The organism is Cryobacterium frigoriphilum (assembly GCF_004403305.1).
Taxonomy (GTDB): domain Bacteria; phylum Actinomycetota; class Actinomycetes; order Actinomycetales; family Microbacteriaceae; genus Cryobacterium; species Cryobacterium frigoriphilum.
Map to the genome: position 1 here is coordinate 112,905 of NZ_SOHE01000053.1, position 115,343 is coordinate 228,247.

101 protein-coding genes, 1 tRNA gene and 1 pseudogene (1 of these 103 only partly in view) are annotated in these 115,343 nt (G+C 67.8%); 21 read left to right on the forward strand and 82 right to left on the reverse strand.

Annotation, left to right across the window (positions count from 1 at the left end):
• Positions 1 to 16: 16 nt before the first annotated feature.
• The 8 genes from E3T55_RS12345 to E3T55_RS12380 all read right to left on the reverse strand — a co-directional run bounded on the left by E3T55_RS12345 (position 17) and on the right by E3T55_RS12380 (position 9,104).
• Positions 17 to 358, reverse strand: a complete 342-nt coding sequence (locus E3T55_RS12345; protein ID WP_241993036.1) for a DUF6804 family protein — start codon at positions 356 to 358, stop codon at positions 17 to 19.
• Entirely contained in the window at positions 358 to 2,250 is a 1,893-nt protein-coding gene (locus tag E3T55_RS12350; protein ID WP_134519866.1) for a DUF2207 family protein, read from the reverse strand. Before E3T55_RS12350 ends, E3T55_RS12345 begins: the two co-directional genes overlap by 1 nt.
• A gap of 90 nt (positions 2,251 to 2,340) precedes the next feature.
• Positions 2,341 to 2,901: a GDSL-type esterase/lipase family protein gene (locus E3T55_RS12355; protein WP_241993037.1), complete on the reverse strand. Its 561-nt coding sequence runs from the start codon at positions 2,899 to 2,901 to the stop codon at positions 2,341 to 2,343.
• Positions 2,902 to 2,968: 67 nt separating this feature from the next.
• Positions 2,969 to 4,453: an SDR family oxidoreductase gene (locus E3T55_RS12360; RefSeq protein ID WP_134519867.1), complete on the reverse strand. Its 1,485-nt coding sequence runs from the start codon at positions 4,451 to 4,453 to the stop codon at positions 2,969 to 2,971.
• 143 nt (positions 4,454 to 4,596) lie between these two features.
• The gene (locus tag E3T55_RS12365) at positions 4,597 to 5,451 is read right to left on the reverse strand and encodes an aldehyde dehydrogenase family protein (protein ID WP_134519868.1); all 855 of its coding nucleotides are present in this window, start codon (positions 5,449 to 5,451) and stop codon (positions 4,597 to 4,599) included.
• Positions 5,448 to 7,019: an aldehyde dehydrogenase family protein gene (locus E3T55_RS12370; protein ID WP_134519869.1), complete on the reverse strand. Its 1,572-nt coding sequence runs from the start codon at positions 7,017 to 7,019 to the stop codon at positions 5,448 to 5,450. Before E3T55_RS12370 ends, E3T55_RS12365 begins: the two co-directional genes overlap by 4 nt.
• Before the next feature lie 10 nt (positions 7,020 to 7,029).
• Positions 7,030 to 8,055, reverse strand: coding sequence for a deoxyribose-phosphate aldolase (gene deoC, locus E3T55_RS12375; RefSeq protein ID WP_134519870.1), 1,026 nt, complete (start codon positions 8,053 to 8,055; stop codon positions 7,030 to 7,032).
• A 26-nt stretch (positions 8,056 to 8,081) separates the two neighbouring features.
• Positions 8,082 to 9,104: a sugar-binding transcriptional regulator gene (locus tag E3T55_RS12380; protein WP_134519871.1), complete on the reverse strand. Its 1,023-nt coding sequence runs from the start codon at positions 9,102 to 9,104 to the stop codon at positions 8,082 to 8,084.
• A 136-nt stretch (positions 9,105 to 9,240) separates the two neighbouring features.
• Here E3T55_RS12380 and E3T55_RS12385 point away from each other — a divergent pair, with 136 nt between their 5' ends.
• Positions 9,241 to 10,173, forward strand: coding sequence for an ROK family protein (locus E3T55_RS12385; protein ID WP_134519872.1), 933 nt, complete (start codon positions 9,241 to 9,243; stop codon positions 10,171 to 10,173).
• Here the strand turns inward: E3T55_RS12385 and E3T55_RS12390 are convergent, their stop codons facing one another.
• The 6 genes from E3T55_RS12390 to truB all read right to left on the reverse strand — a co-directional run bounded on the left by E3T55_RS12390 (position 10,174) and on the right by truB (position 15,147).
• The gene (locus E3T55_RS12390) at positions 10,174 to 11,397 is read right to left on the reverse strand and encodes an MFS transporter (protein WP_134519873.1); all 1,224 of its coding nucleotides are present in this window, start codon (positions 11,395 to 11,397) and stop codon (positions 10,174 to 10,176) included.
• A gap of 126 nt (positions 11,398 to 11,523) precedes the next feature.
• The gene (locus E3T55_RS12395) at positions 11,524 to 12,180 is read right to left on the reverse strand and encodes a ScbR family autoregulator-binding transcription factor (RefSeq protein WP_134519874.1); all 657 of its coding nucleotides are present in this window, start codon (positions 12,178 to 12,180) and stop codon (positions 11,524 to 11,526) included.
• A gap of 83 nt (positions 12,181 to 12,263) precedes the next feature.
• Entirely contained in the window at positions 12,264 to 13,208 is a 945-nt protein-coding gene (locus E3T55_RS12400; RefSeq protein WP_134519875.1) for a bifunctional riboflavin kinase/FAD synthetase, read from the reverse strand.
• The gene (locus tag E3T55_RS12405; protein WP_134519876.1) at positions 13,205 to 13,684 is read right to left on the reverse strand and encodes a hypothetical protein; all 480 of its coding nucleotides are present in this window, start codon (positions 13,682 to 13,684) and stop codon (positions 13,205 to 13,207) included. The genes E3T55_RS12400 and E3T55_RS12405 overlap by 4 nt, the downstream gene beginning before the upstream one ends.
• Before the next feature lie 57 nt (positions 13,685 to 13,741).
• Positions 13,742 to 14,110: a hypothetical protein gene (locus E3T55_RS12410; protein WP_134519877.1), complete on the reverse strand. Its 369-nt coding sequence runs from the start codon at positions 14,108 to 14,110 to the stop codon at positions 13,742 to 13,744.
• Positions 14,107 to 15,147 carry a tRNA pseudouridine(55) synthase TruB gene (gene truB, locus E3T55_RS12415; RefSeq protein ID WP_134520043.1) on the reverse strand — a complete coding sequence of 347 codons (1,041 nt, stop codon included), beginning with the start codon at positions 15,145 to 15,147 and terminating at the stop codon, positions 14,107 to 14,109. Before truB ends, E3T55_RS12410 begins: the two co-directional genes overlap by 4 nt.
• Positions 15,148 to 15,324: 177 nt before the next feature.
• On the opposite strand from truB, the gene E3T55_RS12420 reads away from it, so the two are divergent.
• A complete protein-coding gene (locus tag E3T55_RS12420) occupies positions 15,325 to 16,323 on the forward strand; it encodes a ketopantoate reductase family protein (RefSeq protein ID WP_134519878.1) in 999 nt (332 codons plus the stop codon).
• 136 nt (positions 16,324 to 16,459) lie between these two features.
• Here the strand turns inward: E3T55_RS12420 and E3T55_RS12425 are convergent, their stop codons facing one another.
• Positions 16,460 to 17,074, reverse strand: coding sequence for a nucleoside/nucleotide kinase family protein (locus E3T55_RS12425; RefSeq protein WP_134519879.1), 615 nt, complete (start codon positions 17,072 to 17,074; stop codon positions 16,460 to 16,462).
• 52 nt (positions 17,075 to 17,126) lie between these two features.
• Between E3T55_RS12425 and E3T55_RS12430 the strand changes: the two genes are divergently transcribed.
• Both E3T55_RS12430 and E3T55_RS12435 read left to right on the forward strand, forming a co-directional pair.
• Entirely contained in the window at positions 17,127 to 18,068 is a 942-nt protein-coding gene (locus tag E3T55_RS12430) for an HhH-GPD family protein (protein ID WP_134519880.1), read from the forward strand.
• A 24-nt stretch (positions 18,069 to 18,092) separates the two neighbouring features.
• Positions 18,093 to 19,388: a D-arabinono-1,4-lactone oxidase gene (locus E3T55_RS12435; protein WP_198418570.1), complete on the forward strand. Its 1,296-nt coding sequence runs from the start codon at positions 18,093 to 18,095 to the stop codon at positions 19,386 to 19,388.
• 62 nt (positions 19,389 to 19,450) lie between these two features.
• Here E3T55_RS12435 and rbfA read toward each other — a convergent pair whose 3' ends face one another.
• The 15 genes from rbfA to E3T55_RS12510 all read right to left on the reverse strand — a co-directional run bounded on the left by rbfA (position 19,451) and on the right by E3T55_RS12510 (position 36,942).
• Positions 19,451 to 19,954 carry a 30S ribosome-binding factor RbfA gene (gene rbfA, locus E3T55_RS12440; protein ID WP_134519881.1) on the reverse strand — a complete coding sequence of 168 codons (504 nt, stop codon included), beginning with the start codon at positions 19,952 to 19,954 and terminating at the stop codon, positions 19,451 to 19,453.
• 113 nt (positions 19,955 to 20,067) lie between these two features.
• Complete coding sequence (infB, locus tag E3T55_RS12445; RefSeq protein WP_134519882.1) at positions 20,068 to 22,953, reverse strand: translation initiation factor IF-2; 2,886 nt, start codon at positions 22,951 to 22,953, stop codon at positions 20,068 to 20,070.
• A gap of 87 nt (positions 22,954 to 23,040) precedes the next feature.
• Entirely contained in the window at positions 23,041 to 23,286 is a 246-nt protein-coding gene (locus E3T55_RS12450) for a YlxR family protein (protein ID WP_134519883.1), read from the reverse strand.
• Between the two features lie 8 nt (positions 23,287 to 23,294).
• Positions 23,295 to 24,320: a transcription termination factor NusA gene (gene nusA / locus E3T55_RS12455; RefSeq protein WP_134519884.1), complete on the reverse strand. Its 1,026-nt coding sequence runs from the start codon at positions 24,318 to 24,320 to the stop codon at positions 23,295 to 23,297.
• A gap of 179 nt (positions 24,321 to 24,499) precedes the next feature.
• Positions 24,500 to 26,263 (reverse strand): proline--tRNA ligase, encoded by a 1,764-nt coding sequence (locus tag E3T55_RS12460; protein WP_134519885.1) that lies wholly within the window; start codon positions 26,261 to 26,263, stop codon positions 24,500 to 24,502.
• 155 nt (positions 26,264 to 26,418) lie between these two features.
• On the reverse strand, positions 26,419 to 27,573 hold the full coding sequence (gene ispG / locus E3T55_RS12465) for a flavodoxin-dependent (E)-4-hydroxy-3-methylbut-2-enyl-diphosphate synthase (RefSeq protein WP_174775467.1): 1,155 nt from the start codon (positions 27,571 to 27,573) through the stop codon (positions 26,419 to 26,421).
• 9 nt (positions 27,574 to 27,582) lie between these two features.
• On the reverse strand, positions 27,583 to 28,656 hold the full coding sequence (locus E3T55_RS12470) for an alpha/beta fold hydrolase (protein WP_134519887.1): 1,074 nt from the start codon (positions 28,654 to 28,656) through the stop codon (positions 27,583 to 27,585).
• Positions 28,657 to 28,706: 50 nt separating this feature from the next.
• Positions 28,707 to 29,663 carry an alpha/beta fold hydrolase gene (locus tag E3T55_RS12475; protein WP_134519888.1) on the reverse strand — a complete coding sequence of 319 codons (957 nt, stop codon included), beginning with the start codon at positions 29,661 to 29,663 and terminating at the stop codon, positions 28,707 to 28,709.
• Positions 29,660 to 30,355 (reverse strand): TetR/AcrR family transcriptional regulator, encoded by a 696-nt coding sequence (locus tag E3T55_RS12480; protein ID WP_134519889.1) that lies wholly within the window; start codon positions 30,353 to 30,355, stop codon positions 29,660 to 29,662. The genes E3T55_RS12475 and E3T55_RS12480 overlap by 4 nt, the downstream gene beginning before the upstream one ends.
• Positions 30,352 to 32,001, reverse strand: a complete 1,650-nt coding sequence (locus E3T55_RS12485; protein ID WP_134519890.1) for a class I adenylate-forming enzyme family protein — start codon at positions 31,999 to 32,001, stop codon at positions 30,352 to 30,354. Before E3T55_RS12485 ends, E3T55_RS12480 begins: the two co-directional genes overlap by 4 nt.
• Positions 31,998 to 33,119, reverse strand: coding sequence for a branched-chain amino acid ABC transporter permease (locus tag E3T55_RS12490; RefSeq protein WP_134520045.1), 1,122 nt, complete (start codon positions 33,117 to 33,119; stop codon positions 31,998 to 32,000). Before E3T55_RS12490 ends, E3T55_RS12485 begins: the two co-directional genes overlap by 4 nt.
• Before the next feature lie 11 nt (positions 33,120 to 33,130).
• Entirely contained in the window at positions 33,131 to 34,015 is an 885-nt protein-coding gene (locus E3T55_RS12495) for a branched-chain amino acid ABC transporter permease (RefSeq protein WP_134519891.1), read from the reverse strand.
• Positions 34,012 to 34,815: an ABC transporter ATP-binding protein gene (locus tag E3T55_RS12500; protein WP_134519892.1), complete on the reverse strand. Its 804-nt coding sequence runs from the start codon at positions 34,813 to 34,815 to the stop codon at positions 34,012 to 34,014. The genes E3T55_RS12495 and E3T55_RS12500 overlap by 4 nt, the downstream gene beginning before the upstream one ends.
• Positions 34,812 to 35,678 carry an ATP-binding cassette domain-containing protein gene (locus E3T55_RS12505; RefSeq protein ID WP_134519893.1) on the reverse strand — a complete coding sequence of 289 codons (867 nt, stop codon included), beginning with the start codon at positions 35,676 to 35,678 and terminating at the stop codon, positions 34,812 to 34,814. The genes E3T55_RS12500 and E3T55_RS12505 overlap by 4 nt, the downstream gene beginning before the upstream one ends.
• Before the next feature lie 49 nt (positions 35,679 to 35,727).
• Positions 35,728 to 36,942, reverse strand: a complete 1,215-nt coding sequence (locus E3T55_RS12510) for a substrate-binding domain-containing protein (protein ID WP_134519894.1) — start codon at positions 36,940 to 36,942, stop codon at positions 35,728 to 35,730.
• A 163-nt stretch (positions 36,943 to 37,105) separates the two neighbouring features.
• On the opposite strand from E3T55_RS12510, the gene E3T55_RS12515 reads away from it, so the two are divergent.
• Positions 37,106 to 38,290 (forward strand): acetyl-CoA C-acetyltransferase, encoded by a 1,185-nt coding sequence (locus E3T55_RS12515; protein ID WP_134519895.1) that lies wholly within the window; start codon positions 37,106 to 37,108, stop codon positions 38,288 to 38,290.
• Positions 38,291 to 38,373: 83 nt separating this feature from the next.
• Here E3T55_RS12515 and E3T55_RS12520 read toward each other — a convergent pair whose 3' ends face one another.
• The 4 genes from E3T55_RS12520 to E3T55_RS12535 form a co-directional block, all read right to left on the reverse strand.
• Positions 38,374 to 38,739, reverse strand: coding sequence for an SHOCT domain-containing protein (locus E3T55_RS12520; protein WP_134519896.1), 366 nt, complete (start codon positions 38,737 to 38,739; stop codon positions 38,374 to 38,376).
• 138 nt (positions 38,740 to 38,877) lie between these two features.
• Positions 38,878 to 39,552: a response regulator transcription factor gene (locus E3T55_RS12525; protein WP_134520046.1), complete on the reverse strand. Its 675-nt coding sequence runs from the start codon at positions 39,550 to 39,552 to the stop codon at positions 38,878 to 38,880.
• Positions 39,553 to 39,617: 65 nt separating this feature from the next.
• Positions 39,618 to 40,937, reverse strand: coding sequence for a sensor histidine kinase (locus E3T55_RS12530; RefSeq protein ID WP_134519897.1), 1,320 nt, complete (start codon positions 40,935 to 40,937; stop codon positions 39,618 to 39,620).
• A 99-nt stretch (positions 40,938 to 41,036) separates the two neighbouring features.
• On the reverse strand, positions 41,037 to 42,425 hold the full coding sequence (locus E3T55_RS12535) for a M50 family metallopeptidase (protein ID WP_241993038.1): 1,389 nt from the start codon (positions 42,423 to 42,425) through the stop codon (positions 41,037 to 41,039).
• Positions 42,426 to 42,533: 108 nt separating this feature from the next.
• On the opposite strand from E3T55_RS12535, the gene E3T55_RS12540 reads away from it, so the two are divergent.
• Together E3T55_RS12540 and E3T55_RS12545 are read left to right on the forward strand one after the other, a co-directional pair.
• Positions 42,534 to 43,859, forward strand: a complete 1,326-nt coding sequence (locus tag E3T55_RS12540) for a serine/threonine-protein kinase (protein WP_134519898.1) — start codon at positions 42,534 to 42,536, stop codon at positions 43,857 to 43,859.
• On the forward strand, positions 43,856 to 44,389 hold the full coding sequence (locus E3T55_RS12545; protein WP_134519899.1) for a hypothetical protein: 534 nt from the start codon (positions 43,856 to 43,858) through the stop codon (positions 44,387 to 44,389). The genes E3T55_RS12540 and E3T55_RS12545 overlap by 4 nt, the downstream gene beginning before the upstream one ends.
• A gap of 452 nt (positions 44,390 to 44,841) precedes the next feature.
• Here E3T55_RS12545 and dxr read toward each other — a convergent pair whose 3' ends face one another.
• Complete coding sequence (gene dxr, locus E3T55_RS12550) at positions 44,842 to 45,921, reverse strand: 1-deoxy-D-xylulose-5-phosphate reductoisomerase (RefSeq protein WP_134519900.1); 1,080 nt, start codon at positions 45,919 to 45,921, stop codon at positions 44,842 to 44,844.
• Between the two features lie 104 nt (positions 45,922 to 46,025).
• Here dxr and E3T55_RS12555 point away from each other — a divergent pair, with 104 nt between their 5' ends.
• Positions 46,026 to 46,805, forward strand: a complete 780-nt coding sequence (locus E3T55_RS12555) for a lysophospholipid acyltransferase family protein (protein WP_420898002.1) — start codon at positions 46,026 to 46,028, stop codon at positions 46,803 to 46,805.
• A 113-nt stretch (positions 46,806 to 46,918) separates the two neighbouring features.
• Positions 46,919 to 48,253: an aminotransferase class III-fold pyridoxal phosphate-dependent enzyme gene (locus E3T55_RS12560; protein ID WP_134519901.1), complete on the forward strand. Its 1,335-nt coding sequence runs from the start codon at positions 46,919 to 46,921 to the stop codon at positions 48,251 to 48,253.
• A 186-nt stretch (positions 48,254 to 48,439) separates the two neighbouring features.
• Here E3T55_RS12560 and E3T55_RS12565 read toward each other — a convergent pair whose 3' ends face one another.
• The 3 genes from E3T55_RS12565 to E3T55_RS12575 all read right to left on the reverse strand — a co-directional run bounded on the left by E3T55_RS12565 (position 48,440) and on the right by E3T55_RS12575 (position 50,869).
• Positions 48,440 to 49,579: an HAAS signaling domain-containing protein gene (locus E3T55_RS12565; protein ID WP_134519902.1), complete on the reverse strand. Its 1,140-nt coding sequence runs from the start codon at positions 49,577 to 49,579 to the stop codon at positions 48,440 to 48,442.
• On the reverse strand, positions 49,576 to 49,947 hold the full coding sequence (locus E3T55_RS12570; RefSeq protein WP_134519903.1) for a PadR family transcriptional regulator: 372 nt from the start codon (positions 49,945 to 49,947) through the stop codon (positions 49,576 to 49,578). The genes E3T55_RS12565 and E3T55_RS12570 overlap by 4 nt, the downstream gene beginning before the upstream one ends.
• A 157-nt stretch (positions 49,948 to 50,104) precedes the next feature.
• Positions 50,105 to 50,869, reverse strand: a complete 765-nt coding sequence (locus E3T55_RS12575; protein WP_134519904.1) for a hypothetical protein — start codon at positions 50,867 to 50,869, stop codon at positions 50,105 to 50,107.
• Positions 50,870 to 51,069: 200 nt separating this feature from the next.
• Here E3T55_RS12575 and E3T55_RS12580 point away from each other — a divergent pair, with 200 nt between their 5' ends.
• Positions 51,070 to 51,801 carry a hypothetical protein gene (locus tag E3T55_RS12580; RefSeq protein WP_134519905.1) on the forward strand — a complete coding sequence of 244 codons (732 nt, stop codon included), beginning with the start codon at positions 51,070 to 51,072 and terminating at the stop codon, positions 51,799 to 51,801.
• A gap of 26 nt (positions 51,802 to 51,827) precedes the next feature.
• Here E3T55_RS12580 and E3T55_RS12585 read toward each other — a convergent pair whose 3' ends face one another.
• Complete coding sequence (locus tag E3T55_RS12585) at positions 51,828 to 52,313, reverse strand: OsmC family protein (protein WP_134519906.1); 486 nt, start codon at positions 52,311 to 52,313, stop codon at positions 51,828 to 51,830.
• A 104-nt stretch (positions 52,314 to 52,417) separates the two neighbouring features.
• On the opposite strand from E3T55_RS12585, the gene gabT reads away from it, so the two are divergent.
• The 3 genes from gabT (at position 52,418) to ald (ending at position 56,072) form a co-directional block, all read left to right on the forward strand.
• A complete protein-coding gene (gene gabT / locus E3T55_RS12590) occupies positions 52,418 to 53,797 on the forward strand; it encodes a 4-aminobutyrate--2-oxoglutarate transaminase (protein ID WP_134519907.1) in 1,380 nt (459 codons plus the stop codon).
• A 31-nt stretch (positions 53,798 to 53,828) separates the two neighbouring features.
• Complete coding sequence (locus E3T55_RS12595) at positions 53,829 to 54,821, forward strand: asparaginase (protein WP_134519908.1); 993 nt, start codon at positions 53,829 to 53,831, stop codon at positions 54,819 to 54,821.
• Between the two features lie 135 nt (positions 54,822 to 54,956).
• Positions 54,957 to 56,072 (forward strand): alanine dehydrogenase, encoded by a 1,116-nt coding sequence (ald, locus tag E3T55_RS12600; protein WP_134519909.1) that lies wholly within the window; start codon positions 54,957 to 54,959, stop codon positions 56,070 to 56,072.
• 29 nt (positions 56,073 to 56,101) lie between these two features.
• Here the strand turns inward: ald and E3T55_RS12605 are convergent, their stop codons facing one another.
• The 13 genes from E3T55_RS12605 to E3T55_RS12665 all read right to left on the reverse strand — a co-directional run bounded on the left by E3T55_RS12605 (position 56,102) and on the right by E3T55_RS12665 (position 80,384).
• Positions 56,102 to 59,356 (reverse strand): FtsK/SpoIIIE domain-containing protein, encoded by a 3,255-nt coding sequence (locus E3T55_RS12605; RefSeq protein WP_134519910.1) that lies wholly within the window; start codon positions 59,354 to 59,356, stop codon positions 56,102 to 56,104.
• 142 nt (positions 59,357 to 59,498) lie between these two features.
• Complete coding sequence (locus E3T55_RS12610; protein WP_241993039.1) at positions 59,499 to 59,996, reverse strand: hypothetical protein; 498 nt, start codon at positions 59,994 to 59,996, stop codon at positions 59,499 to 59,501.
• Positions 59,997 to 60,205: 209 nt separating this feature from the next.
• Entirely contained in the window at positions 60,206 to 62,542 is a 2,337-nt protein-coding gene (locus tag E3T55_RS12615) for a transglutaminase-like domain-containing protein (protein WP_166791779.1), read from the reverse strand.
• A 32-nt stretch (positions 62,543 to 62,574) separates the two neighbouring features.
• Entirely contained in the window at positions 62,575 to 63,900 is a 1,326-nt protein-coding gene (locus tag E3T55_RS12620) for a DUF58 domain-containing protein (protein WP_134519912.1), read from the reverse strand.
• A 7-nt stretch (positions 63,901 to 63,907) separates the two neighbouring features.
• Positions 63,908 to 64,879 carry an AAA family ATPase gene (locus tag E3T55_RS12625; protein WP_134520050.1) on the reverse strand — a complete coding sequence of 324 codons (972 nt, stop codon included), beginning with the start codon at positions 64,877 to 64,879 and terminating at the stop codon, positions 63,908 to 63,910.
• Between the two features lie 100 nt (positions 64,880 to 64,979).
• The gene (locus tag E3T55_RS12630) at positions 64,980 to 70,958 is read right to left on the reverse strand and encodes an Ig-like domain-containing protein (RefSeq protein ID WP_166791780.1); all 5,979 of its coding nucleotides are present in this window, start codon (positions 70,956 to 70,958) and stop codon (positions 64,980 to 64,982) included.
• Positions 70,955 to 72,481: a serine/threonine-protein kinase gene (locus tag E3T55_RS12635; protein WP_134519914.1), complete on the reverse strand. Its 1,527-nt coding sequence runs from the start codon at positions 72,479 to 72,481 to the stop codon at positions 70,955 to 70,957. The genes E3T55_RS12630 and E3T55_RS12635 overlap by 4 nt, the downstream gene beginning before the upstream one ends.
• Positions 72,482 to 72,609: 128 nt before the next feature.
• The gene (locus tag E3T55_RS12640) at positions 72,610 to 73,434 is read right to left on the reverse strand and encodes a PP2C family protein-serine/threonine phosphatase (RefSeq protein ID WP_134519915.1); all 825 of its coding nucleotides are present in this window, start codon (positions 73,432 to 73,434) and stop codon (positions 72,610 to 72,612) included.
• A gap of 56 nt (positions 73,435 to 73,490) precedes the next feature.
• The gene (locus E3T55_RS12645; protein ID WP_134519916.1) at positions 73,491 to 74,642 is read right to left on the reverse strand and encodes an FHA domain-containing protein; all 1,152 of its coding nucleotides are present in this window, start codon (positions 74,640 to 74,642) and stop codon (positions 73,491 to 73,493) included.
• An 86-nt stretch (positions 74,643 to 74,728) separates the two neighbouring features.
• Entirely contained in the window at positions 74,729 to 75,991 is a 1,263-nt protein-coding gene (locus tag E3T55_RS12650; protein WP_134519917.1) for a DUF4192 domain-containing protein, read from the reverse strand.
• A gap of 99 nt (positions 75,992 to 76,090) precedes the next feature.
• Positions 76,091 to 78,052 carry an ABC transporter ATP-binding protein gene (locus E3T55_RS12655; protein ID WP_134519918.1) on the reverse strand — a complete coding sequence of 654 codons (1,962 nt, stop codon included), beginning with the start codon at positions 78,050 to 78,052 and terminating at the stop codon, positions 76,091 to 76,093.
• Positions 78,049 to 79,782, reverse strand: coding sequence for an ABC transporter ATP-binding protein (locus tag E3T55_RS12660; protein WP_134519919.1), 1,734 nt, complete (start codon positions 79,780 to 79,782; stop codon positions 78,049 to 78,051). Before E3T55_RS12660 ends, E3T55_RS12655 begins: the two co-directional genes overlap by 4 nt.
• Positions 79,783 to 79,790: 8 nt before the next feature.
• Positions 79,791 to 80,384 (reverse strand): TetR/AcrR family transcriptional regulator, encoded by a 594-nt coding sequence (locus E3T55_RS12665; RefSeq protein WP_134519920.1) that lies wholly within the window; start codon positions 80,382 to 80,384, stop codon positions 79,791 to 79,793.
• A 141-nt stretch (positions 80,385 to 80,525) separates the two neighbouring features.
• Here E3T55_RS12665 and E3T55_RS12670 point away from each other — a divergent pair, with 141 nt between their 5' ends.
• Positions 80,526 to 81,023, forward strand: coding sequence for a methylated-DNA--[protein]-cysteine S-methyltransferase (locus E3T55_RS12670; protein ID WP_134519921.1), 498 nt, complete (start codon positions 80,526 to 80,528; stop codon positions 81,021 to 81,023).
• A 62-nt stretch (positions 81,024 to 81,085) separates the two neighbouring features.
• On the forward strand, positions 81,086 to 81,664 hold the full coding sequence (locus E3T55_RS12675) for a DNA-3-methyladenine glycosylase I (RefSeq protein WP_241993052.1): 579 nt from the start codon (positions 81,086 to 81,088) through the stop codon (positions 81,662 to 81,664).
• Between the two features lie 93 nt (positions 81,665 to 81,757).
• Here the strand turns inward: E3T55_RS12675 and E3T55_RS12680 are convergent, their stop codons facing one another.
• The 14 genes from E3T55_RS12680 to prmC all read right to left on the reverse strand — a co-directional run bounded on the left by E3T55_RS12680 (position 81,758) and on the right by prmC (position 94,213).
• Positions 81,758 to 82,759, reverse strand: a complete 1,002-nt coding sequence (locus tag E3T55_RS12680; RefSeq protein WP_134519922.1) for a malate dehydrogenase — start codon at positions 82,757 to 82,759, stop codon at positions 81,758 to 81,760.
• Between the two features lie 167 nt (positions 82,760 to 82,926).
• The gene (locus E3T55_RS12685) at positions 82,927 to 83,670 is read right to left on the reverse strand and encodes a YaaA family protein (RefSeq protein WP_134519923.1); all 744 of its coding nucleotides are present in this window, start codon (positions 83,668 to 83,670) and stop codon (positions 82,927 to 82,929) included.
• 19 nt (positions 83,671 to 83,689) lie between these two features.
• Positions 83,690 to 83,950, reverse strand: a complete 261-nt coding sequence (locus E3T55_RS12690) for a F0F1 ATP synthase subunit epsilon (protein ID WP_134519924.1) — start codon at positions 83,948 to 83,950, stop codon at positions 83,690 to 83,692.
• A gap of 2 nt (positions 83,951 to 83,952) precedes the next feature.
• A complete protein-coding gene (atpD, locus tag E3T55_RS12695; RefSeq protein ID WP_134519925.1) occupies positions 83,953 to 85,416 on the reverse strand; it encodes a F0F1 ATP synthase subunit beta in 1,464 nt (487 codons plus the stop codon).
• Between the two features lie 37 nt (positions 85,417 to 85,453).
• The gene (locus E3T55_RS12700) at positions 85,454 to 86,356 is read right to left on the reverse strand and encodes a F0F1 ATP synthase subunit gamma (protein ID WP_134519926.1); all 903 of its coding nucleotides are present in this window, start codon (positions 86,354 to 86,356) and stop codon (positions 85,454 to 85,456) included.
• Positions 86,357 to 86,410: 54 nt separating this feature from the next.
• Positions 86,411 to 88,048 (reverse strand): F0F1 ATP synthase subunit alpha, encoded by a 1,638-nt coding sequence (gene atpA / locus E3T55_RS12705; protein WP_134520052.1) that lies wholly within the window; start codon positions 88,046 to 88,048, stop codon positions 86,411 to 86,413.
• Positions 88,049 to 88,130: 82 nt separating this feature from the next.
• Entirely contained in the window at positions 88,131 to 88,928 is a 798-nt protein-coding gene (locus E3T55_RS12710; RefSeq protein ID WP_134519927.1) for a F0F1 ATP synthase subunit delta, read from the reverse strand.
• A 2-nt stretch (positions 88,929 to 88,930) separates the two neighbouring features.
• Entirely contained in the window at positions 88,931 to 89,518 is a 588-nt protein-coding gene (locus E3T55_RS12715; RefSeq protein ID WP_134520053.1) for a F0F1 ATP synthase subunit B, read from the reverse strand.
• Positions 89,519 to 89,548: 30 nt separating this feature from the next.
• Positions 89,549 to 89,785, reverse strand: coding sequence for an ATP synthase F0 subunit C (gene atpE, locus E3T55_RS12720; RefSeq protein ID WP_119975407.1), 237 nt, complete (start codon positions 89,783 to 89,785; stop codon positions 89,549 to 89,551).
• A gap of 53 nt (positions 89,786 to 89,838) precedes the next feature.
• Positions 89,839 to 90,729 carry a F0F1 ATP synthase subunit A gene (gene atpB / locus E3T55_RS12725; protein ID WP_134519928.1) on the reverse strand — a complete coding sequence of 297 codons (891 nt, stop codon included), beginning with the start codon at positions 90,727 to 90,729 and terminating at the stop codon, positions 89,839 to 89,841.
• 115 nt (positions 90,730 to 90,844) lie between these two features.
• Complete coding sequence (locus tag E3T55_RS12730; protein WP_134519929.1) at positions 90,845 to 91,336, reverse strand: Cg1360 family ATP-synthase-associated protein; 492 nt, start codon at positions 91,334 to 91,336, stop codon at positions 90,845 to 90,847.
• Positions 91,333 to 92,586 carry an MraY family glycosyltransferase gene (locus E3T55_RS12735; RefSeq protein WP_134519930.1) on the reverse strand — a complete coding sequence of 418 codons (1,254 nt, stop codon included), beginning with the start codon at positions 92,584 to 92,586 and terminating at the stop codon, positions 91,333 to 91,335. Before E3T55_RS12735 ends, E3T55_RS12730 begins: the two co-directional genes overlap by 4 nt.
• Positions 92,583 to 93,305 carry an L-threonylcarbamoyladenylate synthase gene (locus E3T55_RS12740; RefSeq protein ID WP_134519931.1) on the reverse strand — a complete coding sequence of 241 codons (723 nt, stop codon included), beginning with the start codon at positions 93,303 to 93,305 and terminating at the stop codon, positions 92,583 to 92,585. The genes E3T55_RS12735 and E3T55_RS12740 overlap by 4 nt, the downstream gene beginning before the upstream one ends.
• 65 nt (positions 93,306 to 93,370) lie before the next feature.
• Positions 93,371 to 94,213, reverse strand: coding sequence for a peptide chain release factor N(5)-glutamine methyltransferase (gene prmC, locus E3T55_RS12745; protein WP_134520054.1), 843 nt, complete (start codon positions 94,211 to 94,213; stop codon positions 93,371 to 93,373).
• Positions 94,214 to 94,411: 198 nt separating this feature from the next.
• Here prmC and cysK point away from each other — a divergent pair, with 198 nt between their 5' ends.
• Complete coding sequence (gene cysK, locus E3T55_RS12750) at positions 94,412 to 95,347, forward strand: cysteine synthase A (RefSeq protein ID WP_134519932.1); 936 nt, start codon at positions 94,412 to 94,414, stop codon at positions 95,345 to 95,347.
• 124 nt (positions 95,348 to 95,471) lie between these two features.
• Entirely contained in the window at positions 95,472 to 96,047 is a 576-nt protein-coding gene (epsC, locus tag E3T55_RS12755) for a serine O-acetyltransferase EpsC (RefSeq protein ID WP_134519933.1), read from the forward strand.
• A gap of 84 nt (positions 96,048 to 96,131) precedes the next feature.
• Here epsC and prfA read toward each other — a convergent pair whose 3' ends face one another.
• The 8 genes from prfA to argS all read right to left on the reverse strand — a co-directional run bounded on the left by prfA (position 96,132) and on the right by argS (position 107,655).
• Positions 96,132 to 97,211, reverse strand: coding sequence for a peptide chain release factor 1 (gene prfA / locus E3T55_RS12760; RefSeq protein WP_134519934.1), 1,080 nt, complete (start codon positions 97,209 to 97,211; stop codon positions 96,132 to 96,134).
• A 1-nt stretch (position 97,212) separates the two neighbouring features.
• Positions 97,213 to 99,636 (reverse strand): transcription termination factor Rho, encoded by a 2,424-nt coding sequence (gene rho / locus E3T55_RS12765; protein ID WP_134519935.1) that lies wholly within the window; start codon positions 99,634 to 99,636, stop codon positions 97,213 to 97,215.
• A 481-nt stretch (positions 99,637 to 100,117) separates the two neighbouring features.
• Positions 100,118 to 101,098: a homoserine kinase gene (gene thrB, locus E3T55_RS12770; protein ID WP_134519936.1), complete on the reverse strand. Its 981-nt coding sequence runs from the start codon at positions 101,096 to 101,098 to the stop codon at positions 100,118 to 100,120.
• Complete coding sequence (gene thrC / locus E3T55_RS12775; RefSeq protein WP_134519937.1) at positions 101,095 to 102,222, reverse strand: threonine synthase; 1,128 nt, start codon at positions 102,220 to 102,222, stop codon at positions 101,095 to 101,097. The genes thrB and thrC overlap by 4 nt, the downstream gene beginning before the upstream one ends.
• Positions 102,222 to 103,556, reverse strand: coding sequence for a homoserine dehydrogenase (locus tag E3T55_RS12780; protein WP_134519938.1), 1,335 nt, complete (start codon positions 103,554 to 103,556; stop codon positions 102,222 to 102,224). Before E3T55_RS12780 ends, thrC begins: the two co-directional genes overlap by 1 nt.
• Positions 103,553 to 105,010: a diaminopimelate decarboxylase gene (gene lysA, locus E3T55_RS12785; RefSeq protein WP_134519939.1), complete on the reverse strand. Its 1,458-nt coding sequence runs from the start codon at positions 105,008 to 105,010 to the stop codon at positions 103,553 to 103,555. The genes E3T55_RS12780 and lysA overlap by 4 nt, the downstream gene beginning before the upstream one ends.
• A gap of 147 nt (positions 105,011 to 105,157) precedes the next feature.
• A complete protein-coding gene (locus tag E3T55_RS12790; RefSeq protein WP_134519940.1) occupies positions 105,158 to 105,970 on the reverse strand; it encodes an LmeA family phospholipid-binding protein in 813 nt (270 codons plus the stop codon).
• 14 nt (positions 105,971 to 105,984) lie between these two features.
• Positions 105,985 to 107,655 carry an arginine--tRNA ligase gene (argS, locus tag E3T55_RS12795; RefSeq protein WP_134519941.1) on the reverse strand — a complete coding sequence of 557 codons (1,671 nt, stop codon included), beginning with the start codon at positions 107,653 to 107,655 and terminating at the stop codon, positions 105,985 to 105,987.
• Positions 107,656 to 107,699: 44 nt separating this feature from the next.
• On the opposite strand from argS, the gene E3T55_RS12800 reads away from it, so the two are divergent.
• Together E3T55_RS12800 and E3T55_RS12805 are read left to right on the forward strand one after the other, a co-directional pair.
• The gene (locus E3T55_RS12800; RefSeq protein WP_134519942.1) at positions 107,700 to 108,356 is read left to right on the forward strand and encodes a hypothetical protein; all 657 of its coding nucleotides are present in this window, start codon (positions 107,700 to 107,702) and stop codon (positions 108,354 to 108,356) included.
• Between the two features lie 24 nt (positions 108,357 to 108,380).
• Positions 108,381 to 108,452: transfer RNA gene (locus E3T55_RS12805), tRNA-Arg, on the forward strand.
• Positions 108,453 to 108,515: 63 nt separating this feature from the next.
• Here the strand turns inward: E3T55_RS12805 and E3T55_RS12810 are convergent.
• From E3T55_RS12810 to E3T55_RS12830, 5 genes and pseudogenes are all read right to left on the reverse strand, one after another.
• Positions 108,516 to 109,148 (reverse strand): alpha/beta hydrolase, encoded by a 633-nt coding sequence (locus tag E3T55_RS12810; protein ID WP_241993040.1) that lies wholly within the window; start codon positions 109,146 to 109,148, stop codon positions 108,516 to 108,518.
• 247 nt (positions 109,149 to 109,395) lie between these two features.
• On the reverse strand, positions 109,396 to 110,532 hold the full coding sequence (locus tag E3T55_RS12815) for a hypothetical protein (protein WP_134519944.1): 1,137 nt from the start codon (positions 110,530 to 110,532) through the stop codon (positions 109,396 to 109,398).
• Complete coding sequence (locus tag E3T55_RS12820; RefSeq protein ID WP_134519945.1) at positions 110,532 to 110,870, reverse strand: PadR family transcriptional regulator; 339 nt, start codon at positions 110,868 to 110,870, stop codon at positions 110,532 to 110,534. The genes E3T55_RS12815 and E3T55_RS12820 overlap by 1 nt, the downstream gene beginning before the upstream one ends.
• Before the next feature lie 101 nt (positions 110,871 to 110,971).
• Positions 110,972 to 111,424, reverse strand: a pseudogene (locus E3T55_RS12825) (prevent-host-death protein).
• A 300-nt stretch (positions 111,425 to 111,724) separates the two neighbouring features.
• Entirely contained in the window at positions 111,725 to 112,780 is a 1,056-nt protein-coding gene (locus E3T55_RS12830) for a DNA polymerase IV (protein WP_134519946.1), read from the reverse strand.
• Positions 112,781 to 112,888: 108 nt separating this feature from the next.
• Here E3T55_RS12830 and E3T55_RS12835 point away from each other — a divergent pair, with 108 nt between their 5' ends.
• The gene (locus tag E3T55_RS12835) at positions 112,889 to 113,092 is read left to right on the forward strand and encodes a hypothetical protein (protein WP_134519947.1); all 204 of its coding nucleotides are present in this window, start codon (positions 112,889 to 112,891) and stop codon (positions 113,090 to 113,092) included.
• A gap of 88 nt (positions 113,093 to 113,180) precedes the next feature.
• Here the strand turns inward: E3T55_RS12835 and E3T55_RS12840 are convergent, their stop codons facing one another.
• The 3 genes from E3T55_RS12840 to E3T55_RS12850 all read right to left on the reverse strand — a co-directional run bounded on the left by E3T55_RS12840 (position 113,181) and on the right by E3T55_RS12850 (position 115,060).
• Positions 113,181 to 113,858: a haloacid dehalogenase type II gene (locus tag E3T55_RS12840; protein WP_134519948.1), complete on the reverse strand. Its 678-nt coding sequence runs from the start codon at positions 113,856 to 113,858 to the stop codon at positions 113,181 to 113,183.
• Between the two features lie 81 nt (positions 113,859 to 113,939).
• Positions 113,940 to 114,761 (reverse strand): DUF1684 domain-containing protein, encoded by an 822-nt coding sequence (locus E3T55_RS12845; RefSeq protein ID WP_241993041.1) that lies wholly within the window; start codon positions 114,759 to 114,761, stop codon positions 113,940 to 113,942.
• The gene (locus E3T55_RS12850) at positions 114,758 to 115,060 is read right to left on the reverse strand and encodes a DUF427 domain-containing protein (RefSeq protein ID WP_134519949.1); all 303 of its coding nucleotides are present in this window, start codon (positions 115,058 to 115,060) and stop codon (positions 114,758 to 114,760) included. The genes E3T55_RS12845 and E3T55_RS12850 overlap by 4 nt, the downstream gene beginning before the upstream one ends.
• Positions 115,061 to 115,239: 179 nt before the next feature.
• Here E3T55_RS12850 and E3T55_RS12855 point away from each other — a divergent pair, with 179 nt between their 5' ends.
• Positions 115,240 to 115,343, forward strand: partial view of a putative quinol monooxygenase gene (locus E3T55_RS12855; RefSeq protein WP_134519950.1) — the start only. 190 nt of this gene lie beyond the right edge of the window; the window shows 104 of its 294 coding nt (coding positions 1-104); it begins with the start codon at positions 115,240 to 115,242; its stop codon lies beyond the right edge, outside the window.

A 115,343-nucleotide genomic window follows, 5' to 3' on the forward strand; every position in this document is an offset into this window, starting at 1 on the left:
CGAACTCAGCGGTCTTCTAGGTGTGCACCGGCACCTTGGTGCGCACACCGACGATGATGAACACGACCGCGCCAGCCATCTGCGTGAAGGCCCACCCGGTTCCCTCCAGCGGCAGAATCGCCACCGGGTTCCAGAGCACGGCGATCGGCACGAGACCGACAAGCCACCACCACGCCTTCGCCTGAATCACGAAGACACAGAGGATCAGCGCGAGGATGCTCGCGGCATAGCGGATAACGATGAAGCCCTCGCTTTCCAGCAGGGCGATACCGGCGAGCAGGGCGATCGCACCGAGCAGGCCGGGGGCCAGCGCGGCACGCGTGAACGTCGGTTCGAGCGGGGTTCCCATGTGTGCCATCAGTTACCGCCTCCCCCGCCGCCGCCACCGCCGCCACCGGCGGAGCCCCCGCTCATGCCCGAACTCGAGGAGCTGGCCGTGCTGCCCGACCACGCTGCCGTCGTCGAGGCCGAGAAAGCACTGATGCCGACGGCGAAGTAGGCGGCGTTGAAGCTGCCGCTGCCGACGTACCAGTCCGGCTGGGCATCCGCGCCCTGATAATACGTGCCGAGAACGCTCGACCACTCCTTTTCCTGGCCGAACAGTACCGCGTAGGGCAGCACGCGTTCGTACAGCTTCAGGACCCGGCTCGGATCGGAGCCGCCGTCGAAACCGGGTCGCGGCCGCCCCGGGGAGCGCAGCGCCCCCTCGGGGCTCTGCAGGACACGAAGCCGGTCGGCTTCGGCGAGGGCAATATACAACTTGAGGCCTTTCAGGTAGTCGCGCAGTTCGGCGCCGGTCGCGGTCAGCGGGCGTACGGAGCCCGCCACCACAACGGTGGCGATCGCGCTGAGAATTGCAAGGATGAGGGTGAGGATCGGCCAGCCGCCGCCGATTTCGGTGAGGCCGGCGATGGCACTGGCAACGACACCGACCGCGCCGACAGCGCAGGCACTGACAAGCAGCGCTGAGCGCAGCGCACCGCCGGGGTGGGTGCGGAATCCGGCCGGGATCATGCCGCGGCGCACAGCGGAGGTCACTTTCAGCAGGGCCGCGGTGAGTGTCGCGTCCTTGGCCGCGAGGTCACGGCGGGTGCCGGGTGCAAGGCCGGGAAACAGCACGGTGAGGATGCCGCGCTCGGTCTCGTCGACCCCCTCGCTGCCCCGTAGTTCCAGCTCGTAGTGCGGTGGCGCCGCGCCCTTCTTCGTGCCGGGCTTCCGGCCGGTCTTCGTGCCGGTCGCGTCGGTCTCGATCACCCGCAGGTTGCCGCGCACGGCGAGGCTCAGAAACAGCGCGGCCATGGCTTTCGCCGTTCCGCCGGCGATGTCGCTGGCCTGCAGCAGGTTGATGCCGCGCGGCGGCAGGTATTCGGCGATGATCGTGGGTCGCCCGGGAGCGTGCCGCCAGACCATGGCGCGCGCCGCGATGGCGCCGAGCAGTACGAGCAGCCCCAGCAGGGCCGCCCCCAGGCCGATGCCGGGAAACGGCGTGGCCGTGAAGGACCCGTCGCGAGGGGTGAAGGTACCTGCCTCGAACTCGGCGACGATCGTGAGGGTTTCGCGGGGTGCCAGATCGGTCGCGGCTGCCGTGAGGGTCGTGGCGGCGGCATCCGCTTCGGCGGCGCCCCCGTCAGCGGCACCCGGGCCGGATCGATCGAGCATTCCGCAGGCCTCGGTCGAGCCCTGCCCACCCCGGAAGCATTCGGTACCGCCGGTCAACGCGTCGACGATCGCGGCGTCGAAGGTCACGGTCGCCGAAATTTCAGCGACGGGCTGGTTCCACCCGGTGCCGTTGACATCCCAGTAAAATTCTTGCTGCTCGGAGTCGTCGGGGCTGAGCACCACGTGGGTCTGGCTGTAGGTGATGACATAGGTCTGGGCGCCGTGCACATAGTCATCGGCGCTGATGACGACGAGTTCGAGGTCTCCGTCACCCGACTCGATCTCGAAGTCGCGCGGCGTACCGTTTTCATCGGTGACGCTCTCGACGTCGAGACCGGTCGGGTCACCCTCGTAGTGGGTCGGAATGGCGCGGGTGAGGCCGTGATTCTGGTCGGCGGCCGGAAACCGGGCCACGATCGTCTCGACCGTGTTCAGGGTGGAATACCCCTCGGTGCTGATACCCAGCTCGTAGTCGGAGTGCCATGAGTCGAAGCTGAAGTCATCGACGTCGGCATACGCAGCGGTCGGCGCGGCAACCAGGGCGGCGCAGACGAGTGCGACCGCGATGACGAGGCGAAACGGTCGACGCATGCCTCCACTCTATCGAGCGGGTGGTGCGGCGGCCTCCCCCTGCACGCCGCCCTCGTCACGCCGAGCCGTCACGCCACGCCGTCACGCGACCTAGGCGTGCTGAATGGGAATGGAGGTCGTCGACGGCGGGAGTTCGAAGAGCGTCTCGAGGCCGGGGCGCAACTCGCCCACCCAGGCCTCGTACCCGGCATCGGTGAGGTGCAGCTGGTCCTGGGTAAAATCCGGTCCCAGCTCGCCTTCGGGTGTGGCGAGGGCGGGCCAGAGGTCGAGGTAACGCGCGTACTGCGTCGGCGCGTACTGCCAGATGTGTCGATTGATGGAACGGATGGTATCCGCGAAGTCCCTGCCGCGGGGCAGTAATGACTGCACCATGATGCGCGTCTCCGGCAGCCGTTTGCGCAGGGAGTGAATGATGGTTTCCAGGTTGCGTACGACGTACTCGTCGCTCTTGCGCCAGCCCAGGTCGTTGGTTCCGACCCCAATGACGATGGCGTCGGGACGAAGTTCAACCACGGCATCGAGGGCGCCGAGCACGTCATCGGTCGTATTGCCGGCGACCGCCAGATTGAGGATGTCGTACTCGGGAAACCAGTGTTCCCACTGTCCGCCCACGGTCAGCCCGTCGCCTAGAAAAGCAATTGAAACAGTCACAGTAGCCTCCCGATCGATTCCATCATGCCCCGGAAGGGTGCCCGGACGCCAGTCTTCGCAGCCGATCCTAGGCTGCCGGCACCGGCGTTTCGGCCGCAGCCGTTGCGGTGATGCGATTGGCCATTCCACTGAAGATCACGCCGTGGAAGGGCAGAATCGAGAACCAGTACAGTCGACCACCGAGGCCGCGGGGAAAGAACACGGCGCGCTGCCGGTACATCGAGCCGCCGTCATCCGCCGGCTTCACGGTCATTTCGAGCCAGGCGAGGCCGGGCACACGCATCTCGGCACGGAGCCGCAGAAAGCTGCCGTGGTCGATCTGCTCGACCCGCCAGAAGTCGAGCACCTCGCCCGTGTGCAGTTCTTCGGGGTGGCGTCGGCCGCGCCGCAGGCCCACCCCGCCGACGAGCTTGTCCATCCAGCCGCGCACGGCCCAGGCGAGCGGGAAGGAGTACCAGCCGTTATCGCCGCCGATTCCTTCGATGACCCGCCAGAGGTCCTCCGGCTTGGCCGGGGTGTGCATCTCGCGCAGGTCGGTGTACACGATATGACCGGCCCACTCGGGGTCGCTCGGCAGCGGATTGCTCGAGGCACCCTCGATCGAGGAGTTACGCCAGCTGGTCTCGACGTCGCCGACCTTCATGCGGCCGAGCGCGAGCCGCACCGCGGTGCGGTACGAGGTGAGGCCGCCGGGAGGCGGGGGAATGACGCCGTCGATATCGTGTTCATTCACGACGCAGTCGTACTGCAGCGACGCGATGATCGGGATCGCGAGGCTGCGCGGGATGGGAGTGACGAGGTTGACCCACTGGGAGGCGAGCCACGGCGTCAACACGGGAAGGGACGCGATCGCGCGCTGGCGGAGGCCGGCCTCGAGGGCGTAGCCGTTCATCATCTGCCCGTACCTCAGCACGTCGGGGCCGCCGATGTCGAAGGTGCGGTTCACGTCGGCCGGCAGATCGGCTGCACTGAGCAGGTAGTAGAGCACGTCGCGCACGGCGATGGGCTGGATCTTGTTGCGCACCCATTTCGGGGCGGGCATGTAGGGCAGAACGTCGGTGAGGTGGCGGATCATCTCGAACGAGGTCGAGCCGCTGCCGATGACGACACCGGCCTGGAATGCGACGGTCGGCACCCCTGATTCGAGCAGGATCCGGCCAACAGCGGTGCGCGAGCGCAGGTGCTCGGACAGCTCGGTCGTGTCGGGGTGCAGCCCGCCGAGGTAGACGATGCGTTTCAGGCCGGCCTGCTGAGCGGATGCGGCCACGTTCGTGGCCGACTGCAGCTCGATCTGTTCGAAGTCCCCGGTGGCACCCATGGAATGCACGAGGTAGTAGAAGACGTCGATGCCGACGACGGCTCGGTCGACGGAGGCCCGGTCGGTGAGGTCACCCTCGACGATTTCGACCTGATCGGCCCACGGAACATCGCGCAGCTTCTGCGGTGAGCGCACGAGAACACGCACGGTGTGCCCGGCTTCGAGCAATCGGGGCACGAGGCGCCCGCCGATGTATCCCGTCGCGCCCGTTACCAGTACCGTTTCAGCAGTCATTCGCCCACCCTAACCCGATCCCTAACCAAGTTACCTGTATGCCTCCCGAAACGTGCCGCGAGAGCGGGTGAATCGTCGGTCAGAACTGCTCTGACCGACGTTTCACCCGCTTTCGCGGGAAGGTGGGAAGGCGGGACGAGAGGCTAGAGCAGGGACTTGGTGTGCCAGACCGTCTTGGTCTCGGTGAAGGCGAGGATACGCGCGAGAGAGGGCGCGGCATCCGGTTCGGGAGGGAGCACCCGCTTGAGGGTGTCGGCGGCCGCGATCTGCAGGTTGACCCAGTCGAGGGCGCCGGCTCCGAGCAGGTCGAGGGCGTTGACGTCGGCGTGGCTCGCGAGCCACGGCGCGATCTCGGCGGGTGAGCCGGTGAGAATGTTCACCACTCCCCCCGGCACGTCACTCGTGGCGAGCACCTCGCCGAGACTGATCGCGGTGAGCGGCGCCGTTTCGTGCGCGATGACCACGACGGTGTTGCCTGCCACGAGCGCCGGGGCGACCGCGCTGACGAAGCCGAGCAGCGAGCCGCCGGCCTGCGGGGCGACGATGGCGACGACGCCGGTCGGTTCGGGCACCGAGAGGTTGAAGTACGGGCCGGAGACGGGGTTGGCGTTGCCGGCGACCTGCACGTACTTGTCGGCCCAGCCGGCGTACCAGACCCAGGCGTCGATCGCGTCGTCGACCTGGGCGGATGCCGCGGCCGCGCTGGCCCCCTCGGCCTGCATGATCTCGTCGATGAACTGCGCGCGGCGACCCTCGAGCAGTTCGGCGATGCGGTAGAGCACCTGACCGCGGTTGTACGCGGTGGCTCCCGACCAGCCCTTCAGTGCGGCGCGGGCCGCCACAACGGCGTCACGGGCGTCTTTGCGGGAGCCCTTAGCTGCGTTGGCCAGAAAATCGCCGCCGGCGCTCGACACGGCGTAGACGCGGCCCGATTCGCTGCGCGGAAATTTGCCGCCGATGTAGAGCTTGTAGGTCTTGGGAACGGTCAGGCGGGTCATTTGGTGGCCTTCTTTCGGGCGGCGGCGGCCTTCTCGGTGGAAACCTTCTCGGTGGAGGCCTTGGCGGAGCCTGCCTTGGCGCTGATGGCGGCCGTCCTGGCCCGGCTGCCGGGGCGTGCCGCCGGCGCGAGGTAGGCGGCGAGTCCGTGGCGGCCGCCCTCGCGGCCGTAGCCGGATTCCTTGTAGCCGCCGAAGGGGCTGGCCGGGTCGAACTTATTGAAGGTGTTCGCCCAGATCACCCCGGCGCGCAGCTTGTCGGCGACGGCGAGGATACGGCTTCCCTTGTCGCTCCAGATTCCGGCGGACAGCCCGTATGGAGTGTTGTTGGCCTTGGCGATGGCCTCGGCGGGGGTGCGGAAGGTCAGCACCGACAGCACCGGGCCGAAGACCTCGTCACGGGCGATGCGGTGGCTGGTCGACACGTTGGTGAAGATGGTGGGCGCGAACCAGAAACCGTTCTGCGGCAGCGCGCAGTCGGGGCTCCAGCGCTCGGCGCCCTCCTGCTCGCCGATGTCGGAGAGTTCCCGGATGCGCTGCAGCTGTTCGGCGCTGTTGATGGCACCGACGTCGGTGTTCTTGTCGAGCGGGTCACCGACGCGCAGCGTGCTCATGCGTGCCTTCAGCCGGTCGATGACCTCGTCGTGGATGCTCTCCTGCACGAGCAGGCGACTGCCCGCGCAGCAGACGTGACCCTGATTGAAGAACACACCGCTGATGATGCCCTCGATGGCCTGGTCGATCGGGGCGTCGTCGAAGACGATGTTGGCGCCCTTGCCGCCGAGTTCGAGGGTGAGCTTCTTGCCGGTTCCGGCAACGGAGCGGGCGATCATGCGGCCCACGGCGGTGGATCCGGTGAAGGCGACCTTGTTGACGTCGGGGTGGTTGACGAGCGCCTGGCCGGTGGAGCCGGCGCCGGTGATGATGTTGACGACACCGGCCGGCAGGTCGGCCTGCTGCAGAATCTCGGCGAAGAGCAGCGCGGTCAGCGGTGTGGTCTCGGCGGGCTTGAGCACGACGGTATTGCCGGCGGCGAGCGCCGGGGCGATCTTCCAAGCGAGCATCAGCAGCGGAAAGTTCCAGGGGATCACCTGGGCGGCGACTCCGAGGGCGGCCGGGTTCGGGCCGACCCCGGCGTAGTCGAGCTTGTCGGCCCAGCCGGCGTAGTAGAAGAACCAGGCGGCGGCGAGGGGAATGTCGACGTCGCGGCTCTCGGTGATCGGCTTGCCGTTGTCGAGGCTCTCGGCGACGGCGAGTTCGCGGGCGCGTTCCTGCATCAGGCGCGCGATGCGGAACAGGTACTTTCCGCGGTCACTGCCCGACATGCGGGACCAGGTGCGATCGTAGGCGCGACGGGCGGCGGCGACGGCCGTGTCGACATCCGCTTCGTTGGCTGAGGCGATCATCGCGATCTGTTTCTCGGTGGCGGGAGAGATGGTCTGGAACGGTGTTCCGTTGCCGGGCTGAAAATCACCGTTGATGAAGAGGCCATAGTCGGGCTTGAGATTCAGCAGGGCGGTGGACTCCGGTGCCGGAGCGTAGTTCAGAAAGCTCGTACTGGAAAAGCTCATGGTCGGTGTCCTAGTCAATCGTCACGTAGTCGGGTCCGGAGTAGTGTCCGGTGGTCATCTTCTGGCGCTGCAGCAGCACGTCGTTGAGCAGGCTCGAGGCGCCGAAGCGGAACAGCTGCGGGGTGAGCCACTCCTCCCCCACGGTCTCGGCCACGGTGACCAGGTATTTGATCGCGTCCTTCGAGGTGCGGATGCCGCCGGCCGGCTTGACGCCGATCTTCACGCCGGTGAGGCGGTGCCAGTCCCGCACGACCTCGAGCATCGAGAGCGTCACCGGCAGGGTCGCCGCGGGCGCGACCTTGCCGGTGGACGTCTTAATGAAGTCCCCGCCGGCGAGGATCGCGAGCCAGGAGGCCCGGCGCACATTGTCGTAGGTGTTGAGTTCGCCGGTCTCGAGGATCACCTTGAGGTGGGCGTCGGCGCCGTCTGCACGGGCGCAGGCCGCCTTCACGGCGACGATCTCGTCGTAGACCTGGCCGTAGCGGCCGGACAGGAACGCGCCGCGGTCGATGACCATGTCGATTTCATCGGCCCCGGCGCTGACCGCGTCGGCGACATCGGCGAGCTTCACGGCGAGGGAGGCCCGCCCGCTCGGGAACGCGGTGGCGACGGCGGCGACGCGGATGCCGGCATCCGGCGTCTCGGGGGTGCGCGCCGAGTGCGCTGCGCCGAGGGCTTCGACGGCCACGGAGACCATGTCGCCGTAGACGCAGACGGCCGCGACGCGCGGGCAGTCCGGGCTGCTCGGGTCGGGTGAGACGGCCTTGCTGACGAGGGAGCGCACCTTGCCGTGGGTGTCGGCGCCCTCGAGGGTCGTGAGGTCGATGAGACTGATGATCGTGTCGATCGCCCACCGCTTGGAGCTCGTCTTGATCGAGCGGGTACCGAGGCCGGCGGCGCGGGCTTCGAGGCCGACCGCGTCGATCCCGGGGATTCCGTGCAGGTAGCGGCGCAGGTTCGCGTCGGTCGCTTCGCCGCCGAGAAGCGTCGTCGTGCGCTCCCGGGTGGCCAGCTCGGCGGATGCCGGTGAAGTCATGGGGTGTCCTTTGGAGTCGGTGGCGGTCACGAAAAGTTGGGGTTGGCCTCGACGGCGGAGGCCGGTGCCGCTGCTGATGCCGGGTCGAGCAGGGCCAGGGCGGTGTCCTCGTCGGTCACGAGCACCGTGCAGAGCCCGCTGACAACGACGGCGCGGGCGATCTCATGCTTCGCCGCACCGGAAATGACGGCGATCGTCACGGCCGCGGCGCGCAGCTGCTGCAGACGGATGCCGAGGGTGCGGTCGTCGAGTTCGGCGTCGACAATATCGCCGCGCGCGTTGATGTAGCGGCCGACGACATCCCCGACGGCGCCGTGCGCGACGAGCGCCGCCATCTCGTCGACACTCAGATAGCCGCTGGCCACGTGCACCGAGTTCTCGTCGGCCTGCCCGGCGCTGAACAGGTAGGCGGACGCACCGGCCGCCTCGGCCAACACCGCGGCCACGGTACGGTCGGATTCGATCGCGAGGCGGGTCTCCCGACGTTCCAGAATGGCCGGGCTCGGCAGCAGGGTCGCCGTTCCGGCCCCCTTCTGGGCGATCGCGACGGCCGCCTGCGCCGCGACGCCGGCGCTGCGGGTGAGGCTGACGCTGCCGTTGATCTGCACGACCGCGACCCCGTGGGCCCAGCCCTGGCCGAGGTGATGGGCCACGGCGTGCAGGGTATGGCCCCAGCTGACGCCGAGGGTGCGGGGCGCGGGTCGCAGGGCGGTCAGGTACTCCGCCGCGGCATGGGCGGTGCGCGACTGCAGCTCCACGGCCGCCGCGGCCGCGTTGTCGAAGGCGTCGATGCCGGCCGTGGAGACGACGATCGCGTCGTGCAGGCCGATCTTTTCGCGCAGCCGACGCTCCAGGGCGGGGCGGCGGGCCCGCGGGTGCACGATTTCGATGCGGATGAAGCCGCTTGCCTTGGCCTGGGCGATCAGTCGGCCGACCTTCCACCGCGTGAGGCTGAGGATCAGACCGATCTCGTCCTGGGTCTTGTTCTCTTCGTAGTACAGCTCGGCGGCGCGAATCGAGAGCAGCTCGTCGGAGTCGACATCGATCATCCGTTTTCTCCCGTCAGGCCTGCGTGTGTCCCCAGCCTAGGTCGCCCCCACCACCTCAGCAACAGCTGTGGGGAATCTTGCTCAAATGAGCACGATTGATCGATCCGCGCGCGCAGGCACGAACTATGCTCGGAGCATGCAGCCCAGCTACGCTCTCGCAGTCGACTTCGGTGGCACCAAGGTCGAGGCCGCGCTCGTCGACGACAGCGGCCTCGTGCTCAACAACTCCCGGCACCGCGCACCGACCGGCCCGGCCGCCAGCAGCCACGAGCTCACGCTCAGCGTCGGCCAGGTCGTATCCCGGGCCCGCAGCGCGCTGCCCGCCGACTCGCTGCTGGCCGGCATCGGAATCGGCTGCGCGGGGCCGATCGTGGTATCCGATGGCACCATCTCACCGCTCAATCTTCCGGTCTGGCGCGGTTTTCCGCTGCTCGATCTGGTGCAGGGACTGGTACCGGATGCCCCAGCCCGCCTGCGCCTCGACGGCCTCTGCATCGCCCTCGCCGAACACTGGGTCGGAGCCGGACAGGGCATCGACAATCTCATGGGCATGATCGTCTCCACCGGCGTGGGCGGCGGCCTGATCGTGGGCGGCACGGCCGTCACCGGGCCGAGCGGCAATGCCGGTCACATCGGACACATCGAGGTCGGCGGCTTCGACGACCTCTGCGCCTGCGGCGGCACCGGCTGTCTCGAAGCCGTGGCCTCCGGTCCCAAAACGGTCGCCTGGGCCCGCGATCAGGGCTTCGCCGGCTTCACCGGGGAGGACCTCGCGGCCGCGTATGCGGCCGGCAATGACATCGCCCAGCGCGCGGTGCGCCGCAGCGGGCGCGCGCTCGGACAGGCCATCGCATCCGCCACCAACCTGCTCGACCTCGATCTCGTGGCCGTGGGCGGCGGATTCAGCCACGTCACGCCCGACCTGTTCCGGTTTGCCCGCGAGGCCATCGCCGAGCGCACCGCCTTCGCCTTCGCGACCCGGGTGCGGGTCGTGCCCTCAGCGCTCTCCGGCGAGGGGCCGCTGATCGGTGCCGCCGCCCTCGTGCACCGGGCCGCTCTGGTGGCCTGATCAGCCGCGGGCGAGGTCGTCTTCAAGCATGTGCGGGCGGTTGATCACGGCCCCGGCGATCGTCACGAGCAGCGCCGTGGCCAGCAGAAAGAGCAGCGGCCAGGTCCAGGCCCCGGTGAGCTCGTGCAGCAGTGCCATCGCCAGCGGACCGATGGCCCCGATGAGGTATCCGACGCTCTGCACGAATCCGCTCAGGGCAACCGCGCCCTCGTGGGTGCGGGTTCGCAGGTTGATGAGCACGAGCGCGAGCGGAAAGAACAGCGGTCCGAGCCCGGCCAAACTGACCCACAGCCAGGTCAGGGTGTCGGGAATGAGCAGCAGCCCGAGGTCACCGACGACGAAGAACACGACGCCGAGGTAGACCAGCAGCCCCACATTCTTCAGGCGCGCGGTGAGCGCGGGAATGATCACAGCGCACGGAAAACCCATCGCGGCATAGAGCGACAGCATGACGCCGGCCTCCGTGGGGCTGACGTCGGCCCGGTCGATGAGCAGTTGCGGCAGCCAGGCGAACATCGCGTAGGCGTTCAGGGAGCTCGCCGCAAAGACCACCGCGATCGCCCACGCGATCGAGGAGCCCCAGATGCGGCGCAGAATCGTGGCGTCGGCCTCCTCGACGCGCGGGTCGGCCGGCGCCCGCCGGTGCCGCACGATCATCGTCACCCAGGGCACGAGGGCGAAGAGCGTCAGCACGCCCCAGAGGCCGAGCGAGACCCGCCAGCCGGCGGCATCAGCTATCGGAACGGCCACGAGCGGCGGAATCAGGGCGCTGAGTGAGACGACGGTGACGTAGAGCGACGTCACGAGGCCGATGCGGTCGGGAAAGTACTTCTTGACCAGGGGCGGCAGTATCACGTTGGCCACCCCGAGCCCGGCAAAGGTTGCCACGCTCGCCGCAATGAACCAGCCGAACGACCCGGCGCCGCCGCGCCCGGCGTGACCGATCATGAGGGCGATCAGGGCGAGAACCAGCACCCGTTCGAGGCTGAGCCGTCGCGTGAGCATCGGGGTGACAATGCCGAAGAGCGCGAAACACAGCGGTGGCAGCATGCCGAGCAGCCCGAGGGCCACCGAGCCGAGCGGAATGTCGACCTCGACGAGCGAGACGATGGGTGACAGCGCCGCGACCGCGGTACGCAGGCTCGATGCCACGAGAAGAATGCCGAGCAGTGCGAGCACTCGCCCCGACCAGAGACGGCGGGTCGGAAAGGCGGCGTCGGTCACCGGGTAAGTCTATGGTTGGGCGACGGCCGGTCTCGCCACTCGGCACCGCTGCACGGCCGCTGGGCTCGCTTGCGGCACCCCTGGGACGCCGCACAGCCTCGCGCGGGCGCGGCGACCGGTTGAGCTCTACCCGCCGCTCGTACCGTGACGCGACGCGCGGATGCGCTCGGGCAGGGCGAGCAGATCGGCCAGACGATCGGCCGGCGCCAGCCCCGGCAGCAGCATGCCCCACATCTCCACCAGGCGCTGCTGGATGTCTTCCCGACGGGTGAGCACGTCGGACACGACCTGCACGCCGGTGAAGGCGGAAATGATGAAGTGAGCCGCCGTGCAGACCTCGACGGTGTCGGTAATGTCGCCCTCGGCCTGGCCCCGGCGCAGGAATTCCTCGGCGGCCTTCATCCAGTCCAGGTAGGGAGCGTCAACGGGTGAGTCGAAGTTGGCGGCCTCGATCGTGAGCCGTACCCCCGCGCTGACGACGGGATTGTTGTGAAGCTGATCGGCGATTTCGAGGGACATCACGATCATGGCGTCGATCCCGCGCATGTGGGCCTCGAGCAGGTCCCGCCCGATCGCGGAGGATGACTCGTGCTGGGCCTCGATGATGGCGCGGGCCAGCGCTTCTTTCGAGTCGAAGTGAAAGTAGAGCGCACCCTTGGTGACGCCCGCCTCGGCGCAGACGTCGGCCAGCGAGGTGCTCCCATAACCGTGCTGCTGAAATACGGCTGCCGCGCCGCGGATGATCGCCGCCCGGGTGACGACAGCTCGAGCCTGTTGTGCCACTGCTACTCCTCGTTCGAATTTACTCGACTTAGACTAGCGGGTCGCGACCCCACAAAATACAGGCTGATAGGTATGGTCGGGACCTACCGGCGCCGCTCTGGCGCCAGAATGTGCCGCACCCGGGCGACATCGTCCCGGATCTGGGCGATGAGCGGCTCGACACCCTCATAGGCGACCATGCCGCGGATGTGCTCCACGAAGCCCAGATCGATGCGGTGGCCGTAGAGGTCAATGTCCTCGTCGAGCACGAAGGCCTCAACCTGCGTCTGCAGGATTCCCTCGAAGGTGGGGTTCTTGCCGACGGAAATGGCCGCCGGGTAACGGATTCCGGCATCCGTCAGCCAGCCGGCGTAAACACCGTCGGCCGGCGTGAGGCCCTCCGCCTCCGGGGCGAGATTCGCGGTCGGAAAGCCGAGCTCGCGGCCGCGCGCGGCGCCGTGTACGACTACGCCGCGCATGGTCGGCAGGTGGCCGAGCAGCCGAGCGGCGGCCCGCACGTCGCCCTCGGCGAGCAGCTCCCGAATCCAGGTCGACGACACGCGCCGGGAGTCATCGGGCTTGACGTCCTCAATGAGGTCAACGGCAAACCCGAAACGGATGCCGAGCTCGCGCAGCAACGCCACGTCGCCCGCACCGCGGTGCCCGAACCGAAAGTCCAGGCCGACGAGCACATGCCTGGCGTGCAGGGCGTCTACGAGGATGTCCCGCACGAACGCTTCTGGTTCGAGGGCGGACAGCTCGCGGGTGAATTCAAGCACCAGGGTGGCCTCGACGCCGGTCTCGGCCAGCAGATCGAGTTTCTGCTCGGTGCTTACGAGGCTGGTCGGGCAGCGCTCGGGCGACAGCACGGAGAGCGGATGCCGATCGAAGGTCACGACGACCGTGCGCAGCCGGTCGCGGGCGGCGTGCCGTTCGAGTTCGGCGATCACGGCGCGGTGACCGGCGTGCACGCCGTCAAACTTGCCGATGGTGACGGCCGAGGCCGGCCAGTCCGAGGGCACGCTGGGGAGCCCGTTCAGAATCCTCACGAGGCCCTCCGCGCAGCGGGCCGGTGGGTAGCGGGACGGTGGGTATCGGGACGGTGCGTGTACAGCCACCACATGCCCAAGACCGGCAGCACCAGCGGAATGAAGAGGTAGCCGCTGCCGAACACCGACCAGACGGTTGCGTGCTGGAACAGGGCGGGATCGACGAGGCTCAGGGTGCCGACGACGAGCACTCCGAGCATTTCAAAGCCGATCGTGATCCAGGCGACCCGGTACCAGCGGGCGCTGGGGGCGGTGAGCGCGATGGTCGCGAGAACGTAGACGACCGCGGCGAGGGCGGACAGCGAGTAGGCCAGCGGGGCCTCATCGAACCGGGAGACGATCTGTACGAACGATCGACCGGTCGCGGCGAGGGCCAGCACGCCGTAGACGGCGATCAGGAGTCGACCGATTCCGATGGATCGGGAGGGAGATCGTGGCGGTTCCTGGGGATTAACGCCGGTTTGCTGTTCTGTCATCGCACGGTAATTATGCCAGTGTTCCCGCTGGTTTCCGCACCGGGCGCGCACCGGGCGTCACACGCCCTGCACGGTCCAGATCTGCACCATGCGATAAATCATGACCGCGACCGAGAGGCACGCGACACCGAGAATGACCGTGCTCCAGCGGCTGCGTTCGATGAGGGCCCAGAATCCGGCGGCGACCGGCAGCAGGATCGCGCTGATCAGGTACGTGTAGAACTCCAGCAGGCTGCCGGTCGCTTCGTTTCCGACCAGCGGAGCGACGAGCGCGACCACGAGCTGCGCGAGCAGCAGCAGCTCTACGAGCAGGGTCGCGCCCATGGTGAGGTCGGTCGGTTTGCGCCCGAGCAGGCCGAGCACGACACACAGCACTCCCGCCGGCACGGCGATGGCGAGCTGCAGCCAGCTGAACCACTCGATCATCGGGTCTCGTTCGGTTCGGCGACGGATGCTGCGGGTTCGTCGGGCGCAAAGTTCAGCACGGACTTGGCGTGGTGGCCGCGCAGCTCGACGAGCCCCACGAGTCGACCGTCCGGGGCCACCGCGGCGACCGGAACGACCGCGCCGGCCGCGCCGACGTCTCCGGCTTCGCCTGCAGTGCGGGGGCGTCGGCCGGGGCGGGCCTCGATGGCGGCCACGAGCGCCGGGTCCACGTCGATGCGTTTGCCATGACCCAGATCAATCGCCTGTTGCGGCGTGAGATCGAGGCGGGCGAGCAGGCGGGTGGCGGCATCCGTCGGCGCGATCAGATTCGCGGCCACGTCGAGCTCGTCGAGCAGCCGGGCGTCCTCGATGCGGAACGGGCCGATGCGGGTGCGCCGCAACGCCGTCAGGTGGCCACCGACACCGAGTGCGGCGCCGAGGTCGCGGGCGAGCGCCCGAATGTAGGTGCCTGAACCACAGTCCACCCGCACCCGGAGGTCGAGAAACCCGTCGATTTCAGTGCTGTCGAGCAGCTCGAAGGCGCTCACGGTCACGGGGCGGGACGGCAGCTGCACGTCTTCGCCGGCGCGCACGCGGGCGTAGGCACGCTGGCCGTCGATCTTGATCGCGCTCACCGCGCTCGGGCGCTGGCCGATTGCTCCGGTCAGGGCGGTCATGCCGCTGGCCACGGCCTCGGGGGTCAGCGCGGCGACGACGTCTGCGGGGGCGCGTTCGATCTCTTCGCCCTCCGCGTCGTCCGTCGTGGTGCAGGCACCGAGGCGAATCGTGGCGAAGTATTCCTTGTCGAGCCCGACGACATAGGTCAACAGCCGGGTGGAGTTGTTGATGCCGAGCACCAGCAGGCCGGTCGCCATCGGGTCGAGGGTGCCGGCGTGGCCGACCTTGCGGGTGCCGGCGAGGCGGCGGGTGCGGGCAACGGCGTCGTGGCTCGTCCAGCCCTGGATCTTGTCGACGAGCAGCAGGCCGCTCGCGGTGGTGCCCTGCGTGCGTGCAGGGCGAGTGGTGTCGGCGCTCATGCGCGGGCCTTCCGAAAAAGTTGAGACGCCGGGAACGGGATACAGTTTGGTGCCGAAGGCGCTGCGCACTCGCCGAGTTTACCAGCCGGCGCTGGTTCGCTCGCCGTTGTCGAGCGGCGCGGCCGGTCGAGCGCCCTAGGCTGAAGAAATGCCATCACCGCTGCACCCGAAACCGCTATGCGCCTAGCCGTCATCGGGGCCGGTGCGCTCGGCGGTACCTTCGCTACCCTGCTGGCGCGTGCCGGACACCACGTCACCGTGACCGCCCGCGGCCGGGCCCTCGACGTGATTCGTGAGGAGGGCATCCGTCTGTCCGGCGGATTCGGCGACACCCATGCTCGGCCCGCCGCGCTCGAACGGCTCGCGGAAACCCCTGACCTCACCCTGGTCTGCACGAAGGCGCACGATGCCGCGGCGGCCCTGAGCTTCAACGCGGCGGCTATCGCGGGCTCCCCGGTGATCGTCGTGCAGAACGGTCTCGACGGGGTCACGACCGCGGCCCGGCTGCTGCCCGGCTCCGATTGCTTCGGTGCCCTCACCCTCATCGCCGCCCACTACGAGGCCCCCGGGGTGGTGCGGGTGACCACCGCGGCGCCCACCTATCTGGGGCGCGGTTCCGGGGCAGCGGATGCCGCCACCCGGCGCTGGCAGGCCGTGCTCGACGCCGCCGTTCCCACCATCGCCCTCGACAATTTCGTGGGCGCCCAGTGGACCAAGCTCATCGTGAACATGCTCAACGCCTTGCCGGCGATCACGGGCCTGAGTGTGCAGGAGGTCATCGACCACCCCGGGCTGCGGCGACTGATGACGGCGAGCATGCGGGAGGCGGTGCGGGTGGCGCGCGCGCGCGGTGTGCGCTTCGGACAGCTGCAGGGCCTCGACGACCGCAGCCTGCGGCGCTTCGCGCGACTGCCGCTGTGGGCCGGACAGCGGCTGCCGCTGCAGCTGCGGGCCCGGATGGGATCGGTTCCGAACCAAGGGTCGACCTTGCAGAGCCTCAATCGCGGACAGGTGACCGAGATCGACTACCTCAACGGCGCCATCGTGCGTGAGGCCGCGGCGTCCGGCCTGGAGGCCCCGGTCAGCGCCCTGCTGACCACGCTCGTGCACGAGGTCGAGACGAGCGGGGTCTCGCTCACGCCCGACGCGGTGCTCGCGCGGCTGCCGAGGCACTGAGCTACCGTGGCGCTGAGGTACGGCGGCGCTGCGGTACGGCGGCGCTGAGGTACGGACTTCGCACCCTCGCCCGCGCCGGGAGGGTGCGATCTCCGCGACTCGCGGCCTGCGGCTCCCCCGAGACTGGTCGCGGCGCTCAGCAGCGGTCGAGGAAGCGTCGCAGCGGTGCGGCCGCATCGGTGGTGTCGACGACGGCGGTGACGGTATCGCGGGGCGCGACCTCGGCGAGGTAGGCCGCCTCGGCGAGGCTCTGCTGCGCGCGGGCGGTGTCGGTCTCGAGCAACACGCTGTACGACCAGAGATCGTGCACGTCGGGCCGGTTCAGATAATCGCCGTCGAGGATGAGCACCGCATCGTGCGGCGCCGTGCGCCAGGTCGGCTGGATCCACTCGCCGCTCTCAGGGTCGCGCTGCTCGAGCACGAAGCCCGCGCTGCCGCCCATGCGGAACGGTTCGACGAGCACCCGGCGCAGGGCCGAATCGTCGGATCCGGAGCGGTAGAGGCGCAGTTGCGGGTCGGGCTCTGAGGAATCCTGTTCGTTCCTGGCCCGCTGAAAAAAGCGCATCGACGCGCGAAAGACGTGGCGGTCGGTTTCCCGCAGCACCTCGGCCAGCTGGTCGGCGAATTCGACGCGACCGGAGGCATCCGTACCGTCAACCGCGATGATCGTGCGTCCGCGGCCGTAATTGTGCATGATCTCAGCGGCGAGGGTTCGCAGAAAATCGGTGCGTGGTGTGGAAACGAGCTTCATGCCAAAAGCCTAGGCCCGTTTGCCGCCTCGATTGGCGGTTAGATTGGAACGGATGACTGCTTTGGCCCCCACAGAGATTTCCAGCCCCGACCTGCACGTGGCTCTCAACGCCTGGTTTCGGCGCGAGGCCCGCGACCTGCCGTGGCGCCGCGCGGGTTTTGGTGCCTGGGGAATTCTGGTGAGCGAGTTCATGCTGCAGCAGACCCCGGTCGCTCGGGTGATACCGAGGCTCGAAGACTGGCTCGAACGGTGGCCGACCCCGGACGCGCTTGCCGCCGTGCCCGCGAGCGAGGCCGTGCGGGCCTGGGCCACCCTCGGCTACCCGCGCCGCGCTCTGTGGCTGCACGCCGCCGCGGTTCAGATCAGCGAGCGCCACGGCGGCGTGGTGCCGCACGATGTCGACGCACTCCTGGAACTGACCGGTATCGGTGACTACACGGCCAGGGCGGTGGCTGCCTTCGCCTACGGGCACCGGCATCCGGTGGTCGACACCAACACCCGGCGCGTCATCGCCCGCTCGGTGGCCGGCCAGGGTGAACCGCTGCCGCCGGCCCGAACCCGCGACCTCGAGGCGATGGAAGCGCTGCTCCCCCGTGCCGAAACGGAGGCTGCGGTGTTCAATGCGGCGACGATGGAACTCGGCGCCGTCGTCTGCACCGCCCGTAACCCGCACTGCGACGTATGCCCGATTCGGAATAGCTGTGCCTGGAGGGCCGCCGGCTACCCTGTCTATGACGGGCCGCGCAAGGCCGTGCAGAAAAAGTTCGAGGGCAGCGACCGTCAGGTGCGCGGGCTGATCATGGCCGAGCTGCGTTCCACACACCGTCCCGTGACGGATGCCGAGATCACGGGGCTCTGGGACGATGCGCCCCAGCGGGAGCGTGCCATTGCCGGGTTGCTCGCCGACGGCCTCGCCGTGGCGGTCGGCCAGCGCCGCACGAGTGAACCGGGCCGCACCGGTGAATCGGGCCGCGGCTACGTGCTGCCAGACTAGAAACAACGCTCAAGGGGGAGACACGTGGCCAACACGATCACAGCAGAACTGCACAACTGGGCCGGCAATCTGACCTACGCGACGACCGATCTGAGGCACCCCGCCACGGTCGAAGAACTCTGCGAGATCGTCGCGGGCAGCGTGCGGGTGAAGGCACTGGGGTCGCGGCACTCCTTCAACGATTCGGCCGACACCACCGGCACCCTCGTGGCTCTCGACCGCCTGCAGGGTGAGATCGAGCTCGACACCGACCCGGGCACCGGCGCCCGCATCGTGTCCGTGGGGGCCGGCGTGACCCACGCCCGACTGGGTGCCTACCTCGAAGCCCGCGGGCTGGCCCTGCACAATCTGGCCTCGCTGCCGCATATTTCGGTCGCCGGTGCGATCCAAACCGGCACGCACGGCTCCGGCGTGAACCTGGGATCCCTCGCCGCGAAGGTGACCGCCTTCGATATCGTGCGGGCGTCGGGCGTCGTCGAGACGCTGCGGCGCGGCGACGACAGATTCGAGGCATCCCTGGTCGGGATCGGAGCCCTCGGCATCGTCACCAACGTCACCCTCGAGACCGAGCCGAGCTTTCAGATCGTCCAGCACGTGCACGAGGACCTGCCGTGGGCGGCTGCGCTCCCCCACTGGGCCGACATCATGGCCGGCGGCTACAGCGTCAGTGTGTTCACGACCTTCGTGGGCGAGAACACCCAGCAGATCCTGACCAAGCGCCGCGTCGACGGCGGTCGCGGTGGCGGGGGTGGCGCCACGATCGACCTGGCGGCGCTCGGCGGCCGTGAAGCGGGTGTGGCCGTGCATCCGTTCAAGGGAGCCGCCGCCAGCAACGTCACCGAGCAGCTGCGCGTCGCCGGCCCGTGGAACGAACGACTGCCACACTTTCGCAGCGACTTTCAGCCGAGCCTCGGTACCGAGATCCAGTCGGAGTACCTGGTGCCGATCGACAACGCCGTGCCGGCCATTGAGGCGCTGCGCGCGATCGGGCACCTGATCCAACCGCTGCTGTACGTGGCCGAGCTGCGCACGGTCGCGGCGGATGCCGGGTGGCTGTCCCCAAGCTACGCTCGCGACAGCTTCGCGGTGCACTTCACCTGGCACCAAAGACATCCGGAGGTGCTGGCCGTGCTGCCGCACGTGGAGAGGGCGCTGGCCCCGTTCAACGCCCGCCCGCACTGGGGCAAGGTCGCCACGCTGACCGGCGTCGAGCTGCGCCGGGTGTACCCGCGCCTCGATGCCTTCGCGCTCGAGACCCTGCGCGTGGACCCGCAGCGCCGTTTCGCCAACGCCTTCCTGGAGCGCACGCTCTTCGCGTGACGCCACAAACGAGCGGATGCCGACCCCCGTGATCGGGTGTCGGCATCCGCTCGCGCGTTCAGCTACTTCTTGTCGTCGTCCGTGACGGTCTCGAAGACCACATCGTCGTCGGCGTCAGCGTCAGCGGCCAGCGCTTCGGCCTCGTAGTCGCGCGGCTTCTTGTAGGGGTCGGCGTCGCCGGCGTAGGTTGCGGTGCCCTTGCTGTCCTCGGTCGCGGTGTCGCGCTCGTGCGCCTCCCGCAGGAGGTCGTCGATGAGCGCCGCGTTCTCGGGGATCGCGTCGGCGATGAATTCGATTGACGGCGTGAGGCGAGCGGTGATGTTCTTGCCAACCTCGCTGCGCATCATTCCGGTAGCGGCCTTGAGCGCGGCGGCGCTGTCGGTGCGCTCCTCGATCGACCCGTAGACGGTGTAGAAGACCGAGGCGTGCTGCAGGTCGCCGGTCACCTTCACGTCGGTGATCGTCACGAACCCGAGCCGCGGGTCGCGGAGGCCACGTTCGATGCGCTTGGCGACGATGACCTTGATGCGGTCCGCCATCTTTCTCGCGCGTTCCGGATCTGCCATGACTTGCTCCTTCTGGGGTAAGAATTCTGTGGTTAAAAACCACGGGTCTCCGCCCGATGCCCGGGGGCGAATCGAGCGGAGACCCGTGATGGTGGTGCCGGTGAGGCCGAGGGTTAGACCCGCGGCTTCTCCTTCATTTCAATCGTTTCGATCTCGTCGCCGATCTGGATGTCGTTGAACTTGCCCAGACCGATACCGGCCTCGAAGTCCGTACGGACCTCGGTGACGTCGTCCTTGAAGCGACGCAGCGATTCGATGCCCAGGTTGTCTCCCACGACGACGCCCTCGCGGATGACCCGCGCCTTGGCGTTTCGCGTGATCGTACCGGAGCGCACGATGACACCGGCGATGTTGCCGAACTTGGAGGAACGGAACACCTCGCGGATCTCGGCGATGCCACTCTGCACTTCTTCGAACTCGGGCTTGAGCATTCCCTTGAGGGAGTTCTCAATGTCTTCGAGAGCGTTGTAGATGACGGAGTAGAAGCGCACGTCGACGCCTTCACGAGCCGCGCGTTCGCGCGCCTTCGTGTCGGGGCGCACGTTGAATCCGATGATGATGGCGTTGTCGACGGTGGCGAGGTTGACGTCGCTCTCCGTGACCGCACCGACACCACGGTGGATGATGCGCAGCTGCACGCTGTCGTCGACCTCGATCTTGAGCAGCGACTCTTCCAGTGCCTCAACGGCACCGGACACGTCGCCCTTGATGATGAGGTTGAGCGATTCGACCTTGCCCTCTTCGAGTGCACGGGTGAAGTCTTCGAGGCTGATGCGCTTGCGGGCCTTGGCCAGCAGGGCGTTGCGCTCGGCGGCTTCACGCTTCTCGGCGATCTGACGCGCGGTGCGGTCTTCCTCGATGACGAGGAAGGTGTCACCGGCGCGCGGAACGCTCGAGAGGCCCTGAACCTGTACGGCACGCGACGGCGTGGCAGCCTGAACGGCGACACCGTTCTCGTCGGCCATCGCACGAACCCGGCCGTAGGCCGTTCCCGCCACGATGGAGTCTCCGACGTGCAGCGTTCCCGACTGGATGAGCACGGTTGCAACCGCGCCGCGACCCTTGTCGAGACGAGCCTCGATGGCGACACCGCGAGCATCCTTGTTGGGGTTGGAGCGCATGTCGAGGCCGGCATCGGCGACCAGCAGCACGGCGTCAAGAATTTCCTTGATGCCGGTTTTCTGACGAGCCGAGACGTCGACGAACATGACGTCTCCACCGTATTCTTCGGCCACGAGGCCGAACTCGGTGAGCTGCTGGCGTACCTTCTGCGGGTTCGCTCCGGGCTTGTCCACCTTGTTGACGGCAACCACGATCGGCACGTTGGCGGCCTGTGCGTGGTTGAGTGCCTCAATGGTCTGGGGCATGATGCCGTCATCGGCGGCCACGACGAGGATCGCAATGTCAGTCACCTGAGCACCACGAGCACGCATGGCGGTGAACGCCTCGTGACCCGGTGTGTCAATGAAGGTGATGGCGCGGTCGATGCCCTCGTGCTCGGTGATGATCTGGTACGCACCGATGTGCTGGGTGATGCCGCCGGCTTCGCCTTCGGCCACCTTCGCGTTACGGATGGCGTCGAGCAGCGCAGTCTTACCGTGGTCGACGTGACCCATGACGGTGACCACGGGAGGACGGACCTCGAGGTCTTCGTCGGTTTCGTCTTCCAGTTCCTGGTCGATGTCGATATCGAACGCGAGCAGCAGCTCACGGTCTTCGTCATCGGGTGAAACCATCTGGATCTTGTAGCCGAGCTCGTCTCCGAGCACACCGAAGGTCGCCTCGTCGAGGGACTCCGTTGCCGTAGCCATTTCACCGAGGTGGAACAGCACGGTGACGAGGTTTCCGGGGCTCGCGTCAATCTTGTCGGCGAAGTCGGTGATCGACGCGCCGCGACGCAGGCGAACTACGGTTCCACCATCGCCGCGGGGTACGGATACGCCACCCAGCGACGGCGCTTCGCGCAGTTCGAATTCTGCTCTCTTCGTACGCTTCGACTTGCGCGCCTTGTTCTTGCCACCACCGCGACCGAAGGCACCAGCGGTGCCTCCACCGGGGCCGCGGCCGCGACCGGCGCCACCGCCCGCGGGACGGGGCGGACCGAAGCCGGGGGCTCCGGCCGGGGCGCCACCTGGGCGAGCGAAGCCGGGACGAGCGCCACCGGCGCCGCCCGGTGCGCCACCGGGACGCTGGAAGGCACCCGGACGCTGGCCGAAGCCGTTCGGGCGGGGAGCCTGACCGGGTCCACCGGGGCGCGGAGCGCCGGGGCGGGGAGCGGCCGGACGGGGAATGTTGCTGGGGGTCGGGGTCGCCGGACGCTGGCCCATGCCCTGAGCGCTCGCGAACGGGTTGTTACCCGGGCGCGGCGGCGCGGTGGGCGTCTTGCCCATGCCCTGATTGCTGGCGAAGGGGTTGTTGCCCGGACGGGCACCGGGCCGCGGGGCACCGGGCTTGACGCCCGTGCTCGGCTTGGCGCCGGGGGTCTTGGCTGCCGGGGTGGCAGCGTCGGCCGGAGCCTCGGTGGCGGTGGCGGCTTCGGCGGCCTTCGTCGCTTCTGCTGCCTTCTCGGCGGCGGCAGCACGCTCGGCTGCCTGAGCCTGACGCTCGGCCACCGTGAGGGGCGCGGCGGGCAGGGGCGGCGCATCCGTCACCGGGGCCGCTTCAACCGGCGCTGCGGGAGCGGGGGTCTGCACGGGCGGCTTCGGGCCGGGGCGGGCCGCGCTCGGACGAACGCCGGGCTTGACGCCGGTGCTCGGACGGGGCGCGGAGGTGGTGACGGTTGCGGCCGCGGCACCCGCGGTGGCGGGGGTCGCGGCGGTGGTGGTCGCACTGCCGGCCAGTTCCTGCAGCGCGGCGCGAAGGCGACGGGCTACGGGGGGCTCAACACTGCTGGACGGTCCTTTGACGAACTCGCCCATTTCTTTCAATTTGGCAAGGGCTACCTTGCTGTCGACTCCGAGCTCGCTGGCGATCTCGTGTACGCGTGGTTTTGCAGCCACAATTCTCCTGTTCCGGGTCTGCGCCCGGAAAGGGGCAGACCGTTAATAACGGACGGGTCTCATTTCGAGCCGCTCATTAGTTATCCATTAGCCATTCAGCCTGTTCTCTAGTTGTCTCGCGTCCAGCAAGCCGGTCACGCGAAGGGCACGCCCAAAAGCGCGGCGCTTCAGTGCCTCCTGGAAGCACGAAGCGGTCGGATGCAGCCACGCACCTCTACCGGGGAGTGTGGCGGTGTCATCCACCACGAGTTCCGATTTTCCGGCTACCACCCTGAGAAGGGAAGACCGTGCAGCGCGCGAACGGCACCCAATGCACGTTCTAACGGGATCCATCGTACCCCCTATTCGACATCCTCCAGAATGCTGTCCGGCTGAATGTCGATTTTCGCCCCCGTGAGCTTGGCGGCGAGGCGGGCGTTTTGGCCCTCCTTGCCGATCGCGAGGGACAGCTGATAGTCGGGCACGAGGGCCCGAACGGCCTTGATCGACTCGTCGATGATGTACGCACTGGTCACCTTGGCCGGCGACAGCGCACTCGCCACAAACGTGGCCAGGTCGGGCGAGAAGTCGACGATGTCGATCTTCTCGTTGTTCAGTTCGACGGTCACCGCGCGCACGCGCTGGCCGAGTTCACCGATGCAGGCACCCTTGGCGTTGACCCCGGGTTCGGTGGCGCGCACGGCGATCTTGGTGCGGTGGCCGGCCTCGCGGGCGAGCGACACGATCTCGACGACGCCACTGGCGATCTCGGGCACCTCGAGGGCGAAGAGCTTGCGCACGAGCGACGGGTGCGTGCGCGAGACCGTGATCTGCGGTCCCTTGAGCCCGCGGCCGACGGCCGTCACGAATACCCGGATGCGGGCGCCGTGCACGTACTTCTCGGTCGGTACCTGTTCCTCGGGCGGCATGATCGCCTCGATCGTGCCGAGGTCGACGTGGATCATGCGGGGGTTGGGCCCCTGCTGGATGATGCCGGCGACGATGTCGCCCTCACGGCCCTTGAACTCGCCGAGAACGGCGTCGTCGGCCAGGTCGCGCAGACGCTGGTTGATGACCTGCTTCGCCGCAAAGGCCGCGATGCGCCCGAAATCGGTGGGGTTGTCAACGGCTTCACCGATGACGTTGCCCTCATCGTCGTGTTCGGGGATGAAAATGTCCACGTGACCGGTCTTGCGGTCGAGTACGACTCGCGCGCCGGGTACGTCGTCGGTGGCCTGCGTGGGCGGTTCACCGTGCTTGGAGACTTCCTGGGTGCTGTGCTTGATGTAGGCGGTCAGAATCGCCTGTTCGATGATTTGCACGAGTTCCTCGAAGGGAATCTCTTTCTCGCGCTCCATAAGCCGCAAAACACTGAGGTCGATGTCCATGGCCGGCCTCCTCTATTCAGATCTTGCCGCCGCGAAACTGTGCAGCGGGCTTCCCACTACGCTACCCGAATCTGCGGGCCTGCGTCACCGCCCGGCACGCGCTGCGGCGCTGTTCGCGGGCACAGCGAAGCGACGGATGACCCCACTCGATCTGGGGGCATCCGTCGCATCCGTCGGCATCAGGAAAAGTGTGCGGCGACCTCTTCGATCGCTATCTGCTCGCGTTCGCCGCTGCGACGATCCCACAGCTCGACGATGCCGTCGGCCGCGCCGCGGCCGACGATCACGATCTTGGGCACACCGATAAGTTCGGCGTCACCGAACTTGATGCCGGGCGACACCTTGCGGCGGTCGTCGTAGAGCACCTCACGGCCGGTCGCCTCGAGGGCTGCGACAACGGTCTCCGAGGCTTCGAAGACGACCTCGTCACGGCCGGTGGCGATCACGTGCACATCGAACGGCGTCACGGATTCGGGCCAGATCAGGCCCTTCGCGTCGTTGTTCAGCTCGGCGATGACCGCGAGAATACGGGTGACGCCAATACCGTACGAGCCCATCGTGACGGTGACGAGCTTGCCGTTTTCGTCGAGCACCTTGAGGCCCAGCAGCTCGGCGTACTTGCGGCCCAGCTGGAAGACGTGGCCGATTTCCATGCCGCGGATCAGTTCGACCGGGCCGGAGCCGTCGGGCGCCGGGTCGCCGGCGCGCACGTCGGAGGCTTCGACGGTCTGATCGATCGCGAAGTCACGGCCGGCGATGAGGCCGAAGACGTGGCGGCCGTTCTCGTTGGCGCCGGTGATCCACTCGGTACCGGCGACGACGCGCGGGTCGACGAAGAAGCGGATGCCGGTGGTCCCCTTGTCGCCGAGCACCGCGCCCTCCGCCGTCCACGGACCGATGTAGCCCTTGACCAGTGCCGGATAGCGCAGAAAGTCGGTCTCGTTGGCCGCTTCGACCTCGGCCGGGCCAAACGCCACCTCGACGCGCTTGAGGTCGACGTCGCGGTCTCCCGGAACGGCGATCGCGATGATCTCGCGGGTACCGTCGGGGAACATCAGCGCGAGCACGACGTTCTTCAGGGTGTCGGCGGCGGTCCAGGCTACGCCGGAGGCGCGTGGGTGCGCCGCGTTGGCGGCGTCGACGAGGGTCTGGATGGTGGGAGTGTCGGGGGTGTCGTAGACCACGGGGGCCGCGGCAGCTGTGAAGTCGATCTCGGCGGGCACGAGAGTCGTGAACGCTTCGACGTTGGCCGCGTAGCCGCCGGCCGAACGCACGAAGGTGTCCTCACCGACCGCGGTCGGGTGCAGAAATTCCTCGCTCTTCGAGCCGCCCATGGCGCCGGCGTCCGCTTTCACGATCGCGTACTCGAGGCCGAAGCGGGTGAAGATGCGCTCGTAGGCGTCGCGCTGGTTCTGGTAGCTCGCGTCGAGGCCGGCGTCGGTGTGGTCGAAGGAGTAGGCATCCTTCATGGTGAATTCGCGGCCGCGCAGCAGGCCGCCGCGCGAGCGTGCCTCGTCGCGGTACTTGTCCTGGATCTGGTAGATCGCCAGCGGCAGATCTTTATAGCTGCTGTAGAGGTCTTTCACGAGCAGGGTGAAGACCTCCTCGTGCGTGGGCGCGAGCAGCATGTCGGAGCCTTTGCGGTCTTTCAGACGAAAAATACCATCGCCGTACTCGTCCCAGCGGCCGGTTGTCTCGTAGGGTTCGCGGGGCAGCAGCGCGGGAAAATGCACCTCGTGTGCGCCGGCGGCGGCCATCTCCTCGCGGATGATCTTCTCGACCTTGGCCTTGACCCGCAGGCCCAGCGGCAGCCACGCGAAGATGCCAGGGGCCTGACGCCGGATGTAGCCCGCACGCACGAGCAGGCGGTGGCTGGTCACCTCCGCGTCGGAAGGATCTTCACGAAGGGTACGGAGGAAGTAGTTAGAGAGACGTGTAGGCACTGACCTACCTTACGCGTGTCGCGCAGCCCGCGCGCGCGGAGCCCACTTCACCCGCAGTTTGCGCGTGACCGTGCCCGAAACGGGTGACCGCTACGGTAATTACGGTAGCGGCCACCCGTTTCGGGCGCGGCCATGGTCGACTAATGCGACCGGTGCTAGTTCGAGCCAACGGAGACGGTGGGGGCGCCCAGCTCGGCAGCGGGCATCTCGGCGGCGAGGCGGTTGGCCTCCTCGATCAGGGTCTTGACGATATCGGCCTCCGGCACGGTCTTGATGACCTCGCCGCGCACGAAGATCTGACCCTTGCCGTTACCGCTCGCGACGCCCAGGTCGGCCTCGCGGGCCTCGCCCGGTCCGTTGACGACGCAGCCCATGACGGCGACCCGCAGCGGCACGGTCATTCCCTCGAGCCCGTCGGTGACGTCGTTGGCGAGCTTGTAGACATCCACCTGGGCCCGGCCACAGCTCGGGCAGGAGACGATCTCGAGCTTGCGCTCGCGCAGGTTCAGCGACTGCAGGATCTGCAGGCCGACCTTGATCTCCTCGACCGGCGGTGCGCTCAGCGACACCCGGATGGTGTCGCCGATGCCCTCACCGAGCAGGATCCCGAACGCCGTGGCGCTCTTGATGGTGCCCTGGAAGCTCGGCCCGGCCTCGGTCACGCCGAGGTGCAGCGGCCAGTCGCCGCGTTCGGCCAGCAGCCGGTAGGCCTTGACCATCACGACCGGGTCGTTGTGCTTGACCGAGATCTTGAAGTCGTGAAAGTCGTGCTCTTCGAACAGGCTCGCCTCCCAGATGGCGCTCTCTACGAGCGCCTCCGGGGTGGCCTTGCCGTACTTCGCCATGATGCTCGGTTCGAGCGATCCGGCGTTGACGCCGATGCGCAGGCTCGTGCCCGCGGCCTTCGCCGCGGCCGCGATCTTGCCGATCTGGTCGTCGAACTTGCGGATGTTGCCGGGGTTGACGCGCACAGCGGCGCAACCGGCGTCGATGGCCGCGAAGACATAGTTGGGCTGAAAGTGAATGTCCGCGATGACCGGAATCTGGCTCTTCTTCGCGATGATCGAGAGCACTTCGGCGTCGTCACGGGTGGGCACGGCGACGCGCACGATGTCGCATCCGCTCGCCGTGAGCTCGGCGATCTGCTGGAGCGTCGCGTTGATGTTGGTGGTCGGGGTCGTGGTCATCGACTGCACGCTCACTTGCGCGCCGCCTCCGACCAGGACCTTGCCGACCTTGATCTGACGGGATTTACGTCTGGGAGCGAGTACCTCGGGTACTTTCGGCATCCCTATATTGATAGCAGCCACCCGTGTAGCTTACGCGCCGCCGATGGCTCGCAGCTGGGTGAGCAGCGCCGTGAGGAACACCGCCGGGTGTTCCAGGTGCGGGGAGTGCCCGCAGTCCGTCAGTTCGAGCTCGGTCACGGCGCCCCCGGCCGCCCGGTAGGCGGCGAGCACGGCGCGAATCTGGCGAATCATCGGCTGGGGCGGGGCAACGTCGATGCCGGGCCAGCCCGGAATCACGCCGAGCTGCCCGAGGTAGTTCAGGTCAAAGAGCGAGGAATCGGACACGATGACATCGTCGGTGCCGTGCAGCCACAGCACCGGCGGCTTCTGCGGCAGGTCGACGATCGCGCTGGTATTGAAATACTGCGGCGCCATCGTGTTCAGCACCCCCTGGGTGCCGGGCGCGAAACCGGGCCAGTTCGGCGAGGCCGTGGAGTCGCCGGGGTAATTGCCGACGCCGGTCGCGGTGGACAGCATCGACTGCACCCAGATCGGTTCCTGGTCGGAGGCAAACGGCGGTTTGACGTACGCCGTGCGGTACACGCTCAACGGTGACGCAGCCGCGTCGGCGCTCGTGTCGCGCGCGAGCAGCCGGGCGACGAAGTCCGGGTTCACTCCCCCGCCGCCGGTCCCCGCGTCGTCATCGGTGAGTCGCGTACCGTCGTCGCCACTCGTGCCGCCGAAGCCGAAGGGCGACACCGGAGCAACGAGCGTCGCGGATGCCACGAGACCCGGCCGGTCGAGCAGCAGGCGCATCAGCACGCCGCCGCCCATGCTCCAGCCGACGACGTGCGCGCTGGCGATGCCCAGGGCGTCGAGCACCGATGCGACGTCATCGGAGAAGTCGGCCAGCCCCCGCGTCGCGTCGACGGGCAGGATCTCGCTGGCCCCGAAGCCACGCAGGTCGATGGCGACGGCCCGCCATTCGGGCGGCAGCGCCAGCATGATCGGCTGCCAGAACAGCGACGAGGACACGTTGCCGTGGATGAACACGACGACCCCACCCGCGGCGCCGTCGGCGGCGGGGCGTTCCAGCACTCCGGCCTGCAGGCGGGGAGTGTGCACGCTGCTCTGGGTGATGCCCTGAAAGATGGTGTCGGTCATGATGGGGTCCTCTCTGACTCCGGGTACGAATGACGGGGCTGACGACGGGGCTAGTGGCTGGGTGCGGTGCCGACGGGTGCGGTTCGGGCTGGTTCGGTTCGGTCTGGTGCGGTGATGACGGATGCGACGCGTTCGGCTCCGTGGGCCGACATCACGATCGTGTAGTGGTTGACGTCGTCGATCTCGTGCACGCGCAGTGCGGGGAGCCGCTCGCGCACGGCGGCGACCACGCTTGGATCGTACAGCGCGGCGGGCTCGTTCAGCAGCCCCCGCGGTGCTCGCAGAAAGTCGATCGGAGCGGTGACCGAGGCCAGGGCCTCCGCGTACCCGTCGGCGCCGTCGAGCTGCAGCACGTTTTCCCCGACGGCCTCCAGGCGCGTCGAGGGACGCAGCGCGAACGGGGCGCCGTCAAGGTCGTAGCGGGCGAAGTCGGCGACCCCCGGCGACCAGTCATCGGCGAACGCCGGATGCCGCCGCCAGAATTCGGTGTAGTCCGCGCTGTTCGCGAAGGTTGTGGACAGGCGTGCCGCGGCCGGACCGAGCATGCTGATCGGTTCGACTCCGGGCTGGCGGGCAATCGGCAGACCGCCGTCGACGAGCACGAGCGAATCGACCCGGTCGGGAAAACGGTGTGCCAGCCAGACCGCGACGAAGGCCCCCATCGAGTGACCGACGACGATGACGCGTTCCACGCCGAGCCCGTCGAGCACGGCAACCATGTCGTCGGCCTGCGCGCGCAGCGCGTATGGGCCGGGCAGGCTGTTGCTGCGGGCCCGACCCCGCAGGTCGGGAGCGATCACCCGGTGGCCCGGCAACGCCGTGGCGAGCCAGGAAAAGCTTCGGTGCGAGGCGGTGATTCCGTGGATCGTGAGCACCGCAACCGGCCGGCCACTCTCAGCGGGCGGTCGGCTGACCGGCCGCCCCCGCCACTGCCCGCCGAAAAGCTGGCCGCCGCTGACCGCGACCTGAAAGGCCCGATAGTCGGCCGACTCCGCCGCGCCGCTCATTCGGAGCCCCGAGCGGTCAGCGGATGGGCCTGCAGCTCCGCGGTGGAGGGAACCCCGAGCGCACCCTCGATGAAGCGCATCATCTGCTCGAATACGTGCTCGGGAACCGCCCGGGTTCCGCTCGCAAATGGATCGGCAGAGGCGGCATCATCGGTGCCGGGGTCGGTCTCGTCCCCCCACAGCACCCAGCGCATGCCGATCATCTCGCCGACACCCATGAGCGCCCACGCGGCGACGGTGGGGTCGATGTCCCCGATCTCACCGGCCTCACCCGCGGCCCGGAGACCGGAGATGTACCCCTCGACGATTCGCGTGTAGTGCAGCCGCAGCGCCCCGGGGGACACGAACTCGGCCTCCCGCACGATTCGGTAGAGCGCCGGATGATCGGCCGTGAACTGGAAGAACGCCCGAAAGCCGGCCCGCTCGGAATCGATACGGTTTTCGGTCGCCGCCGACGCGGCGCTCATCGCCTGGCGAACGCGATGGTTGAGGTCTTCGACGAGTTCGTTGAAGATCTCCAGCTTCGAATCGAAATAGAGGTAGAAGGTGCCCTGACCCACCCCGGCCGACTCCGTGAGACGGGACACGGAGGCCTCGGCGTATCCGAGGCGGGAGAAGACGTCTTCCGCCGCCTCGAGCAGTCGACGCTTGGTCTCGGCCCCGCGCGCGGTGCGCGGCTGCCCGGCGCTCACGATGCGCTCCCGGTTCCGGTCGACACGGCACTGCCGGAAACCGGGCTGCCCGAAACGGATGCGCGCTGCCAGCGTGCCAGCAGCTCCCGCCGCTGGACCTTTCCGCTGTGGGACCGCGGCAATTCCGGCAGAAAGCGCACGAAGGCCGGAACCTTGAACCGCGCCAGTTCGGCGCGGGTGTGGGCCAGGATCTGCTGCTCGTCGATCGCCTGCTGCTCGGCCGGGTGGCCCGGCCGCAGCACGACGAAGGCGACCCCCACCTCGCCCCAGCGATCATCGGGGACGCCGATCACGGCCACGTCGGCCACAGCAGCATGTTCGAACACAACGTTCTCCACTTCAGCGGGCGCGATGCTTTCGCCACCCGAGGTATAGATTTCGGAAATACGATCCACGATCGCGTAGTACCCGCGGTCGTCGCGACGCACCAGATCACCGGTGTGCAGCCATCCGTCACGCAGCGCCGCCGCGGTCTCGGCCGGGGCCCGAAAGTATCCGGAGAACACATTCGGACCGCGCACCAGGAGTTCGCCGAAACCGGCCCCGGTGAGATGCTCACCGGTCAGGGGGTCGGCGACCGCGACCTGCACGTGCGGGTATGGTTTGCCAGCGTAGCCGACCATGCTGCGGGCGTCTTCGTCGGGCAGATAGAGCACGTTCGGCGAGGCCTCCGTCAGCCCGTAGCCCTGGGTCAGGGCCACACCGCGGGCATGCCAGGTGCGCAACAGCGGCGCCGGCATCGGAGCCCCGCCCACGAGGGCATGCTTCAGGCTCGAGAGGTCTGCCCCGGCAAACAGCGGATGCTGCGCCAGAAACAGGTAGTTCGCCGGAACGCCCATCATGGTGCTGATTCGTCGATCCTGAATGAGCTGCAGCACCCGACCGGGGTCGAAGGTGCGCTCGAGCACGACCGTCGCGCCGACGTTCCAGGCCAGCAGCGGCTGAATGTTCCAGCCGCCGACGTGGTACTGCGGCATGACCGACAGCACAACGTCGGCGCTCGTGAGTTCGACCATGGCAGCAAGGGAGAGGTTCGTCCAGAAGCAGTTCGCGTGCGTGAGCACGACTCCCTTGGGCTGCCCGAGGGTGCCGGAGGTGAAAACGAGCAGCAGGGCGTCGTCGTCCTGCACCGAGCGCGCCCGCCCGACGTGACCCGGTTCGTCGGTGGCGTCGGCACGCCGGGGTGCCGGTACGCGCGACTCGACGCCGCGGGCTCCGAGCATCGTACGCGGCAGCGTGCTCGGCAGCGCAGTCGGCAGCGCAGCCGCCGCGAGGCGTGCCGTCGCGTCGCCGGCGAGGGTCTCACACTCGTCCTCGACCAGCAGCAGCGTCGGATCGGCGACGGCGAGCTGGGTCGCCAGTTCCCGTGGGGAGAGCCGCCAGGACAGCGGAACGAGCACCAGTCCGGCACGCGCGCAGGCGAAAAACACCACGACGTGGTCGGAGCTGTTGCCGGTGAGGGTTGCGACCCGGTCGCCCACCACGTAGCCGGCGGCCCGGAATGCGTCGGCGAGGGCGCTGCTGCGCTCATCGAGGTCACGGTAGCTCAGCACGACCCCGCGGTCGTCGACGGCGATTCGATCGGCACTGGCCCTGGCCCGGTCGCGCACCCAGCCGCCGATCGTGTGCAGCCCTGACTCGTTCACCGTGTCGTCCCCTCGGCCGCAATCGTGCGCGCCCGCCGCGGGCCGCGGGGGGTGCGGTGCTCGCCGAGCTTGGCCAGGCCGGCGAGTCCGCCCGGCAGAAACAGCACCACCAGAATGAACAGGGTGCCGAGCAGAAACAGGGGCTGCGACAGCGGGATGCGCAACACGTCCGGCAGTCCCGCGATCAAGTCCGACCCGGCCAGAGCCGTCAGACGCTGGTCGAGCAGCGTATAGACGACGGCGCCGAGCACGGCGCCCCAGCGCAGCCCGACCCCGCCGAGCACGACGATGACCAGCAGCGTCAGGGTGAAGTCGGGCGTCGCGACCCGCGGCGAGACGCCGCTCTGCAGCAGCAGAAACGCCGCCCCGGCGAGCGCCGCGAGCGCGCCGGCGATGCTGAAGACAAGCAGCCGCACCCCGTACGGGCGGATACCGATGACTCGCACCCGCAGGTCGTTTTCGCGGGTCGCGGCCACGACGTGACCGGCCCGGGAGCGTTCCACCCAGAGCACCACGAGGTAGACGACGACGAGCACCCCGAGCGCCAGCCAGTACAGGTTGCGGGTGTTCAACACGCCGACGAAGAAGCTCGGCACGTTGGTGACGTCGAGGGACAGGCCCTCCTCACCGCCGGTCAGGCCCTCGGGGTTGCGACGCACCACGACCGACCCGGCCTGCGCGAAGGCAAGCGTGACCATCGCGAACGAGATGCCGGTGACCCGCAGACTCAGCGACCCGACGACCGCGGCGAGCACGAAGCCGAGCACGACCGTGATGACCACCGCCACGAGGAACGTGGCTCCCGGCGACAACCAGTCGGGCGAAAAGCGACGCAGCACGATTCCGAGTCCGTAGGCTCCGGCCGCGAAGAACAGCGCGTGGCCGAAGGACAGCATGCCGGCCAGGCCGAACAACAGGTGATAGCTCAGCGCGAGCGCCGCGATCAGCATCGCGTAGGCCAGCAGCTGCAGCGTTCCCGGGGTGTAGGTCGGGCCGGGAAAAACGCCGGGGATCGAAATGTTCAGCAGCGGAAGCAGCGCCAGCAGGGCGACGAGCGCTCCCCCGGCGGCTATTTTGATGATGAGTCTGCGCTGCCCGCTCAGGCCCTGCCCTCTCATACCGTGCTCCGTCATGCCGTGCTCCCTTTCGCTCCGAGCAGTCCACGCGGCCGAACCAGCAGCACCGCGGCGAGGGCGAGCACGACGGCGAGGTCGCCGGTGCCGCCGAGGTAGAAGTTCGCGAACTGTTGCAGAACGGCCACGAGAACGGATGCGATGGCCGCGCCGCCGAGGGATCCCAGCCCGCCGATGACGGTCACGATGAACGCGAAGATCAGCAGCGAGCTGCCGATATGGGCCGAGACGTAGCCGTAGTAGATCGACGCGAGCACCCCGCCGAGTCCGGCCGCGGCACCGCCGATCGCGAAGACCACGGTGAAGGCCCGGCGCACGTCGATACCGAGCGCGGTGACCATGGTGCGGTTTTCGACTCCGGCCCGAATGATCAGACCGTAACGGGTGAAGCGCAGAAACCCGACGATCGTGACGAGTACGAGTACGGCGAGGGCGATGAGCAGAAACCTGTTATTAGGAATGCGCGCGCCGAGGATCTCGGTGGTCTGCGCCAGCCAGGCCGGGCTCGTGACGTAGGTCGGATCGGTGCCCCAGATGCCCTCGAACAGGGCCACGGTGGCCAGGGCGAGTCCCACGGTCACGAGCACCTGTTCGATGTGACGGTTGTAGAGGCGCCGAATCAGAAAGAATTCGGTCGCAGCCGCGGCGAGCGCCCCGACGAGGGCACCCACGAGCATCGCGGCGACGAGCGCCCACCAGGAGCCGTCGCTCAGCCTGCGTGACACCTCCCAGCCGATGAAAGCCCCGACGGTGAGAAAGGAGCCGTGGGCGAAGTTGAGCACGCCCATCAGCCCGTAGATGAGTGAGAGTCCCGATGCCACGAGAAAGTACAGGGCGCCGAGGCCCAGGCCAGTGACGAGCAAGAGTACGAGGGTGCTCATGCCGGCACCGCCGCATCCGTCGTCGTGTCGGCGGGGTCGGCCCCGCTGTGCACGCCGAGGTAGCGCTGGATCAGCTCCGGGTCGTCGAGCAGGTCGGCGGCGTCACCGGTGAAGACGACGCGCCCGCCGGAGAGCACGACGACCCGGTCGGCCAGGCGGCGGATCACCTGCAGGTTTTGTTCCACGAGCAGGATCGGCACCGTGGCCGCCGCGGCCAGCAGCGCCTCGGTGACCTCGCCGACGATCTTCGGCGACAGTCCCTTCGTCGGTTCGTCGACGAGCAGCAGCCGGTTGGTGTTCAGCAGGGCGCGTGCGAGGGACACCATCTGCTGCTGTCCGCCCGACAGGGTGCCGGCGAGCTGGGCCCGGCGCTGCACGAGGTCGGGAAAGAGCGCCTCGACGAGAGCTCGGTTGGGGTGCGCGTCGCGCTCGGCGAGCCGGAGGTTTTCCGTCACCGTGAGCTTCGCGAATACCTCCCGGTCTTCGGGCACGTACCCCACACCCCGCTGCACGATGCGGTGCGTCGGCAGGCGATCGACGCGGGAACCGGCAAAGGTCACCTCGCCGGTGCGCTCGATGAGGCCCAGAATCGATCTGATGGTGCTGGTCTTGCCGACGCCGTTGCGACCGAGCAGGGCGGTGACGCCGGTGCCCGGCACGTCAAAGGACACGTCTTCGACGACCTGCTGGCCGGCGATACGGCCGTACAGGTTCCGAACGCGCAGTATGGGTTCGGTGCGGGCGGGTTCGGTGCGTATCGATTCGGTGCGTGGCGATTCGGTGCGTATCGGGTCGGTCATGCCGCTCCTCCGAGGTAGGCGGACTGCACCGTGGGGTTACCCATCACGGCGTCGGGGGTGTCGCAGGCGAGCAGTTCGCCGTGGTGCATGACGGCGACGCGGTCGACCAGGCCGAGCACCACTTCCATGTGGTGCTCGACCATGAGCACGGTGCGGCCGCCGTGGTGCAGCTGACGGATCACCTCCATGAGGCCGGGCACATCGCCCGACCCGACCCCCGCCATGGGTTCGTCGAGCAGGATGACCTCAGGATCCATGGCCATCAGCATCGCGATCTCCAGTTTGCGTTTGTCGCCGTGCGAGAGACCGCCCGCGATGCTGCGGCGGTGGGCGCCGAGGCCCACCTCTGCCAGGCGTTGCTCGGCGAGTCGGGTGGCGGCATCCCGCGCTCGGGGAAACTTGCCCAGGGCGGTCGCTCCGCCCGCCTTGGTCTGGGCCGCGAGGCGCACGTTCTCGGTCGCGGTGAGGCCGGCGAACAGGCTCGAGGTTTGAAAGGTACGGCCGAGGCCGGCCCGCGCCCTGGCGTGAATGGGTTCCCGGGTGATGGTGCGGCCGTTCAGCCGCACCACCCCCGCGGTTGCGAACAGCACGCCGGAGATCACGTTGAACAGGGTCGTCTTGCCGGCCCCGTTCGGGCCGATCACCCCGAGCATCTCGCCCTTCGGAATCGCCAGCGACACATCGTTCAGGATGCGGGCACCGCCGATCTGCAGAGTGACGTGCTCGATGCTGAGCACCGGCTGGGCACCGGGCACCGGCTGGGCACTGAGCACCGGCTGGGCACTGAGCACCGGCTGGGCACTGGGTACCGGCTGGGCACTGAGCAGCTGCTGAACACTGTGCAGCGGCGGTTGGTCGCTCATCGGCGTCTCCTGATCGTCTCTTGTGGTCTCTGCGCGGACTGCCGGCCGGCTACTTGGCGGCGATCACGGGAGCGACGGTCTTCGCATCGACGGTTTCGACGAGGCTCGGCGTCCACGTTCCGTCGGCTCCCTGGCTCAGGGCCGCCTGGAACATCGGCTGCAGAACGGCGTGGTCTTCGGCCCGAATGGTGATCGATCCCTTGACCGAGTCGAAGGTGTAGCCCTCGAGGGACTCGATCATCGTGCCAACGTCGTCACCGCCGCCCTCGCGCACGGCCTGCACGATCATCTGGGCGGCCACGAAGCCGTCGGGCGAGAACAAGTCGGCCTCGGAGTCGTTGGCCTCGAGGTAGCTGATCATGGCCGCGCTCTCGTCGTTGTCGGTCGCCGCGGCGAAGTAGTGCGAGAGAAAGCTGATTTTGTCGCTCGCTTCGCCGTAAGCGCCGTAGGTCGACACGTCTCCGAGCCCGGTCACGACCGGAACGTCATCGAAGACCCCCTGCTGCTGAAGCGCAGTCCACATCGCGCCCGTGGAGGCACCGGCCCAGGCCACGAAGATCAGGTCGGGATCGGCGTCGAGCAGCTGCTGGGCGAAGGGGGTGAACTCGGTGGCGTCCTCGGCCACCAGCACGCCGTCGACCGTGGCGCCCTTGGCCCCGAGCACCGCCTGCACTCCGGCGAGGTTGCCCTGGCCGAAGGCGTTGTCCTGCGCGAAAACGACGATCTTCTTGCCGCTCGGGTCGCCGATGAAGGTTCCGGCGGTCGCGACGTCTTCGTAGGTCTGCCGCCCGGAGCGGAAGGTGTTCTGGTTGATGCCGGTGATGGCGTCGGCGGCGGCCGGGCCCGAGATGTAGAGGATGTCGTTTTGCGCGGCCTGCTCTGCCAGCGAGAGCGCTATGCCGGATGCGACGGTGCCGGCCAGGATCTTGTATCCCTGGCCGATGAGGTCCTTGGCCTGAGACACGGCCGTGTCGGGGTTGCCCTGGTCATCCTTCCAGGTGATCTCGAGTTCGCGGCCGTCGACGGCACCGGTGCCGTCGGTCGCGTAGTCGAGGCCGGCTTCGAATCCGGCCGTGTATGCGGCCCCATAGGCGGCAAGCGGTCCGGTCGCGGAGGTGATCATGCCTACCTGCACGGCGGGCTGTGCGGCCGCGTCGACGTCAGCGGCCGCGCCGGGGGCGGCGACGCTCGGTGCACAGCCGACGAGGGCGAGTGCGGTGATGGCGACGAGCGCCGGGGTCAGGAACAGCTTTGTTACCCTCATGAAGTTTGCCTTTCGGGGCAGGAGAAATGACGAGTGGTGACGAGTGGAGGTGGTGCGCTGTGGGACAGACACTGAACCAAACCTGACAGGTGGTTCATGTGTCATGAAGCTAGTGTGAGAGAGGCGCTATTGTCAAGAAGTAGCCCAGACAAAGGAGTCTCCATTGAGCGCCATTGAAGTTGTTATCCTCGCCGGATCCCGTACCCCGCAGGGCAAAGTGAACGGCCAGCTGTCGAGCCTGACCGCCGTTCAGCTCGGCGCCGCCGCAATATCCGGGGCCCTCGCCCGTGCCGGCGTCGCCCCAGACCAGGTCGATTTCGTGCTGATGGGCCAGGTGCTTCAGGCCGGCTGCGGGCAGAACCCGGCCCGCCAGAGCGCCATCGCCGCGGGCATCCCGTGGAATGTTCCGGCGATGACCGTCAACAAGGTCTGCCTCTCGGGGCTCGCCGCGATCATCGACGCCGCCCGGCTGGTGCGCCTCGGCGAGGCGACCGTTGTCGTCGCCGGCGGTCAGGAATCCATGTCCCGCGCGCCGCACCTGCTTCCCGGTTCCCGCCAGGGCTGGGCCTTCGGCAGCGTCACGATGCTCGACCACGCCGCGCATGACGGGCTGACGGATGCCTTCGACGGCCTCTCGATGGGCCTCTCGACCGAACGCACCAACGAAAAGCTGGATATTGACCGCCTCATGCAGGACGAGGTGTCGGCGGCATCCCACCAGCGCGCCGCCGCGGCAGCGGCCGCCGGACTGTTCGACAACGAGATCACACCGCTCAGCGTTCCGCAGCGCAAGGGCGAGCCGGTGCTGATCAGCGCCGACGAGGGCGTGCGGGCCGCGAGCACCACCGAGACGCTCGGCAAGCTGCGGCCGGCCTTCGCGGCCGAGGGCACCATCACCGCCGGCAACTCCTCGCCGCTGAGCGACGGTGCGAGCGCGGTCGTGGTGTGCAGCCGGGCCTATGCCGAGGCGAACGGGCTGGTCTGGCTCGCGGTGATCGAGGCATCCGGCCAGGTCGCCGGCCCCGACAACTCGCTGCACTCCCAGCCGGCCAACGCGATTCAGAGCGCGCTCGACAAGCAGGGCTGGAGCGCCGCCGACCTCGACGTGATCGAGATCAACGAGGCCTTCGCCGCGGTCACCGTGCAGTCCAGTAAGGATCTGGGAGTCTCGAGCGACGTCGTCAACATGCACGGCGGCGCGATCGCGATCGGCCACCCGGTCGGCTCGAGCGGCGGTCGGCTCGCGCTGCACGCCGCCCTCGAGCTGTCCCGGCGCGGCACCGGCAAGGCCGCCGTTGCCCTCTGCGGCGGCGGCGGCCAGGGCGAGGCGCTGTTGCTCTCCCGCTAACCCCGTTTGTGGGCTGAGTCGCGGACTTCGCACCGTCGTGTCGACGGGGAACGTGCGAAGTCCGCGACTCAGTCAGCGTCGGGCTACTCGGGGGTCGGCGGGGTCTCCCGGTTGGCACGCAGCACCTCAAGGCGGGCGCGGTATTCGACCTCGTCAATGTCGCCCTGTGCGAAACGTTCGGCGAGCGTTTTTTCGGCGCTGCGGGCATCCGTCGTCGCCTGCTGCCACCCCGGGTGCAGGCCGGGGCCACCGCGCATGCCGCCGCGCCAGCGGCGACCGAAGATCGCGAACAGAATACCCAGGACGATGAGCCAGAACAGCGGGATCAGCAGGAACAGCCAGCCCCACCCCCAGCCCATCGTCATTCCGTAGCCCATTCGGCCGTCCCAGTCGGGGCGCAGCGCCAGGGTAGAGGCCGTGGTCAGCGTCGTGAGTGCGGTACTCAGCATGAGGGGTCCAATCCGAGAGCGTCCGGCCCACGGTCGGGCCGGGACGGATGCGTCATCCGTCGCAATCAGAATCGTCCATAATCGCTCGAAGCGAAACTGCCCGCGGGAGGCACTTCGCCTACTCCCCCGGGCGCAGCGTCACCAGCTGGCCCGCACCAGACCGGCCTGATACGCCATGATCACGAGCTGAACCCGGTCGCGGGCGGCGAGCTTGCTCATGATGCGCGACACGTGCGTCTTCGCGGTGAGCGGGCTGAGAAACAGCCGGGCACCGATTTCGGTGTTGGTCAGGCCGAGCCCGACGAGGGCGAGCACCTCACGCTCGCGGTCGGTGAGCGCGGCGAGCGCGTGGAGTGCGGCGCTGTCCGCGGCATCCGTCGGGCCGCGCAGGCCCGACGCCATCCGTTCGAGCAGGCGCCGCGTGACCCCGGGCGAGAGCAGCCCGTCGCCGGCCGCGACCACGCGCACCGCACGAATCAGCTCGGTCGGCTCGGTGTCCTTGACGAGAAATCCGCTCGCACCGGCGTGAATGGCATGGGCGACGTACTCGTCGAGCTCGAAGGTCGTCACGATGACGATGTGCGTGGCCGCGAGCCGCGGGTCGGCCGTGATCTGCTCGGTCGCCCAGAGTCCGTCACCATCGGGCATGCGGATGTCCATGAGCACGACGTCAGGACGGTGCCGCGTCACCAGTTCGACGGCCTGTCGGCCGGTCGCGGCCTGCCCGACCACCTCGATGTCGGACTCGGACTCCAGCAGCGCCGCGAAGCCGGCGCGGATGAGCTGCTGGTCGTCGGCGATCACGACGCGAATCGCGCGAGGCGTGCTGGTGCTGGTACTGGTGCTGGTACTGGTGCTGTCCGGCCGGTCGGAGTCGGTCACGGCCTGACCTCCCGGCGCGGAATCATCGCCTCGACCCGCACGCCACCGCCCTGCTCGGCCGACACCCGCAGTACCTGCAGGCTGCCGCCGAGTAGTTCGGCGCGTTCGCGCATACCGAGCAGCCCGCCGCCGGGCAGCAGCGGGCCGGCGCCGGGCGCGAGGGAACCATCATCCGTCACGCTCAGCCGGTAGCCTCCGGAAACCGTGCCGGTAGTGGCATCGACGCTGAGCCGCACCCGCACCGACGCCGCCCTGGCATGACGCAGCACATTGGTGAGTGCCTCCTGCACGATTCGGTAGAGCGCGAGCTGGGTCGCAACCGGCGGTTTCTCCTCTGCGGCGTTCAGTTCACTCGTGAACTCGACCGCAAGTCCCTGCCGCCGGAACGACTCGATGAGCGCGGGCAGCCCGGCCAGATCGGGCTGCGGGGCGAGCGGGGCACCGACCTCGTCGGGCGTCGACCGCAGAATCCCGAGCACCGTGCGCACCTCCTCGAGGGCGTTCTTGCTCGTACTCTTGATGCTCGCGAGCGCCTCGGCGGCCCGCTCCGGCTGGCTCTCGATGAGGTGCAGCCCGACGCCCGCCTGCACGTTGATCTGCGAGAGGGAGTGCGCGAGCACGTCGTGCAGTTCCCGGGCGATGCGCACCCGCTCGCGCTGTTCCGCGGACAGCCGGCGGGCATCCGCGGTGCGCCGCAGGTCTCGAAAGCGGTCGCGGCGGTGACGGATGCCCTCCCCGGCCGCCATCACGAGCGCCAGCGCGAGAGTGGTCCCCGCGATCCGCAGGGGGTGCAGATCGCGCTCGAGCACCGCTGCGAGGGCAATCGTGGTGATCCAGGCGGTGCCGACGGAGGTATAGACCCAGACGCGGGCGCCACGCACGATGCCGAGAGCGATCGCGAACGCGAGGGCGACCGCGGGCACGCCGAGGTCGGGCCGCAGCAGGATCAGGGCGCCGGCCGCCGCCGCGGTGATGGCCGCGACCGGGCCGGCGAACCGTCTGGCGCCGATGAGCGCGAGTGGGCCGATGACCGCGAGCGTGACGGCGAGCAGCCAGCCGGCGAGCTGCAGGCCGGGGAGACCATCGAAGACAGCACCGCCGGAAGGCTGGTCGTCACCGCGAAACATGGGCATGTCGGCGAACCGGTCAGGGCGATTTCGGGTCGGCCAGGTCAGCAGCGCGACGAGCGGCACCTGCACCACGAACGAGGTGACCACCGGAAACCACAGCCGGCCCGCACGCGGGAGCAGGCCGGGCGGGCCGCCGGAGGGCGCGGGCTCATACCAGGCCGCGTCCGAATCCGAGTGTGGTGGCATGGCTCGATGCTATTCCCCGCAAGCGGCCGCCGGCATCCGCCCCGGGGAGTAGTTGGCCGCGCTGAGCTGCTGGGGGCGCAGCCAGCCGGAACAACCCGGCTAGCCGAAGACGCTGATGGGCTTCACGATGTCGGCGTAGATCAACAGCAGGCTCATGCCGCCGAGCAGAATGACGACAGCGAAGGTCAGCGGCATGAGCTTGGCCATGTCGACCGGGCCAGGGTCGCGCTTCTTGAACAGCTTGGCGAAGAAGCGACGTATGCCCTCGAACAGCGCGCCCGCGACGTGGCCGCCGTCGAGCGGCAGCAGTGGCACGAGGTTGAAGACGAACAGCGCGATGTTGACCGAGCCGAGGATACCGAGCATGCTCGCGACCTTGTCGGCGACCGGGATCGTGTCGATGCTGGTGATCTCCCCGGCGATCCGGCCGACGCCGACGACGCTGATCGGGCCGTTCGGGTCGCGTTCGCCAGAGCCGAACGCCGCCGTGGCCACGTCGATCAGCCGTTGCGGCAGGTTGAGGATGATGTTCGCCGTGGTGCCGATGGTTTGCCCGACCGCGGGCAGTACGGCCGACGCGGGCTGCGGCACCATGGCGGAGGCCGGGCCGATGCCCACGAAACCGACGTCTTCGGTGATGGCGTCGCCTGCGGCATCCGTTTCGGGCTTGCCGGCTTCGTTCAGCACGTAGCGTTCGGTCAGCTTGGGGGTGACGGTGAGGGTCTGTTCGCTGCCGTCGCGTTCAACGACCACGGTGAGGGTATCGCCGGCCGAGGTGCGAATGATCTCGGTCGACTGCTCCCAGGTCTCGATCGCCTGGCCGTTGATGCTGACCAGGCGGTCGCCCGGCGTGAGGCCGCCGGCGGCGCCTGGCGCGGCCTCGTCGGCGGTCTCGCAGGTCTGCCGGTCGCTCGTGGCGGGCAGCACGCACTCGCTGACGCTGCCGAGGGTCGTGGTGGCCTGCGCGGTGCCGAAGCCCATCAGCAGTACCGAAAACAACACGACGGCGATCAGCAGGTTCATGAACGGGCCGCCGAGCATGATGATGATGCGCTTGAACACCGGCAGTCGGTAGAACGCGCGGTGGTCTTCGCCCTCGCCGATGCTTTCGGCGCTCGCCTGACGGGCATCGTCGACCATCGTCGCGGCGGCGCTCGGCTTCTTGACGGGGGCACCGGCGGGTTCCCCCTCCTGCACGAGGGTGTCGAAGAATCCGGTGCTCGCGCTGCGAACGCCCTCACCGTTACGCGGCGGGAACATGCCGATCATGGCGATATAGCCGCCGAGTGGAATGGCCTTCACGCCGTACTCGGTCTCGCCCTTCTTCTTCGAGAAGAGCGTCGGCCCGAAGCCGATCATGTACTGCGTGACCTTGACCCCGAACAGCTTCGCGGGCACGAGATGCCCGATTTCGTGCAGGCCGATCGACAGGGCGAGGCCCACGACGATGACGAGCACGCCCAGGATGAATAGCAGCACGGATTCCACTTGGGTAGAGTATCCGTCCCAAGCTGCAAACCGGCTGGCCATCGGGCAAGACCGGCCCCCGACCTCTCTATTGGGGGTGGTCTGTGGTTTCATAGGAGCGTGAACGACATGAATTCGACCCGCGCCATCGGTGCCGTCTTAGCCGACCGATTTCGACTCGACCGGCTGATCGGAACCGGCGGCATGGCATCCGTCTATGAAGCAGCGGATTCCGCCCTCGGCCGCACCGTCGCGGTGAAGCTCTTTCGCAACGACAGCCTCGACGGAGCCGGTCCCGAGCGCCAGAGCGGTGAGATCGCCCTGCTCGCGAGCCTGAACCACTTCGCGCTCGTGACCCTGTACGACGCCGGCACGACCGAGATCAACGGTGCCCCGCGCACCTTCATCGTCATGGAATACGTCGATGGTTCCGACCTCCGCACCCGAATTCAGGCCGGCCCGCCGCTCGAACAGACCGACGTCGCACGCATGGGAGCCGACCTGGCCGAAGCACTGCACTACGTGCATGAGCGGGGCATCATTCACCGCGACATCAAGCCCGCGAACGTGCTGCTGGGCGCCAGCGGGTTTCCGGGCCGCAGCATGCACGCCAAACTCGCCGACTTCGGCATCGCCCGACTGCTCGACGAGACCCGCCTCACCGCGACCGGCACGCTGCTCGGCACGGCGAGCTACCTGAGCCCGGAGCAAGCGCTCGGCGGTGCGCTGGGATCTCCCACCGACCTGTACTCGCTCGGCCTCGTACTGCTCGAGTGCCTCACCGGCGAACGGGCCTACCCCGGCACCGCCGTGGAGTCGGCGATGGCGCGCCTGCAACGCCAACCTTCCGTGCCCGATTCCCTCGGTGCCGGCTGGGTGGACCTGCTGACCGCGATGACGAGCCGCGACCCCGCCGACCGCCCGACGGCCGCCGAAGCCGCTCTCACCCTGCGGGCGCTCGAAACTCCTGGTCCCGCTGATGCCCCAGCCACCGTCGACCAGTCGGCCGCCGCGACCGAGCTTCTCGCGACCACCGGCATGGAGTCGACCGCGGCGATGCCCGCTCCGACGCAGCTGCTGCCGGCCGCGGGCGATGCTCCCGCCCAGACCCTGCTGCTGCCGGTGACGCCGTTCACACCGGCACCGCCGACGGCAGCGACGGTTGTCGCGCCGGTTCTCGCGCCGGTAGCGGCATCGATCGCGCCGACGCCAACCCCGACCGCCGCCGCGAGTGGCGGCGTGCTGCGCTCCCCCGGCAGCCAGCCGCGCGCCATGCCCAAACGCGCCGTGATCGTCGGTTCGGTCGTGATCGCGGTCGTGATGCTCGGGGCGCTCATCGCCCTCTTCATCGCGACCCAGACTATCCAGCCGGTAGCGCCGCCGCCCAACTACCCGGCGGTCGAAGGCCAGCTCGGAACCAGCCTGCAGCAGCTTCAGGAAAGCGTGAACCCGTGAGCCTCCAGACCCGCCCCCGTTCGCGCCTGACCCTGTTCGCCGCGACGGCACTGATCGTCGTCGGTGCCCTGAGCGGATGCTCAAACGCCCCGGCCGCCCTCGAATCGGCAACGGCCGACCGGCTGCAGTCGAGCGTGCTCGACGTGACGAGCGCCGCCGCGACGGGCGACTACGAGACCGCGTTGTCGCTGCTCACCGCGGTCGAGGCCGACCTGCGCACGGCGGCCTCGGCCGGCCAGGTCACCGCGGAACGTTCCGCCGAGATTCAGGCCGCGATCACCGCGGTGAACGCCGACCTGCTCGCGGCCGTCGAGGCGAGTGTGCCGGTGCCGGCCTCGACGCCCTCGCCGTCGCCCACCCCGACGCCCACACCATCGGAGTCCCCGAGCCCAACGCCGAGCCCCACGCCGACGTCTGACGACGACGATGACGACGACGACGACGACAAGGGCAAGAACGACGAGAAAGAGTGCAAGCCGAACGACGACAAGGACGGCGACGGCATCTGCGACGACAAGGACGACGACTAGCTCACTCCGCGGACGAGCCCAGGCCGCAGAGCCAGCTGGCACGCGCCGGTGGGGAGCCGGTTCGTGCCCCGTGTGTGCGTCCGAAGCGTTGCCCGAAGCGTGGGCCTGAAGCGTGGCTTGGCCGTGCGGACCTTACCGTGCGGGCGAAAGCTGCGTGTGCGCCGCAAAACTGCAGGCCATGGCGGTCATGCGCCCGAAAACTGCTCGTGCACCCGGCAGGCCAGGCGCACGAGCAGTTTTCGGGAGCACGGGCTCCCGGGAGTGCAGCTAATGGGCGCACGAGCACCCCACGGGCGCACAACACAGTGCACGCATCCACCGCACCAGCAGCTTTCAAGCGCACGAGCACCCCACGGGCGCACAACACAATGCACGTAATGGCCACACCAGCAGGTGTGAGGCGCACGAACTGCTGCCACGCCGACCGGCACAACGCTGCCGCCGGTCGGGCGCTACGAGGCGAGCAGTTTGTCGGCCGCGGCCCGCGCCCACGTCTCGGCGCCGACGAGCGACTCTCGGGTCAACGGGCCGTCTTGCTCGTGCGACTCGACGACGCGCAGCACCGTGTCGACGATGTCGAGAAACCCGATCCGCTTCGCGTGAAAAGCGGCGACGGCCTGCTCGTTCGCGGCGTTGAAGACGGCCGGATAGGTTGCGCCGGCGCGGCCCACCTTTTTGGCCAGTTCCACGGCGGGAAATGCCTGGTCGTCGAGCGGTTCGAAGGTCCAGGTGTGCGGGCTGGTCCAGTCGATCGGCGTGCCGACCGCGGCAACCCGGTTCGGCCAATCGAGGCCGAGCGAAATCGGCAGGCGCATGTCGGGCGGGCTTGCCTGCGCGATCGTCGACCCGTCGACGAACTCGACCATCGAGTGCACGACCGACTGCGGGTGCACGACGGCATCGATGCGGTCATATTCCACGTCGAACAGCAGGTGCGCCTCGATGATCTCGAGGCCCTTGTTCACGAGGGTCGCGGAGTTGGTCGTGACGACGAGCCCCATGTCCCAGGTCGGGTGCGCGAGCGCCTGGGCCGGCGTGACGAAACGCAACGATTCACGAGTGCGCCCGCGAAACGGGCCACCGGATGCCGTCAGCACGAGCCGCCGCACTTCGGCTGCGGTCCCCGACAGCAGGGCCTGGGCGATCGCGGAGTGCTCCGAATCCACCGGCACGATCTGTCCGGGCTTCGCGAGGGTCTTCACCAGGTCACCGCCCACGATCAGGGATTCCTTGTTCGCCAGGGCGAGGGTGCGGCCGGCCTTCAGCGCGGCGAGGGTCGGGCCGAGGCCGACCGAGCCGGTGATGCCGTTCAGCACGACGTCGGCGTCGACGTCACGCACAAGCTGTTCGGCCTCGTCGGCGCCGAGCGCGGTGTCATCGACGTGAAAGAACGCGGCCTGTTCCGCGAGCAGGTCCCGGTTGCGGCCGGCCGAGAGGCCGACAACCTCGAACCGCTGCGGATTCGCCCTGATGACGTCGAGGGCCTGGGTACCGATCGAGCCCGTGGATCCGAGGATGATTACTCTGCGCATTCCTCCATGCTAGGCGCATGCCGCCGGCTGCATCCCGGCAGCAACCCGGCTCCGGCGGCGGGTTGTGGCGGGGCGGAGCACACGCAGGGGGGTAGTGTCATCGGGTGACCGGTGCCAGTGAAGAACCTCAGGATCAAGAGGTCTCCGTCGACCTTCCGCGTGTGAAACGTCCCGGTTTCGTCTACTTTCTCGGCTACGGAATCATGGCGCCCGTGGCCCGGGTGGTCTTTCGCCCGCACATTGTGGGTCGCGAGAACATTCCGAGTTCGGGCCGCGTGATCCTCGCGAGCAACCACCTCTCCTTCATCGACAGCATCGTCATTCCACTCGTCGCCACCCGCCGGGTGCAGTTCCTGGCGAAGTCGACGTACTTCACGGGCACCGGCATGAAGGGCTGGGTTTCCCGCACGTTCTTCACCGCGATCGGCGCGATCGGTGTCGAGCGCGGCGCCGGCCAGGCCGCCCAGGCGGCGCTCGACGAGGGCCGCTCGGTACTCGAAGCCGAGGGTGCCTTCGCCATCTACCCGGAGGGCACCCGCTCGCTCGACGGCCGCCTCTACCGTGGCCGCACCGGCGTCGCCTGGCTCGCGCTCACCACCGGCGCCGTGGTGGTGCCCGTTGGTCTGGTGGGAACCCAGGAGATTCAGCCGGTCGGCTCGAAGGTGCCGCGCATCCGCAAGGTCACCGTCAGCTTTGGCACCCCGATCGATGTCAGCGCCCACGGCCCGGCCACCTCCGGCAAGGCGCGTCGTCAGGCAACGGATGAAATCATGGCCGCCATCCACGAGCTGTCCGGCCAGGAACTCGCCGGCAGCTACAACGAAACCCCGGCGAACCCGCTCGTGCGGCTCGCCGATCGGGTCTTTCCGCGCGAACGCGTCTAACGAGGTTTCGGGACCGCGCTCGGGACCGCTTGCGGGACCCGGTTCGGCCCCGGCGGGCCCGAAACCGGGCGCCCGCGGTCTCGACGCCCAGCGCACAGTCCTATGGTGGACAGATGACTGCTACGTATTCGGTTCCCCAGCAACGCAAACTCGTCACGGAATTGCCCGGCCCGCAGTCCGTCGCTCTGCAGGCCAGGCGTGTCGCATCCGTCGCCCGTGGCGCCGGAACGCTCGCCAACATCTACATGGACCACGCCGCGGGCGCGATCCTCGTTGACGTAGACGGCAACCAGATCATCGATCTGGGTTCGGGCATCGGTGTGAACACGATCGGCCACGCCCACCCCGAGGTCGCGGCCGCCGCATCCGCTCAGGCCGGCAAGCTGATGCACACCCTCTTCACCGTGACGCCGTACGCAACCTATGTGAAGGTCGCCGAGAAGCTCAACGCGATCACCCCCGGCGACTTCGAGAAGCACACCATCCTCGTGAACACGGGCGCCGAAGCGGTCGAGAACGCGGTGAAGATCGCCCGCAAGTTCACCGGCCGCCGCGCCATCGTCGCCCTCGACCACGCCTTCCACGGCCGCACCAACCTGACCATGACGATGACCTACCGGCCCTGGCCGGAACGCGCCGGCATGGGTCCGTTCCCCGGCGAGATCTACAGCGTGCCGACGAGCTACCCGTACCGCGACGGCCTGACCGGCCTCGAAGCGGCCGAGAAGACCATCGACTACATCACGACCCACATCGGCGCGACCGAGATCGCTGCCTTCTTCGTCGAGCCGATCCAGGGCGACGGCGGCATCGTCATTCCCGCTCCCGGCTACTTCAAGCGCATCAGCGAGTTCTGCACCGAGAACGGCATCGTCTTCGTCGCCGACGAGATTCAGGCCGGTATCGCACGCACCGGAGCCTGGTACTCGATCGAGCACCACGGCGTCGTTCCCGACCTCGTCACCACGGCCAAGGGCATCGCCGGCGGGTTCCCGCTCGCCGCGGTCACCGGCCGCGCCGACATCATGGACGCCGTTCAGCCCGGCGGCATCGGCGGCACCTTCGGCGGCAACCCGGTCTCGACCGCGGCCGCCCTCGCGGTGCTCGAGATCATCGAACGCGACAACCTGATCGGCGAGGCGCAGCGCGTCGAGGCGGCCATGTGGGCGCGCATCGGCGACTGGGCGCAGAAGTTCTCGGTCGTCGGCGACGTGCGCGGCAAGGGTGCCATGTTCGGCGTCGAGCTCGTGCACCCCGGCACCACCACGCAGTACCCCGAGGCGCTCACCGCCGTGATCACGCACGCCGTCGCGAACGGTGTCATCGTGCTCGACTCCGGCAGCTGGGACTCCGTACTGCGCATCATGCCGCCCGTCGTGATCTCGAACGAGCTCATCGACGACGCCATGACCGTGATCGAAGAGGCGCTCGCGCTGCTGTCGAAGTAATCGCGTCGCCGAACCGTGAGTTAAGCATCGATTTCCGGCGAAAACGGATGCTTAACTCACGGTTCGGCGCACCGGTGCCCGGCTACGGGCGTCCCATTGCCCGCACCCACTCCGTGATATCAACGGACCGGGTCGCGGGCAGTTCGATGTCTGCCGGAGAGATGTCCACGCCGGCAGCCGCGCCGGTCACTGTGAGACCTCGGCCGGCGTGGGCGTCGGCACCGGCACATCGGTAGCGGATGCCGTCGGCTCTGCCGTCGGGGTCGGCGACGCTGTCGGATCCCCCGCCAGGGGCGCCGCCACGAGCGGCTGCACCTGGGCGAACGGGAACGGCGTCGCCTCCGACTGCTCTAACTGCGCGAGCCCGTCGTACGGGTAGGCGATGTCCTCCGCAGAGACCTGACCCAGCGGGTAGACGTTCCAGCCGCTGCCGCCCGGTACCAGCCGGCTCGGCACGAGCACGATTTCGGTGCCGGCCTCGTCGTACTGCGACAGGGAGGGCGTGTTCGCCGGGTCGTCGACCACGCCGAGCGGCTGGCCGTTCTGGTCGAAGAGCTGCACGTTGTCCACCGGCTGTCCGTCGGCGTCGTAGGCGAAGATATTGGTGACCTGCTCGCCGTTCTGCACGAGCCCGGGCATGACAAAGTCGCTGTCCGGAACGTAGTAGTTCGCCGCCGAGTAGTTCTGCGCGGTGATCTGGTGCGCCGCGATGAACAGCAGCCACGGCAGGGCGAGGATCGCGCAGACGCTCACGAGGGTGCGAAAGCCGAGCAGCCAGTGCCAGGGCAGCCAGCGCCCCCGGCCCCACTGCACGCTGAGCGTCACGAAGGCCAGCAGGGCGATACCCCGAATCGGATCACTGGGAAGAACCTCGAAGGACTGCCCGAAGAAGATATTCGCCACGACGTACACGGCCCAGCCGCGCAACACCCACCAGAGCGGACGCAGCACGAGCAGAAAGTCGAGCAGCTGCGCGCCCGCCGGGCTCAGGCGGATGCTGCGCGCGGCATCCGCTCGCCAGCTGCGGGCACGGGCGCCCAGGCGCCGCACCAGCGATTCCCGCTTCGCCCCTGAGCCTGGCTCGGTGCGCGGCGGCAGATCGGCTGCGGCGCGCAGCTCGGCCGCGTAGGCAGCCGGGTCACCCAACTCGGGCGAGGCCGCACCCGCCCCGGTGGCATCGGCCGCCTGCTCGGTGAGGTCGGCTTCGAGACCATCAGTGAGGTCGTCGACGTCGTCGGCGGGCAAGTCTCCGAGTTGCGCCCGCACGGCGGCGGCAAAATCGGTGATCGAGAGCGAGGTCTGGGTGGCTGCGGTGGCGTCGGTCATGACTGGTCCCCGTTCGTGCTGGAAGAATTCTCGGTCTGGGCAGGGCGGGCGGGTTCGGCGAGCAGCAGGGTCAGCGTGCTCGCGAACCGGGTCCAGTTCGTGCGCTGCTCGGCGAGCATGGCGCGACCCTCGGCATTCATCGCGTAGTACTTGCGGTTCGGCCCGCCGTCGCTCGGCACGACGTAGGTCGAGAGCGCGCCGGCCGTGTAGAGCCGGCGCAGCGTGCCGTAGACGGATGCGTCCCCGACCTCGTCGAGGCCGGCCGCGCGCAGGCGGCGCACGACGTCGTAGCCGTAGCCGTCGTCTTTCTGAATCACGGCCAGCACGGCGACATCGAGCACCCCCTTGAGCAGTTGGGTGGTATCCATGGGTCTCCTTCGCTTCGGGTTCCAGGCCGGACCCCTGCAACGCACCCCACGGTACTACATTTCCAACGGTACTGTGTAAACCGCACTAGCAAAGCACGACAGCGAGAGCGGACAGCCGCAAGCCGCGAGCCGCATGGAGAGCAGAAAGGGTGCCGGGCTACAGCGGCGGGCTCGTCACGATGCTCGTCGTGCAGCCCAGCTCTCCGGGCTCGATCCAGGTCCGGTCATACCAGGCGAAGTACACCCCGCCGGCGGCGTCCCGCACTCCCACCGTGCACTCACGCTCGCCGGGAACACCGACGGCCGCGATCAGCTCGCCCCCCGAGGCGCCGGTATCGACCGAAATGAAGTCCTCGGGAAATGCGGCCCGAACGTCATGTTCGAGCGACCCTTCCGTGGCCGCGACCAGCACGGCCGCGAGAATCTCCTCCGCGTCTTCCGGCAACGCCGGCAGCGGGCTGGCGACGGGGGCCGGCCCAATCGCGTCGGCCGGACAGTCGATCTTCTCGGGGACCACCTCCGGGCGGGGACCTCGAAACACCAGATAGCGAAAGCATGCCGTGGCCGTGCCGGGCCCGAACGCCGACGAGCCCCAGTAGTCGCCGTCATCGCCGGCGGCGACGTCGACCCGGATACGCGCGTCGATCTGCGCGCCGTCCTCGTCGGTCGTGCTGCCGCTCCAGGCGATGGCGTCGACCGTCACGACCTCGGGCGTCCATTCCGTTCGATCGGCCGGAGCCGCGCGCGACACGTGGGTGGCCGCTAGCCACTCGGCGTCGCGCTCGCGCCAGACGCGCGGGGTCAGCTCTTCGCCGAGTTCCTCGGCGACCCGTTGAACGCGATCGGCTGCCTCACGTTCTCCCGATGTGCCGGTCGCGCAGCCGGTAAGCCCGGCGGCGAGCACGCCCACCGCCACCAGCATCGTCAGAAATCGTGACCTGGTTCGCCCCGTTGTGCCCATCCCACGTGTCCCCATCCCACGACCCTAGCTCGCCTGCGCAAACCTGACTGTTTGCTGACAGGCTGGCTCCCCGGCCCGGTGCGGTCAGGGCCACCTCGCCTCACTAGTCTTATAAGACCAGAGAGCGTCGTCCCCTGACCTCTCGGGCGACAGGGGGCCCCATGATTCTCAGGACTGACCGACGCGACACTCCCGGCAGCACGGGCCGGTCCCGAGCGGGCCTCGGCACCCGGTCGGCGATATTCGTGCTCTTCGGACTGCTGCTGTCCGGGTGCGCCGCTGCAGCCCCCTCGGCGCAGGAGCCCGGCAGCTCGCCGTCAGCCACTCCCGCGGGCTCGACGTCGACCGCGCAGGCGCCCACACAGGAGCCGACCGTGTCAACCATCGAGTTGAGCGGCACGGCACTGACCAGCGAGACCGCAACCGGTGAGCCGATCTCGACCGTCGCATTCAGGGACGGCACCGACGCCTCCGTCGCATTCCTCACGGATGCCTTGGCCGCTGAGCCCGAGCAGAGCGTTCCCGGCGAGCTGGAGGCCTGCGCCGAGGTCACCGCTCGCTATTCCTGGGGCGACACCGCACTCGTGCTCGATGTCTGGGAGCCGGCCGGATTTGTCATGACCCTGGGCGAATCCAGCGTGAACGGCGTCAGGCTGCAGAGCAGCGGCGACTTCGCCGCGGGCGAAGACGCCCAGGCCTTCTTCGACGCACTTCCCGCTGAGCTGGCCCTCGACGAGTACAACGATGGCACGGGGCCCTTCGTCTACGACCTCGTCGCCGGCTCTTCCCCCTGGGGCGAAGACAACGCCTACGGTGGCGTCGCGCTGCTGCAGCAGGGCGGCATCGTGAGCCGAATCGTGTCACCCGACACGACGCGCGCCTTCTACTGCTGACTACTGCTGAGTTGGCGTCACGAGCGTCAGTCGGCGACGGTCTCGGGTTCGTGCAGCACCGGAAAGTTGACGGATGCCGCGATGAAGCACTCACGGGCGGCCTCGGCGTGCAGGGTCTGCGCGAAAGCGATCTGTTCCGGGTCACTGATCGTGACTCGAGGCCGCAGTGTCACGCTCGTGAAGTGTCCGCCTCCGCCCGAAACCTGTTCCATGGTGCCGGTCGCGGCATCCGTATAGCCGGTCACGGTGACCCCGTTGCGCACCGCGACATGCAGGTACGACAGCAGGTGGCATTGGCTGAGCGCGGCCAGCAGCAGTTCTTCCGGGTTCCACCGGTCGGCGTTGCCATGGAACGTCTGGTCGCTCGATCCCAGAATTGACGGCTGATCGACGGATGCCCGCCCACCCGCCGTGATCGTGTGCTCGCGACCGTAGGCCCGGTAGTGGCTCGTGCCGGTGCCGCGATTGCCGGTCCAGTCGACCGTGACCGCGTAGTTGTGAACCCCGTTCATGCGTCTCCTCGCGTTCGAGCGGCACCTGAGAATCGCCTGCCCTGCAGACGATTCTCCCAGTGTCTACAGGCCCGGGCGGCATCGGGCCGTAAACTAGGGCCATCATGACTGACACCCTTGCGCCTACCGCCGTGCCCGCCGCTTCTGCTCCCGCTTACACGGTGGCTCAGGAACGCAAGATCGTGACCGCGATTCCCGGTCCGCTCTCGACCGAACTGCACCGGCGCCGACTCGCGGTCGTCTCGGGCGGTGTCGCCTCGATGCTGCCGGTCTACATCAAGAAGGCCAACGGCGCGATCATCGTCGACGTCGACGGCAATCAGTTCATCGACCTCGGCGCCGGCATCGGTGTGACCACCGTCGGCCACACCGAAACGAGCGTCGTCGCTGCGGCCGTTGACCAGGCGCAGGACTTCGTGCACACCCTGTTCACCGTCACGCCCTACGAGGAATACGTGCGCGTCTGCGAGCTGCTCGCCGAGCACACTCCCGGCGACTTCCCGAAGAAGAGCGTGCTCGTCAATTCCGGCGCCGAGGGCGTGGAGAACGGCGTGAAGATCGCCCGCAAGTACACCGGTCGCCGCGCCGTCGCCGTGCTCGACCACGCCTACCACGGCCGCACCGTGCTGACGATGGCCATGAATTACAAGGCCGCCCCCTACGCCACCGGCTACGGTCCGCTCGCGAGCGACGTCTACCACGCGCCGAGCTCCTACCCCTATCACGATGGCCTCAGCGGTGCGGATGCCGCGGCCCGCACCATCGGCTACCTCGAGAAGGTCATCGGCGCGGCCGACCTCGCCTGCCTCGTCGTCGAGCCGATCCAGGGCGAGGGCGGCTTCATGGTGCCGGCCGAGGGCTACCTGCCCGCCCTGCAGCAGTGGTGCACCGCCAACGGCGTCGTGATGATCGCCGACGAGATTCAGAGCGGCATGGCCCGTACCGGTAAATACTTCGCGAGCGAGCACTTCGGCTGGGTTCCCGACCTGGTGCTGAGCGCCAAGGGCATCGCCGGCGGCTTCCCGCTCGCCGGCGTCACGGGCCGCGCCGAGATCATGGATGCCAGCCAGCCCGGCGGTCTCGGCGGCACCTTCGGCGGCAACCCCGTCTCGTGCGCCGCAGCCATCGCCGTGTTCGACGCGATCGAGGCGAACAACCTGCTCGGCGAGGCCCAGCGCATCGAGGCGAGCCTCACCGCCGGCCTCACCGTGCTCAAGGAGAAGTACGACATCATCGGCGAGATCCGCGGCCGCGGTGCCATGATCGCGATCGAGCTCGTGCAGCCCGGAACCGGCGACACCACCAAGCTACCCAACGCGGCCGCCGTGAGCGCCATCTCCGCCTACGCCAGCCAGCACGGCGTGTTGCTGCTGACCGCGGGCACCTACGGCAGCGTGCTGCGCTTCCTGCCGAGCCTCGCCCTCAGCGACGCCCTCATCGCTGACGCGCTCTCGGTCATCGACGACGCCATCGCCTCCCTCTAGGCCCGGCGACCGCAGCGTGAGCAGCACCAGCATGGTTGAAACATTCTCTGTCGAGAACGCCGTCGAACTCGCCATCGTGGAACGCAGCGGCTTCGTGGAATCCCGGCACGCCGGATCCGCGATCGTGCTCGGTACCTCAGGCGAGGTGCTCCGCACCCTCGGCGACGTCACCTCACCCGTCTACCCGCGCTCGGCCATGAAGCCGTTCCAGGCCATCGCGTCGATGGCGAGTGGGGTCACGCTGCGCGGGGAAGACGCCGCCATCGCCACCGCGAGCCACAGCGGAACCCCGAAACACGTCGAGCTGGTGCGGGGGCTGCTCGCCAGAGCGAGCATTCCCGAGGCTGCCCTCGGCTGCCCGGCGGCCTGGCCCATCGACCGGCCGACCCGCGACGCCATGGTGCGGCAGGGATTGGCACAGGCACCGATCTACATGGAGTGCTCGGGCAAGCACGCGGCCATGCTGCTGGCCTGCGCGCAGAATGGCTGGCCGCTGGCCGGGTATCTGACACCGGGGCATCCGCTGCAGAAACGGGTGCTCGACGTGCTCGAACGCTTCACCGGCGAACGCCCGGCCGCGTCGGGCGTCGACGGATGCGGCGCTCCGGTTCACGCCATCTCCCTCACCGGACTCGCGCGCGGCATCGCCCGCATCGCCGGGTCGAAGTCGAACTCCCCCTTCGCGATCTACCGCGAGGCCGGCTTTCTCGCCGAAGCGGTGCGCGAGCACGGCTGGGTCGTGGCCGGCCCCGGCCTCAGCGACAGCACCGTGATCGACCGCCTCGGCCTGTTCATCAAGGGCGGTGCCGAGGGAATCGTCGTCGCGGCGGCCGAGAACGGCACCACGGTCGCTCTGAAGGTGCTCGACGGCAACCTGCGCGCCGCCACGATCGTGGCGCTGCACCTGCTCGCCGACGCCGGAGCGATAGCCCCAGCGGATGTCGACGCCCTCGCCCCCGAGCTCGGCCTCACGGTACTCGGCGGCGGACTCCCCGTCGGCGTGATCCGCCCCACCTACCTGTAACGCCCCGTGCCGCGAAAGCGGGTGAATCGCCGGTTAGGCCCGGCATAACCCACGATTCATCCGCTCTCGCGGACGGATTCGCGGCCGGGACCGTAGGCTGTGCGGTGACAGCGACGTTGCCGACAGAGGAGTCTCATGAAGGTTGCCATCCCCCGGGAGATCAAGAACAACGAATTCCGCGTCGCGATCACCCCCGCTGGGGTACACGAACTCGTCTCATTCGGTCATGAGGTCTTCATCGAAACGGGCGCGGGGCTCGGTTCCCTCATCACCGATGCCGCCTATCACGACGCCGGCGCCACCATCCTTTCCGACGCCGCGAGCACCTGGGCCGCGGCCGAGCTGCTGCTCAAGGTCAAGGAACCGGTCGCAAGCGAATACGACTATTTCCGCTCCGACCTGGTGCTCTTCACCTATCTGCACCTCGCGGCCGAGGCCGAGCTGACTCAGGCCCTGCTCGCGAGCGGCGTCACCGCCATTGCCTACGAGACCGTGCAACTGCCTTCCCGGGCACTGCCGCTGTTGGCCCCAATGAGCGAGGTCGCCGGCCGACTCGCCCCGATCGTGGGCGCCAACGCCATGCTGACACCCAACGGCGGTCCGGGCCTGCTGGTGCCCGGCGTGCCCGGCACCCACCCGGCACGCATCACCGTGCTTGGCGGCGGCGTCGCCGGCACCGCAGCGCTGCAGATCTCCCTGGGGCTCGGTGCCGAGGTCACCGTGCTCGACACCAATCTGTTTCGGCTGCGGGAGCTCGATGCCCTCTACTTCGGCCGAGTGAAGACCATAGCGAGCAACAGTTTCGAGATCGACAAGGCCGTCGTGCAGGCCGACCTGGTCATCGGATCGGTACTCATCCCCGGCGCGCGAGCGCCGAAGCTCGTGAGCAACGAACTCGTCTCACGCATGAAGCCCGGCAGCGTGCTCGTCGACATCGCCGTGGACCAGGGCGGCTGTTTCGCCGACTCGCATGCCACCACCCACGCCGACCCCACGTTTCGAGTGCACCAGTCACTGTTCTATTGCGTCGCCAATATGCCAGGGGCCGTGCCGAGCACGTCGACGTACGCCCTGACCAACGCGACCCTCCCGTACGTGCGCATGATCGCAAACCAGGGCTGGCGGGCTGCCCTGCGAGCGGATGCCGCACTCGCCCGTGGACTGAATGCCGTCGGCGGAACGCTGGTCAGCGCCCCGGTCGCACAGGCCCACGACCTGCCATTTCGTGCGCTCATCGACGCGCTCGCCTGAGCACGTGTTGGTTCGGCCCTGTTGATCGCTTAGACCCGGGAGTCAGACGAACGCCCAAACCCGGCAGCATCAGGATCCGCGGGCAGCATGCCGCGGCGAAGCGCCCCGTCGGGTGAGAGCACCCACACGCGTGAACGACCGGGCAGCAGCGGAGGCGGCAAGTCGCGGCGGTGGCTGAGGAGGCGCAGATCGGCGTGGCTGCATCCGTCGAAGATCAGGGCGCCGCGCGCTCGGATCGCCGAGAGCAGTGCCCACTGGGCCTGCCAGGCGTCGGGGTCACCGACGATGACGGTGCCTGCCGTCGCGTCTCGCACCTCGAGACGCCCGACACCAGGCCCGGCCGAGTCCATGCCTGCGCTGCCGGGCTCGCCGCTGCCGGTCAGGTCGACGAGCCGAACGTCCGTGCCGAGCGAGCGGCGCAGCATCGCGATCGTCCGAGCGGGCGCCCCAGACACGACGATCACCGGGGCGTTCTGCAGTAGCCGGCACAGGTTGAGCACCGGTGCCGGGTCGGCTGCGGCCCGCGCCGCGCACGGGGCCTGACCCGGTGGCGTTTCATCGTCGTCCAACGTCGCTGTCGCTGTGACTGTGGTTGTCGCCGCGAGCAGCTGCACGCGCGCCCCCTGCCAGCACCCACCGCCCGCCTCAAGGCCGTTATCGTACAGTCCGGCTGGCCCACCGGCCTCCCGATAGTCATCCCGGTCACGCAGCGACAACAGCAACCGACTGCGGCACAGTGCGCTGACGCCGCGCAGGCCCCCAGTCAGACGTTGCACTGCCAGCGCAACGTAGAGTCCGCGGCCCGGGCCGTCGCGCAAAATCACGCTGAGCATCTCGAGCGCGGCGAGTTGATGCTCGGGGTGCAGGCGGGCACAGACCGAGTCGAGGTCATCGAGCAGCAACAACCGCGTGCCACCGACGCCGGGTTCACCCGCACCAGTCTCAAGCACGTGGCTGGCGTCGACGAGCGCGTCCCAGAGGTGTTCCACGTCGGCGATGACCGACTCCGTGCGGCACTGGCCCGTTCCCTGTCGCGCGAGGGTCGCGAGCAGCGAGCTCTTGCCCGATCGCGCGTCGCCAACGACGAGCAAGTGGCCGTCGGCAGCGGGCGTATAGCGGGCGACGCTGTATCGCTGGCGGTGCGGCTCATCGGCCAGACCCATCCGAAACGAGGATTCGATGCCGACCACATCGACACCGCGGCCGAGATCGCACTCCGGCAGCACCCGAGGAAGCGGGTCGAGCCAGGGCCGCCGCGGGCCGACCAGCCCGGGCCGGAGTCGGCAGGCCTCGATGCTTCTGACAGCGAGCGAACCCAGATCGGTGACCGTGGTCGTGGCGATCTGCCCGAGCACGGGCGCGCCGTCGCCGGCACTCACGAAGCACCGCCCCGGAACGGATGCGGGCAGCCCGGCCGCGGCATCCGTTCCGATGACCGCTTCGCTGTCGGCGCGATTGTTCACCCGCAGCGACAGCCGCAGGCTGCAATTGGCCAGCAGCGCGTCGCGCACTACCCCCGCCGGACGCTGCGTGCACAGGATCAGGTGCACGCCGAGTGACCTGCCGCGGGCGGCGATGTCGACGAACAGGGCGTGCAGTGCGGGAAAGGCGGCGAGCATGGTCGCGAACTCGTCGACGACGATGACGAGGCGCGGCAGCGCCTGCCCCGGCACGAGCGTTCCCGGCAGCTCGCTCACATCGCGCACGCCGGCATCGCGCAGCACGCCCTCGCGATAGCGCAGTTCCGCCGAGAGACTGGCGAGAGCCCGTGTGGCCTGCGCCGCGTCGAGATCCGTGATCACGCCAACGCAGTGCGGCAGTTCGGCCAGCGCACTGAAGGCGGCGCCGCCCTTGAAGTCCACGAGCAGAAATGTCACCGTGTCGGGGTCGAAACACGCCGCCATCGAGGCCACCCAGGTCACGAGCAGCTCGCTCTTGCCGCTGCCTGTGGTGCCACCGACGACCGCGTGCGGCCCGTGCCGTACGAGGTCGAGCATCAACGATCCCTCGGCCGTGACACCCACCGGGCACGCGAGTCCGGCAGCCGCCACCCCCGCGCGCGCAGGCCCGGCACGCAACTCCCCCGCCCCCTCACCATCGGCCAGCAGCGCGTCGAATGCAACCACGAGGGGCAGTTCGGCGGGCGCGCTCAACAGCCCGGCAGCCCCGGCCCGCTGCCGCACCACGCGGGCGAAAGACAACGCCTGTTCCGCGGCGATCAGGTCCGGCTCAAACCGGGTGCCCGGCGAGTGCGCCGGCGAACGCACGATCTCGGCCCGCGCGGGCCCGTGCACCCGAACGACCGTGCTGCATCCCCGCGGCAGCTCGGCCTCGGTGCGCGCCAGGAAGAGGACCCCGTTCGCTGTCGCCTGCCCGTGCCCAGCCACCCCCTCGGGCCCAAGAACGTCTCCGAACCCGTTCGCATCACCGGGCGCCATCCTCTCGCCGATCAGCACCCGGTAGCCTGCCCGCGCCGCCGTCACCGAGGTGGCACCAGCTCGCGAGGCGGCCGCTCCGGGCACGCGGGCCTGACCGCGCTCAGAGCGATGCGGCAGTGCGCGCGTCCATTCCCAGGCTTCGCCCGGCGGGGCATCGACGGTACCGGCGTCCGGAGCCAGCGCGAAGCACAGTTGCACCAGAACCGCCCGTGCCAGCGCCCGGGTGAGTGCGGGCGGCCCGACGAGTCCGAGGCCACCGGAGACATCCGTCGTCAGCGGAGCACCGGTCAGTACGGCGGCCCAGTCGCGCAGCGCGCGCTCCTCGAGCGGGTCACGGGCCCCGCCCAGCAGGACCCCGCTCGCGATGTGGCCGCGCCCGAGGCTCACGAGCATGGAGGCACCCGCAGACCACAGCCCGGCCTCCGCCGGAAGCGACATGATCGCGAGGGCACCGGGCGTGCGCCGTTCGGCGGCGAGCCGCAGCCGATCATGACGATCGGCGACGATGCTTCTCAGCGAGTCGAGCATTCGGTCATGTTCCCGCCCATCGCGCACACCCTGCTTGCGGCGGGACCGGCGACCGTCCACCAGACTGCCGACGGCGATGATCGGGCTGAGCAGACCGAACAGCAGGGCAAACGCCGACCCGGTGATCAGCCAGATCGCTACGGCCGCGCCCAGCGGGGCCAGGCAGGCCACCAACGGAAAAGCCTGGGCGGCCGGAACCGTGGGCAGCGGCGGAAGATTCAGCGGCTCATCGAGCGGTACCGCGCAGAACACTGCTGCGCCGAATGGCACGGCCTTCGGCGGCGTTGTGTTGGCGGTATCGACGTCACGGATGCGCATGCCTCCAGCAGAGCAGACCGGCCGCTCGCGCGGGCGGCAGGATGCCGAAATGTGCATAACAGCGACGCGAATCTGCCTGTGCAGAACATCGCTCGGCGACCGCTTCGTGCCCCGGAACGGCGGCACGCGCAGACGAACGGCGTCAGGCGAGTACGAAGTACTGGTCGGCGATGTCGACCCGTGATCCTCGCGGCACCAGATAGCGCCGTCCGGGTTCGCAGCGCAGTGGCCCCTCCGAGGGTCGCTGCAGCACGCTGCCGTTGCCCGAGAACCGGTCGCTCACCCAGAATTGGCCGCCGTGTTGGCCGAACTCGAGGTGACTTTTCGACACCGACATGCCGGAATCCTGAATCTGCACCAGGTGATCAAACACCTCGCCGGGCTGCGGCAGCGGACGCCGACCGATCAGGCCGGAACCGTGCACGTTCACGGTCTCTCCGGTGCTGAACTGAAGCACGAACCGCACCCCGTCGGGTCTGGGTGCGTTCGGTGAATCCCCCGGCGGCAGAGCCTCAGAAACCGGCACCGGCACGGCAGAAACCGGCACCGGCACGGCAGATACCGGCACCGGCACCGCGGCGGGCGCGGGCGGCACCGGCCCGATCCGTTCCGCGGGCGGCGGCGCAGCGGGAACGGGCACCGAGATCACCGTCGAACGCGGCAGGGGCTGAATGATCGTGGTATCGCGACCGCGCGGATCGGGGCGTCGCCGGGTCAGCGGCGTGGCCGAGGTGGAACTTCCACACTCGCCGCAAAACATCGCACCGGAAGGAAGCGTCGCGGCACAGATCCGACAGCGAGCCGCATCGGTACCCGGCGGTCCGGCCCCGCCTGTCCCGGCCTTACTGGTCACCTTGCTCCTTCTGAACGAGAGGGTTTCTTCCCTCCAGCGTACCGACCAAGCGAACGCAGCGAGAGCAACGCCCGCAGCCGATCGCGACGGGTGTGTTCGACGGCCAGCGAGCGGCGCAAGGCGCCGACGGATGCCCACACCCGGTCCGCGTCCGCGTTCGACGGGGTGTCCGGCGCGAAGACGGCGCGGTCGACAAGTTCGGCGAACACGACGGGCGGGGTACCGCCGAGTGCGGGCGTTCCGCCCACGGATGCGGCCAGCTCGGCCCGTGTCGTGCCGACGGCGGCCACGCCGTTGAAGTCGGTGACGGTGTCGGCGAACTCTCGCCAGCCGCCTCCGATGCGTTCCCCGGCGGTGCCGCGGGATCGGCGCAGATACCGACGTCGGGTTTTGATTGCGACGACGACGAGCAGGGGCGACAGCAGCACCAGAAGAGCCAGCCCGCTCCAGCCGACAATCTGCAGCACAGCGAACAGCAACGCCAGGAGCGGATCGATCGGCGCGGGCGGGTCTTCCACCGTCGTGTCCGGCGGCGGCGTGTCACGGGGGTCTTCGATGTCGACGACGGGCGGCGGCAGCACCGACTGTGGGCGGGACACGACCGACGGGTCGTCGGGCTGCTTCGCCGGCACCTCCCGGAAGGCCGGATTCGGGTCGATCATGACCCAGCCGTCGAGGGCGGTTTGTACCTCGATCCAGGCGGTCACGTCTGCGCCGGTGACGGCGACGGCGCCCTCGGGGTCGGCCGCGGCATCCGGGGCGAAGCCCAGAACCACCCGGGCCGGAAAACCGAGGCTGCGGGCCAGGATCGCGGCCGCCACGGCGTACTGTTCCTCATCGCCGAGCATGGGCACATCGGTGAAGAGTTGCGTCATGCGGTCTGCGCCGTGGCCGGACCGGCTGACCGGTTCGTCGGTGCCCACGCCATGGCTGATGTAGCCGCGCGTCAGCAGGTCATCGAGCATCGCCTGCAGCTGCTCGCCCGGTGTGTCCCCGGCCTGCTGGGCCTCTTCGAGCGCGGCCAGCATGCCGTCGGGCACCGCGATCGGAGCGAGCACGGCCGAACCGGGCAGGGCAGTGGCCAGATCCCCGGTCGATTCGGGCACGACGGAACGACTCTCATACCGGTCGCCGCGGGTGAGCCCGCCGATCACCGCCGCCGACCCACCCACATCGTTGTAGTAGAAGGAATCACTGCGCGCCACGGCGGTGTCGCCGCCGAACACGACCTGTTCCAGCTGCCCGGCACCGGGCACCCAGACGCCCGTGTAGCCGAGAACCTCGACCTGCAGCACGACCTCCTGACCATCGACGGCGCTCTGATCGAGCCGATACGGCAGCCGCGTGAACGAACCGGAGTCGGCCGATCCGGTCTCGCTCCGCGCGGCCCCGGCCTCGCCGCCGGCGGCAAACACGACCCCGTCGTAGCTGTCGAGGGTCGCGAGCCGCAGCCGCTCACCGGTCGGCAGTCCGGTCACCCGCAGCAGGGTGTCGTCGACGGTTGGGGACTGCAGATAGCTGCGGAACCCGCTCAGCGGGCTGGCATAGTCGTTGGGGTTGAACGGTTGCTGCACGTGGCTGCGCACCACGTCGCGTGCTCCTGCCGGCGGCACGGCCAGCGAGGCGGCCGTACCGGCCGCAATCGCGAGCGCGATGATGGCCGCCGCGCTCACCAGCCGGCGAGCGGCCGCGAGCCGCCGGTCGCTCAGCGACTCGATCGTGCGGGCCGACTGCGCCGCCACAAGACGGGTGGCCCCGACGCGCCGACGCCAGCGAAACCAGAGCAGCCAGCTGAGCAGCAGCACGAGAAAACCGAGACCGAGTTCGACCGGGCGGGCCACGCTGCTCGGTCCGAGCGCGATGCCGGCAATGAAGAGGCCCACGGGTGCCAGAACCGCGAGCTCGCCGTGCGCGGACCGCAGGGCGACCGTCAGGCCGATGACCGTCGAGACGAGCACGAGGATGAGAGCGGGCACGAGCAGGGCCTGATAGTCCCCGACGGGCAGCGCGATCGTCACGAGCTGTTTCCAACCCAGCACGACCGCCATGGCGAGTTCCTGCACGCCCTCAACGGTGGGCAGCACACCGTTCACGGCCCGGGCCGGAACGGCCAGCGGCACACCGACGACCCCGAAGCCCAGGATTGTCACAAGAATAACGAGCCAGGCCGGCCAGCGAAACCGCGCGCCCAGAATCGCCACGGTGGCCCCGAGCACGAACCCGCCGGCCACCATCACAATGAAGGCTCGGCTCTGATAACTCGGCCAGAGGGTAGCGGATGCCGCTGCCGTCACCAGCAGCATCGCCAGCAGGTTGCCGAGCACTTTCGTCATGCCGAGCTGGTGCGCTGGTCGCTGACGCGTCGTCATGCGGCGGCCGATCGGGCGAGGCTCTTCTGCAGGTCTTCCAGAAACCCGATGGTGAGCACGCTGAGTTCGGCCACCCGCCGCAGGGTCGGCGGTGCCTCCGGGTCGCAGACGACGGCGACGACCTCGACACCGGCCGGAAACTGCGTCGACGCGGCACGCAGCTGTGCGAGCGTCGTCGGTGTTCCGCAAATCAGAAACGCCACCGAGATACCGGCCACCGTTTCGGCGGCGACCGCCGCGAGTCCCTGCAGCGGCAGCGCCGTCTGGGCCGGCTCGACGCCGCTCAGATCGTCGAGCAGACGGCCGCGCGAGAGGGTACTGAGCGGCCGCACCGCGGGCATCCGTCGTACTGCTCGGGATCGACGACCGCCACGCGGCGCGCCTGGCCGCCCCGCCCCGTCGAGGGCGCTCACCACGACGGAAACGGTACGGCCGTCACGAATCGCGCGAATGCCCAGAGACCCGGCGACACTCACGGCCATCTCGAATTCGTCGTCACTCGCGTAGTCGCCGCCGAACAGGCTCAGCGCGACCATGAGGTGACTGCGCCGGCTCTCCTCGAACTGGCGCACCATGAAGGTGCCCGTCTTCGCGGTGCTCTTCCAGTGGATGCTGCGGCGTTCGTCGCCCGCAACGTACTCCCGCAGCGCGTGGAACGAGACATCGTCCGTCGTCAGGTTGCGGGTCGGGTGCCCCTCGAGGTCGCGGATGAACCCGGTGCTCATGCTCGGGATCGACAGTGTACGCGGGTGCACGAACAGCTCGATCGGTTGCGCCCAGACCCGTTCCTTGCGCACGAGCCCGATGGGGTCGCTGCGCACGGTGCGCACCGGACCCACCGAAATGATGCCGCGGCGGGTGGTGGGAACGAGAAAGACGTCTTCGAAGGCGGCGCCTCGCGCGAGGCCGGGCATCAGGAACGTCGCCAGCCCGCCACCGACGGGTACTTCGATACTGACGCCCGGCAGGTGGCGCCGGCTCGGGTTCGTGACGCCGACGAGTCCCGGGGAGCGTTCACCCGCGACGACGCGGGTCACCGGCATCGCCAGGGTCACGAGATAGGCATCGCGGCCGATCAGGTAGCCGCCGGCAGCGAAGAGCAGAATGGTTCCGGCCCAGGCGATGGCGACGAGCTCGGCCCAGCCGAGGCCGTAGCCGGCCAGAAACGCCAACGAGACAGCGACCGTCAGGCTCCAGCCGAGCGGGGTGACGACGGCCCCGACCACGGCGACCGCCCGAACGGCGCGCCGACGCAGCGCCCTGCCCCATCCGATCACACGCTCGAGAACCTCCGTGAGCCGGCCGTCACCAACCTGATTCACCCGAGGTTCACCCCGCCTGGCGCTCGCTCGGCGGCGGCGTCTCGATCAGAATCTGGGCGATGACACTCGACGCGGTCACGCCGTCGAACTCGGCCTCCGGGTCGAGCAGTAGTCGGTGGGCGAGCACGGGTTCGGCGAGTGCCTTCACATCATCGGGCAGCACGTAGTGCCGACCATTAGCCGCGGCCAGGGTCTTCGCGGTGCGAATCAGCGCGAGGGCCCCGCGCACGCTGGCTCCCAGGCGCACCTCCGGCGCGTTGCGGGTCGCGTCCACCAGACGGGACACGTAGTCGTTGATCGTCGAGTCGACGAACACGGTGCGGGCCAGGGCGGCGAGCTCCACGACGGTGCCGGCGGAGAGCACCGCGGCCACGACCAGTTCGTGCGGTCGGGCGCTCGCGCCCTCGAGAATTCGGATGGTGGAGGCGTGATCGGGATAACCGATCGAGGACTTCATGATGAACCGGTCGAGCTGCGCTTCGGGAAGGCGGTAGGTTCCCGACTGCTCGATGGGGTTCTGAGTGGCGATGACCATGAAGGGGGCGCCGACCGGGTGCGTCACGCCGTCGGCGGTGACCTGGCCTTCTTCCATCACTTCGAGCAGCGCGGCCTGGGTCTTCGGGCTGGCCCGGTTGATCTCGTCGGCGAGCACGATATTGGCGAAGATCGGTCCGCGGTGAAATTCGAAGATGCCGCTCTTCTGGTCGTAGATGCTCACGCCCGTGATATCGCCCGGCAGCAGGTCGGGCGTGAACTGTACCCGGTTGGAGGTTCCGCGCACGCTCTGCGCGATCGCCCTCGCGAGCGACGTCTTGCCGGTGCCCGGCACGTCTTCGAGCAGCAGGTGTCCCTCGCTCAGCAGCGCCACGAATGACAGGCGAATCACATGTTTCTTACCGAGTACGACGTGTTCGACCCCGCGCACCAACCGCTCGAAGGCGTCGGCGAACTGGCTGGCCTGGTCCGGACTCATGGTCATAGCGGGGGTGGTTCCGTTCATTCGGTGCTGAAATTCCGTGGTGAGGGCAGTGCCATCGAGGGACGTGCCATCGAGGGACGTGCCGTCAAGGGCAGCGGGGTCAGTTTCTATAGTCATGTGTCGCCCCATTCACGGTCACGGTGAGCTGTGCGCCACCGGCTGGTGCCGGCTCGGCGAGCGTGCAGGTGTTGCCTGAGTCGGCCGCCGTGCTCGCGTCAGCGGTGTCGGCCGAGCAGGTGAAGGTCGCCGGGTAGTCCGCGCCGTTGTCGGGAGCATTCGTCCAGCTAAACACACCGGTGTCGGCGTCGTAGGCCACGCCACGCACGGCGAGGCTGACGGATGCCTCGGGCGCACTGAATGAAGCCGACCAGGCCCCGCAGGCTCCCGACGCGTTACAGGCTCGCAGCTCGAAGTCGACGGTCTGCCCGAACGGCTCGGCGAGCAGTTCGCGCGGCCAGACATCGGCGGTGCCGGCGCCGCCGAAACGTTCGCCGCCGCCCAGCCCCGAGCCGGCGCTGCGCAGCTCGTAGTAGGACACCGTGGCTCCGCCACCCTGCAGCCCGGTCAGGTGGTAATCCCTGGCAATCGATTCCGGCGCCTGTCCGCGCGGTTCCATGCCGCCCTGCACCGACGTGATCTGGCCCGGAACCGGGCTCACGAGCACCGTCGCAACGGCCGTCGCGACGCATCCGGCCTGGTTGTAGCCCCAGACCACAAAGGAGTAGCTGCGGTTGTCGGCGAGGGACACATCGAAGGTTGCGGAGGTGGCGGCGGCGGCCGCGGACTTCTGCTCCGCAACGTCGCCGCCCGCGCGGGGCGGCACGAGGGTGCCGGGGGCGGGCTCGCTCACCGAGCAGGCCTGCGCGCCGGTGGGCACCGACTGGCCGGAGAGCCGCTGCACGAAGTAACCGCCGATCGCAGAACCGGCCCCGTCGAAGGCGTTCCACGACACGGTCACCCGGCCGGAGGCATCCGTCGCCGTGGCCGAGATACCGCCGGCCCGCGGCGGGCCGTACGGGGTACCGTCGGCACGGGCGCTGTTCCAACTGGAGAGCGCCGCAAAGGAGTCGTTGCGGGCGCTGACCGTGTACGAGGCCACGGCACCGTTGTTCAGGCCGTCCACGTCGAGGCTGCAGGCACCGGATGAGCAGGACGTGGCGCTCACCTGTGCGCGTTCCACGCCGTTGACGGTGACCACGTACGTGCTCACCGCGGTGCCGCCCTGGCTGGCGCCCACGGTCCTCCAGCCGAGCCGCAGGCCACCGTCGAGCGGGGCAGCGGTCAGGCCGGTCGGAGCGACCGGAACGACGTTTGACCAGACCGCGCCGCCGAATGCGGCGGAAGCTGACCGGCCGAGGGCGTTGACGGCGGTGACCGACACCCGCACGGCGTTCGCCTGGCCATTACCGCCGGTTGCGACCGTGCAGGTGGTCGCGGCGCAGGTGGAGGTGGAGACCGGCGCCCCGGAGCCTGCATCGACGAGGGTGATGTCGTAGCCGCTGATGGCCGCGTTGTTGGCCGCACCGGCATTGAACGACAGCGACAGGGAGGCATCGCCGAACCCGGTCACGGTGACGCGGCTCACCGGATCCGGCACATCCTGCACCGAAACCCGCACGGTTCCCCAGGCATACCGGTCGGCATCTCCGGTGGCATCGGCCACCTGGTACTGCACGGTCGTGTCGACCGGCTCTGCGGTGGCGGCCACCGAAACGCTCAGCTGGCTGCGGTCGGTGCTCGGCGTGATGGTGACGCCGGTCGGAACGCCGGCACCGTCGAGCCCCCGGACCGCGACGACACGCAACGGCACCGCGGGAAACGGGTTCGTCGCGGTGTCGTTGGCGAGCACGTCGACGACGGTCGTCTGGCCGCGCGGCGCGAGAACCTGATCGGCGGCGGGAATCGCGAGCGGCTTGGTCGAGGCGACGACGTTGAGCTCGATTCGGCCGGCCTCGCCCTCACTCAGGTCGTCACGTACCCCAATCACGAGGGCGCTCTCGCTGCCCTTCTCGGCGCCCTCGGCAGCGCGGATTGTGAGAAGCGATCCGTTGAGGCCATACTCAAAACCGGTCGGCTCCGGCGCGAGCACCGTGTAGGCCAGCTCATCGACCGCGTCGGGGTACGGATACGAGGTGAGTTTCTGCAGGTCGACGACCGTGGTCTGGTCGGGTTCGAAGTCCAGCACCGCACCGTCGAAGGCCGGCGGCTGGTTGTCCCGGGGGGTGACGGTGATGGGCAGCACGATCGTCGCGCTGCGGGCCTCGGTATCGCCCGCCCGGCGGGCATCCGTCACCTCGAACGAGATCGACGCGGGTCCGTAGTAGCCGTCCGCGCTCGTGAACACCAGGCTGTCGTCGGATTCCACCAGATTGGCCCCGTCGGAGTGGCTGGCCCTGACCGCCGCTTCGTCGGTCAGCGAGACCCTTTTGGCACCGACCGCGACCACGTAGTCGTTGATGTCGATGCTCAGGCTGGACTCGCTCGCGACGCTCAGGGCAGCCACGTTGGTGCGCAGCTGCGGCAGGGCGTCGCTGTACCCCGGAACCCAGATGAAGGCGTACGACACGATGCTGTCATCGTCGGGGTGGGTCACCGAGAACGGGATGATCTGGCTGTCGTCACCCACCGTGACGCGGATGCGCTGGTCGGCCGTGACCTTCGCCTGCCGCGCGTACCCCGGCAGCACACCCAGTTTCAGCTCGCTCGCCTGCCCCTCGGCGAAGAAAACGCGGGCCAGCACGTCGACGTCGATCGACGGATGATCGAGCACGTCGGAGAGCGTCAGCACGGTGTCGCGCGCGTCCGGATGCGCCCGCACGGCCTCCTTGTCGACGACGACGGTGAGAAAACTTGAGCCGGTGCCGCCGCGCTCGTTCTGGATCTCGTAGATGAACCCGGTGCGGCCCTCGGCGGCCGGAGCCTGCACCGAGATCACATCGCCATCGATGCTCGCCACGCCGGCGGCATCCGTCGGCTCGACGCTCAGCAGGCTGAGGCTTCCGCCGTCAGGGTCGGAGTCGTTGGCCAGCACCCGCACCGAGACGGTGCTGCCGGGTCGCACAACGACCTCGTCGGGGGCGGCGATGGGGTTGCGGGCACCGTCGAGCCTGGCACTGATGCCGACCCGCACCAGACCGGTCGCCCGCGCCCCGAGAGCGTCGATGACGGCGTAGGTGAAGGTGTCGGTTCCGGCGGCGTAGTCCCCCGATTCAAACTCGATCCAGTCCGCACCGACGCCGGTCACGGCACCCTTCTCCGGGTTCGTTTCCTGCCCGAGCAGCTGCACGGAATCACCGTCGGGATCGATTCCGGCCAGTGGAATCGAGATGCGCACCGTCTCACCGGCGAGTACCCGCGCGGTCACGGTCTGCGGAATCGGAGCCCGGTTGGCGTCCCGATCCACCTCACGCACCGAGATCGTCACCTCGGCGTTGGCAAACTGCCCATCAGGGGCATTCACGCGGTACACGGCCGTGAAGTTACCGGGCGCTTCGGGAGCCAGATAGCGCAATCCGCTTCCAGACACGAACAGCAGGCCAGCGTCACTGCCGAGCGGCGTCGCCAGCTCCGACGCGAGGGTCAGCGTGTCTCCGTCGGGGTGTTCATCGTTGGCGAGCACCGGAATGTCGATCGCGTCGCCGACCCGCACCGAGATGCTGTCCGGCCTGGCCAGCGGGGCCTGCTTGCGGGCGAGCGCCGGCAGCTCGATGACGGTGACGGTGCCGTCGGCCGCTGCCAGGCCGTTGCTGACCCGGTATGAAAAGGTGACCGGGCCGTCGAGCGGTTTCGTGAGCGTGACCCGGATCAGCCGCTGGTCGAGCACCTCGACCCGCAGGCCGCTGCCGACGGGCACGTTCATCGTGCCGGTGACCAGCAGTACGCCGCCGCCGGGGTCGATGTCCCCCGCCAGAACGTCGACGAGTGCCGAGTCCTGACCCCGGATGAAGGCGGTGTGCGGCACCGTGATCGGCGTGCTCGCAGCATCATCGGCCGCCGTCACCTGCACTCGTACCTGGCCGACAGCGGTCACGCCGGAATCGTCGGTCACGACGAATTCCAGGTAGTGCGGGCCGACGACGCTGCTGAGAAAACGAAAGGTTCCGGCGTTGACGTCGGTCGTGATGGTCGCGTCCGATTTTGTCGGCACCGTGCTGAGGCGCAGTGCTCCCGAGCCGCCGCGAACGTGATCGAGGGGGGAGACGGTCACCTCGGCGCCCGCGGTGGCGAGAACGAGAAAGGTATCGGCCACGATCGGTACCGATCCGACCGCTCGCACGTTGACGCTCAGGGTGCCGGTGCCGTCGAGGCTTCCGTCAGACACCACGAGTCCGACCTGCACGCCGCCGTCGGAGTTCGACGCGGCATCGCTCGCCACACCCGATCCGCCGTGGGTGAACGTGACGGCGCCGTTCGGGGTGAACGAGACGGCGTCGGGAGCGGTGACGTTGACCGCCGTGAGGTAGAACGGGTCGCCGTCAGGGTCGACCCAGTCGCCGAGAACCTGGGTTGTGACAGCGGACCCGGCCTCCACCGTCGCGGTGCTCGTGCGCACCTGCACCGGTGCGGAATTTTCATCCGCCTGGCGCACCGTGACCGTCACCGTTGCCGTGGCGGTGCCGCCGCGCCCGTCGCTGATCGTGTAGTCGAAGACCACGGTCCCGGACGCCTCCGAGCCGAGGGTGAGCTGAACCTGTTGGCTGTTGGCGATGAGGTCGAGGTGACCCTGTTCGGGGTCGATCGGGGTCACGTCCGTGATCATGAGCACGTCGTCGTTGGGGTCGTAGTCGTTCAGCAACACGGGCAGGGTCAGCGCGCGGCCTGGTCGGCCACCGAACTCGTCATCCTCGGCGACGGGAGGCAGCTGAGTGTCCTCGAATTCGGGCGCATCGTCGAGGTTCTCCTCGACCCGTTCGGGGTCGACGACACTGTCGATGAGTTCGTCCCAGTTGTCGATGAGGGCCGTTCCCTGCTGCACGGCCCACGCGCTGCCGTTGCGGGCGTCGCTCAGCACCACGCCGAGACCGTTCACCTGAAATTCCAGCCGGGCATCCCCGGCCAGGGCATCGAGCGTGGTGAGGGCACCATCTGGTCCGGTGCCGGCGGTTCCTGTGCTGTTCGAGCCGGCGCAGCCCTGCCAGGCGGAGCCGTCCGACCAGGCCGCGTAGGCGCATCCGTCGACGGAGACCGGCTCTGCCGGCTGCCCGGTGCGACCCGAAACCAGCGTTCGCGGTTCACCACCGGTCAGCCCCACGGAGATCAGGCCGCCCTCATGCGCCACGAGCAGGCGGTCTCCCCGAGGCGTGGCCCGCTGCAGGACCGACTCCCCCACGAGGTCGGCCGACAGGTCGATTTCACGGTTGTTCAGAAAGAGGATGCCGCTGGTGGCGTTGAGCAGCGCCCAGTCACCATTCACGCTCGTGAGCCGGTAGGCGTCGTCGGCGTCGCCCGCATCGACCGTGACCGTGGCCGAGATGCGGTCGGAGTCGTTGACCGAGACGGTGACGAGGGTTCCGGTCGCGGGAGTGAAAGAATGCAGCAGCCCGTCGGCGGCGACGCTCACGACCGATCCGGTTCCGAGCGCCAGGTCGGGGCGGCTCAAACTGTCGAAGGTGTCGAGTCCGGCCGTCGGCAGGTTCCAGACGTCGCCGTTGGCGGCGATGACCGCGCGGCCGCCGGCCAGAAACACGTCGGGATCATTCGGCGGCAGCGCCACGCTGTCTGAGAGTTCTGCCGTGGCGGGGTCGAGGATTTCGAGCGTGCTGTTTGCCTCGTCAACGACGAGTACCGTCTCACCGGCCTGGCGCAGCGCGAGCGTGGCGCTGCCGGTCTCGACGACGGTGTTCAGTTCGAGCACGGCCGTGTTCGCCCGCCCGACGGCCTGACGGCTCTCGTTGGCCACCCAGACCGCCGCATCGTTAAGATCCAGGCGCTGCGCCGTGTAGCCGCCGGAGACGACCGCGAGGGTCGCCACGAGGGCGACGACGACCGTGCTCGCGAGGCTGGTAATCGTGCCGGAACGGTGAGCGGCGAGCCAGGGCCCGATTCGAGCACGAAGCGATGCCGCGTCGGCGACACTCACCGGTCGTCCCCGTGTATGTCGCCGGCAACAGGCCCGGCGGCATCCCCGGCGACATCGACGCACTTCTCCCGGCTGGGCTCGCCGTACTTGCCGGCTCGGTTGACGGTCACGGTCACGCAGACGCTCGCCGCACCGTGCGGGTCGACGGTGAAGGCCGTGCCGCGCTGAATACTTGTCTCCCCGGAGCGCAGGGCGACGACGTAGCTGTCGCCCTGCTGGGTTCCCGGATCGGTCCACTCGAACAACACTCGGCCATTGCGCTCTGAACCGTCGACGTTGGTGACGCGCGGGATCGCCGCGTCGGTGGACTGCAGCAGCACGGCCGCTCCGGCCGCGGTTCCGCCGACAAGAACGACGGATGCCGCCACGAGCACCCAGAGCAGGCCGACTCGACGCCGTGGCCTGCTGAGCACCGTGGCCGAACTGCCGAGAGCGCTGCGGCTGCCGGCGGTGCCGTGAACAGAGGGATACCGATGTCCGGACAGCGGCTCGGCGAGCGGCAGCCGACCCGATGGCCCGACCGCCGCCGCTCGGGTAAGCGCCGGGCGAGCGGAAGCGGAACGGCGGCGCCTGGCCGGGGCAGGGTCGATCGACGCGACGCCGGTGATGCGGGTCTTGTCGTCGGGGTCGGCCGTGGCGGCCGCGGCCCAGTCTTCGAGGGCCACTTCGAGCGGCGTCTGCGCCAGCCCCAGGTCGGCTTCCACCGTCTGAAGTTCCCGCACCAACTCGAGCACGCTCCGTTGCCGTGCCTGGGGGTTACGGCTCATCGACCGGGTGAGCAGCGCGTCGAGCCGGGCGGGAACATCCGCTCGACCGATCGGCGGCACCTTCGCGCGCACGATGCGGCCCATCAAATCGGCGGTGGAGTTCTCGGACCCGGGCACCTCGAACGGGGAGCGCCCGGCGAGCAGCGAGTAGAGGGTCGCGCCGAGCGACCAGACCTCGCTCGCGATGGTGCCCGAAACCTCGTCGAGCAGCACTTCCGGTGCCGACCAGGGGATCGACAGGCCCACGGCGTCGGCTTTTTCGGCCTCGTTGAGCGTGGACGCGATGCCGAAGTCGGACAGCACGGGATGACCGTAGGCGGTGACCAGAATGTTCGACGGTTTAATGTCGCGGTGCAGCACGCCGGCCCGGTGGGCCGTTTCAACCGCGCTCGCGATCTTGATGCCGATGCGCAAGACGTCGGGAACGGCCAGCGGCGCGGCGCGATAGCGCTGGCTGAGGCTGGCCGAGCAGTATTCCATGACCAGATAGGGCCGACCGTCGCTCGAGACGCTCGACTGGAACACCGTCAAAATCGACGGATGTGAGCTCAGCAGGGCCATCAGGTCGGCCTCGGCCCGAAACATCTGCCGCACCTGATCGGTGACGATGCCGGCGAGCAGCACCTTGACCGCGACGGGCCGCCGCGGCAGGTTTTGCTCGTACAGAAAAACGTCGGCGAAACCACCCGACCCGAGAACGCGCACGTAAGAGAACCCCGGCAGGTTGGGCGGGGGTGACGGCAGTCGTCGCGTCATGCGTGCCTTCCCGCTTCTTATACCAGTGCGTCGTGAATCAGTCCGCGCTTGCCGTGAGGGTTGAACGGGCGATACCGCTCATTGTAAGCAGGCTCACCGCGCCGTTCATCGCCCCATCCGGGCCAGTTTTACGAATCTGTCCCCAGCAGGGGGGCAGACTCACCGCTTTCGTGCACGATGTCCAGCACGTCGAGCACGATAGCGGTCACGTTGTCACGTCCGCCATTCTCGAGGGCGGCGTCAACGAGCGCCTGCACGGCGTCCTCCGCTCGGGGCATCGACATCAGAAAATGACGGATGCCGTAGGCCGTGAGTTCTTTCGTGAGGCCGTCGGAACAGACGAGGATGCGCATGCCCACCTGCAGGGGCAGCACGCGGTAGTCCGGCACGGGCGGTTCATGAAAGCCGACCGCGCGGGTGATGACGTTACCGTGCGGGTGCACGTCGGCCTCTTCGCGGGTGATGCGACCCGCGTCGACGAGTTCCTGCACCACCGAGTGGTCGACGGTGACCTGTTCGAGAACACCCGAGGTGAGCTGGTAGACCCGGGAATCTCCGATGTTGAACACGATCCACTGCGCGGCCCCGGAGACGATCCCGAGGGCGACACCGGTGACCGTGGTTCCGGTTCCCTGGTCGGTGACGCCCACGCCGTGGGCCATATCGATGACCGCCTGGCTGAGGGCCTGGTTGAGGGCCTCGGCGTCGGTCACGGCCGCGCCGGCCAGGTCGGCGAGTCGGGTGACGACGGCCGCGCTGGCGACGTCGCCGGCCGAGTGGCCGCCCATGCCGTCGGCCACGGCGAAGACGGGCGGATCGGCGATGAGGCTGTCTTCGTTCACCTCGCGGCGATGGCCGGTGTCGGTGAGCATTGCCCAGGCGAGAGTCACGGTGGTATTGGCCTGAGGCAGGTCAACCGTGAAGGTGGTCGAACTGCGACCGAGCTGAGTCACGGATGGAGCCTTCCGAGGTCGGATGTGCGGAACGAGAGCGACGCTGAGCCGCACGGTTATCGCAGGATTTCGACGCTATTGCCGTCCCCGATGTCTACTACTGTACCGGGCGTGACCGCGAGAGACTGGCCCGAACGCAGTCGGCGGGTGCGACCGTGCGGCGGGCGCACGACCGTACCGTTGGTGGAGCCGAGGTCGGTGACGACGATCGAGTCTCCCTCCTGACGGATTTCGAGGTGGGTCGACGAGACCGCGGAGGTCGGCGACGGCACGGCCAGCAGTCGCGGCGGCTGCCCGATGACGATGCGCGGCAGCCGTGGCTTACGGCCCAGCACGTAGGCCTGATCGAGCCGATGCGGTTCGCCGGAAGACAGCTGGAACGCGTGGCTGGTGACCCGTTCCGTGGCCGGGTCACGACGCGGCGTTGGGCCGGCTTGAGGGTCGTCGCGCACCGCGGGTGCCGGCGCCGGAGTCGGCTCGGGCTCGCCGACGATCTGGCCGTGCCGTGCGGCATGCGGCGGGCGAATGACCGTGTCGGCGTCCATCGCTCGGGACTCGGCGCGTTCCGAACCCGCCCAGGACTCGGTCGGGACCCGCAGCACGGTGTCCGCCTCGGCGAGCGCCCGCGGTGGGCGAATCACGGTGTCGTACTCGGGAAGGCCGTCGAGCTCGCGAGGAGCCTCATACGCCGTGCCAACGTCGTCGCTTTCCGGGGCGGCCAGGACCGACCAGAACAGGGAGGTGCCGGCGAAGGCACCGGTGCCCACTCGCTGACCGGCACCGAGTCCGCCGGCGGCGAGCATCGGGGCATCCATCGACCCGATGACCAGCCCGGTCACGGCACGAAAGTCGGCGAGCAGCCACGGTCGAATGCCACGGTCGCTGAACCGACGCGATCCTCCGATCGAGAACACGTCGGCCATGGCGGTGCCCCGCACGACCGCGGAAACCGGGATACCGTCACCGTCGGTGGCCTGTCGCGGCACAACGACGAGAAAGCTGGTGATGGCTTCCGCACCCGTCAGCGGCAGCAGGGCCACAATCGATTCGAGGTCGAGTGCCTCGTCGAGAACGCGTTCCGTCAGGCAGTCCACCACGCCGCGTGCGGTCCCGAACGGCACACCGGCCAGAAAGCGACGACCCACCACGAAGATCCAGGCCGCCGGTGCCCCTGGCGACATGACGACGGCGACGCGTCCCTGTGGCATGCACGAAGTCTATCGAGGGAAGTCGCGACTCGAGCTGCCACCGACCATCCGCGACCGCCCGCGACGCACGCGTCGTCACGGTGCTCCTACTCGTCTTCGAACGGCACCTGAAACGCCCACTCGGGCAGGTGCCCCGAGCCGAGCAGCGTCTCGAGCAGCTGGGCCATGCTGTAGCCGGGGTCGATGGTGAGTGCCTGGTCGAGAAAGATGCCCGCGACCGATCCGCGCCCCAATGCCCAGGACAGCCAGGCGAGCATGCACAGCGGCGCCGGTCGGGCCGCACGCGGGGCCATGGCAACTACCGTTTTCAGCAGGTCGATGGCACGCTCACAGCGGTCCGGATCCGGCCGCACGGGCGTGTTGCCGAGCATTAGGTCACCCACTCTGAGCCCTCGGCGTCGATCCCGTGCTTCGGAACCGAACCCGGCATCGTGATCAACACCGGGCTCGGCATCGTCGCCGGCCTCCCGCGAGAGTTGCGCCTCGGCCAGAAGATCGAGCGCGACGATGTGATCCATGGTCAGCCCGGTGAGCCGCTGCAGCCCCCAGTACCGCAGGTTGGCCGCATGTGCCTCTGCGCCGACCTCCCGACCGAAGGCGAACTGCACCATCACCTGATCTCGACTGCCCGGGCCTTGCACGAGGTACAGCAGGGCGGCCGCATCAGCGCCGGTCAGGGCGCTGACCTCCCAGCCGAGAGCGACCTCGGCCAACTCGACGGGGTCGACGACCTCACCGATCATCGAGACGAGAGCCGGCCCAGGGCCGGTCGGGCCGAAACCCTTCTGCAGCCGTCGATACTGCGCACCAACGCGCTCTTTCATCGCCAGGTCGATCCTGGGCAGTTCCGTGCCGCTCGTCACGGTCGCGAGGCAGCCGCGTCGTTCTTCTGACAGGCCGGCATTCACGGGCGACGCGGTGATTTGACTGAGCGGATGCCCCGCAGCCGGGCATCGCGGGTCGAGGTAGGAGCCCCACGCGTCCGAAGCCACACAGAGGGCGTCACGCACCAGAAATCCGCTCAACTCGGCTCTCTTGACGAGGGTATCCGCGAACCGCTTATGCGGCAGACCAGGGTGCCCAGACACGGCGTCCGAGGTGTAGACGACCGGAACGACGGCGTCGACGCCGGGGATCTTGCAGAGCGTACCGATGAGCGAGGTCGCGATGCCCCTCTGCAGCTTCACCGGGACATCCGTCGCGGGCAGGTTGAAGCGCAACGCTCCACAGGTTCGATTACCCCGAAAGGCGACGAGCACCACGCTGTTCTCGGGTGTGAAACCGACCAGCTGGGGCACGAGGGCGAGGAAGTCGTGTGCTTCCTTGGTCTTCACGATGTGATTTGGCATGCCCACACTGTGCCCGTCCACCTCCGATTCCGGGGCCGAAACCACGGGCTGTGGATAACTTGCCCCTCGCGAGCGCCCTGTGCGCGAATCCTGGCCCGATCAGACCTCGTCGGCGACCGGCGCCGCAAATTGTGCGGCGTACAGGGCGTGGTATGCACCTCCGGCGGCGAGCAACTGGGCGTGTGTTCCCTGCTCGACGATGCGTCCGGAGTCCATCACGAGAATCAGGTCGGCGTCGCGGATCGTGGACAGGCGGTGAGCGATCACGAAACTCGTGCGGTCGGCGCGCAGGGCGCTCATCGCCTTCTGCACGAGCACCTCGGTACGGGTGTCGACCGAGCTCGTGGCCTCGTCGAGAATCAGCACGCTCGGTTTGGCCAGGAACGCCCGCGCAATCGTGAGCAACTGCATCTCTCCGGCGCTCACGTTGCCGCCCTCGTCGTCGAGCACGGTGTCGTAGCCGTCGGGCAGCGAGTGCACGAAGCGATCGACGTACGTGGCCTGCGCCGCCGCGAGAATGTCGGCTTCGGTCGCTCCCGGCCGGCCGTAGGCGATATTTTCGCGAATCGTTCCGCCGAACAGCCAGGTGTCCTGCAACACCATGCCCATCCGGCTGCGCAGATCGAGGCGGGTCATCTGGGCGACGTCGATGCCGTCGAGCAGGATGCGCCCGGCATCGATCTCATAGAACCGCATCATGAGGTTCACGAGGGTCGTCTTGCCGGCCCCGGTCGGCCCCACAATCGCCACGGTCTGACCGGGTTCGGCAACCAGGCTGAGGTCGTCGATCAGGGGTTTGTCTGGCGAGTAGCGGAAGGACACACCCTCGAAGACCAGCCGGCCGTGCGTCTCTACCGGTGATTCGGCCGGTTCGGCGTCTTCGCTCTGCTCCTCGGCATCGAGCAGGTCGAACACCCGCTCGGCCGAAGCGACACCGGACTGCAGCAGGTTCGCCATCGACCCGAGCTGCGCGAGCGGCTGCGTGAACTGGCGGGAGTACTGGATGAACGCCTGCACGTCACCGAGCTGCATGGCGCCGCTGGCGACCTGCAGCCCTCCGACAATGGCGATGGCCACGTAAACGAGGTTGCCGATGAAGGTCATCGCGGGCATGATCAGGCCGCTGATGAACTGTGCTCCGAAGCTCGCCTGGTACAGTTCGTCGTTCTTCTTCGCGAAGCGCTGCTCGACCTCACGCTGACGGCCGAAGACCTTGACGAGGGCGTGGCCGGTGAAGGTCTCCTCGATCTGGCCGTTGAGTTCACCGGTGTGTGTCCACTGGGCCACGAACAGTTTCTGCGAGCGCTTGGCGATGAGGGCCGTGATCACGAGCGTCAGGGGAATGGTGACGAGGGCGATGAGCGCGAGCAGCGGTGAGAGCAGAAACATCATCACGATCACGCCGATGACGGTCAGCAGCGAGGTGACGATCTGACTGAGCGTCTGCTGCAGGCTCTGCGAGATGTTGTCGACGTCGTTGGTGACGCGACTGAGCAGCTCGCCACGCTGGCGGGAGTCGAAGTACTTCAGCGGCAGCCGGTTGATCTTCGCCTCGATCTCTTCACGCAGGCGAAACACGGTGCGCTGCACGATGCCGTTGAGCACGTAAGCCTGCATCCAACTGAACACCGACGACAGCACATAGAGCACGAGCGTCCACAGCAGCACGGTCGAGAGCATCGCGAAGTCGATCCCGAGCCCGGGAGTCAGGGTCATGCCGCTCAGCAGGTCGGCCTGGGCGTTATCACCGGATGCCCGCAGCCCGGCGATCAGCTCGGTCTGGCTCTGCCCGCTCGGCAGGGACTGCGAGAGAACCCCGCTGAAGATGAGGTTGGTGCCCTCGCCGAGCAGCCGGGGGCCGAGCACGGCGAAGGTCACGCTGATCACGGCGAGGCCGAAAACGAGTGCCAGCCAGAGCCGTTCGGGGCGCAGTGTGCCCATCAGGCGTTTCGCCGAGACGGTGAAGTTCATCGACTTCTCGGCGGGCAGGTTCATGCCGCCAAACGGTCCGCCGCCGCGCGGCGGGCGGGGCGGAACGACGATCTTGTTGATCTCGCTCATGCCGCTTCCTCCGCCGTGAGCTGGGACGCCACGATCTCCTGATAGGTGGTGTTGTTCTGCAGGAGTTCTTCGTGCCGGCCGCGGCCCACGATGCGCCCGTCTTCGAGCACGAGGATCTGGTCGGAGTCGACGATGCTCGACACCCGCTGGGCGACAATGATCATCGTCGCACCCGCGGCGCCGAGCCTGAGCGCCTGCCGCAGCCTGGCATCCGTCGCGAGGTCCAGAGCCGAGAACGAATCGTCGAAAATATACAGTTCGGGGCGCTTCACCAGGGCACGCGCGATGGCGAGGCGTTGACGCTGACCGCCGGAGACGTTGGTGCCGCCCTGCGAGATGGGAGCGTCGAGGCCACCCTCCATCTCGGTGACGAAGTCGGTGGCCTGGGCGATGCTGAGCGCCTGCCACAGCTCGGTCTCGGTCGCATCGGGTTTGCCGTACAGCAGGTTGCTGCGCACGGTGCCCGAGAACAGGTACGGCTTCTGGGGCACCAGGCCGATGTGTCCCCACAGCAGGTCGGGGTTGAGGTCTCGTACGTTGACCCCGTCGACGAGCACGGAGCCGGTCGTGGCGTCGAAAAGTCGCGGCAACAGGTTCACGAGCGTGGTCTTGCCCGACCCGGTGCTGCCGATGATCGCGGTGGTCTCACCGCGCCGGGCAATGAAGCTCACGTTGCTGAGCACCGGCTGCTGGGCCCCCGGGTAGGCGAAGCCCACGTCGAGCAGTTCGATCTCGCCGCGGGCGGTCGTCGTGTTGACGGGGTGCTGCGGCGGATGCACGCTCGATTCAGTGCCCAGCACCTCCATGATGCGGTCGGCCGAGACGGCTGCGCGCGGGATTATCACGGCCATGAAGGTGGCCATCATCACGGCCATCAGGATCTGCATCAGATAGCTGAGGAAGGCGATCAGTGTGCCCACCTGCATCGACCCGTCCTGGATACGAAAGGCCCCGAACCAGATCACGGCGACACTCGACACGTTGAGCACGAGCATCACGATCGGAAACATGAGGGCCATCAGCCGGCCAGAGCTCAGCGCGACCTCCGTGACATCCGTGTTCGCCCGCGCAAAACGGGTCGTCTCGACGTCTTCCCTCGTGAACGCCCGCACCACCCGGATTCCGGTGAGCTGCTCCCGCAGCACCCGGTTGACGGTGTCGATGCGGGTCTGCATCTTGCGGAAAAGCGGCACCATGCGCACGACGATGAAGCCGACCGCCACGAGCAGAATCGGCACGCTGACCGCGATCAGCCAGGACAGCTCGAGGTCCTGCCGGATCGCCATGATGACGCCGCCGATGCTGAGGATCGGCGCGGAGACCAGCAGAGTGCAGGTGGTCAGCACGAGCATCTGCACCTGCTGCACATCGTTGGTCGAGCGGGTGATGAGCGAGGGCGCCCCGAATTTGGTGACCTCCTGCTCGGAGAACTCGCCGACCCGGGTGAACACCGCGCCGCGCACGTCACGGCCAACGGCCATCGCGGCCTTGGCGCCGAAGTAGACGGCCACGACGGCGCAGATGATCTGGCCGAGCGTGATCAGCAGCATCACCCCGCCGACGCGCAGAATATAGTCGGTGTCCCCGGTGGCCACACCCTGGTCGATGATGTCGGCGTTGAGCGCCGGCAGGTAGAGCGAGGCGATCGACTGCAGCAGTTGAAAGATCACGACGGCCACGAGCAGGCGCCAGTGCGGCCGCAGATAGCGCGCCAACAGGGTCCAGAGCACGGGTTCTCCTAGCGGGAAGAGTTGTCGGAAGGGCCGGGCAGGCCGGCAATTCCGTAGAGGATGAGCGCGGTGATCTCGTCGTCGTCGAAGGCGGCGCCGAGGTGCATCAGGGGCATGCTCGCGACGAGGCTGACCATGCGGATGATCTGGGCGGAGCGTTCGCCGGAGAAGTTCAACCGGGCGAGGTCGGGGGCGAGTGCGAGCGCGAGAATCTCGGTGAACTCCCGCCGGGGGTCGTGGGGATGCGGCTTGCCGAGCAGCCCGAGCGCGGCCATGAGCGTGAACACCGTCGTGAAGCGTTCCCGCATCAGCACGACGATGCTGCGAACCCGCTCGTCGAGCGGGAGGGCGATGTCGACGGCCCGCAGTTTCTGGCGAAACGGCTCTGGGTCGAGCTGACGGTCAACCGCGGCCTGAATGAGCTCTTCCTTGCTTCCGAAGGCGCGAAAGATCGTGCCCTCGGCGATGCCGGCCCGCTCCGCGATCTGCTTCGTCGTCACGGCCGCGCCGAATTGCGTCAACAGCGGTGTGACAGCGTCGACGAGCATGGCTCGTCGGTCTTCGACCGTCAGGGAGGGTGCGCGCGCAGGCTTGTCAGTCACCCGTCGACTCTAACTGAGTGAGCGCTCACTCACAAGGCTCGAGAGGAAACAGAGTTCCTCCACAGGGCGCCGTTCGTGCGACCTGTCCCCAATGTCCGAATCCCGCGAGGTCTCGCGCAGCACCCCGGCTACAGTCGGAATATGGACAGCATCCCTCCCTCCCTGATTCGCCTGGCAAGTCCGATCGGCCGACTCGAACTCACCGCCGGCCCCTCGGGCATCCTCTCGCTCTCCATCGAGACCGACGGACACCTCCCCCTCGAGCAGACCCCCGAGAAGCCCTCCCCCGTGCTGCGCCGGGCACAACGGCAGCTGACCGAGTATTTCTCCGGTACCCGCACGGCGTTCGACCTGCCGGTCGCGCTCGATGACGGCACGGCGTTTCAGCGCAGCGTCTGGCAGCAGCTGAGCCGGCTGCCGTTCGGCAGCGTGGTGTCCTACGGCGCCCTCGGGCAGTCCATCGGCCGTCCCGGATCGGGGCGCGCGATCGGCGGCGCCGTCGGCGCCAATCCCGTTCCGATCATCGTCGGCTGCCACCGAGTACTGGCAACGAACGGCCGCATCACCGGTTACAGCGCGGGCGAGGGCATCGCCACCAAGGCCTGGCTGCTCGACCACGAAGGCATCGGCCACAAGTGACGGATGCCGCGGCCCCTGCTGCCGCCGCCATCACCACCACCGAACCGGCCGCCGAACGTGTCGTGCGGGCATCCGTGCTGACCGGTGACGACGATATCGCGCGTTGCGCGTGGGCCGGGCTCGACACCGAGTACCAGCGCTATCACGACGAGGAGTGGGGGCGCCCGCTGCGAGCCGACCAGCGTCTGTTTGAGAAGCTGTGCCTCGAGGGCTTTCAGGCCGGGCTGTCATGGATCACGATTCTGCGTCGGCGCCCGGCGTTCCGTGCCGCGTTTCACGACTTCGACGTTGCCGCTGTCGCCGCGATGACACAAGACGACGTGAGTTCGCTGCTGCTCGACGCGAGCATCATCCGGCACCGGGGCAAGATTCAGGCCGCGATCAGCAATGCCCGGCTCACCCTCGACCTCAACGTGAGCCTGGGCTCGCTGATCTGGAGCTTCGCCCCACCGGCCCGTGCCGTTCGGCTGGCGACCCTGGGCGATGTGCCGGCGATCACCCCCGAGTCCACCGCGCTCAGCGCTCATCTGCGGGGCCTCGGCTATAAGTTCGTCGGGCCGACCACCATGTACGCCCTCATGCAGTCTTCCGGCCTCGTCGACGACCACGTCACCGGCTGCCACCGCGCCGTCGGCGCGTGAGGAGCGCGGAGAGCGTGGGCCGCTGCGTCGACGCTGCCGCGCGGCGCTCCTCTCAGCAGCACGCGACTTGAGAGCACGCCACTCGAGAGCACCCTACTGAGTGGCGAGCAGACCGAGAGCAGCGACGGCGTCACGCTCGGCCACGAGTTCGGCGACCGAGGCGTCGATGCGGGCCCGGGAGAATTCTGCGATCTCCAGGCCCGGCTCGATACGCCAGTGACCCGCCACCGACCGCACCGGAAAGGAGCTGATCAGGCCCTCCGGAACACCGTAGGAGCCGTCGGAGACGACCGCGGCGCTGGTCCACTGTCCGGCACCGCTCGGGGTGCTGTTGGCCCAGTCGTGCACGTGGTCGAGGGCCGCGCCGGCGGCCGAGGCGGCGCTTGACGCGCCGCGCACGGCGATGATTTCGGAGCCCCGCTGAGCGACGCGGGGAATGAACTCCGCTGCCAGCCAGCGCTCGTCGACGAGGTCACGCACGAAGCATCGCTCCCCCGATTTCAGCCGCACGGTGGCGTGGAAGACATCGGGGTACTGGCTGGCGGAGTGGTTTCCCCAGATCGCGACACCCTCGATGGCGGTAACGGAGACATCGAAGTGTGCGGCGAGTTGGGCGACGGCGCGGTTGTGGTCGAGCCGGGTCATCGCCGTGAAGCGGTCGGCGGGCACGTCGGGGGCATGGCTTCTGGCGATAAGCGCGTTCGTGTTGGCGGGGTTGCCGACCACGAGCACCCGCACATCGGATGCCGCTCCCGCGTTGATCGCGGCGCCCTGCGGCCCGAAGATGCGTCCGTTGGCGGCGAGCAGGTCGGCGCGCTCCATGCCGGCGGCCCGAGGCCGGGAACCGACCAACAGCGCAACGTTGACGCCGTCGAAGGCCTGCGTGAGGTCATCCGTGATCGTGGTTGAGGCCAGCAGCCCAAAAGCGCAGTCCGCAAGCTCAAGGGCTGTACCCTCGGCGGCTGCCAGTCCCTGTGGGATTTCCAGAAGCCGCAGGTTGATCGGGGTGTCGGGCCCGAGTAATTGCCCGGACGCAAGGCGAAACAGCAGCGCGTAGCCGATCTGCCCACCGGCGCCGGTCACCGTCACGTTCACTGGCTTGACCGTCGCTGGCGTGGCAGTCGCTGGCGTGGCAGTCGCTGGGTAGACAGTCGTTGACTGAGCAGTCACCCGACGGTCGTCAGCGGGATCAGGTGCACGCGAGGCAGTGGTCACGCGCTCATCCTACCGACCGCTCCGACGTCACGCTGCCCTGCGCGCGCTTACACGACGAGAAGGAGGGTGGCGGGGCCGCCGCGGCGCAGGGTGAAACCCGCCGTGGGCGCCCAGGCGAGCAACTCATCGACGGTCGCGAAGTCCACACCGTGGTCGAGAAGTGCGCGCGTGAAGAGTCCCTTCCACTTCTTGTTGAAGTGGTTGATCGCGCGGGTGTGGCCCGCGGCCGTGACCGTGACGACGCGCAGAAAGAAGGACTCTGGTCGGCGCGGCGCGGCGCCGAGCGACACGTATCCCTCGGAGCGCAGGTCGAGCACGAGCCCGTCGGCAGCGCCGAGCGCCTTCGTGACCGCGACCGTCCAGTGCGCCTTGAGCGGATGCTCCGGCACGCGTGAATCGTGCGACAGCCGGTACGCCGGAATCGGGTCGAGGGCACCAAGCGGGCCGAACAGCGCCGAGTGCACGACGAGGTGCTCCCCCGCGAAGGCGCGAGCTGCGGGCGAGAGCGAGTCCGCACCGAGGGCGTCGTACAGCACGCCGGTGTAGCGGTCGATCGCGGCCATCGCCGCGGAGGTCAGCAACAGCCGGTTGCGCTCGATCTCGGCCGTCTGGGTGCGGCCCAGCTTCAGCGCGGCCATGGCCGCATCCGGATGTTTACTCAGCTTGACCACGGCGCGCGCCAGTGCGCGGCGTCGGGTGTTCAGGGTCGGGTAGCGCAGGGCCGCCCAATCGAGGCACAGAAAACCGCCGCCGGAGCGTTTAGTCTCCGACGGCGGTATCAGTATCAGCACGTGATCAGTGGAAACAAGGTCAGACGAGTTCCGCCTTGCGCGCCACGATCGTAACCGTGTTGTTGTCGACGGACAAGAATCCGTCGGCCGCTTCGGCCTGAACCTTGGATCCGTCGGGAAGCGTCATGCGCACCTCGCCGGCAGCCAAAATGGCCAGCATGGGCTCGTGGCCGCTGAGGATACCAATTTCACCCTCAACGGTGCGAGCGACAACCATCGTTGCTTCGCCGGACCACACTTCGTGGTCTGCCGAGACGACGCTGACAGAGAGTACGGCCATGCTTAGCCGTTCTCTTTCTGAATCTGAGCCCACTTCTCTTCGACGTCGTTGATGCCACCGACGTTGAAGAAGGCCTGCTCGGCCACGTGGTCGAAGTCACCGTTGGAGATGGCGGTGAAGGATTCGATGGTGTCCTTGAGGGATACCGTGGAGCCTTCGACGCCGGTGAACTTCTTGGCCATGTAGGTGTTCTGCGAGAGGAACTGCTGAATACGACGGGCACGGGAAACCGTGACCTTATCTTCTTCGGAGAGCTCGTCAACACCGAGGATCGCGATGATCTCCTGGAGTTCCTTGTTCTTCTGCAGGATCGCCTTGACGCGCACGGCCGTGTTGTAGTGGTCGGCACCCAGGTAGCGGGGGTCGAGGATACGGCTGGTCGAGGTCAGCGGGTCGACGGCCGGGTAGAGGCCCTTCGACGCGATTTCACGCGACAGCTCGGTCGTGGCGTCCAGGTGGGCGAAGGTGGTCGCCGGTGCCGGGTCGGTGTAGTCGTCGGCGGGCACGTAGATCGCTTGGAGGGAGGTGATCGAGTGGCCACGGGTCGACGTGATGCGCTCCTGAAGGATACCCATCTCGTCGGCCAGGTTGGGCTGGTAGCCCACGGCGGAAGGCATGCGGCCCAGAAGGGTCGACACCTCCGAACCGGCCTGGGTGAAGCGGAAGATGTTGTCGATGAAGAGCAAGACGTCTTGCTTCTCCACGTCGCGGAAGTACTCAGCCATGGTGAGGGCCGAGAGGGCGACGCGCAGACGCGTTCCCGGCGGCTCGTCCATCTGGCCGAAGACGAGCGCGGTCTTGTCGAAGACGCCGGCTTCTTCCATCTCGGCGATGAGGTCGTTGCCCTCACGGGTACGCTCACCGACTCCGGCGAACACCGAGACTCCACCGTGGTCCTGCGCGACGCGCTGGATCATTTCCTGGATCAGAACGGTCTTGCCGACACCGGCACCACCGAAGAGGCCGATCTTTCCACCGAGAACGTACGGCGTGAGAAGGTCGATGACCTTGATGCCGGTCTCGAACAGCTGAGTCTTGGACTCGAGCTGGTCGAAGGGCGGCGGCTTGCGGTGGATGGGCCAGCGCTCGGTGATCTCGATCTTCTCGCCCGGAGCGGCGTTCAGCACGTCTCCGATGACGTTGAAGACCTTGCCCTTGGTGACGTTTCCGACCGGAACCGTGATGGGGCTTCCGGTGTCGCGGACTTCCTGTCCGCGAACGAGGCCGTCCGTCGGGTTCAGGGCAATGGCCCGAATGAGGTCGTCACCGAGGTGCAGAGCAACCTCGAGGGTGATCTCGCTCGTAACGCCACCGATGGTGATCGTCGTCTTCAGGGCGTTGTACATGCCGGGGATCGAGTCATGCGGAAACTCGATGTCGACAACGGGGCCGGTGACGCGGGCGATACGGCCAACAGAGCCGGCCGTATCCTCCGCGCGGACTGGCGCGGTTGCGGTGTCAGTCATTGCTCTCTCGTTTCTGGTTCATTCTTGGCTTCTCGGGTTACTTCTTGGCGGATGAGAGCGCATCGGCTCCACCCACGATCTCGGAAATCTGCTGCGTGATCTCGGACTGACGCGCGTTGTTGCTCAGGCGCGTGTAGTCCGTGATCAGCTTGTCGGCGTTGTCGCTGGCCGACTTCATGGCCTTCTGACGGCTGGCATGCTCTGAGGCGGCCGACTGCAGCATGGCGTTGAAAAGACGGCTCTCGATGTAGACCGGCAGCAGACTGTCCAGCACGGTTTCAACCTCGGGCTCGAACTCATACAGCGGCAAGACCTGGTCGCTGCCGGGTTCTTCGACGCCCTCAACCACTTCGAGGGGAAGCAGCCGAACGACCTCGGGAACCTGCGTGACCATGCTGACAAAACGGTTGTAGACGATGTGAATCTCGTCAACGCCGCCGTCTTCGGAGTCCCTCAGGAACGTCTCCAGCAGTGCCTCGCCAATTTCCTTGGCCGTTTCGAACGTGGGCTGGTCGGTGCCGCCGGTCCAGACCCGCTCGGATACGCGGTGCCGAAAGCTGAAGTACGCGATCGCCTTGCGGCCAACGAGGAAGTACGTGACGTCCTTGCCCTGGCTGCGCAGCAGCGTGGTCAGCTCTTCGGCTTCCCGCAGTACCTGCGAGCTGAACGCTCCCGCAAGGCCTCGGTCCGACGCGAAGATGACAACCGCGGCGCGGTTGATCGTCTCGGGCTCGGTGGTCAGCAGGTGCTCAACGTTCGAGTACGTGGCGACGGCCGATACGGCTCGCGTGACTGCACGCGAGTACGGGGTGGACGCAGCGACTCGCGCCTGCGCCTTTTGAATGCGCGAGGCAGAGATCAGCTCCATGGCCCGAGTGATCTTCTTGGTCGTCTGGGCAGACTTGATTTTCTGCCGGTAGACCCGAAGTTGCGCTCCCATGTGTCTCCTGTGCTTCCTTGTCTATCGGTGCTGTATCGAGGGTGTCGAGCAGATCTAGCGGCGGTGCTTGACGATCTTTTCCTGGTTGACGTCATCGGGCTTGATGGCCGCGAAGGTTTCCTTGCCAACCGAGGCGAGCGGCTTGCCCTCGCCGGTCTGGAACTCCTGCTTGAACTTGTCGATTTCGGTGCTCATCAGGGCGACGGTGTCGTCGGTGAGTACGTTCGTCTCGCGCAGCGTTGACAGCACGGTCGTGGTGCGGCCCAGGAACTCGAGCAGTTCGCGCTCGAAGCGCAGCACGTCAGGAACCGGAACCTCGTCGAGCTTGCCGTTGATGCCGGCCCAGATCGAGACGACCTGGTCTTCGACGGGGTACGGCGAGTACTGCGGCTGACGCAGCAGCTCGGTGAGGCGGGCGCCGCGAGCGAGCTGACGACGGCTGGCCGCGTCGAGGTCCGACGCGAACATCGCGAAGGCTTCGAGCGAACGGTACTGGGCGAGCTCGAGCTTGAGCGTTCCCGATACCTTCTTGATCGACTTCACCTGGGCGTCGCCACCAACACGCGAAACCGAGATACCCACGTCGACCGCGGGGCGCTGGTTGGCGTTGAAGAGGTCGGACTGCAGGAAGATCTGGCCGTCGGTGATCGAGATCACGTTGGTCGGGATGTACGCAGCGACGTCGTTGGCCTTGGTCTCGATGATCGGCAGGCCGGTCATCGATCCGGCGCCGAGGGCGTCGGAGAGCTTGGCACAACGCTCGAGCAGGCGGGAGTGCAGGTAGAACACGTCGCCGGGGTACGCTTCGCGTCCCGGCGGGCGACGCAGCAGCAGCGATACCGCACGGTAGGCCTCTGCCTGCTTCGACAGGTCGTCGAAGACGATGAGAACGTGTTTGCCGGCGTACATCCAGTGCTGGCCGATGGCCGAGCCGGTGTAGGGGGCGAGGTACTTGAAGCCGGCCGGGTCGGAGGCGGGGGCAGCGACGATGGTCGTGTACTCCATGGCTCCGGCGTCTTCGAGGGCGCCCTTCACCGAGGCGATGGTGGAGCCCTTCTGGCCGATGGCGACGTAGATGCAGCGAACCTGCTTCGTCGTGTCGCCGGACTCCCAGTTGGCCTTCTGGTTGATGATGGTGTCGATCGCGATGGCCGTTTTACCGGTCTGGCGGTCACCAATGATGAGCTGGCGCTGGCCGCGGCCGATCGGGATCATGGCGTCAATTGCCTTGATACCGGTCTGCATCGGCTCGTGCACCGACTTGCGGTCCATGACGCCGGGAGCCTGCAGCTCGAGGGCACGACGGCCCTCGGTCGCAATTTCGCCGAGACCGTCAATGGGGGCGCCGAGCGGGTCGACGACACGGCCGAGGTAGCCGTCGCCGACGGGTACGGAGAGGACCTCGCCAGTGCGGTGCACCTCCATGCCTTCGACGATCCCGGCGAATTCACCGAGAACGACAACGCCGATCTCATCTTCGTCGAGGTTCTGGGCGAGGCCCAGGGTGCCGTCGGCGAACTTGATGAGCTCGTTGGCCATGACGCCGGGAAGTCCCTCGACGTGAGCGATTCCATCGCCCGCGGTGGTGACGTATCCGACCTCGGTCGTGGAGGTCTTGTTCGGCTCGTAGGACTTCACGAAGTCCTGGAGAGCGTCGCGGATCTCATCGGGGCTGATCGTTAGTTCTGCCATCATCTTCCCTTTTCTGTACGGGTGGTACAGGTTCTGTCTCAAAAATTGTGTTTAGTGCGTGCGGGTCGTGCGGGGGTGTCGCTTAGCGAACGAGCTGAAGCCGAAGATCCGCGAGCCGGGTTGCGATGCTGCCGTCGATGATGTCCTGGCCGATCTGCACCCGAACACCGCCCACGAGCGACTCGTCAATGACGAGGTGCACGGTGAGCTCGCGGCCGTAACGCTCGCCCAGGCTCGTCGTGAGCCGGCCGAGCTGGGCCGTCGACAGTGCCGCCGCGGAGATGATGGTCGCGATCGTCGTTCCCGACTGGTCGGCGACGACGGATGCCGCGTGGCGCAGCAATTCGCCGATCCGGCGTCCCCGGGGCTGCTGCACCAGGTGCCGCACGATGGCCAGGGTCTGACCAGAGACCTTGCCGGCCAGGAGTGCCTCAACGAGGCCCGCCTTCGCATCCGGCTTGCCGAGCTTGCTGACCAGGGCCAGTTCGAGCTCGGCGTCGGAGGATACCGTCGCGCCGAAGCCGAACAACTCGGCCTCGATCGCGGTGCCGGCCGGAGCAGAGATCGCGGTTGCCCGCAGTCCCAGATCTTCGATACCGGCGAGTAGGTCGTCGTGGCTGGACCAGCGCTGCGAGGCCGCAGCCTCGAGAAGCGCCAGCGCCTTCGGCGTCACGCTCTTTCCGAAGACAGCACGCACCAGGGTCGTTTTCGCCGTCGGCTCGGCGGCCGGGTCGGCCAGGGCTGCAAGCAGCTGTGAAGACCTCCCGATCACACGGCCGGCGTTGAAGAGGCTTTCGCCGGTCGCCAGATCGGTTGGACCGCCCGCAACGGACAGTGCCGCTCTGGCCGTGGCCAGTGCTTCTCTGGTGGCGCTACCCATGGCTAGTTCTTTCCGGCCGTTGAGGCCGTGGACGCGTTCGATGTGGCCTCAAGCTCAGTGGCTTCGAGCTCGGCCAGAAAACGGTCAACGATGGCGCTTGCCTTGGCGTCGTCGGTGAGGCTTTCACCGATGACCCCGGAAGCCAGGTCAATCGCCAGGGTACCGACCTCGGAGCGCAGGGACACGACGGCCGCCTGACGTTCCGCTTCGATCTGGGTCTTGGCCGTGGCCGCGATGCGGTTGGCTTCGGCCGAGGCCTGTTCCTTGTGCTCAGCGACGATGCGCTGGCCATCGGTACGGGCCTGGTCACGAATCTGACCGGCCTCGGCGCGGGCACCCACCAGCTGGGCCGTGTACTGCTCGAGAGCAGCTTCGGCCTTGCGCTGGGCGTCGTCGGCCTTGGCGATGTTGCCCTCGATGGCCTCTGCACGGTCGTCAAGAAGCTTCTGCATCTTCGGAAGTGCGAACTTCCAGAAGAAGAACAAAATCACGACAAAGCAGACCGCCGACCAAATGATGTCGTAAATCTCGGGGATGAGCGGGTTCGGCGCCGCTTCTTCCGTAGCGGCTGCAATTACTGCGTGAAGCATCATGCCTCCTAACCTAAGTAGTGAAGAGGACTAGTTCGTGAAGATGAAGTAGGTAGCGATACCGATGAAGGCGAGCGCCTCAGTGAAGGCGATACCGATGTACATCAGAACCTGCAGGCGACCGGCGAGCTCGGGCTGACGCGCGACACCCTCAATGGTCTTGCCAACGACGATACCCACGCCGATTGCCGGGCCGATAGCTGCGAGGCCATAACCGACGGTTGCGATGTTTCCGGTGAGTTCCGCAAGAACGGTTGTTGAGTCCACGAATGTTTCCTTCCGAGATGGTGAAACCGGCGAGTGCCGAATTCCTAAAGTGTCTAGTGTTCCTCAGCCAGCGCGAGCTGGATGTAGACGGCGGTGAGCAGGGCAAAAATGTAAGCCTGGAGAACGGCAATCAACACCTCGAAGAGCGTGAAGGCGAAGCCGAAGACGAGGGTACCGGCGCCGAAGAGCTTGAACCCGCCGTCCGCCGTGAAGAAGAAGAAGTGGGTCGCACTGAAGAACAGCACGAGCAACAGGTGGCCGACGATCATGTTCATCATGAGTCGGAGTGTGAGGGTGACCGGTCGCACCAGGAACGTCGAGATGAATTCGATCGGCGTCACGATGATGTACAGGGCCGGCGGCACTCCGGGCGGGAAGAGCGAGTTGCGGAAGAACTTCGCGGGGCTCTTCTTGACGCCCGCGTAGATGAACGTTCCATACGAGATCACGCCGAGAAGCAGCGGGACGCCGATGACCGAGGTTCCGGCGATGTTCAGGAACGGGATGATACCCGTCACGTTCATGAACAGGACCATGAAGAAGATGGTCGTCAGGAGCGGCAGAAAACGCCTGCCGTCCTTCTTGCCCAGTAGATCCTCCGCGATGTTGACGCGCACGAAGTCGAGTCCCATTTCGGCGATGCTCTGCATGCGGGTCGGGATGACCTTCATGCGGCGAGTGCCGAGCCAGAAGACGAGCATCAGGACCGCGACCGACAGGAAGCGGATCAGGATGATGCGGTTGATCTCGAAGGGAGTGTCCGCGAAGAAAATGACGTCGGGGAAGAACTCATTGATTGACGGACCGTGGAATTCACCGTCGCCAGTGGCGGACGGGACCAGCAGGTTTACGGCGGTTTCTAGCAGCGCTTTCTCCTGTTTCGGGGCGGTGAGCTCTGCTCGCGCATCGACGAATGGGGGCGGGTTTACGACGCTGTACAGCATGAGCAAACCGGGGTGGATCGGTGTTTACTCTAGCAAAGAACCGGCGCTGAACCGAATCGAGACGGAACTGAAGCGAGGCCAGCCTCCGCACCAAGAGCCGGTCGGGTGGCGTGGGTCAGGCATCCGTCGGCGCCGGTGGCAGCGTGACGTCACTGACGTAGCTCATGCGGCTCGTCATGACCACGACGGCATCGACCACGAGAGAACCGATCACGCCCGCGACGATGCTGAGAAAGAGCACGATCGGCGATATCCACGGCTGGTCGCGCAGCAGGAACATGAGGGCCAGAAACACGACGAACTTAAGCAGCCAGCCGCCCATCACAATGCCGAAGAACGCACCGATGGCGGACTCGTGACCGGCGAAGCGGTTGGCCAACAGGATGCTGCCCGCCGTGATGCCCATGAAGACCACGGCCATGGCAGTGCCGATCAGGGCGCTGACGACGCCAACGCCCCCCTGAAAGATGCCGCCGAGGGTGGCTCCGACCACGGCGATGCCGAGTGCCAGCCAGCCCCCGTAGACGAGTATGCGTCGCAGCACCGGGATCGAGGTGGGCTGGGCCGGTTTGTGGGTGTCGTGGGGCGTTGTCTGGGGGCTGGTCATGCGTGCTCCTCGGCGGTGATGGGTCGTGCGGGCGTGGCGGGATCTGCGGCCGCTTCGTCGAGCGGGTCAAGCCGGGCGAATTCGCCGGTCTGCGGGTCGGCGCTCGGTGACTGCTGGCTGGCAACCTCCTCGGCCTTGCGCCGACTGAGCGGCGCCAGGGTGACAACCGTGCACAGCAGCAGGGCGAGCACGAGGAAGATCGTGGCGTACCACGTAGGCAGGCCGAAGTAGACGGGCAGCACGAAGTAGAGCAGGCAGCCCACGGATGCCGCGGTCGTCCACCCGTAGAAGATCAGCACGGCGTGCAGGTGGGAGTGTCCCATGTCAAGCAGGCGGTGGTGCAGGTGCTTGCGGTCGGCACTGAAGGGTGATTTGCCGGCCCGAACCCGGCGGAACACCGCGAGCCCGAAGTCGAGCAGCGGAATGACCAGAATCGCGAAGGGCAAGAGGATGGGAATGAACGCGGGAAAGAGCTGTGAGCGGTTCACGGCGGTCGGGTCGACCTGACCGGTGATGGCGATGGCCGAGGTCGCCATGAGCAGTCCGACCAGCAGCGCACCGGCATCGCCCATGAAGAGCTTGGCGGGGTGCCAGTTCAGCGGCAAGAAGCCGACACAGGCTCCCACCAGGATCGCCGCGATGAGGGAGGCGAGGTTGAAGTAGTTGGTCGGCGAGGTGTCGCGCACCAGCAGGTAGCTGTAGAGAAAGAACACCCCGTTGGCGATCAGGGCGACGCCCGCAACGAGTCCGTCGAGGCCGTCGATGAAATTGATCATGTTCATGACGATGACGATGGCCACGACGGTGATCATGATGGACATCCAGGCGGACCCCACCGTCAGGCCGCCGATCGGCAGTGAGAGCACCTGAACGCCCTGCCAGGCCACCAGACCGGCCGCGATGAACTGGCCGGCGAGCTTGGTCATCCAATCGAGGTCCCAGATATCGTCAGCGACACCCAGCAGCACGATCAGCAGCGCCGCACCGAGGATCGCCAGGATCTGCTCCGGGTTGGCGAAGATCAGGCGCAGCGGCGCGAACTGCGAGGCAATCAGATAGGCCACCCCGAACGCCGCGAGGATGCCGAGGAACATGGCGATGCCGCCGAGCCGCGGCGTGGGCCGGGTGTGTACGTCGCGCGAGCGGATGGCGGGGTACAGCCGGTAACGATGGCTGAGTTTGAGTACGACGAAGGAGAAACCGAGGGTAACCACGGCAGAGACCAGCGCGAGAAGAATAAAAAGGGTCATGGGGTGTCGATGACGCCCTCGCGGGGTTCGGCGTCGGCCAGGGCGGCGCCGATGACGGCCGCGATCGCTTCGCGGGAGATGACCCCGCTGCGCACGATGACGACCTTGCCGCCATTGGTGTCGAAGCCGGTCGCATCGACGATGGTCGACGATGTGTCACCGGGGCGTTCGCCGATCGCCTGATAGGTGAGCCCGGCCACTCCCCCGTCGAGGTAGACGGCCACACTGGTGCCGAGCATGTCCTCGGCACCCTGGGCGTCGATCGCGGAGGGCATCCCCGACACATTGGCCGAGGAGACGGCGAGCGGGCCGGTCTCGGAGAGCAGGTCAAGCGCGATGGGGTTGCTGGGCATGCGCAGGGCGACCGTGCCCCGCGTCTCGCCGAGGTCCCAGACCAGCGAGGGCTGGGCGTGCAGGATGACGGTCAGTCCACCCGGCCAGAATTCGGCGACGAGGTCGCGGATCGGCTGCGGCACACTCTCGGCGAGGGCGTCCAGCGCGGTGATGCGCGGAATCAGCACGGGCGGGGGCGAGGTACGGTCGCGGCCCTTGGCGTCGAGCAGCTTCTGCACGGCTTCGGGGCTGAAGGCATCCGCTGCGATGCCGTAGACGGTGTCGGTGGGGATGACGATCAGGGCGCCTCGGCCAATGGCCGAGAGCGCGAGCCTCTTGCCGGCCGCGTATTCCGTGTCGACCGAGCAGTCGTAGATTCGAGTCATTTCGGGCAATTCTAGTGCAGCAGCATCCGGGGAGGCTGTGACCGCCCCGGCCGGCCGCGCACGGGTTAGGGACGCAGCGCGGTGGTCGCCCGGTCGCGGCTCGTGTAGTCCGGGTGCGTGGCCGGGGCGCGCCAGCCATCGGCGGCCAGCAGGGCGCGAATCTCGCTGCCCTGCAGCTCACCGTGTTCCATCACGAGAACTCCGCCCGGGCGCAGCAGTCGCAGCGCGGTCTGCGAGACGAGGCGCACGACCTCGAGCCCATCGGCGCCGCCGAACAGGGCCTGGGCGGGATCGAACAGGCGCACCTCCGGGTCGCGGGGAATGGCGGCGGCCGGAATGTAGGGCGGGTTGGAGATGACGACGGCGACGGTTCCGTCGAGTTCGGGCAGCGCGTCGGCCAGATCGGCGAAGACGAGCGTGGCGTTCGGGGCGGCAACCTCGGCGAAGTTGCGGCTGGTCCACGGGTAGGCTTCTGCCGAGTTTTCGCAGGCCCAGATGCGGGCGTGGGGCACCTCGGTCGCGAGGGCCAGGGCGATCGCCCCGCTGCCGGTGCCGAGGTCGACCCCGATCGGTTCGGGGTCCGGAACCTGGCGCAGGGCATCGATGGCGAGCTGCGCGACCTGTTCGGTTTCGGGGCGCGGCACGAACACTCCGGGGCCGACGAGCAGTTCGAGCTGGCGAAACGGAGCGCGCCCGGTGATGTGCTGCAGCGGTTCGCGCGCGGCCCGGCGCGTCAGCAGGGAGTCGATGGTGGCGGCATCCGTCTGGCTCAGAATCGTTCCGAGGATGCCGGCGGCCTGCACCTGTCCGCGGCTCTGGCCGAGTACGTGACCGATCACCAGTTCGGCGTCGACGATCGGGTCGGGTACCCCGGCCTGGCCGAGCCGGGCGATCGCCCACTCGCGCATGCGGGCCACCTCGAGGGGCAGCTGCGGGGCCTGGCCGGGCGCACCCGCATCCGCCGTTCGATCAGGGGAATCATTCGGGCCGGCATCTGGTGGAGTCACGCTGTTAAGTATGACGTAGTGGAATGTAACACCGGGCTCCGGCCCGGCGCGGGGCCGTAGGCTGAAGGCGGCCGTTTCCCCCGAGCGAAAGTTGCCCCGATGCCCCAGATCTATTCCGATATCACCGCGGCCGTTGGCCGTACGCCGCTGGTCAAGCTGAATCGTCTCACCGACGGCCTCGGCGCCACGGTGCTCGCGAAGCTCGAGTTTTACAACCCCTCCAGCAGCGTCAAGGACCGCATTGGCGTGGCGATCATCGACGCCGCCGAGGCCGACGGTTCGCTGAAGCCCGGCGGTACCGTCGTCGAAGCGACCAGCGGCAACACCGGCATCGCCCTCGCCATGGTCGGTGCGGCCCGCGGTTACACGGTCATCCTCGCGATGCCCGAGACCATGAGCAAGGAACGCCGCGTCATGATGCGCGCCTATGGCGCCCAGATCGTGCTGACCCCCGGCGCAACCGGCATGAAGGGCGCCGTTGCGGCCGCTCAGGAAATCGTTGACAACACGCCCGGCGCGATTCTCGCCAGCCAGTTCACGAACCCGGCCAACCCGGCCATTCACCGTGCCACCACCGGCGTCGAAATCTGGGACGACACCGCGGGCACCGTCGACATTCTCGTTGCCGGCATCGGCACCGGCGGCACCATTTCGGGTGCGGGCGGCCTGCTGAAGGAGCGCAAGTCGTCGGTCACCGTCATCGGTGTCGAGCCGATTGACTCCCCCATCCTCACCGGCGGCACGCCCGGCCCGCACAAGATCCAGGGTCTCGGCGCCAACTTCGTGCCCGAGGTACTCGACCGTGAAGTCTATGACGAAATCGTCGACGTCACGCTGGCCGACTCGCTCGCGACCGCCCGTTCGCTCGGCACCGACGAGGGTATCCTCGGCGGCATCTCCGGCGGCGCGGCCGTCTGGGTCGCCCTGCAGGTCGCCAAACGCCCCGAAAACGCCGGCAAGACCATCGTTGTGATCGTTCCGGGCTTCGGTGAGCGCTACATCTCCACGGTGCTCTACGAAGACCTGCTCGACTAGGTCCTGCTCGACCAGACCCGCAGCGCAGACATTTGCATCAGGCACGACCCGCACCATCCGGCTGCTGTACCAGGACACGACCAGCGCAGCCGGGTCCGACCACGACGATCGGCAGAACCTGACCATGGGAGTCTTCTCGCGCATCCGTGAGGATGTGGCGGCGGCGCGCACGCACGACCCGGCCGCGCGCAGTAATACGGAGGTGTTTCTCGCCTACAGCGGGCTGCACGCCGTCTGGACCTATCGGCTCACCAACCGGCTGTGGCGGCATGGCCTGCGCCTTCCGGCGCGGCTGCTGTCGCAGTTCTCCCGGTTTCTGACCGGAATTGAGATCCATCCGGGGGCCACCATCGGACGTCGGTTGTTCATCGATCACGGCATGGGCGTCGTGATCGGCGAGACCGCAGAACTCGGCGACGACGTCATGCTGTACCACGCGGTCACCCTGGGCGGCACGAGCCGCCACGGGGTGGCCCGCGGTGAGAAACGGCATCCGACCCTCGAAGACGGCGTCACGGTGGGCGCCGGTGCGAAGGTGCTGGGTCCGATCACGATCGGGGCCTGGAGCACGATCGGGGCGAACGCGGTCGTCACCAAGGATGCACCGCCGAGCTCGCTGCTCGTCGGCATTCCCGCGCAGGCCCGCCCGGCCAAGCCGGAGACGGCGGAGCATGCCCGTGGCGGAAACCTGCTGCCCTAACCGAGACACGTAGACCGCTGGCCCGCCACAACAGTGTTGTGACGGGCCAGCGGTCTGTGGTGACTCCCGTGTGGGGCGAGTCGGTTACTCGTGGTCGCCGATCTCAGCGAGCCGTGCCTCTTCATCCTGATGGATGCAGGATTCCACGACGGGCTGCAGGGCACCGTTCATGACCTGGTCGAGGTTGTACGCCTTGTACCCCGTGCGGTGATCCGCGATGCGGTTCTCCGGAAAGTTGTACGTGCGGATGCGCTCTGAGCGGTCCATCGTACGAATCTGGCCCTTACGGACCAGGCTCGCTGCGGCATCGATCTCCTCCTGCTGGCGGGCCAGAACCCGGGCGCGCAACACGCGCATGCCGGCTTCCTTGTTCTGCAGCTGCGACTTCTCGTTCTGCATCGCGACCACGATTCCGGTGGGAAGGTGGGTGATGCGCACCGCGGAGTCGGTCGTGTTGACGGACTGCCCGCCGGGGCCACTCGAACGGTAGACGTCGATCTTGAGGTCGTTCGCGTTGATCTCGACCTCTTCGGGCTCATCGACCTCGGGAAAGACGAGCACGCCGGCCGCCGAGGTGTGAATGCGTCCCTGCGACTCGGTCGCCGGTACGCGCTGTACCCGGTGCACGCCACCCTCGTACTTCAGGTGCGCCCACACCCCCTCGGCAGGGTCGCTCGACGAGCCCTTGATCGCGAGCTGGATGTCCTTGATGCCACCGAGGTCGCTCGTGGTCTGCTCGATGATCTCGGTTTTCCAGCGGCGGGACTCGGCGTAGTGCAGGTACATGCGCAGCAGATCGGCGGCGAACAGCGCCGATTCGGCCCCACCCTCCCCCATCTTGATTTCCATGATCACGTCACGGGCATCGAGCGGGTCGCGCGGAATCAGCAAGCGGCGCAGCTTTTCGGCCGTCGTGTCGAACTGTTCCGTGAGAGCGGGAATCTCCTCGGCGAAAGACGGGTCCTCCGCCGCAAGCTCACGGGCGGCCTCGAGGTTGTCTTCAACCTCACGCCACTCGTTGTACGACGCGATGATACGGCTCAGCTCGGCATAACGCCGGTTGACCTTTTTCGATCGTGCCGGGTTGGCGTGCAACTCCGGGTCACCCAGCTGGCTCTGCAACTCATCGTGCTCGGCCAGCAGGGTGTCAACAGACTCGAACAATTTAGTGGTCCTTGTCTGACCCGTTCGGGGTCGGCATCGACTTCTGTACCTGCATCAGGAATTCAACGTTGGAGGAGGTCTCCTTGAGACGACCGAGAATGAGCTCGAGGGCCTGCTGCTGCTCGAGCCCGGCGAGGGCGCGTCGCAGCTTCCAGGTGACCTTGACCTCGTCGGCGCTCATCAGCATTTCTTCACGGCGGGTACCGGATGCGTTGACATCGACCGCGGGGAAGATGCGCTTGTCGGCGAGGTGGCGCGACAGACGCAGTTCCATGTTGCCGGTGCCCTTGAACTCCTCGAAGATGACCTCGTCCATCTTGGAACCGGTCTCCACGAGCGCGGAGGCGAGAATGGTGAGCGAGCCACCGTTCTCGATGTTGCGGGCGGCCCCGAAGAAACGCTTCGGCGGGTAGAGCGCCGCGGCGTCGACACCACCGGAGAGGATACGGCCCGAGGCCGGAGCGACCAGGTTGTAGGCACGGCCGAGGCGGGTGATGGAGTCAAGCAGCACGACCACGTCGTGGCCGAGTTCCACGAGGCGCTTGGCGCGCTCGATGGCGAGTTCGGCGACGGTGGTGTGGTCTTCGGCGGGACGGTCGAAGGTCGAGGCGATGACCTCACCCTTGACCGTGCGCTGCATGTCGGTGACCTCTTCGGGACGCTCGTCGACGAGAACGACCATGAGGTGAACCTCGGGGTTGTTCGTCGCGATCGCGTTCGCGATCTGCTGCATGACGATGGTCTTGCCGGCCTTCGGCGGCGCGACGATCAGGCCGCGCTGGCCCTTGCCGATCGGGGCGACGAGGTCGATGATGCGCTGCGTGAGCTTGCCCGGTTCGGTCTCGAGGCGCAGGCGCTCCTGCGGGTACAGCGGGGTCAGCTTCTGGAACTCGACCCGGGTCGCGGCCTCTTCGACGGTCAGACCGTTGATGGAGTCGACCTTGACGATCGCGTTGTACTTCTGGCGACCTGACTGGTCGCCCTCGTGCGGCTGACGGATGGAGCCAACGACGGCGTCACCCTTGCGCAGGTTGTACTTCTTGACCTGGCCGAGCGACACGTAGACGTCGCCGGCGCCGGGCAGGTAGCCCGAGGTGCGCACGAAGGCGTAGTTGTCGAGTACGTCAAGGATTCCGGCAACCGGAATCAGTACGTCGTCGTCGCCCACCTCGGGTTCGAAGTCGTCACCGGTCGCCGGTCCGCGGCGCTTGCGGTCCCGGTAGCGGTTGCGGCTGCCACGGCCACCGAACTCGTCGTCGGGGCCGTTGCGGTCCTGGCCGCGCTCGTTCTGGCCGCGGTCCGGGCCCTGGTTGCGGTCGGGCGCCAGGTTGCGCTCCTGGCCCTGGTTGCGGTCGTTCTGGTTGCGGTCCTGGTTGCGGTCGTTCTGGCGATCGTTCTGGGCCTGGTTGCGATCGGTGTTCTGATTGCGGTCGTTGCCCTGAGTGCGGTCGTTCTGCGCGCGGTCCTGATTCTGGTTCTGGTTACGCGTCTGACGTGAGGACTGCTGGCGTGCGCCGTCTTCGGTGCGGTCGGCACCGTTCTGACGATCGTTCGTCTGCGGGCGCTCGGTGTTCTGCGCGCGGTCTCCCCCGCGGCTGCGGCTGCGGCTGCGGCCCTGACGCGGCTGGTCGGCCGTGTTGTCGGAGTCATCAGAATCGCCATCGCGATCGTCGGCCGAATCGGCAGCGTTCGCATCGTCGCGGGCGGCGGCATCGCGTCGGGCTTCGTCGCGGCGGGCGTTGCGGTTCGACGACCGGTTGTTGTTCGGCTCGGCGGTCTCGTCGGTCGCGGAATCCGCGGTGGTCTCCACCACGGCCGGCGCGTCAGCGAGGTCGACCGGTGCCACGCGAACGCCACGCTTACGTGACGTGCGGGTCGGCTTCTCGGTCGCGACGGATGCCTCGGGCTCCGCGCTCGATGCGGGCTCGGCCACCACGGTGTTCGCGGCGGATCCGGTGTCGTCGGTGGACACCGTGCTGACGGTGGCTGCCGGCGGCGTTGACGGTGCGGTCGACTTGGCCTCGGGCAGCAGCAGGCCGAGTCCGGCCAGCCCCTCGGCGTTGACGTGGGCCTTGGCGGGAGCTGCGGTAGCGCTGCTCGCACGACGCGGTGCGCGCTTACGCGGAGCGGTCACGATGGCTGCCTCGACTTCGAGGGGCGCAGCGTCAACCGGTGCGGCTTCAGCCGGTGCGGCTTCAGCCGGTGCGGCTTCGACCGGTGCAGCGAGCGTGGGTGCGGCATCCGCTTCGGGGGCGGAGTTGCGGGCCTGCAGGTCGGTGATGGCCTGCACGAGTTCGCCCTTGCGCATCTTGGCGCTCTGCAGTCCCAGCGAGGTGGCGAGAGCTTGCAGCTCGGCCACGCGCAGGGTTGCGAGGCGGGGGGTGGTGATATCCGTACCAGTGGTGCGGGTGTTGACGTCGGTCACGAAGTGAGTTCCTTTCCCCTGCTGCCAGAAATGCAGTCCAGGAGAGATGTGTGCAGCGACATACGCGCTGCGGGTGAACCAGTCCGGTAAGGATGAACGGGGACTGGTGTAAACACACACAGCCACGCACGAATGGCGCGATAGCAGTGAGTTACAGGGAATGCACCGGAGAAGAGGTTACGCGCGGGGCGCTTTCTATCGGGTGCAGCAATAACACTAGCACCCCACCGAACGTGGAGCCTACCGACGCGCGAGGTCGACCCGAGTGAAGTCAGGTGGTTCTACTCGTGGCGGTTCCGACGGCAAGCCGCCGGGCGGGCCGTACCGGGCGACGGATGCGGCCACATCCGTCGCCCGCATCGCTGCCCGCGTTCGGGCGCGTACCATTCGACGGAGATTGGCGCTCAAATCACCGTTCTTGGGCTCGAGGGTCGCCATGCGGCACCGAACTCCGTCGAATGGTACGGGCGGAGTTCGCGGGTCAGGCGGCGGTATCGGCCGTCGCGACGGCCTCGACCAGGGGCGCGACGGTGGCGCCCTGAAAATCCACGGCGAGCATGAGCGCGCGCCACGGGGTCTCTGACTCGGCCGCAACGAGGTCAGCGGCCACGCGCCGCTGCCCCGGGTCGCTCGCGAGCACCAAAATCGACGGGCCGGCACCGGAGACGACCGCGGCAAAACCGTGGTCCCGCAGCAGCGTGATGAGCCGGTTCGTTTCAGGCATCGCCGCCGCGCGGTAGTTCTGGTGCAGCTTGTCTTCCGTGGCTGCGAGCAGTAGCTCGGGGCTCTGAATCATCGCGGCGATCAACAGCGCCGAGCGGGACAGGTTGAAGACGGCGTCGGCGTGCGGCACCGACACGGGCTGCAGGCTGCGCGCCAGCGCGGTCGACATGACGTGTTCCGGCACGAAAACGAGCGGCTTGACGCCGCGGTGCACCATGAGCTTCTTGTGACGCGGGCCTTCCGGCGTCATCCAGGCAATGGTCAGGCCGCCGAACAGGGCGGGCGCCACGTTGTCCGGGTGCCCCTCCATCTCGGTCGCGAGCACCAGCAGTGCTTCGGAGTCGATCTCGACGATGCCCTCGAGCAGCCCCTTCGCGGCCATGATGCCCGAGACGATCGCGGCACCGGACGAGCCGAGGCCGCGGCCGTGCGGGATCACGTTCTGCGCGACGATACTGAGGCCGGGCATTGGCACGGCATAGGCGGCGAAGGTGTGAGCGATCGCGCGCACGACAAGGTTGCTCTCGTCGGTGGGTACCTCGCCTTCGCCGACTCCGTGCACCTCGACGAGCACGCCGGGTTCGGCCCGCACGGTCACCTCGAGGTGATCGTACTTGGCCAGAGCGAGACCGAGGGTGTCAAAGCCGGGTCCGAGGTTCGCGGTCGTCGCCGGAACCTGAACGGTCACCGCCCGGCCGACCGGCAGGGCGACCGCAGGCAAGCCGTCGGTGCTGATCATGCCTTGGCCAGGCCGAGCACGGCAGCGATCTCGGCGGTGTCGACCGGAACGATCGTCGGGGTGACGTCGGATCCGTCGGCGGTGCGCAGCGCCCAGCCCGGATCCTTCAGTCCGTGACCGGTGACGGTGATGACGACGGATGCCCCGGCCGGGATCAATCCGGCTTCGGCGCGTTCCAGCAGCCCGGCAACCCCGATTGCGGAGGCCGGCTCGACGAAGATTCCGACCTCGGCAGAGAGGATGCGGTGCGCCTCGAGGATCTTCTCGTCGGTGATGGCGCCGAAATAGCCGTCGCTGTCGGCTCGGGCGGCGAGGGCGAAGTCCCACGAGGCGGGGTTGCCGATGCGGATGGCGCTCGCGATGGTGTCGGGGTTGTCGACGCGGTGGCCGAGCACGATCGGCGCACTGCCGGCGGCCTGAAACCCGAACATGCGGGGCAGCTTGGTGGTGGCGCCGCGCTCGACCTCTTCGCGGTAGCCGCGGTGGTAGGCGGTGTAGTTGCCGGCGTTGCCGACGGGCACGAAGTGAAAGTCGGGGGCGTCACCGAGCACTTCGACGACCTCGAACGCGGCGGTCTTCTGACCTTCGATGCGGTCGGGGTTGACCGAGTTGACCAGGTGCACCGGGTAGTTCGCGGCGAGGTCGCGGGCGATGTCGAGGCAGTCGTCGAAGTTGCCCTGCACCTGCAGCAGCTGAGCGTTGTGGGCGACGGCCTGGCTGAGCTTGCCCATCGCGATCTTGCCCTCGGGCACGAGGACGGCCGCGGTGATGCCGGCGTGGGTCGCATAGGCGGCGGCCGAGGCGGAGGTGTTGCCGGTGGAGGCGCAGATGACGGCCTTCGCGCCGTCTTCCATGGCCTTCGAGATGGCCATGGTCATGCCGCGGTCCTTGAAGGAGCCGGTCGGGTTCATGCCCTCGAACTTGATCCAGACCTTGGCACCGGTGCGGTGTGACAGCGCCGGGGCGGGAATGAGCGGGGTGCCGCCCTCACCGAGGGTGATGATGGGGGTCGCGTCGCTGATGTTCAGACGGTCGGCGTATTCACGCAGCACGCCGCGCCACTGCCGGTTCTGGATCAGGGCGGACGGGGTGGACTGGCGTGACGGCACGATCTGGCTGGTCATCAGACTCCTTCAACTCTCAAAACGGATGTGACGCCGGTGACGACGTGGTTCGTGGACAGATCGCGCACGGTTGCGGCCAGGGCGGCTTCCGTCGCTTCGTGGGTTCCGATCACAAGGGTAGTCGTGGCCGACACGGCCGCGCGACTCGCTGTGCCCGGCAGAGCTGGCGTCATGGACTGCTCCACGAGCGCGAGGGAGACGTGGTGATCGCTGAAAACCTTGGCGACCGTGGCCAGCACGCCCGTGGCATCCGTCACCTCGAGGGTCACGACGTAGCGGGTGATGACCGTGTTGATCGAGAGAATCGGCATCGCAGCATGGTTGCTGGCCGCGAAGCCGGGGCCGCCGACGACGTGCCGACGGGCGATGGAGACGAGGTCGCCGAGCACCGCGGAGGCGGTTTCCACTCCCCCGGCGCCGGCGCCGTAGAACATGAGGCTGCCGGCCGACTCGGCCTCGACGAAGACCGCATTGTTGGCTCCGTGCACGCTCGCGAGCGGGTGACTGCGATGCACCATGGCCGGGTAGACGCGGGCGGAGACGCCCTCCTGGCCGGTACCGTCGGTGAGGCGCTCGCAGATCGCGAGCAGCTTCACGACGTAGCCGGCCTTGCGGGCCGAGGCGATCTGCTCTGGCGTGACCTCGGTGATGCCTTCGCGGTAGACGGATGCCAGTGGTACCGGAGTGTGAAAGGCCAGGCTCGCGAGCAGGGCCGCCTTCTGAGCGGCGTCATAGCCGCCGATGTCGGCGGTCGGATCGGCTTCGGCGTAGCCGAGGTCGGTGGCCATGGCAAGGGCCTGCTCGAGGGTGTCGCCCTCGGTATCCATCCGGTCGAGGATGAAGTTGGTGGTGCCGTTGACGATGCCGAGGATGCGCTTGACGCGGTCGCCGGCGAGGCTGTCGCGCAGCGGACGCACGATCGGGATGGCCCCGGCGACCGCGGCCTCGTAGTTCAGCTGCGCGCCGACCTGGTCGGCGGCGGCGAACAGTTCGGGGCCGTGCTCGGCCAGCAGCGCCTTGTTCGCGGTCACCACGTCGGCGCCGGAGTTGATCGCGAGCAGAATGTAACTGCGGGCCGGCTCGATGCCGCCCATCAGCTCTATCACGATGTCGGCTCCGAGAATGAGGGATTCGGCATCCGTCGTGAAGAGCTCGTGCGGCAGGTCGACGCTGCGCTGCGCGTCGACGTCACGCACCGCGATGCCGACCAGCTCGAGGCTCGCGCCGACCCGGCTGGCCATCTCGTCGGCCTGTTCGAGCATCAGGCGGGCGACCTGGGCACCCACGGTTCCGCCGCCGAGCAGGGCGACGCGCAGATTGCGGTATTCGATCATCGTGAGGTGTCCTTCGGGCTGATGGCCGCAGTCGTCGAAACGAGCGCGCCGGTGTCGCGGGCGAGCAGATCGGCGATCGTCTCGCCGCGAACGAGCACCCGTGCCGACGCGCTCTTCACCGCGATGACGGGTGCGCGGCCCTGGTAGTTGTAGTTGTTGGAGAGTGACCAGCAGTACGCACCGGTGGCCGGCACGGCAACGAGGTCGCCGGGGGCGACGTCGCCTGGCAGGTAGTCGGCGTTCACGACGATGTCGCCGCTCTCACAGTGCTTGCCGGCGATGCGCACGAGCGCGGGCTGCGCGGCCGAGACCCGGTTGGCCAGGCGCACGGCGTAGTCGGCACCGTACAGTGCGGGGCGCACGTTGTCGCTCATTCCGCCGTCGACGCTGACATACAGGCGCGTACTCGAGGTGGCGGGCGCTGAGACGGATGCCGCGGCCCCGGCGACCTCGACGGCCTTCGTCGTTCCGACCGAGTACAGCGTGAGGCCGGCCGGTCCGATGATGACCCGGCCCGGTTCGAAGGCGATTCGCGGCAGCGGAATGCCGCGTTCGGCGCAGCCGGCCGCGACGATGTCGGCGAGGCGGGTGGCGAGCTCGGCGAGGGTCGAGGGCGTATCGGAGTCGACATAGGCGATGCCGAAGCCGCCGCCGAGGTTCAGCTCGGGCACCGGGCCGCCTTCGAGCAGGGCGGCATGCACGCCGAGCAGGCGGCTGGCCGATTCGGCGAAGCCGTCGGTACCGAAGATCTGCGAGCCGATGTGGCAGTGCAGGCCGAGAAAGCGTAAGGCAGGCTCGGCTCGAATCGCCGCGACGAGGGTCGGAGCGTTCTCGAGGGTGATGCCGAACTTCTGGTCTTCGTGCGCGGTGGCGAGAAATTCGTGGGTGTGCGCGTGCACCCCGCTGTTGACGCGCAGGCGCACGGACTGCACCCGGCCGTGGCGGGTCGCCGCCGCAGCGATGCGGTCGATTTCGATGGCGCTGTCGACGACGATCGAGCCGATGCCCATTCGAACGGCCTCGTCGATCTCGGCGAGGGACTTGTTGTTGCCGTGAAAGCCGAGCCGGCCAGGGTCGACACCGGCCGCGAGGGCCACGGCGAGTTCTCCGCCGCTGCAGATGTCGATGTTGAGGCCGGCTTCGGCCATCCAGCGAGCGACCTCGATCGACAGAAAGGCCTTACCCGCGTAGTAGATGCCGACGGTGGTGCCGACGCGAGCAAACTCGCGCTCGAAGGTGGCGCGCAGATCGGCGGCGCGGGTGCGGGCATCCGTTTCATCGATGACGTAGAGCGGCGTACCGAATTCGGCGGCGAGGTCGGTGGCGGCGAGGCCGCCGATCATCAACTCTCCGGCGCTGTTGCGGGTCGTTGAGGCCGGCCAGAGGCCGTTCGCGAGCGCGTTGGCATCGGTGGGCTCACGGAGCCATTCGGGGGCAAGAGGGTTGGTGGACACGGGTGAATACCTCACGAGAGTCGAGTGGATGTCTCAGCGAGCGAACCCGGATTGGTCCCTGAAGCCGGTGGTGCGGGCAGCGCGGCGCACTGCGCGAACAGAGGCTGGCTATGGCTAATCTAGCGAACCCGGGTGCGGGCGCGAAAATCAGGCGGCGCAGGAACCCAGGGTGGTGAGTGACTGCGCGGTGAGCGTGAGCGTGCTGGACTCCAGCGTAATGCGCGCCCGCTCCGGCGTCACATCGACGCCGGTCATCGTGACGCCCTGTGGCAGATATTGCGCCACGCACACGGCAATCGGCTGCTGACCGAGCACGAGGTCGACGACACCGCTCACGTCGGCGCTGCCGAGGTCACTCGTCACCTCCGCGCTCGTGGGGGTGAAGACGAGCGAGTCGCCGGCGGCCGACGGGGTGGCGGTCGCGGTGTAGCCCACCTCGAAGCCGGCGAGCGAGAGCGTGCCGCCGTAGGTCGCGTCACCGTCGCCGAGGGTCAGTTCGGTGCCGGCGGCGGTTCCGGCGCTCTGAATCAGAGAGTTGAGGGCCGCTTGGTCGAAGTCGAGGGTGGCCTCGACGTTGCCGATGTACTTTGCGGTGTTGGTGGGGACATCCCGTGCCACGACGTGAACGGATGCCGGCACCCCGTCGGCCACGAGGTCCGGAGCCGTCAGCTCGATCTGGTCGAAGCTGCCGGCGATGAACTGGGCGATCACCGAGACGCCGCCGATGTCCACGGTCACGTCGCCGGTCACCGAGGCCGGCAGCGACTCGCTGATCTGCTTCTCGGCCTCGCCCTGGGCGAACGACCGGGCGCCGGCATCAACGAGAAAGAACGCGCCGACGAGCATCAGCAGCAGCACGCCGAAGATGATGAGACCACCGGTGCGACCGCGGCCGCGCTTGCGGCGCGGTTCGCGGGCCGGTTCGGGGGTCGGGTCGGCGGCGGCGGGCTCGATCGTCATCAGTCGGGTCTTCCTTACATGCGTTCCGGCGCGGCGACGCCGAGCAGGCCGAGGCCATTGCGGATCACCTGACCGGTCGCGTCGTTGAGCCAGAGGCGGGTGCGGTGCAGATCGGTGACGGGTTCTTCGCCGAGCGGAATCACCCGGCAGTTGTCGTACCAGCGGTGGTAGTAGCCGGCGACCTCTTCGATGTAGCGGGCGATGCGGTGCGGCTCGCGCAGCTCGGCGGCCTGGGCGACGATGCGCGGGTATTCCTGCAGCACGCCGAGCAGCGCCGATTCGCTGTCGTGCACGAGCAGCTCCGGGGTGAAGGCGCTGCGGTCCACTCCCGAGGCGGCCGCGTTGCGGGCCACGGCCGAGGTGCGGGCGTGGGCGTACTGCACGTAGAAGACGGGGTTTTCGTTGGTGTGCTTGCCGAGCAGGTCGAGGTCGATGTCGAGCTGCGAGTCGCTCGAGGAGCGCACGAGCGAGTAGCGGCCGGCGTCGACGCCCACGGCGTCGACGAGGTCATCGAGGGTCACGATGGTGCCGGCCCGCTTGGACATGCGCACGGGTTCGCCGTCTTTCAGCAGGTTGACCATCTGGCCGATCAGAATCTGCAGGTTGACGCCCGGCTCGTCGCCGAAGGCCTGGCACATCGCCATCATGCGGCCGATGTAGCCGTGGTGGTCGGCGCCGAGCATGATCAGGTTCTGGTCGAAGCCGCGCTCGCGCTTGTCGAGGTAGTAGCCGAGGTCGCCCGAGATGTAGGCCGGTTCGCCGTTCGAGCGAATGATGACCCGGTCGCGATCGTCGCCGAAGGTCGTGGTACGCAGCCAGATGGCGCCATCCGCTTCGAAGATGTGGCCGAGTTCGCGCAGGCGGTCGATGGCCCGGGTGACGGCACCGGACTCGTGCAGCGAGTCTTCGTGGAAATACACGTCGAAGTCGACGCCGAAGCCGTGCAGTTTCTCTTTGATCTCGGTGAACATGAGGTCGACGCCGATGGAGCGAAAGACTTCCTGCTGTTCGTCGCGCGGCAGGGCTGCGATGTCGCCGTCGTACTGGGCGACGACGGTCGCGGCGATGTCGCCGATGTACGCTCCGCCGTAGCCGTCGTCGGGGGTCGGTTCGCCGAGGTAGCTCGCGAGCACGCTGCGGGCGAAGCGGTCGATCTGCGATCCATGGTCGTTGAAGTAATACTCGCGGGTGACGGATGCGCCCTCGGCCTGCAGCACGCGGGCCAGGCTGTCGCCCACGGCCGCCCAGCGCACGCCGCCCATGTGGATCGGGCCGGTCGGGTTCGCGGAGACGAACTCGAGGTTGATCTTGATGCCGGCGTAGAGGGTGCCGGTGCCGTAGGCATCCGCTTTCTCGACGATCGTCTGCGCGAGCGCGCCGGCGGCGGCGGCCTCGAGGCGGATGTTGATGAATCCGGGGCCGGCGACCTCGACGCTCGCGACGTCGGGCAGCGCTTCGAGGCCGGCGGCGAGTTCGGCGGCGATGTCGCGCGGTGAGGCGCCGAGAGGCTTGGCGATCTTGAGCGCAATGCTCGAGGCCCAGTCGCCGTGGTCGCGGTTGCGCGGACGGTCGAGCACCACGTCGGCAACGGTCAGACCGAGGACGGGTGCGTCGGCGTCGCGGCGTCGCTCGCTGACCTGGTTGACGAGGTCAAAAAGGGACTGGGAAAGTTCGGCAGGAGTCACGTAGCACGATCCTACCGGCCACCCCCTGTTGGTAGGGTCAAAGCGTGACTCACTTCCGCGTCTTCCCCGCCCCTGCCCGTGCTCCTCGGCTGCGTTCCGGCCTCGTTCTGGCCGGCGGGGCCGTCGCGCTGCTCGCGCTCGTCGGCTGCTCGGCCGATTCCGACCCCGCCGCATCCGAGTCGCCGTCGTCGACGTCGTCGGCCCAGGCGACGGATGCTCCCGCCGAGTCGGCTGCGCCGTCTGCGACCCCCTCCCCCACGGCAACCCCGGCCGGGACCACCGTCGCCCTCGAGTGCGACGAGGCACTCACCCCCGACGACGTGTACGCGTTCAACTCGAACTACGGCACCGCCCCCGATTACTCACCCGAGGCCGGCAGCGACGCCGCGACCGCCGTGGAATACGACGGTCTCGCCTGCGGAATCATGAACCAATCAAGTGGTGACATCATTTCGATCGGCATCGCCGCGCCGAACGAGGTGCTGCGCAACCAGATGTACGACGCCGCCGTGGCGCAGAGCCAGCCGGTACCGACCTACGGCGACGCTCCGGCCGTTGAGGGCTTCTTCGCCTCGATCGACGGCGTCGGCGAGGCGCAAATCTTCACCGACACCTACTGGGTCACGATGCAGTCGGTCGACTTCTTCGAGCCCGGCGATACTCAAGGCCTGATGGCCGCGGTGATCTCACACCTGCCCTAAGCTGGTATCGTTGTAACTTCCCTGGCCCCCATAGCTCAGGGGATAGAGCACTGCCCTCCGGAGGCAGGGGCGGCAGTTCGAATCTGCCTGGGGGCACACTATTTCCGCCGCAGAACTCCTGATCAGAGCAACATTTAGCACTTGAGCGGACCGGAACTTTCAGTCTCGCGACCAGGGCGTGCCCACACTTGATTTGCGCTCGCCGATCGGAGCTATTCTCGAAAGACTCCACTCGGCGATCACTGAAACGGCTGTCGCAAACGCGTCATTGCCGGGTCTGTTGAGAAATGCGTGCCGAGTGCCCAGCAGAACGTGGTGCTGCACGTCGACGCCATGACCAGAGAGTTCTGCGGCAAATGTGTCACCGGATGCGCGCATATTGTCCTTCTCCGCGTTGATGGAGAGAGTCCTTGGAAACTGATGCACATCGTGGCCGCCAGGGAAGGCGAGCCTGTTGGCAAGTTCGGCCTGCGAACCGGCATAGTTGCGGTTCATCGCGTTCAGCGCCCACACGGAGTGAGTGATCCGGCGGTGACCCGTCGCCCGTTGCTGAACATCTTCTGTTCGGCGGTGCACTGCGTGGAAGAACCCATAGGTGAGAACGACACCGACGGGAGGCAGCCCTTCATCGATCGCGCCGAGCGTTGCTGCTGCGGCGAGACACGCTCCGGCGCTTGCACCTCCCAGGATCACTCCGCGTGGCGACTGAGCGCGCACAATGCGGTACGCGGCGAGCACATCATCGAGTGGCACCGGGAAGCGCCCCCTGGGGATGCCTGCGCGTGTTTTCATCCAGCTCGCGCCCGGAGGCGGGGCGAGTCGGTAGCCCACTGTCGCGACAGACAACCCGTGTTGGGCAAGTGACTCTGCGACGGCATGCGCTTCGGGTTGATCGAGACTGCCTCTGAAAAAGCCTCCTCCATGAAGCCACAGCACGGTGGGCCCGCGCGTCGATCGGTCGATTGGTGAAGGTCCATACCACCGAACCGGGACCAGACGGTGAGGAGTGATCTCAGTCGCGGTGACCGTCCGAGTGGGTCTAGGCGACCGCAACGTCACGTGCCTCGGAGGTGTTGGCATTGTGAATCTTGGGGGCCCATCCTGAGAGTACGGCTGCAGTCGCCAGAGCGAATTGACCGACATACGGCAGGACGGCAGAAACGATCGACGTATTGGCGCCGGTCGTCCTGAAGGTGTCAGCTATCGACATCCCAATACTGAACCCCGCAAAGAAGCGGAAGAAGACTGCGCCGCCGATGATGGCCAGCAACAAGATCGACACTCGTCTCGGTGTCATCCATGTCTGACTCCGTCGAGCCGCGCGGAATACAACAGCCGCCGCTAAACCGCCCCAGAGCGCCGCCCACAGCGTCACCTGCACCAGCGCCGTCGATTGGCTGAACTGATCGACTTCACTCATCTGCGCGTAGATGGCGTGGAGACTCAGCCCCGGCACTTGTGTCTGCGGGTTCCACACCAGGAGGTCGACCGCGCCAATGACGAGAATCAGGGCAACAACAACAGCCCCCAGCATTGCGGCGGGGAGCCGTACCGACCAGCTCGCTACCCGCCGTTCCAGTGACAGCGGGGACGGCCCGGTGACCACAGCGAGTCCGGCAGCGAACCCGAATGCTGACAGGACAATGCCGGCCAGCAGCACAGTCCAGTGGGGATCGAAGGTAACGGCAAGAGCGATTGTGATCGGGCCCGTCATGGCAGCTGCCGCGGCCGTTCTGGCAAGTGTTGTTCGAGCCATGATCGCAGCCCGGCCGAAGTACAGCACGCCGACCAAGATCGCCAGCATCGCAAGGCGAAGGCTGATCCACGCAACCGTGTTGAGTGCGTCAAGCGCCTGCGGGGAGGTGCTGGGCCCTTCCGGCAGGATTCCACCATTAGTAAGCCACGCCCCTGCGAGAACAACCGCCGCAGCAGCGAAGAGACCGAGCCCGCGGCGCGCGAGACGGCGCGGCACTGCGCCGCGCGGCTCATCAGTGTTCGCGGGCAGGTCGCGGTCAATCGTCACGGTAAGCGCTGCGGCACCGCGAACGATGTCGCGCCGCCGGAGGCCGGCATCTGCCGCGGCAAAGGAATCTGCCCGCCATTCCTCCAGATAGCGGGCGCGGACGGCGCGCGGCAGCATCAGCGCAAGGACACGAAGAATCACATCGTTATTCATCAGGAGGCACCAGCCGCGATCCCGTTGGGAGCAGCGACGACGCGGGCTACCCGTGCCCGACTTCGCGATTCAGCCGTGGCCACGATTTCCCTGGCCGCTGCCGCTCCGTCCGAAGTCAGCTCGTACAGGCGTCGGCGGGGGCCGGTCCGTTCGGAATCGTCCTCCCACTCCGACGTCACCCAGCCTGATCCTTCCAGGCGCTCCAAAATGGGATACACGCTGCCTGCAGGGCGACTCGTCTGTTTCACGACGAGCAGCCCCCAGATGGGAGCCTCGCCATTGAGCAACGCGTTCAGCACATCGACGGTGGCCGGAGTAACACGGCTGAGAGGAACCATGGCCTGACACTATCACTACATATATAGAGATAGAGGTCACCGCCCAGCGCCACCGAGACACAAACCCCGCGCCGCGAGGTTCAGCCTCGGGACGGGGTACTTCAGGCCAAGGGCGTACGGTTCGTCAGGCCGGCCGCGATCGCGGTAGCAGTTTCTCGCCACGAGGTCAGCTCGGCGATGGCGAGGTGCGACTATCCTGTAGCGAACGACGCTCGAGCAGCGTTGACGAGATTCTGAGCACACTGTGCCTGATCCCTCGGCGATAACGCCAGCATCCACTGGAATCGGTCGGCCATTCTCGATGCGAGCGTGCCCTCGTCATCGAGGGTGACAGTGATGAGGTCTGCTGCGAACTGCAGAAGTGCAGCCCGGGCGTCGGCCTCGCGCTGCGACGTCAGCACCAGCGGCTCACCGTCGCGACGCGTGATCTGCACAGTGTGATCCTCAGCCTCGGCGAACACGTCGGCCGAGTGCTTACTCAGGTCCGATGAGCGCCGAGTCGTGGTGCGAGGGTCGTTGATCAGAGTCAGGCCAGCATCGTGATCGGAATGCATTCGGAAGTCCAGGCACTATCGACGCTTCGTGGCCGTCACCTCCGTTACCTTGTAAGTGGGCATTCGAGGGTCCGGCGCAAGTACCGCGCTGCGGCGGAGCTACCGCGTATCGGCACCCAACTGGCCCCGCAGATAGCCCTCGGCCGAGCAACGCGGTACTAACGCCGCTGCGCGGTAGGCGCGCCTACCGCGCAGCGGCGTTAGTACCGCGCAGCTCACCTAGCCTTCATATACCCGGCGGCGAAACTACCGCGAAGCGGCGTTAGTACCGCGCAGCGGCGGCATGTGGCGAGCACTGTGTCACCAACCGCCGCGCGTCGGCGTGTGTCCGGTGCGGGCATCGTCAGGCATGGGCATTTCGGCCCGAACGCCCAGGAGCCGGATCGGGCGATTCGCCTCGATGTCAGCGGCGAGGTCCAGGACCCGGGCAAGGACTTCGTTCGGGTCGGATGTCTGGGGAATCTTGTGCGCGCGGGTCGTCGTGTCGAAGGGTGCGTACCGAACCTTGAGGGTCAGCCCGATGACTGGCCGCCCCTCGGCCAGAACGTCGTCGAGCACAGCCGCGGTCAGTTCCCGCACCGCGGCATCCACTTGGGCGGGGTTCGTCAGGTCACGCTGAAAAGTGGTCTCTCGGCTGTGCCCGCGGGCAATCCAGGGGGTGGCGTCCACAACGCTGGCGCCGTCTCCACGCCCAAGCTGGGCGTACCACGGACCCATTTTCGGGCCGAACTCCGGCACCAGATATTGGGGGTCTGACGCGGCAAGCTCAGCAACCGTGGTGATGCCGAGTGTGGCCAGCCGGGCCGACACCTTGGCGCCGACGCCCCACAGATCCGTGGTTGGCAGGCTGCCCATGACTTCGAGCCAGTTGTCGACCGTGAGGCGGAATACGCCGGCCGGTTTGCCGAAGCCCGTGGCCACCTTGGCGCGCAGGAGCGTGTCCCCGATCCCCACGCTGCAGTGCAGTCGAGTTCGCTGCAGAACGGCGGCCTGCACCTCCCGGGCGTAAGCTTCCGGATTCCCGGTAACAACGCCCATAAAGGCTTCATCCCACCCCAGCACCTGCACGGTGGCGCCGGGCTGCGCGCGCAGGGTCGCCATCACCGTGTCCGAGGCTTCGAGGTACGCTTCGCGATCGACGGGCAGGATCACCGCGTCGGGCACCTTGCGGGCCGCGATCCGCAGGGGCATTCCGGATCCAACACCGAACGCCCGGGCTTCGTAGGAGGCAGTAGACACCACGGCGCGTTCAGTGGGATCACCCCGACCGCCGACAATAACCGGCTTTCCGGCAAGCTCCGGTCTTCGGAGCACTTCGACTGCAGCGATGAACTGGTCGAGGTCGACGTGCAGCACCCACCGAAATACACTCACGGCATCAGTGTGCCCTGATCGTCCCGGCCAGGCTTCAGAATTTGCGAATTGGCCACTGACCCTGGCTGAATCGGGTGTGATGAGTTTCGTGTGGTCAGTCCCGAAGCCGGCCTGCGTCTGGCCGGCCGCGGGGATCACGACCGGGCCGATGCCCAGTCGCTCGCGAGCGCCGCCCAGAACAGCGGCCCCTCGGCGAACCGAACGCTCGTGCCGGCGGCAGTCACGGTTTCCGTGATCGACGTGATCGCCAACCAGCTCGGTCCACAGGTCAGCGACCCGGCCCGCGCGGCATAGGTGCTTGCCATCGTCTACAGCTGCCGCAGACGGATGCCGCCACTCCCCCTCAGCCGGTGCAGGATTTCTATCTTCATGAGACGTCCGTTCACCGCTGCGTGAGCCGGGTCGCCAGCTCGCTCAGGGTGGTGATCGTGTGGTCCGGTGCCATGAAGTAGCTCGGATAGCTCGCGCCGCCGCGGTTGAGCCACGCGGTCTGAAGGCCCGCCTCGGCGGCCCCGTGAGTGTCCCAGGGGTGCACGGCAACCAGCAGCAGATCGGCCGGGGCGACGCCGCAGGCATCCGCCGCATACTCGTAGGCGGTACGAACGGGCTTCCAGGCCGGCGCGTCTTCCACCGTGAGCAGGGCCTCGAATTCGCTTCGCAGCCCGGCCCGCGTCAAGAGGGATTCGGCGACCTGCGCGGATCCGTTCGAGAAGGTCACCAGGCGAAAGCCCTGTGCCCTGAGTGCCCGGATTCCGTCGGCGATGTCGGGGTGCAGATCGAGCGAACCGAACCCGCGCATGATAAAGCTCACGGCATCGTCGAGGCTGCGTGACAGCTCGATATCGCGCAGCACGGAGCGCAGCATCTCGGTTCCGACCACGGCGAACTTCGCGCTGCTGCCCGCGGCGGCGAGGGCGAAGCCATCTCGCAACAGGGAAGCGAACCAGACGCGGGCCAGCGACGCCGGGGCGCCGACCTCCGTGAAGCGGGCGCTGAGGGGCGCCATGTCGGACAGGGTCTCGTTGACATCGAAGACGATCACGGACGGCGTGCGGGTCATAGTGGGTTCCTCAGAGTCGGGGCGGGAGGCGGCAGTGCGGACCGGAGTTCAGTGCGGACCGGAGTTCAGTGCGGACCGGAGTCAGTGCAGCGGGTCACCGTTCGCGTTCAGCACGTTGCGTTCGCCGGCTTCAATCGCGAAGTCCAAGCGGTTCTCCGCCGGCGGGATGGGGCAGTTGAAGTTGTAGCTAAAGGCACACGGCGGTAGGTAGGCCCGATTGAAGTCGAGCGTCACCGCGCCGGTCTCGCTGGGAACGACTCGAAGAAACCGTCCGACGCTGTAGCTCGTGACGCCGGTGGTGGCGTCGGCGAAGACGAGCAGCACGCTCGTTCCGTCTTCGAACGCCACCAGGCGATGGTCCCGACCGTCGAGGGTGACGCGGATCTGCCCCGGTACGGTCTGCTCACGGGTCTTTCCCGCCTCGGCGATATGGGCGATACTGATCGCGTCCGCGCCGACGTTCGGGGTGTAGTGCCCCGCCACGACCCAGGCCGGGTCATACGCAAAGGCCTCGATGGAGCCGAAGTCACGAATGCCGGGTGAATCGGCGTCCCAGACGCGCAGGGCGTAGTCCCCCTCCTCGCTCGCGATGACGGTTCCCGTCACGGTGTCGCTGAAGCGGATGCGGGACGGCGTCGCGCAGTCCATGCCCGCCGGCAGGGCCTCGCCGTCGACCAGCACACCGTCGACGACGATGCCGTCGGCCGCGGAGGCCACCACGCGTAAACCCGACACGCCGCCCGACAGGGGCGACCAGAGGCCGGGCACGCCCCAAATCGGCTGGCTCGCCGCGACATCACCGGTAATCCACTGGGTGTTCGCGAGTGCCAGATTGCCCTGGGCCGCGATGACGGCATCCGCTCGCCGCCGACGCACCGCGGCCAGCAGCCCCTCGGGCGTCACGCAGTGACCTGGACTTCTTTCCAGAAGGTGACGTAGTTGCTGTAGTCCTGGCCAACCCGATCGAAGGATGCCGGATACGGCGTCGGGTAGCTGAAGGCACGGTCCTGCAGAACGGTATCGCCGTCTTTCACGTTGAAGTACTGGCACTCGCCCTTCCAACCGCAGGTGTAGGGCGTCGCGCTCGGAATCAGCAGGTCAGAGTTGACGCTCGCGGGCGGAAAGTACCAGTTGCCCTCGATCTTGATGAGCTGGTCCTGGGGTGCTTCGGCGACCACGGTGCCGTTGAGTACTGCCTTCATGAGAAACCTTTCGTTGACCGGTCGTGTCTGATGACGGTAGTTGGCGAGGCTGGGAACTCCGCTTCGCAATCCGGATTACCGGAGCGAAGCCAGCATCCGTAATCTGGTGAGGGGTGGCGATCAGTTCCTCAGCGTCCAGCTCCACCCACACGTTCTTCGACCCCCTGCTTGGAGCACTCATGGCCCTGACCGTACTTCTCGACCTCCGTCTGAAAGCAGACACGCTCGCTGCCGCACCGGCCATGCTGAGAGAGATTCTCAGCGACACCCGAGCATTCGATGG

Excerpts from the sequence above, each read along its gene's own strand:
- E3T55_RS12840 (WP_134519948.1), bottom strand. The coding sequence starts at position 113,858 with ATGACCCGCACGCCGTCCGTGATCGTCTTCGATGTCAACGAGACCCTG.
- E3T55_RS12510 (WP_134519894.1), bottom strand. The coding sequence starts at position 36,942 with ATGAGGGTAACAAAGCTGTTCCTGACCCCGGCGCTCGTCGCCATCACC.
- E3T55_RS12345 (WP_241993036.1), bottom strand. The coding sequence starts at position 358 with ATGGCACACATGGGAACCCCGCTCGAACCGACGTTCACGCGTGCCGCG.
- cysK (WP_134519932.1), top strand. The coding sequence starts at position 94,412 with ATGCCCCAGATCTATTCCGATATCACCGCGGCCGTTGGCCGTACGCCG.
- rbfA (WP_134519881.1), bottom strand. The coding sequence starts at position 19,954 with ATGGCAGATCCGGAACGCGCGAGAAAGATGGCGGACCGCATCAAGGTC.
- E3T55_RS12450 (WP_134519883.1), bottom strand. The coding sequence starts at position 23,286 with ATGGATCCCGTTAGAACGTGCATTGGGTGCCGTTCGCGCGCTGCACGG.
- E3T55_RS12410 (WP_134519877.1), bottom strand. The coding sequence starts at position 14,110 with ATGATCGAGTGGTTCAGCTGGCTGCAGCTCGCCATCGCCGTGCCGGCG.
- E3T55_RS12690 (WP_134519924.1), bottom strand. The coding sequence starts at position 83,950 with ATGGCCGTACTCTCTGTCAGCGTCGTCTCGGCAGACCACGAAGTGTGG.
- gabT (WP_134519907.1), top strand. The coding sequence starts at position 52,418 with ATGACTGACACCCTTGCGCCTACCGCCGTGCCCGCCGCTTCTGCTCCC.
- thrB (WP_134519936.1), bottom strand. The coding sequence starts at position 101,098 with ATGATCAGCACCGACGGCTTGCCTGCGGTCGCCCTGCCGGTCGGCCGG.
- E3T55_RS12650 (WP_134519917.1), bottom strand. The coding sequence starts at position 75,991 with ATGCCAAATCACATCGTGAAGACCAAGGAAGCACACGACTTCCTCGCC.
- E3T55_RS12560 (WP_134519901.1), top strand. The coding sequence starts at position 46,919 with ATGACTGCTACGTATTCGGTTCCCCAGCAACGCAAACTCGTCACGGAA.
- E3T55_RS12565 (WP_134519902.1), bottom strand. The coding sequence starts at position 49,579 with ATGACCGACGCCACCGCAGCCACCCAGACCTCGCTCTCGATCACCGAT.
- nusA (WP_134519884.1), bottom strand. The coding sequence starts at position 24,320 with ATGGACATCGACCTCAGTGTTTTGCGGCTTATGGAGCGCGAGAAAGAG.
- E3T55_RS12430 (WP_134519880.1), top strand. The coding sequence starts at position 17,127 with ATGACTGCTTTGGCCCCCACAGAGATTTCCAGCCCCGACCTGCACGTG.
- E3T55_RS12605 (WP_134519910.1), bottom strand. The coding sequence starts at position 59,356 with ATGCGCATCCGTGACGTCGATACCGCCAACACAACGCCGCCGAAGGCC.
- E3T55_RS12810 (WP_241993040.1), bottom strand. The coding sequence starts at position 109,148 with ATGAAAACACGCGCAGGCATCCCCAGGGGGCGCTTCCCGGTGCCACTC.
- E3T55_RS12365 (WP_134519868.1), bottom strand. The coding sequence starts at position 5,451 with ATGACCCGCCTGACCGTTCCCAAGACCTACAAGCTCTACATCGGCGGC.
- E3T55_RS12470 (WP_134519887.1), bottom strand. The coding sequence starts at position 28,656 with ATGACCGACACCATCTTTCAGGGCATCACCCAGAGCAGCGTGCACACT.
- epsC (WP_134519933.1), top strand. The coding sequence starts at position 95,472 with ATGGGAGTCTTCTCGCGCATCCGTGAGGATGTGGCGGCGGCGCGCACG.
- E3T55_RS12520 (WP_134519896.1), bottom strand. The coding sequence starts at position 38,739 with ATGCTGAGTACCGCACTCACGACGCTGACCACGGCCTCTACCCTGGCG.
- E3T55_RS12420 (WP_134519878.1), top strand. The coding sequence starts at position 15,325 with ATGCGCCTAGCCGTCATCGGGGCCGGTGCGCTCGGCGGTACCTTCGCT.
- deoC (WP_134519870.1), bottom strand. The coding sequence starts at position 8,055 with ATGACTTCACCGGCATCCGCCGAGCTGGCCACCCGGGAGCGCACGACG.
- dxr (WP_134519900.1), bottom strand. The coding sequence starts at position 45,921 with ATGCGCAGAGTAATCATCCTCGGATCCACGGGCTCGATCGGTACCCAG.
- E3T55_RS12570 (WP_134519903.1), bottom strand. The coding sequence starts at position 49,947 with ATGGATACCACCCAACTGCTCAAGGGGGTGCTCGATGTCGCCGTGCTG.
- thrC (WP_134519937.1), bottom strand. The coding sequence starts at position 102,222 with ATGACCAGCCAGATCGTGCCGTCACGCCAGTCCACCCCGTCCGCCCTG.
- E3T55_RS12595 (WP_134519908.1), top strand. The coding sequence starts at position 53,829 with ATGGTTGAAACATTCTCTGTCGAGAACGCCGTCGAACTCGCCATCGTG.
- prmC (WP_134520054.1), bottom strand. The coding sequence starts at position 94,213 with ATGCGCGAGTGGGCGATCGCCCGGCTCGGCCAGGCCGGGGTACCCGAC.
- E3T55_RS12670 (WP_134519921.1), top strand. The coding sequence starts at position 80,526 with ATGGACAGCATCCCTCCCTCCCTGATTCGCCTGGCAAGTCCGATCGGC.
- E3T55_RS12780 (WP_134519938.1), bottom strand. The coding sequence starts at position 103,556 with ATGATCGAATACCGCAATCTGCGCGTCGCCCTGCTCGGCGGCGGAACC.
- E3T55_RS12735 (WP_134519930.1), bottom strand. The coding sequence starts at position 92,586 with ATGACCCTTTTTATTCTTCTCGCGCTGGTCTCTGCCGTGGTTACCCTC.
- E3T55_RS12710 (WP_134519927.1), bottom strand. The coding sequence starts at position 88,928 with ATGGGTAGCGCCACCAGAGAAGCACTGGCCACGGCCAGAGCGGCACTG.
- E3T55_RS12540 (WP_134519898.1), top strand. The coding sequence starts at position 42,534 with ATGAATTCGACCCGCGCCATCGGTGCCGTCTTAGCCGACCGATTTCGA.
- atpB (WP_134519928.1), bottom strand. The coding sequence starts at position 90,729 with ATGCTGTACAGCGTCGTAAACCCGCCCCCATTCGTCGATGCGCGAGCA.
- E3T55_RS12850 (WP_134519949.1), bottom strand. The coding sequence starts at position 115,060 with ATGAAGGCAGTACTCAACGGCACCGTGGTCGCCGAAGCACCCCAGGAC.
- E3T55_RS12490 (WP_134520045.1), bottom strand. The coding sequence starts at position 33,119 with ATGAGAGGGCAGGGCCTGAGCGGGCAGCGCAGACTCATCATCAAAATA.
- ald (WP_134519909.1), top strand. The coding sequence starts at position 54,957 with ATGAAGGTTGCCATCCCCCGGGAGATCAAGAACAACGAATTCCGCGTC.
- E3T55_RS12635 (WP_134519914.1), bottom strand. The coding sequence starts at position 72,481 with ATGACGCGACGACTGCCGTCACCCCCGCCCAACCTGCCGGGGTTCTCT.
- E3T55_RS12505 (WP_134519893.1), bottom strand. The coding sequence starts at position 35,678 with ATGAGCGACCAACCGCCGCTGCACAGTGTTCAGCAGCTGCTCAGTGCC.
- E3T55_RS12625 (WP_134520050.1), bottom strand. The coding sequence starts at position 64,879 with ATGACCATGAGTCCGGACCAGGCCAGCCAGTTCGCCGACGCCTTCGAG.
- E3T55_RS12700 (WP_134519926.1), bottom strand. The coding sequence starts at position 86,356 with ATGGGAGCGCAACTTCGGGTCTACCGGCAGAAAATCAAGTCTGCCCAG.
- E3T55_RS12405 (WP_134519876.1), bottom strand. The coding sequence starts at position 13,684 with ATGACAGAACAGCAAACCGGCGTTAATCCCCAGGAACCGCCACGATCT.
- E3T55_RS12615 (WP_166791779.1), bottom strand. The coding sequence starts at position 62,542 with ATGACGAAAGTGCTCGGCAACCTGCTGGCGATGCTGCTGGTGACGGCA.
- E3T55_RS12475 (WP_134519888.1), bottom strand. The coding sequence starts at position 29,663 with ATGAGCGGCGCGGCGGAGTCGGCCGACTATCGGGCCTTTCAGGTCGCG.
- atpA (WP_134520052.1), bottom strand. The coding sequence starts at position 88,048 with ATGGCAGAACTAACGATCAGCCCCGATGAGATCCGCGACGCTCTCCAG.
- E3T55_RS12370 (WP_134519869.1), bottom strand. The coding sequence starts at position 7,019 with ATGAGCTTTTCCAGTACGAGCTTTCTGAACTACGCTCCGGCACCGGAG.
- E3T55_RS12500 (WP_134519892.1), bottom strand. The coding sequence starts at position 34,815 with ATGACCGACCCGATACGCACCGAATCGCCACGCACCGAATCGATACGC.
- E3T55_RS12530 (WP_134519897.1), bottom strand. The coding sequence starts at position 40,937 with ATGCCACCACACTCGGATTCGGACGCGGCCTGGTATGAGCCCGCGCCC.
- E3T55_RS12580 (WP_134519905.1), top strand. The coding sequence starts at position 51,070 with ATGATTCTCAGGACTGACCGACGCGACACTCCCGGCAGCACGGGCCGG.
- E3T55_RS12575 (WP_134519904.1), bottom strand. The coding sequence starts at position 50,869 with ATGCTGGTGGCGGTGGGCGTGCTCGCCGCCGGGCTTACCGGCTGCGCG.
- E3T55_RS12495 (WP_134519891.1), bottom strand. The coding sequence starts at position 34,015 with ATGAGCACCCTCGTACTCTTGCTCGTCACTGGCCTGGGCCTCGGCGCC.
- E3T55_RS12350 (WP_134519866.1), bottom strand. The coding sequence starts at position 2,250 with ATGCGTCGACCGTTTCGCCTCGTCATCGCGGTCGCACTCGTCTGCGCC.
- E3T55_RS12385 (WP_134519872.1), top strand. The coding sequence starts at position 9,241 with ATGCAGCCCAGCTACGCTCTCGCAGTCGACTTCGGTGGCACCAAGGTC.
- E3T55_RS12645 (WP_134519916.1), bottom strand. The coding sequence starts at position 74,642 with ATGCCACAGGGACGCGTCGCCGTCGTCATGTCGCCAGGGGCACCGGCG.
- E3T55_RS12585 (WP_134519906.1), bottom strand. The coding sequence starts at position 52,313 with ATGAACGGGGTTCACAACTACGCGGTCACGGTCGACTGGACCGGCAAT.
- E3T55_RS12740 (WP_134519931.1), bottom strand. The coding sequence starts at position 93,305 with ATGACTCGAATCTACGACTGCTCGGTCGACACGGAATACGCGGCCGGC.
- E3T55_RS12790 (WP_134519940.1), bottom strand. The coding sequence starts at position 105,970 with ATGACGATCGAGCCCGCCGCCGCCGACCCGACCCCCGAACCGGCCCGC.
- E3T55_RS12820 (WP_134519945.1), bottom strand. The coding sequence starts at position 110,870 with ATGGTTCCTCTCAGCCGTGTTACTCCGGCCACCGTCGATGTGCTGAAC.
- E3T55_RS12380 (WP_134519871.1), bottom strand. The coding sequence starts at position 9,104 with ATGATCGATGTCGACTCCGACGAGCTGCTCTCGATTCGCGCCGCCGAG.
- E3T55_RS12715 (WP_134520053.1), bottom strand. The coding sequence starts at position 89,518 with ATGCTTCACGCAGTAATTGCAGCCGCTACGGAAGAAGCGGCGCCGAAC.
- atpD (WP_134519925.1), bottom strand. The coding sequence starts at position 85,416 with ATGACTGACACCGCAACCGCGCCAGTCCGCGCGGAGGATACGGCCGGC.
- truB (WP_134520043.1), bottom strand. The coding sequence starts at position 15,147 with ATGAGCGCCGACACCACTCGCCCTGCACGCACGCAGGGCACCACCGCG.
- E3T55_RS12360 (WP_134519867.1), bottom strand. The coding sequence starts at position 4,453 with ATGACTGCTGAAACGGTACTGGTAACGGGCGCGACGGGATACATCGGC.
- E3T55_RS12815 (WP_134519944.1), bottom strand. The coding sequence starts at position 110,532 with ATGAATAACGATGTGATTCTTCGTGTCCTTGCGCTGATGCTGCCGCGC.
- E3T55_RS12730 (WP_134519929.1), bottom strand. The coding sequence starts at position 91,336 with ATGACCAGCCCCCAGACAACGCCCCACGACACCCACAAACCGGCCCAG.
- E3T55_RS12425 (WP_134519879.1), bottom strand. The coding sequence starts at position 17,074 with ATGAAGCTCGTTTCCACACCACGCACCGATTTTCTGCGAACCCTCGCC.
- E3T55_RS12655 (WP_134519918.1), bottom strand. The coding sequence starts at position 78,052 with ATGAGCGAGATCAACAAGATCGTCGTTCCGCCCCGCCCGCCGCGCGGC.